We start from the raw sequence: 115,343 nt of genomic DNA on the forward strand, positions 1-115,343 counted from the left end.
GGGCAACGGATCGAGGGGATGGACCGGAGGGGAAAGGTGTTGCTGTTGCGAACGGCGGCGGGGACTGTCCTGATCCATTTGGGGATGAGTGGTGTTTTACGGGTGGTGTCGGATGGGGTGGTTCCGGGTCGGCATGATCATGTCGATTTTGTGTTGGAAGGGAGATTGGTTCTGCGTTTGACCGATTCACGGCGTTTTGGAGCGGTCCTTTGGGGAGGAAGCGATCCTTTGCGGCATGAGCTTGTTTCCCGTTTGGGACCCGAACCGTTGGCGGAAGAATTTGACGGATCGGCGCTTCATGCCCGGATCCGAATGATGCGGCGGGCGATCAAGATGGCCTTGATGGATGGCCGGGTGGTGGCGGGAATCGGCAACATTTATGCGGTCGAATCCCTGTTCCGGGCGGGTATCCATCCAGCGACTCAGGCGGCCTCGTTGCGTTTGGAGACGTGTAGCATTTTGGTGTCGGCGATCAAGGATCGCTTGACCGCGGCCATTCGGCAGGGGGGGACGACCTTGCGTGATTTTCGTCGGAGTGATGGCCGACCGGGATATTTTCAACAATCATTGTTGGTGTATGGCCGTGAGGGAGCATGTTGCCGGGAATGTGGCGGTGTCATTTCTTCCTTGCGTCTGGGGGGTCGTGCCAGCCCTTTTTGTCCGTGCTGTCAGCCCCCCGCGCGATGATATTGCGGGTGGCTCGACTCAGGTAATCTTGAAAAGGCGATCGAAGTTGGCCACCTTCAACAACCGTTCGACCATCGACTTGCAGTTGATGATCCGGACATCGGCCTTGTCGGCCCCGGCGTATTCACGCAGCAACAGAAGCATCCCCAGGGCCGAACTGTCGAGGTATTCAACCCTTTTCATATCGATGACGAAGGCGCTGTTGGGCTTGCATTTGGAGTAGGCGTCGCGAAAATCGCGGTGAATTTCAAAATTGAACCGTTCATCAAGAGACAGGGTGGCGATGCGGCCTTCGATCTGGACACTGATGGACATGGATCCTCTTTCGGGTTCATCGTCATGGCATGGTTACAGTCTCGCGCAGAGGCTAATGCAAAGCGCCATGAAAAGCACTGACAAATGTATCCAGGAAAGGTTCCAGAGGGTTGTTCAAGGAATTCCCATGGCCCCTGGTCCGGGATTGCGCCACATCGAGAAATGGAAATCAGGTCCAGGTTCGTTCGGAAGCCGAGGAAGGCTGCTGACCGGCGGCGGAGAAAAATGGTAGCATGCACGGAAGAAAATCGATGTGCTGATCCATGGACATTTCACAGATTGAGGAGTGATCGACGTGACTCATATTGAACCAATGCGGCGGCAGATGATCAAAGGCTTGGCTCTGGGAATGGGGGTGCTTGCCCTTCCCAGGATTCCCTGGGCAAGCGGTTCGGGACATGCCCAGGCCCCCTCCATGACCCCGGATCAGGCATTGCAGTTGCTCAAGGAAGGACACCAGCGATTCCTCGAAGGAAAACCGGAACGCCCGAATCTGTCACCCGAACGCATCGCCGACACCTTCAAGAATGGTCAGCATCCATTCGTCACCATCATTTCCTGTTCCGATTCGCGGGTCCCGGTCGAACATATTTTCGATCGCGGCATCGGTGATTTGTTTGTCATCCGGGTCGCCGGCAACGTCGCCGATACCGATGAGATCGGGACCACCGAATATGGCGCGGGACACCTGATGACCCCGCTCATTCTGGTCCTCGGGCATACCCGTTGCGGAGCGGTGACCGCCGTCGTCAAAGGGGACAAGGTCGGCGGCAGCATCCCCAAACTGGTGGACAACATCATTCCCGCCGTCCATCGTTCCAGGGACAAGGGGTTGGCGGGGGATGAACTCATTGTCGATGCCATCCGTGAAAACGTCCATCAAAGCATTTTCGATCTTTCGACCGGCAGCGAGGAACTCAAGCATCTGACCAAGGAGAACAAGGTCAACATTGTCGGCGCCGTTTATCATGTCGAAGATGGCACGATCGAATGGCTTTGATTCCCCGACAGCAATGACATCCGGGGCGGAGGATCCGCAACCGTTCATACCCCCATTGACAAGCGTCATCCCCTGCTACAACGGGGATCCAGGGAGGCTGAAGCACATCCTAGATTCCTGCTGTAGCAGGGAATGACGGGGTCTGAACGGTTACCGTGGATGACAGTGCATGGAATTGGATTTCCTGCCGCAGTGGTTGAAAGTTATCGGTGCGACGCCACCCATTCCCGAAGCGCCTCATCCATGCGGGTTTGCCATCCAGTCCCAGTGGATCGGAAGAATTCAACAACCTCCGGGGAATATCGTACAGATAATAAAACTTTCTTATCTGGGTTGACGGGTCTGCCGCGCAACGGGCGCATGGTCATGATTTCTTCAGTGGTTGGTTCATAGGTGTCCGGGTCTGCGGCAATGCCACATGCAATGGCCTTCTCTTCTTCAGGACTGGGAAGGATAAAGCCCGAGAGTTTCTCTGGTATTGACATAGTCTTTGATCTCTCGTCTATTCGCTCTTCGCAAACTGATCATTCTTCGGGTGTCATCCCGATCCACAAAAACGACACAGAATACCCGATTTCCTATAGGCGCAAAGGCGATTGCGTGTTTCCCCATAGTCGCGTCGGCGATCTTCGGAAACGATGGCATGTTCCCAATCGATTCTCTGCGCTGCATTCAGAGATTCACCATGTTTGTCCTGGTTGGCAGAGTCCTTGGCACTGTCAAATTTAATTTTCACAATTACCTCTATTAAATTCTTTTATCAGGCTAAATTCAATATATGTTCAATATATAGCATTATTGTAGCTACATAAAATCTGTCTGTCAATACTTTTCCGCGAGCAACGGGGACTGTGGATTTGGTTTCGTCAGTCTTTTCGGGCATGAATTTTTCGTTGATAGAGGGCGTGAATCAACCCGTCCGACAAACCGATCTGGGGGACAAAAATTTGCTGAATGTTGGCCCAGGTCATGATGGTGGTGAAAATCTGTCCCGCGGGGACGATGACATCGGCCCGGTCCGGTTTGAGTCCCAGTTTGAGCATCCGTTCCTCGATACTCAATTGCGACAGCTCGTTATGGATCACCTGAATCCGTTTCAGGGTGGCGGGCTTGTCGAATTTGTGACTGATGAGGGAAAACAGTTTGTTGATATTGCCCCCGGAACCGATGGCGGAAATGGCGGTCAGTGGATGACAGTGCATGTCGATCCATTCTTTCATGTGAAGCCATCGCTTTTCCGGCACCAACCCTTCCTTGATGCGAATCGTCCCAATCTTGAATGATCGCGAGGCTTTGAGCTGGCCATCCTGATACAGCGACAATTCGGTACTTCCACCACCGACATCGATGTAGAGAAAATTGCCGATGAGAAAACGGCCATCGAGACGATTGAGGGCGATGAATTCCGCCTCTCTGGAACCATCGATGATCTGGATGTCGAGACCGGTCTCGCGGTGGACCTGTTTGACCAGCTCCGGCCCGTTTTCCGCCGTGCGCATGGCCGAGGTGGCACAGGCCAGATAATCATCCACATGGCAGGCGGACATCAACGATTTGAAGGCCGCCATGGCATGCAGAAAATCCCGGGCTTTCTCCCTGGAAATCACTCCGCGGATAAAGGCATCCTCTCCCAGCCGTACCGGAACCCGGTAAAGATCCGCCTTGCGAATGAGCGGCTTCCACGAGCCGACCTCGAACACGTTCGACACCAAAAGGCGAACCGCATTCGATCCGCAGTCGATGGCAGCGAGTTTCATGGATCGTCCACCTGTACGATCAGGTGACAGGCCCGAGGGGGCCTGTCATCAATGAAGAATTATTCCATCCATACCGGATTGACCACGGCTTTCAAACGAAAATGATGCTGTTCTTTGACCATGGTCCTCGGGGTGGGAATCCTCTGTTCCTGGACCTGATAATCATCCTTGCCATCAAAATAGATCAGCCAGCTCTTCAGTGTCCGGGAGGCCATCTCTCTGGCAGTGACAACCGCCTCGTTGTAGGTCATGAACGCGCTCCTATGACATCGACTCGGGACACGAAATCCCGAGGGCAAAACAAACGCTGAAGTTTGCCTCAAAAACGGATTGATGACAAGCCATGAAAAATTTTGTCTATGGAGAAGATCGCACGCTCCAGTCTACCCCATCAAATTCGATGATGGAATGGGTATGGGAAGGGTCGATGCTGTTCAAGACCCATCCCATGACACTTATTTTCTGGGGCGCCCGTCCGTCCGGTCGATCATTGATGGTCGCGACGGATGGTATCGGTCAATTGGACGAGGTTCCCGCAAGAATGGAATAGATGCGGCGTTCGGTCAGGGCATAGGAACGGGCAAGGTCTGCAACGCGCACCCCGTTATTGTATTTGGCGACAATTTCCCTGTTGCGCAAATTGCGCAGGGCAGGTGCGCCACGGACAACCGTCAGACTTTCACCACCAAAGCGGCGACTCAGTTGTCGGGCCGCCTTCAATCCAAGCAGATTGGCCAGACGATGCTGGGCGCTGATTCTTTTGGGAACGAAAATGCGTGTACCTCCGCAATTTGTTACCAATTTCAAGGTATTCTCCAAGCCGATGGCCTCGCGGATTTCCTTGAGCGATTCGGGAAAACGGGCATAAAACAGGGGATGTGGCATGTTCATGGGAGTCATCCTTCTTCGGTTACGGCCTTGTTGTTGTGTTCTACGCTGGATTGCCTTGTTTTTCTCGCCAGGGCCTCGACAAGAAGGCGAAGGCGTTGGCGGCGGGGTTCGGAAAAGGCGAAGGCTGCCTGGCGAATGTTCCGAATGCTGTGTTCCATATCGTTCTCGATGGCGTGAAGGCTGTTGCAAAGGGCGAAGATTTCTCCCAGAAGCGTCTGGACTTCCGGTCCGAAATGACCAAAAGGTTCGCATCGGTCGGGATGAAGAGTGCGGTATACCATGGCGGTCTCCTGGGGATGGGATTGTTTGAAAAAACGAACGATGAGTTCGTAAAAAAATGCCAGAAGACGATTTTCTCGCAAAGAAGGGCATCAGTCAACAAAAAACGAACTAAAAGTTCGTAAAAATAAATTTGAGTTTCGGTAATAGGGAATGTTAGACTGAAATAGTTCATCATTTATCGACAACGGTTCGGAAATAATTCATGTCGGTCCGTTTCACCGTTGTTTCACTCGCGAGGCGTTGCCAATGACGAACCCATTCCAGATCGAAAGGCCCGGTCGTGCCGCCAACGACTCATCGACCGGAGCGGATCAACCGGGATGGGACGCCACCGCTTCGATGTCTTGGAATGCCACAATTTCTGGAGCGTGAAATGTCTGAAACCTCTTCCCTCGAAAGGCTCAAGGAACGTCTGGAGTTCGTGATCGGCAGGGAGGCGCCGTATGCCTGGGCCACCCGAATCGGATTGGGAAAATCGACCCTTGCGGGAATTCTCAACAATGGCGCCTGTCCCCGCACCAGTACCCTGATCAAGATTGCCATGAACACCAATATTTCGCTCAACTGGCTGCTGACGGGACGGGGGTCGCCGTGGATGGAACATTCATCGACGCTCCCTCCCGAAGATCCGATGACCATGGCACGCGAACCGGAAACCCATTATCGGGTCTCGCCGCAATCCTATGTAGTGGTTCCGCGGTTCAGCATTGTAGCGGACGGATTGGAAAACGAACCGTTCCATAGTGGACAGATTGTCGATCACATCGCCTTCAAATCGGATTGGATCCTTGGAGTCATGGGGTTGGATCCGAAGAAGGTTGTTTTGGTGAGCATCATTGGCGATTCCATGGAACCGACCTTGAAGGATGGTGACTTGGTCCTTCTGGATCAAAGGGATCAGAGCATGCGCAATGATGCCATTTATGTATTGCGCCGCGGCGAGGATCTGGTTGCCAAACGATTGCAGCGGGGGTTCGATGGTTCGATCGCCATCAAAAGTGACAATGAGGCGTATGAAGATATACGAGTGACTGCCGAACAGGTGCGGCAGATTTCGATCATTGGCAGAGTGGTTTGGACGGGACGGAGAATCTGAAAAACCAGTCGATGATACGGCAGATTTGTCGGGAAGCCATATGTCACTGCCAATCATCTTGCTTCAGGCAATGGGACGTCTTCCACGGTCAGGCTTCGCCATGTCCGAAATCCGTCGCATTGGCCGCATGGATAGCCAGCAACAGCTCTGTATGATCAAGCAGACGATATTCAGGCAACCGTCCAGAAATCCTGAAACTTTCATCCATGATGATCGGTACGCCCTCGCCACGTTTTTCCATGAAATACTGGCGCATCAGTTTCTCCGCGCCTTCTTCGACCGGACATCGTCCCAACAACGTGGTCAGCAGCTCGTTCCTGGTAAACTGACGCAGTGGCAAACTCTCGATGGTCATCGTGTTGGGAAGTGCGCCAGGCGAATAGAGTTCGAGGCGATCATCAAACATGAAAAGCCGGATTTTTGATCCGGAAATGGAATAATCCCGGTGCGCAACGGCATTGACTATCGCCTCGAAGATGGCGCGCGTGCTGAACTGGGGAATCTCGACCCGTCCTGGCCGTTTCTTGGCCGCCACACTCATATTGCGACGCACGAAGAGCATGGACTGCCTGATTTGTTCGTCCAGAGGACCATGGATATCCATGGCATCGAGTTGTTGATTGGAATCCTGCCGCACTCCCCGATAGCGAACGGCCATGATGAACGCGCTCGACATCCACTGGGCTGGTTTCCTGGAACACATCAACACCCCGGCGACAGTGGCCCGTTCCGTTCCTTCATCATCCGTTTTGAGCAGCCCCAGTTTGTGAACGGTCGTCAAATCACCATCGATACCAAAGGCCGATAAACATGCCGGCCCCCATGGATTCTTCAAAAAACGGCGCAACAAGACCTCATCCAGGTCGGATCGAGCGGTTCCGGGAACCGGTTGTTCGTCGAACCGGATCAGTTGGGCTTGACTGCGTTGCTGAAGCAGGCGGGATAACACCGGAGTGTCCATCTCGCGCTTTGAACTGCCCTGACGATGGAAATATCCCCCAGGACTTTTATGAACAAACAAACTGCGGGGGATCTCGACCTTCAAGACGGCCTTCGGCGAGCCCATGGTGTCTGGCAGTTCCATGCGAAGGGAACGGAACAGGACCGGCGGCTTGATGCTTTCATGACACACCTCGAAGACATAACGTTCGACATCATCGAGCTGCTGCCTGGGAATGCCGGTGATCTCCCGCGTCTTGTCATCCACGCCAAAAACGATGACTCCTCTGGCTGTGTTGGCAATGGCCGCGATTTCATCCGCCAGGTCGGCGCGGGAGGGAGCCTTGACCTTGTTCCCCGCCATGACCACGGTCTTGAGTTCGAGAGAGGTATCCTCTCCCAATTGAATTTTCCGAAGCAGTTCTTCCGCGCCGTCAAACACGTCGGCCTCCGTGAGCAATACGGCGATAGCGTCGTTCAAAGGCTTCCTTGCCCCCTTCCATGATGCGGCAGATTTCCTCGCGCACCGTCTGTTCCTGCAGGCTTCCGTCGCAGGTCCGGCACGTTTGACCGTTACTGACGGCAAGGGCCATGACCTGCTCGGCATCGCCATTGACCACGATGTTGGCGTTGTGCGTCACCACGATGATCTGACGGCGCTTCTTGATGGCCCTGAATTGAGTCACGATCAACTCATAGATCAAATGATTGTCGAGATCATCCTCGGGCTGATCCAGGATCAGAGGTTCCGCTCCGTGCGACAGGAGAAAGGCAAGCATGGCTGCCGTCTTCTGTCCTGGCGAACCCTTGTCGATGCTTTGGAAGTTGTTCCTGTCACTTGAAATGCTGTAGCGCACATCCAAGACATCATCCGGGAACCAGACCTCCAGCCGATCCAACCGCTCGGGGGGCAATCCCTGTACTTTGGTGACAAACCGTTGGTCCTTGGCAGTGTATTCACGGCTTTTCCCTGTTGCCGCAAGATCTCGAAGAACCCGCTTCAATTGGAGGACGCCCTCCTCGGGTTTGTTTGGTTTGATCATTCCAAGCAAACCGTCCTGTCCAGCCGTGCCAACATCCTTATCGAATTTTCCTGCGTCACAGTCGATCCGTTCCCGTAATTGGCTCTCGCAAAGATCAGTGTCGCCAAACTGCACGACGGATATCCTTACATACGGATTGTTTTCCAAAATCTTTTCAAGAAACTGATGGCGCTTCCGGGTCAATTCTTGACGCAATTCGGTAAGCTGACTCAGTTTCTCGGCGGCCTGGAAGCGCACGTCATTCTGGAGCTTGCGACGCGATTCCATATTGGCAAGTTGCTGCTCCAGGGTCTGACGTTGCTGGAGCAGTTTTCCGAACTCGCTGGGTTCCCCGACGTTTTCCTCCCGAAGCCTGTGCCGCAAAGACACGTATTTTTCTTCCGCATCATGAAGAACCTGTTTCCAAGATGGGGCAGACTGTGCCGACTTCCAATGGCTCAAACAAAGATCGGCCTGGACAGCCAACTTCTCCACAATTCTGGCCATTTTCTCCAGGCGATGAATGATGCGGCTGGTCTCTGTCACCACTTCGCGGTCGGAGGTATCCTCTGGGGCAAACAAAGTCGGCTCAATGGAGGCCGGGGCGATCTCTTCTGCCACGGACCGTAATTGGTCTCCCAGGCCTGACCAGGAATTCTCCCAGGTTTCCAGGGCACGTTGTTGCTGTTTGCGATGCTGATAAGTTCTCAGAATGCGCGCATGTTCCGCCTGCTCGAACGCGGCCAAGCGGTGTTTTACATCCAGCAGTTCGCCCTTGATACGTTCCTCATCCTTCAGACCGACGGCAATCTCCCGTTCCTTGGCGCGCAAGGAGAGATAGGCCGATTCCGCTTCCTTCCAACTTCCCACCCAATTCTGGTGTTCATTGCCCAGGGCGCTGTCGATAATTTTCAGGAGGTCGCCAGGAGTTCTGGCAAGTTCGAAAATCTGCTTCTGGCTGAAGATGCGGGCGGGAAAGCGATCGGCAACAACCCCTTGCGTCGGCTGCCAAGCGCCGTGCTCATCCATTTCGGAAAGGATTTGTTCTCCACCGCCAGGAGACCATTGAATGCGGTATCTGCCGCCGTGCTTGCGATAGATGATCGTCAAGGCGGACTCCCTGGTCAGCAGGCCCTCATCCTGACGAGACAGGGAGACCTTGCCATACTTCTCGAAGTCCTTTTTCAGACTTTCCGGCCACTCCCCTTCCCGGCGCAATGCCAGTCGGAGAAATTCCACCAGCGTGGACTTGCCAGAGCCTCGCCCGCCGATAAGCGCATTCATCCAAGGGTTGAAGCCCCATTCGAAAGACTTTACGCACCCCATGTACCGGGCCCTGCTCACGGTCAAGGATTCAAGACACAGAGGCCCGTGGTCATTCGGCTTGATCCCTGGAAACTGGTCCGAACGTTTGATGGACATTTCCCCATCCAGCAACGCCAGACGCAACCCCTCCAGGGTGGGCTGTCCCATTTTAACCCAGGTGAAATGGCTTCCAGGACAACGTTCTCCGCTGGGATGATGGGCATCCGAACCCAGAATCTCGGTCCAGTCTGGTTTTTTGTCTCTATAGAGTTGGGGTTTGTCGAGAACGGGATCATGGATTTCCATGGCAAACAGGTGTTCGCATTCAATCAATTGCGCCAGGGTCTGTCCGGTCAGTTTCTCGAAAAGCCCACTGTCACCGTTCGCATGAGCGGGGATGGCGATTCCACCTGCCTTGACAATCTCCTCGACAACCTCCACGGCGCCCTTGCGCGTAAGTCTGCCATCACCGCTCCGAGTGTCAAGATCGACAGCTCCCAACAGACGGTCGATATCCGAGGTATTTGTTCTCTCGGGCTTGAACAACGCCAACAAATGAAAGCCTCCATGGACCGCCAGTTCGATACCGGGAAACAGCACCAAAGGACGGAACCCATCAGGCTGCTCGTCGGTCATCCGTGACAATTCCGCTCGCAACGGATCGATCCACCTCCCCGTGTTGTGATCCGTAACGGCCACGCAATCCACTTCGGCACGCATATGGTCCAGCAACCACTCCCTGGGAGTGCGTTGCCGCAAGGTTGCTTGATCCGGTCCCTTGCCATAATCGTGCGATGCGGGCGTATGGGTATGAAAATCGAATTTCCACCAGCGGGCTCCCGGCCATGACCACATCGTATTCATTGCCCTTCTCCACCCGGTTCACCCGCCTGGTCGTACCATGCCATGGCATCGCCGCAACCAAACAAGGGAACAGACGTTCCACCTTTTGCATGCCCGCCTTCGCCTGGAATGACGTTTGGAAATAACGCATCGCAAAATGATTGCGGGCTACGTTTTTTTCCAGGGATATTTTCGTTTCCAGTTGGAAAAGGTGGTCGCATTGGGCAAGCCCAGGAGGCGCGTCGCCAACGATTTATTGCCGCCACTTTCCTTCAGGGCCTTGTCGAAATAATGATCGGCCACCTGAGTCAACAGATCGGTCAAACGAAATTCCCGACCAAACTCCCGACCAAGAATGGTGGCTGGCGGGGTGATGTGAATGCCGAACAGGGCATCCTGGATGTCCCTGGATTTGACCACATGGTTTTCACTCCAGAGAATGGCCCGCAACAGGGTATTGTAGAGTTCGCGTATGTTTCCCGGCCAGGAATGATGCCGCAGGAGGGTACGGGCATTGTCGGTCAATTTTCTTTTCTTGTATCCTGGATGTTGCAGCATGTCCCGATTGATCCGGGCGATGAACTCGTGGATCAGCTCTTCCAGATCCTCGGGACGCTCGCGTAGCGGAGGAATGGTGAAGACCGCTACCGCCAGCCGGTGGAAAAGATCGTTGCGAAAACGACCCCGGGCAACCTCCTGCAACAGATCGCGATTGGTTGCCGCAAGAATCCTGAAATCGACCTTGCGCGGATGAACCGATCCGACCGCGGTCACTTCCCGCTCCTGGATGACCCGGAGAAGTTTGACCTGGGTCGATAAAGGCAACTCGCCAATTTCATCAAGAAACAAGGTCCCCTTGTCCGCTTCGGCAATGTAGCCGTTGCGCGCCATGACCGCCCCGGTAAAGGCCCCCTTCTCATGACCAAACAATTCCGCCTCGACCAGATTGTCGGGAATGGCACCACAATTGACACAAATGAACGGGTGATTCCTGCGACCGGAGGATTGATGAACCATGCGTGCCAGAACATCCTTGCCCGTCCCCGACTCCCCCTGAATGAGTACCGGAAGATCAAAACCCGCCACATGACGGGCGCGCTTGATCAGGGTTTTCATCGAGGGACTGTCGAACACCAGGCTTGGCGGCAACGATTCCCGGTCAAACGCGGAATCCGGTTCCAGAGGTGAGACCTCGTGGGTTGCATCGTCATCATCGCCGTCCACGGAGTTCTTTTCCTCCTGCAAATGGTCAACGCGGAAAAAAATGGGACATGAACACACAGAAGGGCAACAGACCGGCTGACACATTCGCGAGGAATCCGGGGGAGAAATCTCCCCCCGGAAAGGTCTGGGGCATTACCCCAAGGTTCTACCGAAGTCGTTCAGGGCGGGCCACCCATGCGATGATCGTCCGGCATGCCTCAATGAACCTGCCCCGAATGGTCCTGGATCGCGGCAATCGCTTCCAGAACCATTTTATTGGTTTCCGCTTTGCTCATGTTTTTGGCGATGAGTTTTTCGGTCGCCATCATGGCAATATCGACGGCGGCTTCGTGCAGTTCCGTCACCGCTTTTTGCTTGGCGGTTTCGATTTCCGCCAGGGCGACGCTTTTTTTCTTGGCCAGTTCCTGACTCAGGGCTTCCCTGGCCATGTCCCGGTATTTGGCCGCTTCGAGTCGGGCTTCCTCGATGGTCTGCTCGGCCATTCTCCGGGCGGCGTTGAGCTGCTTCTGCATGTCGTTGGCCGCTTTTTCCGCATCCCTCCGGCTGTGTTCGGCGTTTTCAAGATCGTTGCGAATCTTGCTGTTGCGGGCATCGAGAACTTTTTCGATGGCGGGAAGGACGTGTTTCTTGAGCAACGCCACAAGAATGATGAAAGAGGCAATCGACCAGAAAATCTGATGTTCGAACACCGATGGCTCAAACTGCGGCATTCCCGAACTGGCGGCGTGTTCCGCGGTGGCGGCATAGGCGGCGGCGATCATGGGGGTCAGGCCTTGCCCATGATGATGAACGCAACGACCAGGCCATACAGCGCCACCGCTTCCACGAAGGCCATGCCGATCCAGATGTATTTGGCCAGTTGCGCCTCGGCGGCGGGCTGGCGGGCGATCGCTTCGATGGCCTTGCCGAAAAGGACTCCGAGTCCGACACCGGATCCGGCAAACCCCAGTGCGGCAAGTCCCATTCCGATCAAAGCAGCGGCTGTTGCATCCATTGAAATCTCTCCTTCCGAAGGCAGGCTTGAAAATGAACGAGGGTCCATGTGTGCCACGATCCCATGTCGCTGTCAATGCATGTGTATGGCATCATTGATGTAGACACAGGTCAGAATGGTGAAGATGTAGGCCTGGATGAACCCGATGAAAATTTCCACTCCGGTAAAAACGATGGTAAACCCGAAGGGAACCCAGGCGCCCCACCATGGCAGGGTGACGACATAGAAAAACATGACCGCGAGCATGGTATGGCCAGCAGTCATGTTGGCGAACAGACGAACCGCCAACGAAACCGGTCGAGCCAGAAAGGAGATGATCTCGATCGGAATCATCAGGGGCATCAGCAGAACCGGAACCCCGCTCGGGACGAAAAATTTGAGAAAATGGCTTCCATGCCTCATGAAACCATAAACGAACGAAAAACCGACGATCGTCAACGAGAAGGTCGCCGTGACGATCAGCTGCGAGGTCACCGTGAACGACCCGGGGATCAGTCCCGCCAGATTGCAGAAAAGGATGAAAAAAAACAGGCTGAAAATGTAGGGAAAGAACGGACGCCCCTTGTCGCCGATGATCTCGGTGACAATTCCATGAACAAACAGGTAGCCGATCTCCCCAAGGCTTTGCAGACGTCCAGGGACGATGGTCGGTTGTTTGAAGGCGTGATGGAAGAAAAACATGACCAGAGCGATGGCAATCCACATCCACAGCACCGAATTGGAAATGGAAATGTCGAACAGGCCCAGAAACGACACATCCAACTGTTTGGCGACCTGGAAATGGTGCAGTGGATCCATCCTGGGAGCCACGGCGGCGACCGCCTGGCTGGAGACATCCATGGGGGTGACGGTTGCGCTCATGATTCCTCTGCTGCCAAGGCGTTCAAGTCAGGTTGACGCGGAATGGGACTGGACCAGACGATAGGCATTGCGCAGCCCCGCGGCGGCGCCGAAAAACAGAAAGACCACGGTACACCAGGGACCGGTTCGCAGCCAGTGATCAAGGACATGCCCCATGCCCGCTCCGATCATGGTGGCCACCACGAACTCCGTGCCGAGCCGCATGGCGAGTCCGGCGCCGGTCGTTTCCTTTCCCGACCGTTGCCGACGGACGAACCCCTTGTCGCCGCCATTGGCCATGGGTTCGGTCATCATTGCTCTCCACGGAAAGACAGGTTCCGGAATTTCGGATCCTCATGGGTCCACATCCTAGGAAACCTTTTTTATTCTGTCAACGTTCCGTCCCGCGAAACGGTCATGAAAGTCGTCAATCCAATCCCAGATCGGAACATTTTTTTCGCAATGTATTGCGATTGAGTCCCAGAATTCGCGCCGCCTTGACCCGATTGCCCCGGGTTTCGCGCAGGACCCGGGTGAACAGGGCCGATTCCATTTGCCGCAGAATGATTTCGTGAAGATTGGTCAGGTCGGATGAATTGGCGCTGGCCAGGTGGCGATCGACGAGGGCGATGACGCAATCTTCCAGAGTGGGACCGGGCGGAGGACGGGGGGCCGGCGGGGGTTCCGGGGCAAGAGGCAGGGAGGCCGGTGGGGGGACGGACTGGGAATCGGTGCCGATAAAATCGAGACGGTCGCAACCAATGGTGTCGTGCGGTGCCAGAATCATCAGCCGTTGAATAAGATTTTCAAGTTCGCGAACATTGCCGGGCCAGTTGTAGGATTGCAGGACCAGGATCGCCTCGGGGGTGAACCATTTGGGGGGAATGTTGACCTTCTTGGAAACCTGGGCGAAAAAATAATCACACAAAAGCGGTATGTCCTCGGGCCGAGACCGCAGCGAAGGGACGTTCAGCGGAATGACATTCAATCGATAGAACAGATCTTCGCGAAAACGACCGCTGGCGATGGCCTGGGGCAGATCCTGATGGGTGGCGGCGATGATACGAACGTTGGCGCTGATGGTCTCGGTGCCGCCGATCCGGGTGAAGGTGCCATTCTGCAATACCCGCAGAAGACGTGTCTGGGCCTCCATCGGCATGTCGCCGATCTCGTCGAGAAACAGCGTCCCTTCACGGGTCCGTTCAAAATGGCCCGTCCTCCGGGAAATGGCACCGGTGAAGGCCCCTTTCTCGTGACCGAACAATTCGCTTTCCACCAGATTCCGGGGAATGGCGGCCATGTTGATGGCGGTGAACGGGCCGTGGCGCCGCGGACTGTGGGCGTGGATGGCCCGGGCCACCAGTTCCTTGCCCGTTCCCGACTCACCGTGGATCAATACCGTCATTTCCGAATTCGCAAGCCGACCGATGGTGCGAAACAACTCCTGCATCGCCCGCGACGAACCGATGATGCCGCCGAAACGGTCCATGTCCACCCCCCTTTTCGGGGTGTGCGGGGTGGAGCCATCGAGGGCGCGTCCCACCAATTCGACCACCTTGATGATGTCGAAAGGCTTGGACAGGTATTCGAAGGCCCCCCGTTCGAAAGCGCCGACCGCGTTTCTCAAGGTGCTTTGCGCCGTGATCACGATCACCGGCAGTTCCGGACGCAGCGTCTTGAGGGTCTTGAGCAGGTCGAGTCCCGAGCCGCCGGGCATGACGATGTCGGTGATGACCAGGTCTCCCGTTCCATGCGTCGCCCGCGCCAGAAGATCCTTGCAGGTGTTGAACGTCTCGACCGAAAAACCCGCCTGGCTCAAGGCGGCATCGAGCACGAAACGGATGGAAGCGTCATCGTCGGCGACCAGAATGGTTTTTTGTTGGCGGCTCATGTCAGGGTATCGGCAGAAAGATGCGGAAAACCGTCCGGCCCGGATGACTGTCCACCTCGATCTGACCGCCGTGATCATGAACGATCTTCTGACAGATGGTCAGGCCCAGGCCGGTTCCCTTGGATTTGGTGGTGACGAATGGAAGAAAGATTCGTTTTCTTATTTCATCGGGAATTCCCGGTCCGTTGTCCTGGATCTCGATGATGATCTGTTTGCGCCGTCGTCCCTGTTCGAAGCGGATCCGTTCGGAAATGCGGGTCACAAGATGCAGGGATGGATTCTGCACCCCGCGCAGCGCTTCGAGGGCGTTTTGCAAAAGATTCAAAAACAATTGAACCAATTGATCGCGGTCGCCGCGGATGAAGGGGAGGGAAGGGTCGAAATCGACGATCGGTTCCGGGGTCATCGGACCGATGATCTTCTGGACATGGTTGAGAATCTCATGAATATTGGTCTCCCGTTCCATGACCGGTTGGTTGTCGGCGAGTCCCAAGAGCGAGTCGAGCAGACGGCTGATCCGATCGACCTCGGAGCGGATCAGTTGGGTGCAGGTGATCGCCGAGGGGCTGGGCGACTGCATTTCGATGAGCTGGGCAGCGCCGCGGATGCCGGCAAGGGGATTTTTCACCTCGTGCGCCACCGACATCGCCAGAAAACCCAATGAATCGAGGGTTTCATTCAAACGTTCTCCCGCCTCCAGCCGTTCCGAGTCACCCATCTCCTCCAACTGCAACAGAGTCCCCATGGGATACCCTTCGGCGCTGCGCAGCGGCACCACCGTCAGGGAAACCGAGAGCAACCGGTCGGGAGCGGGAGAAATGTGCGACGAACGGCTGCGAAAGGGCATGTTCAGGTTCTGCGCCCGATGGATCAGATCGAGCGCCACCGGATAGCCGGGCAGGAGCGTTTCGATCGATTGCCCCAACAACCAGCGCCGCGTCTTGCCGAACAACCGTTCACTGGCGGCATTGACGTTTTGAACCTTGAGGTTGTTGTCCAGCGCCAGCAGGGCCAGGTCAAGGTGGTCCCAGAGCATCGCCAGGGGAAAAGGGATGACCTCGCCTGATTTCTCCTCGGGTTTGGCGGGGGGCGTCATGGTGCCCGGCCTTCGGGTTGAACGTCGAAAAAACGTTGGATCATGGCAACCGTGGTGTTGGGATCGGGTGAATGATTGATTGCATCGCGGAAACGGGCGCCATCGGCGAGGCCTCGTGTATGCCAGGCCAGATGTTTGCGGGCGGTCCGGTTTCCGATCACCGGCCCCCAGTGTCGTATCAGCGCCGCGAAATGATCCAGCACCAGTTGACGCCGGGTTTCGTGTCCCGGAGGGGGCAGGCAGGTGCCATCGGCAAGAAAGGAGGCAACCTGCGAAAAAATCCACGGACGTCCCAGGGCGCCCCGACCGATCATGATGCCGTCGGCGCCGGTGACGCGGAGCATTTCCAGGGCGCTTGACGGATCGACGACATCGCCGTTGCCGACGACCGGAATGGAAACCGCTTCCTTGATGACGGCGATGGCCGCCCAGTCCGCCTTCCCCTGGTACATGTCGGCGCGGGTGCGCCCGTGGACCGTCACCATTCGAGCGCCGTTGTCCGCGGCGATCCGGGCGATGTCGCGGCCATTTTTGTGGTGGTGGTCCCAGCCCAGACGAATCTTGACCGTCACCGGCACCGGCACCGCCGTCACAACCGCGGCGATGATGGCCGCGGCGTGTGCTTCATCCTTGAGCAGGGCCGCTCCCCCACCAGTATTGCAGATCTTGCGCACCGGACATCCCATGTTGATGTCGATGATTCGCGCACCCAGATCGACGTTCATGCGCGCCGCGTCCGCCATGATGTTTGGATCGGAACCGACAATCTGCACGGCGGGGATCGATTCGGGATGATGGATACTGGCAATTTTAAGGCTTTTTGGAGTATGACGGACCATGGCTTGGGATGCCACCATTTCCGAGAACGCCAGATCCGCCCCATGACTCAAGGCCAGGCCGCGAAATGGCGCATCGGTGACTCCAGCCATCGGGGCAAGCATCAGGGGAACGGATCCTCCCGGACGGTCGGTGGCGGAAAAAAGCGTTGCGATAGGGTCCATGGGTCCAGATCTCGAATTGATTGCCAAAAGGCACCACGTTCAACCGGTCAGGTCAAGGGTTCTATGACACACTCTCGCTCAATAATTAGGCGATTTTATCACATTTTGTTAGTCTTTTTCAAGATCCCATGAACCGCCATCCTGATTCCGATCTGAATGCCCGATTCGTCACCGGCGCGGTCGATGTCACGGGTTTTCCCACGACGGGTTTTCCCGAGATCGCCTTTGCAGGCCGGTCCAACGTGGGCAAGTCGTCCCTTTTGAATCGTCTTCTCAACCGCAAAACCCTGGCCCGGGTCAGCCGGACTCCCGGGAGAACCCGGGAGATCAATTTTTTTTCGGTGGGGCAACGTTGGATGTTCGTCGATCTGCCGGGGTACGGTTATGCCAAGGTGGCCCGTGACCAGAGGCGCTCCTGGGATCGGGTGATGGATCATTATCTGGGACAGCGCCCGGTCTTGCGAGCGGTGGTTTTGTTGCTCGATGTGCGGCGGGGCATCACCGACATGGATCGGGAATTGATGTCCCTGATGGCGGACAAGGGGATTGCCTGGCTTCCGGTCGCCACCAAGATCGACAAACTCAAAGCCAATCCGCGTCGGCAGGCCCTCGGGAAGCTTGAGGAAATGGTGACCCGGATTCCCGGTTATGGCATGCCGCCGGTGGTTGCGGTCTCTTCCCTCACCGATGATGGCATGGATGTCTTGTGGCGGCGTTTGAAGGAACTTCTCGATCCACCGTCGAAGGAAGAGGGATGATGGGGATGGGACCTGACCATCCGGGCGCCGAGCCTCGGGAATCGGTAAAACGGCGACCGCATGTTCGAAGGCGGGTTCGCGGCATGCTCGAATCGGTGGAATCGCTTCCCGCGGATCCCCGTGTGCGCGCGGTGGCGGCATTGCTGCGGGTATTCGAGGAACGGCGTCCGCTTCGGGAATTCCAATGGTTGGAGGGATTGTCGGGACGCGATCGGGGGCTTGCGTTCCAGATCGTCATGGGATCGTTGCGGCACCATGCCCTGTTGACCGCGGTACTCGATCATTGCATGCCCCGTCCGCTGCCCTCCAGGCGCCACTTTATCCGGTCTGTCCTGGTGACGGCCCTGTTCCAGGCCAGGTATCTCAGGATTCCCGAACGGGCGGCGGTTTTCGAGGCGGTCCGATTGGTCAAGGAGTCGCATGAACAGGGGATGGCCCCTTTTTGCAATGCGGTATTGCGCAGGGCGCTGGCTCTGGACGACGCGGCAGTCCTCCAGGGAGTGGAGGATCGGGTCACGCGATTGGCCCTGGAAACCTCTCATCCACAATGGCTGGTGCGGCGCTGGTGTCATCGGGTAGGCGCGGACGTCTGCCGTCAGTGGCTTCTGGCCAACAATCGTCCCGCGCCCCTGACCTTGCGTCTGCACGGCGATGCCGCGACCATGGTCATGGCGCGGCAACGGTTGTTCGAGGTGGGGGCCCGTCCGTGTCCGGCGACCCCCGAAGCCCTTTTCCTTGACGGGACCCGGGGGGTGGAGGATCTTCCGGGATATGCGTCGGGAGCGTTTGCCGTCGCCGATCAGGGGGCGCAGTGGATCGCCAGACTTCTCGCTCCCAGACCGGGGCAACGGGTGTTGGATGCCTGTGCCGCTCCCGGGGGAAAGACGGCGCATCTGGCACATCTGGCGCAAATGGCCGGCGGTGACATACACTTGACGGCGCTTGAGAAAAATCCTTCCCGATTGCATCGACTGCGTGAAAACCTGGCGCGGTTGCGTGTCGCGGGGGTGGAAATCATCGCCGGCGATGCCACGGAGGCCGGTCTGTTCGCCGGGTACACTTTTCATCGTGTCCTGGTGGATGCCCCATGCACGGGAACCGGAATCATCCGCCGCCATCCGGAAATCAAATGGTTGCGCGGAGAGGAGGAACCGGTCCTCATGCAGCGGCAACAGTGTGCCATCCTGGCGGCTTCGGCGCGACAAATCGTGCCGGACGGCGTGTTGGTCTATGCCACATGTTCCATGGAACCGGAGGAAAACGAAGAGGTCGTCCGGGAATTCCTCGCCACCCATCCCGATTGGTCGCTCGATCCCATCGATCCCCGGGTGGAGGGAATGCCGACCGAATGGATCGATGCGGCGGGCCTGTTTCGAACATGGCCGGGGCTTTGCGACATGGATGGTTTTTTTGCCGCGCGACTGGTACGAAGGTTTGGAAAAAATGCCGACTGAAAAGGAATTGCTTTTTTTTGCCCTCGGGGCATCATGTTCGACATGGATGGGACTCAAGTGGAAGAATTTCTCCTGGAATATGGCTATCTGGTTCTCTTCATCGGCACGTTCCTGGAGGGAGAAACGATTCTTCTCGTGGCGGCCTATCTGGCTTCCCGGGGTTACCTGGATCTTTGGACCTCGGTGGCGGTGGCGGGAACGGGCACCTTTCTCGGTGATCAACTGACTTTCTGGATCGGTCGGCGTCTGGGCAAGGAATGGTTCTGGAAACGGGAACGACAATGGACCAAAGGGGTGCGGCGGGTCGTGGCATTGATCGAACGATGGGACATCTGGTTCATTCTGAGCTATCGATTTTTTTATGGCGTGCGCAATGTCAGCTCCTTTGCCCTGGGGATCAGCGATCTTTCCTTCATCCGGTTCATGGGTCTGAATTTCCTGGCCAGCGTCATCTGGGCCATCTCCTTCGGCATGGCCGGTTTTTTCTTCGGCAAGGCGGTCGAAAAGGTCCTGGGACAGGTCAAGGAATACGAGATGTACATTCTGGCGGGTTTTGGCCTTTTCGCCGTCCTGGTCTGGCTGATCAATCGTTTGCTGGCAAGAAGAAAACAGACCGGCTGATCAGGGAAAGGCGTTCTTCAGACACGCATCCAGTTGCATCACCGCCCAAAGAGGTTGGCTGAACTCACTCCGGCCATGAAGGTGTTCGTCGATCATCCAGCCGAGAAACCGGGAATCGATGCCTCCCAGGGTCGTCAGACGGGGTTCGGCGACAAGTTTTTTCAGCCGGTCGGCCAACGGCTGGCGCAACCATTGGCCGATGGGAGCGATAAAGCCCATCTTCGGGCGATCGAGAATCTCCCTGCCCAAGAGTGTGGTCAATCCTTCCTTGAGCAGGGCCTTGCCCGAACCGTGATGCAGTTTGAATTCCGCCGGAAGTTGCAGCATCCACGCAACCAGTTCGTGATCGAGCAGCGGCACCCGGACCTCCAGCCCATGGGCCATGCTGGCGCGATCCACCTTGACAAGGACCCGTCCTGCCAGAAAAGTCTTGAAATCAAGATATTGGAGGCGGGCCAAAGGATGGAGCGGGGCATGCGGGGCCAGTTGCCGGAAAACCTCCACGGCGCGGTAACCCTGGAGCGAACGGTTCATGGATCCGGAAAAAAGACGCCGCCGCAAGGCCTCGGGCATGATGGCGACCGCCTGGAAATAACCGTCGATGCTGTCCCTGGCGAGCGATGAAAAGGTGGACCTGGCCCGGAGAAACCGTGGCAGCCGGTCCCCTTTGGGATAGAGCCGTCCCAACGGGCCGAAGATCATCCGGCGCAAACTCAAGGGAAGGATGGCCTTGATTTTTTCCTCCACCATCACCCGGCGGTAACGGTCATACCCCGCCATCGCCTCGTCGCCGCCGTCCCCCGAAAGGACAACCTTGACCCGCTTTCGGGCCATCTCGCAGACGATCCAGGTGGGGATGGAGGAATGGTCGGCGAACGGTTCGTCATGATGATACGCCAGCCGTTCCAATAGATGAAAATGATGCGGTTCGGCCCGTTCGATTTCGTGACGCATTCCCTGGGCGCGGGCAACCTGGGCGGCCCATCGGGTTTCATCGAAGGCGGGATCGGCGAAGGAGACGGTACAGGCGGTAACCGGGGTGGACTGCGATCGGGCCATGAGGGTGGCGACGGCGCTGGAATCGACCCCCCCCGACAGGAAAGCGGCGCGTTCGACATCGGCCACCATGTGGCTTCGCACCGATTCCTGCAAGCGTGACATCAATTCGTCACGAGCGGCATTGCGGTCGGGATGGTGTTGCGGTTCAAACGCCGGTTCCCAGTAGCTTTGGGAACGGGCCAGTGGTTGTCCCGCCTTGAGTTCAAGCCGGTGACCGGGGGGAAGTTTGTGGGCCGCGGCATAGAGCGTCATCGGGTCGGGAACATACCCCAGGGCAAGGAAGCATTCGAGCGCCCGCGGTTCCAGGAGACGCTGAAATCGCGGATGGGTGGTGATGCCCTTCAGTTCCGAGGAAAAAGCGAGCCAGCCATCACTCAGAATCCCCCAGTAAAGCGGCTTGATCCCCAGGGGGTCGCGTGCCAGAAACAGGGTCGATCGCCTCCGGTCGTGAATGGCAAAGGCGAACATGCCGCGCAGTCGTGTGACAAGTTCCGGCCCCCAGGCCTCCCAGCCATGCACCAGGACCTCGGTATCGGAGCGGGTGGCGAACTGGTGTCCCAGGTCGGCCAGTTCCCGGGTCAATGCCTGGAAATTGTATATCTCGCCGTTGAATACCACGGCCACCGTCCCATCCTCGTTGAACAGGGGTTGCTTTCCCCCTTCCAGGTCGATGATCGACAGACGCCGATGTCCCAGACCGATTCCGGGACCGATATGAAGCCCCGCCCCATCGGGACCACGGTGGCTTTGGCTTTGGTTCATGGCTTCGAGGATCGCCCGGTCGGGGATTCTCGGTCCCGTCGGATCAAACAATCCTACGATTCCGCACATCGAAACGCCATCGTCGCAATCCCTTCCGGGTCAGGTGGGTCAACAGCATTCCCGGCGGCATCCGCAGCCAGTGGGAACGGACATAAAGCAGGCTCCAGGCGAGCCAGGATACGAACTCCAGTCGATCAGGGTCACCCGGAACCATGATTCGGGCGATGAGCCGGTCCATGACCACCCGGGCGACCACTCCCGGGCCTCCGGGATCACGGGCCATCTCCTGGAGGATGGCATCGGGAATCGGACTTGCCAACAGTTTTTTGCAATAATGGAGCGAATAATACAGCGGTCGCACCAGATCCAGCGCCCGGGCACGAGGCAGCAGCCGGTCCCAGAAATCGCCATCCGTCCGTCTCCAGGTGAAAAGACCATCCAGGTCCAGCAATCCGCGCAGGCCCTTGTCAAAATCGCCGTCGTAAAACAGATGGACCGCGGCATGAATGGCCATATCGACGGGACAGAGGGTCTTGAGCGGCCCGTGACCGGGAAGATCGACGGCCGAGGCGAACAGCAATCCAGGATCGGGGTGCAGCCGGCTTGTCTTCGGCAGGATGGTATGATGGATGTCCAGTTCGGTCATCCGTTGGCGATGTCTGAGGGGGGGAAGTTCGTGCATCCATTCGCGGTAGTAGCGTTGATCGTAGGGATGGAGTTTGGCCGGTTCCCAACCGTGTCGCGCCATGAGGGTTTCGACGAGGGGAAAATCCTCGGGTTTCATCAGGATGTCCAGGTCAGAGACATGACGTCCCCGGGACAGAGGCAAATCCAGGAAAACATAAGCGCCCCCCTTGAGCAAAATGATCGGAAGGCCCGTGCCCCACAGCGCCCGTCGGACACGATCGACCTCCCAGAGCAGCATTCGCCGGTCTTCCAATGCCAGCATCCGGGCGCTTTCAAGATGATTGCGGACCCTGGGATGGAGTTGTTCCAGAAGATTTCCATCACGGAAGAGCGTTTCCATCCGTCCCAGAAGTCCGGCACGGCGTCCCTGTCGCAACACCAGGTCCTGATCCGGAGCGGTCAATTGGGGAAAAAGATCCGGCTGGCGATACACCCGAAGCAGCAGGGGGATGGGATGGGCTGGAAAATGGGTCATGGTGGCACAGGATTGCCCGAATCAACCAAACGTTCAGAATCGTTCCCGACACATGCTCCAGGGAAAACACGCCGTCCCATGACACATGTTTCAACGTGGGAGAGAGACGGCAGGAGACCCTGGGAGTGGAACCGGCAAACGCATCTCCTGAACGGCTTGGGTGTTGAAGGGGGGAAAGGAAGGTGGAAAATACCGGTTGATCGTTGCGATCCCTCCCAGGATGATGATTCCCGTGGCAACGACCCATTTGATGGTTTCCACCTTGGCGGTCTCGATGTCCTTGCGCAATTCCAACCGGGTCAACTCGATCCGGGCGTCCACTTCCTTGATATCCCGTTTTAATTCTGCCTTCACGACCTCGATATCCCGTTTCAGTTCTGTCTTCACGACCTCGATATCCCGTTTCAGCTCCGCCTTCGTCGCTTCGATCTTGGAATCGAGCTCCTTGATATCCCGTTTCAGCTCCGCCTTCGTCGCTTCGATCTTGGAATCGAGCTCCTTGATATCCCGTTTCAGCTCCGCCTTCGTCGCTTCGATCTTGGAATCAAGCTCCTTGATATCCCGTTTCAGTTCTGTCTTCACGACCTCGATGTCCCGTTGCAGCTCCGCCTTCGTCGCTTCGATCTTGGAATCGATTTCCTTCATATCCCTTCGGATCCACTCGATATCCCGCTTCAATTCCAGGACCCGTGCGTCCACCTTGGCCAGATCGGCCATGATGAAACGTTGCCCCTCCAGGACTTCGGTCAACAGACGGACCTGGGTTTCCGCCTGCTCCTCGGTAAATCCCGTGGAAACGAGTTTCTTGACGAATGAATGCGTGTCGAACACAAGCGATCCGCTCATACCATTTCCTTCGCGATTCCAGGATGATCAGGGTGACCCGATCACCCAGTCAGGGAACAAGACCGTGTCCCAGAGGAAGCAAGGCAGGGAGCACCCCTTCCGGAACCCGTCGTCATGCACGGGTCTTTCCACTATTTTTTCAAGGCTTTTCCTGTCGTTTGCAACAGACGTTGGGTCAACTTGATGAGAAACTGGTCCTTGAGTTTTTCACGGATCTCCGAGCCCATCCGTTTCATCAGATCCTGATCGATCCGCATGACCAGCACCTCTCCCTGACTGATGACACTGGTCGTTCTCTGGGAATTGGTGAGAAAGGCCATGTCGCCGAAAAACTCCCCGGGTCCCAACTGGGCGATGACTACGTCTCCCTTGACGACATCCACTTTGCCATTGATGAGGATGAAGAAGGAGGTATCCAGGGTCCCTTCGCGGATGATCTCTCCCTTGGCCTTGAACGTGCGGAAACTGGTATTGAAGGCGGTGATCCGTTTTTTTTCATAGCTGGAAAACTGGGAAAAAAACGGCAACCGGTCGATCAATCCCATTGCGGTATCCCGGTCCAGATTGCGCAGTTCCCCTTCGAGGGGATGGGCGATCACGGTGGTCACATTGACGGCATCGGGGCCGACGAGTTTGTCGGTGGTCTCGGCAAGTCGCGCCACCTGGCGATTGATGATGTGATCCTTGAATTTCTCCCGGCTCTCCTGTTCCAGCTGGCTCATCATGTCCTGATCGACCCTCAGGACCACCACCTGTTCATTGGCCTTGATGTTCATGGTGCGTGGGGTGTTGGTGAGGAAGGAAATTTCGCCGAACATTTCGCCCGGGGTCAGTTTGGCGACAATTTTGTTGTTCTTGGTGACGCTGACGGTTCCCCGGATCAGCACGAAAAAGGCGGTATCGCGCGTTCCATCCTCGATGATCAGGGCATCCTTCTGAAAAATCTTGAAACTGACATCGCGTTCGGTGATCCGTTTTTTTTCGTACTCGGAAAAGCGGGAAAAGAAGGGCAGGCTGTTGATCAACTTGAAGATGACGGCGCGATTGTCCTTGGCGGGTTCGGAGGTCGGGCGCGCCTGCTGGGGCTTGCCCTGTGGCTGGGCTGGCGTGGCGGTTCCGGCGACGGCGGGTTTTACGCCGGTACGGGTCAGGGTGGTGGTATCGGAAGTTTCGGCGGCGGCGCCATCGGGGTTTTGCACCAGTCGGATCGCCTTGGAAAAGCCCTCGTCATTGAACCTGGCATCCAGGTTGATCAGCCCCGCCTGGGCGCGAATGACGATCGGCAATACCACCTTGTCCTGATTCTTCCCCCCCCCCATCAGGGCAAAAGACCGGACACGCTGCTTGAAACGAAATGAATCCTTTTCCAGTTGCCCCTCCTTTTCCATGGCCAAAAGCATCTGCCGCAGATCATGACGAATGTTGAACGCCGGTTCGGCGAGGGTCTTGGGACGATTGCGCACATCGAGCAGTTCGTCATCGGCGGATTCCCCGGCACGAACCGTCAAAATTCCGACAGCCTTCTCCAGGACCTCCTGGAGATTGTCGAAATCCGTGCGTGATGGAATGTTCTGAAGTCCACGATAGAGATTGAGAACCTTGAGAAGGAACAATTTTGTAAAGGTGGTCGTGGCCAGATTGATCTGATCGCGATCCCGTTTCTTTTGCGATTCCCCCGTCAGATAAAAATCCATGATCCGTTCCGCCAGATCCCGAAAGGCGAACCAGACGTTGTTGGCCACTCCCTCGGGCGCAGACCCGGAACGGGGCGCCATGGCGAATTCCGTCTCCAGAAGCACCCCCTCGCGATGGACCACGCGCACCATCCCCTTGGGTGTACCCGGATCGGGCTGGGAAATCTGAATATCGGGAATGGCGTCGGGAAGGGCTTGCAGGCTCGATACCGCCGGGACATTATCCGCCTTTTCGCTGACCGTTCCCCCGGAAGTCCTCAGGGCGACGAGATAGGCCAGAAAACTCTTGGTGGAAAGGGAGTGCATCTGTTCATCGTTGGTGCCAATCTGAAAATCGCGGATGATCCCCGACAGCATTTTGTTGATCCGCGCTTCGTAGGCGCGGTCAAGATACTCGGAATAGGCATCGTAGCGGGTCAGGATGGTTTCCAGTTCGCGATCCGAAATTCCCTGATCGCTGACCTGGGCCGGGTCGAATTTCAACTGTTCACGCTTGGCCTTCTCGATGTCCAGCAGATGGTCTTTCACTGCCAGGCGGACGAGGGCCTTCTGCAATAAATTCCGGGCATGTCGGACGATGTTGGCCTCCAGGGCGGTCGCCAGGGATTCCTTCACGTTCCTGTCCTGGGCCGCGGCGACATCCTTGGCCAACAGTCGGGTCTCCTTGGCGAACAGCTTCGACGAAAGGGTCCGGCCCACCATGACCACGACCTCTTCGAACAGGGGTGTCCCGGTCTCGGCGGATCCGGAGTCGCCCCGAGGCAAGACCGCCATCATTTTTTCATCGATTCCTTCTCCCTTCAGGTGCTCCGCGCCTCCGATGCCCCGTGCCAGGGCCGCCACGGCGGTATCCCGAGTCGGATCGGCATCGACCCAACCCGTCAGGTCGCTGGTGATGGCATTGAGCAGGCGAAGGGTTTCGTGACTGACATTCATCGATGTTTCACTGCCACTGGCCCCGGCATAGGAAGGGGCCAGAACCTCCTTCACCGCCAGTTCCAGCGCCAGAATGCAGACACCATCCCTGTTTTCCTTGTGGAGCGCCGCCCCGGCCCGACGGACGATGGACTTGCGATCGCGCGCCAGGGCCATTTCCAGCGCGTGGGCAACGAGGCCCTCGCGCAGGGAATCACGAATCTCCAGAGCGATCTTTTCGCATTCCTTCAGATGGGCTTCCTGCTGCTCCGGCGTCTGACCATTGACAAGGCCGAAATAGCGCACCTTCTCCATGTCTTCAAGGGTCGTCAACCCATTGACGGTAAACATTTCCTCGATGGTCATCACAAGATTGCCATCGACATGGACTTCCATGAGAATCGGATCCGGGACATCACGATTCCAGGTCCGGGCATCGATGCCACCACCGCTGGTCCCCGCCAACTGAGTAAAAAACGCCCGGTCGATCCGTTGTCTGACACCCTTTCCAAGAATCAGTATCGGTTTGCTGTCGTCCCGAACGACCCCCTTGGGACTCGAAATGAACATTCCCCATTGATCATCCCCATCCGACTCCAGAAGCCGGATCTGGAAGTGCATGTGCTCCTTGTTGATCGCCACCACCAACGGCTTGTCGGGAGTGCATCGATGAAGGTCATAGGAAAAAAAACGTCGGGCACGCAAGGTTTCGATCTCTTCCGGCGGATTGGCCCCGACGATTTCCAGCGGCGGCTGATTGGCACGAGGCTGCCCCTGCATGTTTTTTTCCTGCTCCAGGGTAAGGACCATCCCCGCCGGATGCAGATGGATGCCGATCATCCCTTTGAACATGAATTCGGTGACCGCCTTTTTCTTGCGATCGGTCGGCGGAATGAGCTCCGAGGAGATCTCTCGTTGTCCCGAAAAGGTCCGAACCTGATAATCAGCGCCGACCATGTCGATGTGGCAGCTCAATCCCTCCCCCTTGAGGGTCATGGGACAGTAGACGTTTTCCAGCGCGATGAATTGAAGCGGTTCCAGAGGCGGAAGGGATGCCTGTCCTGCGCCCCCTTTGCCTTTCGGGGGGGCGTTCCCGGAGAGGACGGCCTCTTTTCCGACCGGGCCGGAGGTTTCACTCTTTCCCTTGGCGGGGGCTTCGCTTTTGGCTTTCGGCGGGACAGGGGCGCTCTTCTTGAACAGGCTCATACACGTTTCTCCCCCAGTCAAAATCGGGTCGTTATCATGGTGGAAACTTGGACAAAGTCAATGGAACCGTATGGCGCGGCATGTGTCAAGAATAACATGGCCGAAAAAAAATCACAGCAAATGTTTCCGTGAAATGATCACGGGACCATTGCGCATCCGGGCCGGAGGATGATGGCCGTGAGGGGCGGGAACGGCCATCATCCGGACTTTCCAGCCCACCCGTGGTCCGGGGTTGGGGAAACCCCATGAAAACCACAAGCTTTTCCAGAACCATCGAGGGATGGCCCGGGGAAACAACCTTCTCCGCGACTCCATGCGCGGATCGTGCCGTTTCCATGGACCATCATGCACAAAACCATGGAACAAGATAAGGTGAACGGTTGCAGCATCTTTGACTTGAGGGGGCGATTCCCGAAGAAAACCTCTTTCGGGAAGGCCATGATCATTTCATCATCGGGATCATGGTCGGGGCAACGGCGCCACATCGGGCAGGGAAGGGAGGAACGAAGACATCGGTGCCGCAATCGATGCGGATTGTTTCAGCCGCAGCCCGGTCAGCCGCGCGGCGACCCGGCGGCTGAAGGTTTCGAGCAGGGCACTCAATGCGGCGACCTGGGCCTCCTGATCGTTGCGTCCGACCGGATCACCCCGGATCTCGGTCATCTCTCCCACGACCGCCCCCTCCTGGTCTCCCGGCCCCTGAAGACGCCAGCGGGCCGCAAACCAGGGACGCCCCAGGGCATCGATCTCGAAACCGACCATCCGGATCCACAGGCGAAAATCGGGCCTCCCGCCCCGTTTGACCGGCAGGTGCCATATCTGATCGGAATCCAGAAGCAGCGACAGATTTTCCACCATGACCCTGGCCAATCCCGCCGCCAATTCCTCGGCCCAAAGATCGGACTCCGCCACCATCAGACGATGATCGCCCTGACGCGAAACAATTTGCGGACGGGAAAGATAATCGGGCAACTCCACCGGTTCCAGCGCCAGGCGGACGGCGCCACGGGGCTGATGATCCGCCACCGTTCGCCCCGTCATGGCCGACAACAGATAATACCGCGTCGGGGGCGAACCGTCCCCGGCGACCATCGAGGCACACCCCGCCACAAGAAGGGACCATCCCATCCAGGAAATTCCCCAAAGCAACCATCCCAGACGATTGACGTTCATTCCTGTTTCTTCTCCTTGCCAAACACCAATGCCTCGGGCCGACGGTTCATGATATCGACGAACGTGCGGATGGCCCGCGAGGTCAGGGTCAATTCCCGGGTCAGTTCCAGCATGCGATAATTCAACGGCGCATCGGGATCGGCCAGATCGTTGAGATTCCCCATCAACCGGTCGGTCGAAGCCAAGGCCCGGGTAGCTGCCTGGGTGGCCTGGGCCAGGTCCCGTCCGAGGGGTTCGACCTTGCCGTCAAGACGGGCCATGGTCGTTTTCAGAGTGGCCAGGGCATCGCGCATGGCGCCCGCCGCTTCGAGGATTACCGGGGCGTTGACGGTCCGGTTCATGCCGGCCAGCGTTTCGTTCAGATTCCGGCCAATCTCCTCGGCGGGAAAGGTCGAAAGCTTTTTCAGCAATGCCGTCGCCGACGCGCTGATTTCATCCAGATTGGAAGGGACCGTGGGCAACTCCCGGTAACGTGTATCCCGTCCCACCCGATGGATCGGGGTATCGGGACGCATCACCAGATTGACGAACAACTGTCCGGTCAGATAATTGGCCGTTTCCAACTGCCCGCGCAATCCCCGATCGATCAATGTCTGGAGCAGATCGTTGGCCGATTCCAGCGAATTGCGATCATCGGCGTCGGCAACCCGTTCCGGTTCGAGTTCCACAAGAACCTCGATGCGAAAGGTCGTGTTGGCCTGGTCGAACTCCATGTGAATATCCCGAACCGATCCAATCTTGATGCCACGGAATTCCACCGGCGCCCCGGTTTTCAGACCACGGACCGAACCATCGAAATACATCACGCATGGAATTTTCTTGCGGTAGGCCGCTTCGGTAACGGCATTCTGATCCTCGAACAGGGTGAACAGGTGGCCGGTATGGACCGGTTCCAGAGGTTCCTGGGTTTCGGGCGTCTCGAAGGCGATCCCCCCCAACAGAAGCGCCGACAGGGATGAGGCGGTCACGCGCACGCCGTCGGCATCCACGGACAGATCGATACCGCTCACCTTCCAGAACCGACTGTTGGGCTTGACCCGCTCCTGGTAGGGTTCCTTGATGAAGGCATGAACGACCACGCCGTCCGAAGTGTTGTTCAGGTCGAACCCCAGCACTTCGCCGGCGGGGATCCCCAGATAATAGACCGGCGATCCCGCCGTCAGTCCCCCCAACCGTTCCGTCGCCAGACGTATCTTGGTACCCGCCGCGCCCGACCGGATCAGGGGCGGACTTTCCAACCCCGTGAACCATTCCTTGACCGGCCCCTCGGTCCCCGGTTCCATTTCGATGTAGGCCCCCGAAACCAGGGTTCCCAAACCCGAGACCCCCTGAAGGGACAGACGCGGCTGGACAACCCAGAACCTGGCATTGGCGGCGAGAAAATTTTCGGTCCCCGCCACCAGGCGGACCGACAGCTCCACCCGGGAAAAATCGGGGCTCAATCGCACCGATTCGACCCGTCCCACATCCACCGCCTTGTGACGCACCCGGGTCTTTCCCGCCTCGATCCCTTCGGCGGTACCGAAGGTGATGGTGATGAGCGGTCCCCGGGAGGAAAGGGTATCGTGGATCAACCATATCCCGACCGCGGCGACGATCAATGGTATCAACCAGAACAAAGACAGGGACCGCCCGGCGCTCCGGATCACCGGATCGACCGCGAACCCATCGCCCTGGATGGACCGTCCCCCATGTGTGGCATCATCGTTACCCTCGGTCGTGATCATCGGCGCGGTCCCAGATCAATCGTGGATCGAAGGCACGAGCGGCAAACAGGGTCAGGATGACCACCGCCCCAAAAAAGGAGACACCGATTTCCGGTTCGATGGTGGCCAGGGTCCCCATCTTGACCAGGGAAGCCAGGATCGTCACGAGAAAAATATCGACCATCGACCAATGGCCGAAGGTTTCCATCAAACGATAGAGAATCATCCGCTCCTTGAAACGTCCGTCGTGACCGCGCTGCACCGAAACCAGAAGATAGATCAGGATCATGATCTTGCCCAGGGGAACGACGACGCTCGCCATGAAGACGATCATGGCCAACGGCCACATGTCCTCCTCGATCAGGGCGATCACGCCGGAGAGAATGGTATTGGGTTCACCCTGCCCCAACCGGGTCACCGTCATGATGGGATACAGATTGGCGGGAACATAAAGAATGGCCGCGGCGAGTGTCAGGGTCCAGGTTCTTTGCAGGCTACGTGGTTTACGCCGATGCAGTGGCGCGCGACAACGGGGACAGGGATGTTTTTCCGGCGCCCGGGTCACCAGACCACAGGCATGACAGCGGATCAGCCCCGCTTTGCAACGCGACTCATGCAAGGTCATGACGCCGATGCGCCGCCATACATCGGCGCCATCCAGCGCGTGACCGGCGGCGGTGCTGCAAAACACAAGCCCACCAAGGGCATAGGTCGCGATCCCCGGCGTCACTGTCGCCAGATCGGCCAATTTGACCACCGCCACCATGACCCCAAGCATGTACACCCCGATCATCCCCCAGGGAGAAAACAATTCCGCTGCCCGAAACCACAACGCCGCCCCCGGCACACAATGCCCGAACGACAAGGGAAGCAAAACATAAAGCAGGGCGGAAAAATGCAACAATGGAAACAGAACACTCGTCAAAACGACCAGAACCACCACATCCCAAAGTCCATGTTGCCCCAGTTCCAAGGCCCCCTCCAGGAGGGTCATGGAGGTTTCACGCCCGCCCAGCCGCAGCATCAACAGGGGAGACACGTTGGCCATGGCAAAAAGAAGCGCCGCCGCCAACGTCAAGGAAAGGCAACGTTTCAAATGATCCGGTCGATGCCGCGCCAATACCCCGCCACAGCGCCGGCAGCAAGCCTCCTCTCCGGCGGCCAGAAGCGGTGGCCGGTGCAACAGGTCGCATTCGGGACAGGCAAGCCAGTGTTCTTCTTCCCGGACCGCCTCCGAAAGACGACAGGATGACCGTAATGCCATGTTCCAGGATTCCATCTCATGCATGAAACACCATCAGTCGCGCCATTTCAATGTGTACGAGAATCGAAAAGACCGCAAGGTCCGTCCGGTCGTCCCCGCCTACCCCGGATTCAAGGTATTCGGATTGCTTTTCTTGCGCTCTTTCTGAACCCCCTCGAAAACGGCGTTAAACTCGCGGAACAACGCCTTGTACTGTTCAGGATCACGGTAGGTTTTCTTGACGAAATGATCCGGCAGTTGCGGCAGGATGGATACGTCGGCCCAACCATTGGGCAAGGCAAAGGCATAATAGGGATATTCGGGGGGAACTTCGTGGACCAGGACCACGTTGATCCTCTGCCCCAGCGTCATCGCGGCATGGACACGATGCATGCCATCGTTGATCAAGGGCAGGGTACGTCCATCCGGTTCGCGTGACATTTCCACGATGGGGGGAATGAAGGGAATGGGACCCTCTTCTTGCGAAGAAATTCCGGAACGGGCCAGCCAGAACCACAATCCCCCTTCCAGGGCAAAAAGATCGATGCCCCGCTCCAGAAAGAGACGATGCAGATCGACAATCGTTCGGTGGTCGGCGTCGAGTACGTAACGTTGCGCCGGAAACAGGGTCCGCGGATCAACCCCACGCACCAGTTCCAGGCGGGAACGGGCGTAGATCAGGGGTTGACCATGACCGCGCAATCGGGTCGTCGCAAGACGGGCGAGCAATTCTTGTTCGTCGAACGTTTCGATACGGGTTATCTTCATGGTTGAACTCCCGCTCTATCGATGAATCGACCAAAGCGCTTCGATCATCTCGGTGCGCAACTGGTCGATTCCCGCCACGGTCCGATCCGGAGGCGGCATCGTTTTATTCAAGACGGCAATCAGATCGCTTCGTTCCTTCTCGGGGCGACTGAGAACCCAGATGGTCTTCATCCCCAGTTTCCGGGCCGGGGCAATATCATTTTCGTAGGTATCGCCGATCATGACGGCATCCCGAGGATCGATTCCGGTATGGCTCAGGGCCTTCCGATAAAGTTGGAGGTCCGGTTTCGAACACCCCAGGCGGCACGAGGCGAAAAGAGGGCAGTCCTGGTATTCCTCGGGAAACAATCGGGCAAATCCGGCCAGGAACGGTTCCCAGATGTTGGTGACGAAACCAAAGGGAATCCCCGCGTCCCGCAGCCGCCGAAGCCCCTCCCGTGATCCCGGCAGAGGATCGGCTTCATCCACCTGCCGTCGCCACAGATCGGCCACGATCGGAAAAGGATCGATGCCATGGACATCGAACCGCCGTGAAAGCCCCTGGGCCAGTTCGGCGGGATCGGCAAAAAAACTTTCGAACAACAGTCGGTTCAGCTCCGTTTTGGCCGAATCCGGCAACCCCAGGTGGCGCAGCAACCGTCGCCCCGGTCCCTCGGACGGACCGCCCATGAGGGTAAATCCTATATCCAGAAAAACAAACATGAAATCCTTACGGAGAAAAACAAAAACCCTGGGGGAAATCCTCCAGACCCCTTTTTTCTTTCAATCATTTTCCCGCCATCTCCCCCTCACGGCAGCCGCCGAAACATATCCGTCACCGAGGATACCGCAATCAAAGTCATTTTCTGGGTCTCCGCAACATGTTTCATGCACTTTTCCGGCAACAACGCCCGCTCGAAGCCCAATTTTTCCGCTTCGCGCAAACGGGTCGAAACATGACGCACCGCACGCACCTCTCCCCCCAAACCAATCTCGCCGATGACCACCAGGGCCGGATCAAGGCTCAGATTTTTCAACGATCCGAACAACGACGCCGCCACCGCCAGGTCCGCCGCCGGTTCCGTCACCCGAAATCCACCCGCAATGTTCAAAAAGATGTCATGGTTGTGAAATCCCAGACCCGACCGTTTTTCCAAAACCGCCGTCAACATCGCCAGACGATTGGGATCCCATCCCAGGGTGTTGCGCCGCGGTTGCGGCAGAACGCTCGGCGCCACCAAGGATTGAATCTCCACCAGGACCGGACGGGTCCCCTCGATCCCCGGAAACACCACCGACCCCGCCGCACCCCGAATCCGCTCCGACAGGAACAACTCCGAAGGATTGGCCACCTCCTTCAACCCGCTTTGCGTCATCTCGAAGACGCCGATTTCATTGGAGGGACCGAAACGGTTCTTGACCGCCCTCAGGATACGGTAATCATGTCCCCGCTCCCCCTCGAAATAAAGGACCGTATCCACCATGTGTTCCAGAACCCGCGGTCCGGCGATCTGGCCATCCTTGGTCACATGGCCCACCAGAAACACCGCCATGTTGCGGTTCTTGGCCAGATGAATCAACTGCCCGGCACATTCCCGGACCTGATTGACCGTCCCCGCCGCCGACGGCGACGATTCACTGGCAAGGGTCTGAATCGAATCGACAACCAGAATTTCAGGCCCGACCTCCTCCACCGCCTGCCGCACAACCTCCAGACGGTTTTCCATCAGGACCGGAAACCGTTCGCCCTTCACCCCGAGACGATCGCCCCGTTGTTTCAATTGTTCCACCGATTCCTCTCCGGAAACATACAAAACCGGCCAGGAATGGGAAAACCCCGCCAGGGTTTCCATGAGCAGGGTCGATTTGCCAATACCCGGGTCGCCCGCCACCAACACCACCGAACCAGGGGTCAGACCGCCCCCCAATACCCGATTCAGCTCCGCACCGGAACCGATCAACCGTTTGAACGATTCCTCCGACCGGACCTCGGACAATGGTTGTGGCCGTGCCGCCACGACCGGTCCCCCCTTGCGCCGGGCGCCACCCGTCGAACCCGGACGAAATTCCTTGATGGTGTTCCAGGCATCGCACACACCGCAACGGCCCTCCCAGCGCACCGAGGAAGCGCCACAGGATTCACAGAAAAATTGTGGTTTGTCTTTTTCCCGGCTCATGGACCCTGGGCAATCGGAATGGTGAGAAGATTCGGGAAAAGGCGGTATTCCCCGAGTTCGCAGCTGAACATCACGCCCCAACCGTCCGTTATCCGGTCCAGTCCATGGATGTACCGGCAACCGACCCGACGCTTCGGGTTATTCGGGTTATTTGACCACCCGGAGCTTTGGTCGCGACCTGCCCGGTCCCGGTTCCGGCGGGTTGGTACCACCACTGCCTTCGATTACCGTAAGGGTCGGCCCCCCTTTGGACACTTCGGAGGACCCGGAGGCGTGCTGTTGCGGCTGGCCCTTGACCGGCCACTGGTCGTCATCCGGCAAAGGCTTGAGTGGCCCCGTCGGATAGGCGCCATGCTGCTGACGGATGATGGGCGGAATGGATTCCTGCCACAGGACACCATGCCCCGAATCGGGATTGAAGGCGCTCCAAAGGGCGGTATAGGGGATGATGCAATAATGAGGTATGCCGCCAAAACGAAGCTCCGACTCGATGGCCACCGGCCCGATTTCGATGGGCTGGGGCATATTGACGTTGATGACCAGCATCAGGCCAGGATCCGAAGCAAAGCGGCGCGGAACCTCCACCCCCTGACAGGTGGCATCCAGACACAGCATCACCCGACCTTCATGTTCCAGAAGGCGCTGCACCACCCGGGCTTTTTCTCTTGCAAGATTTTCTTTCATGGCCAGACACAGATAACCATTTTATCGCCCGCCGTCAATACGAATGCAGCGAAATCGCCTCACCGAACCGCGCCGAAATGGCCCCGGTTCAACCGGCCCCTCCAGTGCGCCGACCCAGGGCCGACAAACGTTCCCACTCCGACAGATAGTCCAGCAGATGCGGTCTTCCCACCCCCTCTGTCCGGATCAATTCCCGTACCATATCCTGTTCCCTGGCATATTGCGCCGCATCGAACAATCCAATGAGATGGCCCATCCGCAACCAGATCAGATAGGTCGTCAAGGCGTCGAATTCGTTGTAGGCGATGATCGCCTCCAGTCGGCCTTCGAGCCATAACCGCGGTACATCGTCACCATGAGTATCCATCTTGCCGGGTATTCCCGACAACACCGCCAGTTCATGCAACGAAGGCGTCCCCGGTCCCCAACCCGGAGCGGCATGGTCCTTGAGATCGACATGCCATTCCCCCCCCTTGACAAAATAATCGACCCCTTCCCAGGGCTTGTTGGGGCGACGGGCAAAGCCGGGCAGATGAAGGCCGTGAATGATCCCCCGCTGCACGAGAATCCGCAAATCCGCCGCCAAGGAATTGAATCCCACCAATTGCGGTTGCCGATCCCCCAAAGCCCCGAGGAATGTTTCGACGATCGACCGCTCCGAGGTTTCGACACGGTGTCCGCCCTCGGCCTTCGGCAACGCCAGAAGCCGCAGTTGCACCCGGCCATCGCGATGGGCCTGTCGCTGCACCATGGCAATCGATACCAGACGGCACATCACCGTCTTGAGGTAGGGGGTGGGATCCTCATCGGTCGCGCCATTGCGGCGCCACATCTCCCGCATGATCGACGCATCATCCAGATCATCCGCCAACCCATAGAGCACCCGTCCCGCATCTGGATCGGGAACCCACTCGGCATCGAAAGCCCATACCAGATTCTTGACCGATTTGAACACGTCCTTGCACCTGTTCCGAGTGATTGTCCCGGCACCGCCACCGGGTCATGATTCATTTGGCCGCGAAGGCTTTCCTGAACCAACCGTGAACCCGGTCCATGGCCGGCATATCCTCCTTGGGCGGCAGCGGGGCGCCGGGAAAATTCAATGTTTCGATGGGAAACTGGGCCAGGAAGAGAAGCTGCCGCGTCGCCAGTTCGGTCATCAATTCCAGAGGCTTTCCGGTTTCCGGAGGTTTGGCATTGGCCGTTCCCACGACCGCCGCGGTCGCGGCTGCCGCGCCGATGAATCCCCCCGAGGAAGCCGCCCCCGAGGCCACCATGATCGTGCCCATGGTGATTCCCTTCTCCGCCGCGTCATCACGCGCCACCGGCGCCGAGGAGACCCGGATCCGCAGATTGCGGACCAGTTGTCCCCGCGAAACGATATAGACATCCCAATCCACCACTCCGGGACCCGCGGCACTGCTGTTCTTCAGGATCCGCGGTGAAATCCACAGAACCGCCGGCCACCCCCCTTCCCTGCTCCGAACCAGGGCCTGTTCCAGATTATAGACAGGGACCCATTCGGGTACCAGGTATTCCGCCAGATTTCCCGGCATCAACTGTTTGAATACGTCCCGGGTATAGTCCTCCAGGATCTCTTCCTGCCCGGCGATGGTGCGCGAAATGGGCAGCATGTGCAATTCATCGAAGGGGGCATGACTGGTCCCCAACCCCGCCGTCGCCTCCCAGCAGACCTCGACCCCGGGATAGGGAAACTCGCACCCCTTGCGATGCAGCGGACTGGCAACCGCCGCCGTCATGATCATCCCCAACATGATCGCCGATGCCGTCACCTGGAAAATCAGTTGGTTTCGTCTCGTCATGTGTGCATCCCCTGGTTATCGCCACGATCCGGTCCGATCCGGGATCAAGGCATGTCCTCCACGTGCTCTTGCCCGCGAATCATGCAACAATCAAACCAGTTCCCCGACCTCCCACGTTCCGGCACGATCGCTCCAACACCCGTCAATTTCCTTGACATTTCCTTGCGTCCAAGTGATCACCCGTTCAATAACAGAAATTGACCCATCCTGGAAAAAACCATTCTGGGGAAAGAAAATATCATGTAATCTGATGACATCCGCCGAAAAACAGCCCAGAGCCAGAAACCATGGAAACAACCCCGATCGAAGAGACCGTTCAACAGCAGCTCGAAGCGCAGCTCAAGGAATTGTTGGACGACGCGGAATCCCGACCCTTTGTCGCCCCCAGCGTCCACCTGAGCGAGGAGTCGAACAAGGCGGCCGAGATCAAGAAACTGGCAAAGAAACTTGTCGCCAGCGCCCTGGAAGATGCCCGGATGGGACGCAAGGTCGTCATGAAACCCATCCACGACCTCACCGGGAAAATGATGGAATCCCTGCTCAACAACGATGATGCCCTGCTCAATTTCAGCCTGATCAAACGGCGCGACGACTACCTGTTTCAACATTCGGTCAACGTCGGCGTGTTCCTGATGGCGGTCGCCCGGTCGCTCGGTTTCGAGGAAAACGCCATCATCGCCTCCGGCATTGGCGGGATGATGCATGACATCGGCATGGTGCGCATTCCCGAGGACATCTACAACAAACCGACCAAACTCACCGAGTATGAATTTCGTCAGGTGCAAAAACATGTCGAACTCGGCCATCGCCTGCTGGCGCGCACTCCGGGCGTTCCCGACCTTGCACTGTTGATCGCCGGGGGCCATCATACCCGCCTCGACGGTTCCGGATATTCCCTGAACCATGCCCAGGGAAAATACACCCGGATCCAACAACTTTCCGCCATCGTCGATATTTACGACGCCCTGACCTCCCACCGTCCCTACCGCAGGGCCTGGGCCGCCACCAATGCCCTCAAGAAAATCCACGAAATGTCCATCCGCGGACAACTCAGCCCCGAACTGGTCCAGATTTTCATCCGTCACATCGGAATTTTTCCGGTCGGATCGGTGGTACGCCTGGAAAACCAGTTGATCGGATTGGTCGTCCAGACCAATCGCAATCACCTGCTCTATCCCAGGGTCCGTCTCCTCGTGGACGCACGTGACAAAAAAACGATCGAGCCCCGCGAGGTCGATCTCATGGAATGGCGCGACAAACAACAAGGATATGTCATCATCTCCGGCGAGCAACCCGAAGATTGGGGCATCGATCCAGAGTCGGCCCTGCCGCACCCGGAACACTGATGCCGACACGGCAAACACCCGACGGTATCGCCTCTGCCACGAAATGCCCAGATTACAGGCCGGTCGATCCAGGACGGGGCAGTTCGATGGTCAAGGTCGTCCCCTCCTCCTCGGAACTGGTCATGGCGATGCTTCCCTTCAACGTTTCGGCGATCAGCCTGGCCGAGTAGGTTCCAAGCCCGGTGCCAAATTTTTTGCCGAAGGTGACGAATTTCTCGAAAAACCGATCCCGAATGCCGGGATCGACCGCCTGGGCATTGTGAATCGTCACCCGCGCCTTGTCCGACGTCGTGGTCATGGCAATCGTGATTTTCTCTCCGGGACGGGCGGCTTCGACGGCATTCTTGACCAGGTTGGCCATCATGGAATAGACCAACAGCTCCTCCCCGAAAAAGATGAACCGATCCCCTTTCGCCACGGGCTGTCCATCAAGGGTGATCTCCATGGTCGCCTTGGCCCGCTGGATCTGCTGGGCCAGTTCCCTGAGAATCCGGTGGATCACCGCAATCATGTCGATGAGTTCCGGATTCAATTTATAGGTCCCCTGTTCCATCTGGAACAGGTACAACGACAGATTGACCATGTGCAGGGCGCGATAGCCGCTATCCAGGATGATTTCCAAGCCCCTGCGGGTGTTCTCGTCCAGATTGGTATGCTCCAGAAGCATGTCGGCAAAACTGACGATCCCCGCCAAGGGTGTTTTCAGATCATGGCGGGTGATGTGCTCCACCGAGGCCCGCAACCGATCGGCCTCTAGGAGTTTTTCGTGTTGCCGCGCCAACTGACGGGAAGCCTCCTCGGCCTTGATCTTGGCCTGGGTCAGTTGTTCTTCCTGATTGAAACGGATGATGGCACTGGAAATGGTGCTGGCAATGGCACGAAAAAAGGTCATTTCCTGTTCATCGAACTGCCATCCCGGAACCGGATTGAGGTGCAACACCCCGAGAAGGGACTCCTCGGTAACCAGTGGTATGCAGCAATCCCGGTGCTCCTCCCGTCCTTGCGGATGGAGGGTATGCTGCGCGTCCACCCGCTCGGAAACGATCATCTGGCGGGTCATCGCCGCCTGCCCGCACAGGCATTGACCCAAAGCAAGGTTCTGACACAGATTCACTTGGTCGCGACTCATGTTGACGTGCGCTGCCAGGCGCAGCTGCCTTTCCCGGTCGTCCCAAAGAAAGATCGCCCCCCGGTCTTCGATCGGCAACCACGGCGCCGCCGTCAACACATAGATGACCTCGTCCAGATATTCGACCAGGGTCAAGGGCTCCAGGGACAATTGCAGCAAGCGGTTGATGATCACATTGATCTGCTGAACCGTCATGATCATCTCCTGGGTCTCCCCTGCGATCGATTCCTCGTGCATGGCCTGATCATCCACGTCGATGGTGATTGTCCCTTCGTATTCGCCCCGACCCCATTGTGACGTTTCCACGGATCATGAATCAAATAGAAAATGATGGTCATTCATGGATTTCTGATTTGTCATGTGTTTCAAGTTCCCGGGATTCCTGGTGAATACGGCTGGAAAGGGGGGTATCCTGACGAAAATATTTGGCCCCTTTTTTGTCTCCGTAGGGACGATCGGTCGGGGAAGAGAGGGTTTCAAAGGAGATGGCGCCGATGCGCAATCCCGGTTTGAGCGCCAGAGGAAGGCGTCCGGCATTGAAAAATTCGAAGGTGATATGGCCATCCCAACCGGGATCGATGGAATGGGCGGTGATGTGAACCATCAGTCCGACCCGGGCCAGGCTGCTCCTGCCATCGAGCCAACCGACCAGGTCGTCGGCGATGCGGACCCGCTCGCGGGTCATCCCCAGAGCGAATTCACCCGGATGCAGAAAAAATTGTTCCTGTCCCTCGATGACCAGCCGTTCCATCCCCTCCCGAGCCACATGGCACAGGCTTTCCTGATCGGAAAGGTCGAGGAAGGGAATCTTGATATGGCGAAATGTCTGAAAAACGTTGCCCAGACGAACATCAATCGAAAACGATCCAAAACATTCCTCCGTGGGGAGGGGATCGATGACGATCCGTCCCTGTTTCATGGCCGCCAGAATGTCCCGATCGGATAATCGCACGGAATGTTCCCGAATTTATCGTTACCACGAAACCGCAATCATCGACGGGAGTCCTGGGCTGGCCTGCTGGGAAATCTGCTTGATCTTTTCCGCGCCGAGAATTTTCTTGCTCCATCTTTATCTGGATGGGAAGAATGGGCGAAACTTCGATGACGATGGTGGCAATCCGATGATGGCGGGAGCGACGGGACTTGAACCCGCGACCTCCGGCGTGACAGGCCGGCATTCTAACCAGCTGAACTACGCCCCCGTTGAATCGAGACTATAGCGATCGTTCCATCAATCCGCAAGGCAAAAAGGCTCATTTCAAGAAAGATTGGCCGCGGTAGCACCTTTTGGATCGACGTGTACTTCAAAGGTAATTGTCCGGCCAGGGAACCAGGCGATGGTTGGCCAGATGGCTTCGGATCGTCAATGGCGAAACACTGAAATGCTCCCCGGCCTCCTCAATACGCTCCTCATCCGCAAGCGCCCCGCCCAGAAACTCCTTCAGTGCCTCGATGGGAACCAGGAATTCGGCGGCGAAGGCCCGCTGCATTTTTTGTCGCGCCGTTTTGGCATCGGTGGCAGGCAACCATCGATCGCCGGACGGTGCCATCAACGCATCACCCATCCATCGAGCGACCTCGAAACGCCTTTCCGTGCAACTTTTGCTCCGAAAGAAAAGACGACTCCGCTGCTCGCCTTCCCCCTTGATCGCCAAACCCAAAGGGGCACCGGCCATGGGGGCCTCCTTGCCATTCAATTCCCGTTCCGTGAACTCCATGATTTGCGTCAAACAACCACTCGTGACGGGCCTCGAATCGAGGCCCAACCGCCGATGTGATGCCTGCGCCCAATCCCAACCCCTTTTCCAGGGAGGATCCGCGGCCCCAGGCATTCCCGACAGTTCATCCCGCAGCTTGAATAATTCAGAAAGGCGGACCGGAACGCCGGATGTATCAGCAGTCCCCCTCCGGATTCCCTTCAGAAGTTCACCAGGTCGCATACCGGCACATGCGGCGGCAACCTCGATGACAGCCTCCGGACCCGCTTCCAGGGAGAGCCCCTGAAAATCATCCATGACATCATCCGGCGCTTCGTCAGACTCCCACCCCAGCAAGGCTTCCATTCTGCGATACGCAGCCGTTTCCGGATCGACTCGTTCTCCGGTCACCTCCCGCCACAGCATCCGCAACGGTGTTTCGCGGATTCCCGAATCTTCCAGGCGGTCGATGACGGTCTGGATAAACGTCGCAATGCCCTCGGTAAAACCGGCAACCGGCATGGATGTTACGAATCGGTTCAAATATCGAATGGGTTCGGGGACATCCAGATCGGGAGGGGTGCATCGGACGGTGACCATGGCACCGTCCGGTTCAAACCGAAGAGGAGGCCAAAGGAAACCATGACCCGCGCCACGCATTTCGTGCGCCAGACGCCAACCGACATCGGACCGCTGTTCCGACAGCGACTCCCAATGCAGCCGCCACCAGGAAGATACCAGCCACAAGGCCAGTGGGTAGGCAGAAAGCGGGACCGACTCTTCGACCGTCCGGGTCCAATCATTGAAAACCTTTGTTGCCAGATGACCATTGACGCGAACGTACAAATGCGCGGACGTATGACAAATCGGATCGGAACCGTGATCCGGAGTCAACCACCGAGGTTCAATGACAAGGGAAGCGTTCACGACTTACCCCAACGTTCCAGAGCCTCGCGGCGAAAAGGATCTCCCTCAGGCATGGGATATCCATGGTAGACCCCCTGGGTCTCGTTCTCCAACTGGGCCTCGAACGGCACCCCTTGATCGCTCACGGCCCAGACATTCTTGGGCCACTTCTCTATTGAGTGTAAGAGTGGTAGGCGGAACAGGGTTTGAACCTGTGACCTCCGGCTTGTAAGGCCGATGCTCTCCCGGCTGAGCTATCCGCCCCTGCGCCCTGGACCTCGACCTCAGGCGACAGCGTCCTTCAATCCCTTGCCGGGGCGAAATTTTGGTTGTTTGGCGGCGGGGATCTGGATTTCGGCCCCAGTACGCGGATTGCGTCCGGTACGGGCAGCCCGCTCCGACACGCTGAATGTCCCAAAGCCCACCAGGCTGACCTGATCGCCCCCCTTCAAGGCCCCCTCGATGGCACCCACAACGGCGTCGATGGCATCCGAGGATTGGGCCTTGGTCAGCCCCGTCCTGGCAGCCACGGCATCTACGAGTTCGGTTTTGTTCAAAGGTCAGCCCTCCCCATTTTTGTCCTCAATGATTGGCCCCAACAAAGAAGCCCCCGTTATGGTCCGACGTGTGAATGGCGGCATAAAGACCATTCCAGTCTTGTACTTACGGTTGGTATAAAACGCAAGGGCGTCTGGTGTCAAGTGTTGCTCTCAAGTGACTCAGTGGGTAATGGAAGGGGGGTCCACATGGGCGATTTCCTCGGGAAGAACGGCTGGAGCCACCTTTTCCACCGGTTCCCCACTCTTGACCGTCGCTATTTCACGGATCAGGGCCATTTTCAACACCTCATCCATGTGATTGACGGGATGGACCTCGATGTCCCTGAGAATCGACAGGGGAATTTCCTTCAAATCCTTGACATTTTCATGGGGAATCAGCACATGGCGAATACCGGCGCGGTGCGCCGCCAGCAGTTTTTCCTTGAGCCCGCCAATGACCAACACCCGCCCCCTCAGAGTGATTTCCCCCGTCATGGCGACATCCTTGCGCACCGGGATGCCGGTCAGGATGCTGGCAATGGTCGTCGTGATGGCGATTCCCGCCGAAGGCCCATCCTTGGGAGTCGCCCCTTCGGGGACGTGAATGTGAAAATCATGCTTCTGAAAAAAATCATCCCCGATCATCCCCCAGTCCTTCGACCGGGAACGGGCGTAGGTCATGGCCGCCTGCGCCGATTCCTGCATGACATCCCCCAGCTTGCCGGTAATGGTCAGCTTGCCCTTGCCATCGAGAATCGAGGCCTCGATGGAAAGCAGTTCCCCACCCACTTCCGTCCACGCCAGTCCCGTCGTGACCCCGATCAGATCGGTCTCTTCCGCCAAGCCAAAACGATATTTCTTGACCCCCAGGAACTTGCCCAAGCCCTTGGCGCCAATGGTCATCCCGACACGCCCCTCCTCGGTCAGAAGGATTCGCGCCGTCTTGCGGCACAGGCTGGCGATCTCACGCTCCAGATTCCGCACCCCCGCTTCGCGGGTATAATAACGGATGATGTCGATGATCCCCCCCTCGGACAGATGAAACTCCCCATCCTCAAGGCCATGCGCCTCCATTTGCTTGGGAATCAGATACTTCAACGCAATGCGCAACTTCTCCTGCTCGGTGTAGCCCGCCAGACGGATCACCTCCATCCGATCGAGCAAAGGCCGGGGAATGTTGAGACTGTTGGCGGTCGTCAAAAACATCACCTGGGAAAGATCGTAATCGACCTCCAGGTAATGATCGTTGAAGGTATTGTTCTGTTCCGGATCCAAAACCTCCAACAAGGCCGAAGAAGGGTCGCCACGGTAGTCGGAACCGACCTTGTCGATCTCGTCGAGCAGAAAAAGAGGATTGTTGGAACCCGCCTTCTTCATCGACTGGATGATCTTTCCCGGCAACGAACCAATGTAGGTCCGGCGATGGCCGCGAATTTCCGCCTCGTCGCGGATTCCCCCCAGGGACATCCGGACATATTCCCGCCCCGAGGCCCGGGCGATCGACTTGGCCAGCGACGTCTTGCCCACCCCCGGAGGACCCACCAGGCACAAAATCGGTCCCTTGATCTTCTTGACCTTCTGTTGCACCGCCAACTGTTCCAGAATCCGTTCCTTGACCTTTTCCAGCCCCCAGTGATCCTCTTCGAGAATCTCCTCCGCCTCCTTGAGATCATGCTTGAGTTCGGTGGACTTGCTCCAGGGAAGCGAAACCAGCCAATCGACATAGTTGCGCACCACCGTCGCCTCGGCGGACATAGGCGCCATCTGCTTGAGTTTCTTGAGCTCCCCTTCCGCCTTCGCCTTGGCCTCCTCCGTCATCCCCACCTCGTTGATGCGGGTGGCCAGATCGTTCAATTCATCCTTGTCGTCATCGCGATCGCCAAGCTCCTTCTGGATCGCCTTCATCTGTTCGTTCAGATAATAATCGCGGTGACTTTTTTCCATCTGCCGTTTGACACGCCCGCGAACCCGTTTTTCCACCTGCAATACATCGATTTCCTGCTCCAATGCCAGCAGCAACCGTTCCAGGCGGTCATACACCGTGTCCAGTTCCAACAACTCCTGCTTGTCGGGAACCTTGAGATTGATATGGGTCGCGGCAATGTCGGCAAGACGTTCCGGGTCCTCCAGCGATTGGAAGGTCATCAACACTTCCGGAGCGAGCTTCTTGTTCAGTTTGGCGTAGGCCTCGAACTGCGCCACCACCGTGCGCATGATGGCGCGGGTCTCGGTCTGATTGCCCGCCTTGGTCGGAATCCCTTCCGCCTCCACCAGAAGATAGGGCTCGAATTGCAGATAACGCTTGATGCGCATCCGCCGGTTCCCCTCCACCAACACCTTGACCGTATTGTCAGGCAATTTCAAAACCTGAAGAATCGATCCCTCGACACCGATGTCATAGACGTCGGCATCCTCGGGGGTATCGGTGGCAGGATTTTTCTGCGTGACCAGCAGAATCTTGCGGTCCTCCTCCTTGGCAGTCACCGCATCCAGCGCCCGTATCGACCGATCCCGTCCCACGAACAAAGGTACGATCATCTGCGGAAAGACGACAATATCACGCAATGGCAGAACCGCAATGCGAACGGTGTTGGCCAGTGCGCCGGGTGACGTGATCATGGTGTGGCCTTTCTCAAGCCTGGGCCTCCATCTGTCGCTCTTCATAGATCAGCAGAGGTTTGGCTTCGTTGTCGATGGCTTCCTGATTGACCACCACTTCCCGAACATCGGGCAGTGACGGTACATTGTACATGACATCAAGCAGAACCGTTTCCAGGATTGCCCGCAATCCGCGGGCGCCGGTCTTGAGTTTTACCGCCTTGCCGGCCACCGCCTTGACCGCGTCCGCCGTGATCGTCAGCCGGACCCCTTCGAGTTCCAGGAGTTTCCGATACTGTTTGATCAGGGCATTCCTGGGTTCCTCCAGAATGCGGATCAATGCCGCCTCATCCAGGTCGGTCAGGGTCGCAATCACCGGCAACCGACCGACGAACTCGGGAATCAGACCGAACTGGATCAGGTCTTCCGGTTCCAGAAGCGGCAGAAGATCGTTGATTTCCCGGTCCCCGGCGGTAAACTTGACCTCCGCGCCAAAACCAATGCCGTGATGCTTGTTGGAGCGACGCTCGATCACCTTGCCCAGGCCGTTGAACGCCCCACCGCAAATGAACAAAATGTTCGAGGTGTCTACCTGAAGATATTCCTGCTGCGGATGCTTGCGTCCCCCCTGGGGTGGCACGTTGGCGACCGTCCCTTCGATAATCTTCAACAGCGCCTGTTGCACCCCCTCCCCCGAAACATCGCGGGTGATCGAGGGATTGTCGGACTTGCGCGAGATCTTGTCGATCTCGTCGATGAACACGATCCCCTTCTGCGCCTTCTCGACATCATTGTCCGCCGCCTGCAACAGCCGCAGAATGATGTTTTCCACATCCTCGCCCACATATCCCGCCTCGGTCAGGGTCGTGGCATCGGTGATGGTGAAGGGAACGTCGAGAATACGCGCCAGGGTCTGCGCCAGCAACGTCTTGCCCGATCCGGTGGGACCGACAAGCAATATGTTGGACTTGGCGATTTCCACCTCGTCCTTGCCGCCGACGTCCACCCCCAACCGCTTGTAATGATTGTAGACCGCAACCGCCAGGACCTTCTTGGCATGCTCCTGGCCGATGACATGGTCGTCGAGGATCTCATTGATTTCCAGCGGCGTCGGAATCCCGATCTTGCGCTTGTCCTCTTTGCCCGGCCCCTTCTCCTCGGTGATGATGTCCTGGCAAAGATCGACGCATTCATTGCATATAAACACGGACGGTCCGGCTATGAGCTTGCGTACCTCATGCTGTGTCTTGCCGCAAAAGGAACAATGAAGAACGCTTCCTGATTCCGATCTTTTCTTCGCCATGATGTCTCTCGATCTGAAAGTGCCGTCTTCCATCCGCGACGGGGCGTTGAACGTGACACCGCCCCGTCATCGATCCGGTGGTGCCTCCCTTTTTTCGATCACCTTGTCGGCCAGCCCGTAGTCACAAGCCTCCTGACCGCTCAGGAAATAGTCCCGCTCGGTATCCTTGGCGATCCGACGCAGCGGTTGCCCGGTATGCTTGACCAGAATCCCGTTCAAACGTTCCCGAACCTTGAGCATTTCCCGGGCATGAATCTCGACCTCGGTCGCCTGCCCCTGGTAGCCTCCCAGAGGCTGGTGGATCATGACCCGTGAATTGGGAAGAACCAGGCGTTTGCCCGCAGCTCCGGCCGCCAGCAATACCGCCCCCATGCTCGACGCCTGACCCAGGCACAAGGTGCCGACATCGGGACGGATGAACTGCATGGTATCATAAATGGCCAAGCCTGCCGTGACATGCCCTCCGGGAGAGTTGATGTACAGGTGGATGTCCTTCTCCGGATTCTCCGACTCCAGAAACAAAAGCTGCGCAACCACCAGATTGGCGACGTTGTCGTCGATGGCGCCAATCAGAAAAATCAAACGCTCCTTCAAGAGCCTCGAATAAATGTCGTAGGCCCGCTCACCGCGGTTGGTGGTTTCCACCACCATTGGAACCAGGTTCATCCATCACCTCACAACGTTCCCATTGCAGGATTCGAACCAATGAATCCCTGTCAACACAACCTGTCCCCATCGAACAGAATCCACCCCTGACAACCGACTCCCGCCAGTCTCTCCGCGATGACCGATCCCTGGGCGTTCCTGTTGCCCGGGAAAAAGGATCCCCATCGGCAGACTTTTCCCACCTCAGCGTCGCTTGCCACCCATCAGTTCATCCAGGGTACAGGGTTCCTGGGTCACCGTGCTGTTTTTGACGATCCACTCGATCACCATCTCCTGAAGCACCGCGTGGCGCAAGGAATCCATCCGTTCCCGATTGTCCCGCACCATGCGCCGCACCTCGGCGGACCGATCCCCAAAGGCCAGGGTCATTTCATTCAACCGATCCTCGACCCGGGTTTCGTCCACTTCGACCTTTTCCTTGTCGGCGATACGCGCCAGCAGCAGCTCCAAACGCACCTGGTCTCCCGCCGAATCGCCAAAAAGACCCAGCAACCGGGCGTCATCAAGCCCCATTCGCGAGACATCAATCCCCTGGGCCTGATAATCCCGTTTCATCTGGGCCAGCATGTTCCTGCGCTGACGTTCCTCCAGACGGCTTGGAATCTCGAACACATTGGCCTTGAGCAAAGCCTCGTGGACACCCGTTTGAACCTTCTTCTCCACCGCGACCCGGACATCCTGTTCCAACCGTTCCCGAATCATTTCCCTGAGCCGGACCAATCCCCCCTCGGCAACACCTGCCTTTCGCGCCAGTTCATCGTCGATTTCCGGCTTGACCGGAACACGGACCTCATGAACGGTGCATTGAAACACCGCATCCTTCCCCGCCAGTTCCTTTTTTCCATATTCGGAAGGAAAGGTGACCTTCACCTCGCGACGGTCCCCCCCCCGGGCTGACAGCAGTTGATCCTCGAAACCGGGAATGAATTGTCCACTCCCCAATTCCAAGACATACTTATCCGCCTTGCCACCGGCAAAAGGAGCACCGTCGATGAACCCCTCGAAGTCCATGACCACCTGATCCCCGGTAACCGCCTCCCGTCCGGGAACCGCATCGAAACGTCCGTGACTCGACTGGATCTCGCCCAATACCCTGTCGATGTCCTCCCCTGTAATATCCACCTTGGGCTGGCTCAGGGACAGGCCGGTATAGCCGGTCGGTTCGATTGTCGGAAAAATCTGAATGTTGGCGGTAAAGGAAAACTCCCTGCCCCGTTCCAGCGTCCCGAAGGACAATTCCGGCTGATCGACCGGATTCAGATTGTGCCGCGTCAAGGCTTCGGGAAAACTTTCGCGAAAAAATTCCTCGGCGATGGCACTGGTCAGGTGATCCTTGAAACGCGATTCGAGAATCTTTCTCGGGATCTTGCCGGGACGAAACCCGGGCAGGCGAACCGTGGTGGCGAGTCGGGCAAGTTCCTGGTCGATCCGCCGGTCCACTTCCGCCGACGGCAGGACAAACTTCAGTTCCCGATCAAACGTGGCTTTTTCTTCGATGGTGACTTCCATGTATTCTTGCTTTGGCTGGTCGTTGCTGGAAAATTCAGAATAACCTTCCGGAATTGTATTTTCAACGGAATCGTGACAACAAGGGCATTTATCTTCCCTTCGGGCACCGTGGTCCAAGCCCGACACGCCATTATCTTGAAAAAAAGAATTCTTCCCACCTCCGGATCGTGCGACCCATCCCGTCCCTTCGGGGGGCACAAGACGGAATGGGTCGTTGCGGCGCGGCCTGTCTTCTCCTGGAACTCAGGCGCTTCAATCCGCGGGGTGTCAACCCGTTCAGGCGAGAATATCCACACTCCCCAGGTGCGCACCGCCGGGAACAGAGGGAGGATTGCGCGCGGCGCGGGCATTGGCACGGATTTCCGCCGAATCCTGCGCCGGAGTGAAATGGGCATTGCGGCTCGACCGCCGGGTCTCTCCGGCAAGTTCGGGCGGGGTGGTGCGGGGATTTCGGCTCGCCTGCTGGACATCATCCGCTTTTTCACGCGGCGTCACCCGGGCTTCATTGTTGGCCGTCTTGGTCCCCTGGGCCAGTTTTCCGACATCTCCGGCAAAAAAATTAAGCATTGGGCCATTGGCATTCTGCAGGACGGGGCTGGACAGTTCACCGATCGATGGCATGGCGGCGTGACTCCTTTGTTCGGTCTCCCGACGTCAGAAAGACAATCCTCGCTGAAATCGGGGTGGCTTGAAAAATTCGACGATTTCGTGACCACATTTTAATGAAAGTGTAATGGCATAATTATGGAAAGTCAAGGCAGCCCCTCCCCGTCCTATGCCGACGGCAGGAGAATCCACCCTTGAAATCCACTTTGACTTGAGTTGCCGCATCATAACAGAGGCAGGGACCGGACAGTAGGAAAAACGTCCCATGATTGTCGATCCGATGCCACTTCCCGGTGACCACGCCTTCCGTCACGACTCAGGTCTGTTCACACGGAACGGGCCGCTTGGACGGTATTGGCCAGCAGCATGGCGATGGTCATCGGACCGACCCCTCCCGGAGAGGGGGACACGGCGCCCGCCCGGGGATAAACGGAGGCAAAATCGCAGTCACCGCAAAGGGATCCATCGGCAAGCCTGTTGGTACCGACATCGATGACGGTGGCTCCCTCCCGGATCCATTCTCCCGGGACGAATCGAGGCCGACCGATGGCGGCAACGACAATTTCTCCCTGGGCCACGACCCGATCCAGATTCCTTGTTCGGGAATGGCACAGGGTCACGGTGGCGTTGGCCTGCAACAGCAACATCGCGACCGGTTTGCCGACAATGTTGGAACGACCGAGAACGACGGCGTGTTTTCCGGCGCAATCGACCCCGGCAGACTCGATAAGGGCCATCACCCCCAACGGAGTGCAAGGGCGAAGACCGGGACGACCAATCGCCAGAAGACCTGCGTTGGCAGGATGAAACCCATCCACGTCCTTGGCGGGGGCGATGGCTTCGATAATCCGGGCCTCGCGAATCTGGGATGGCAGCGGCAATTGAACCAGGATTCCATGGACCCGTGGATCTTCATTGAGAGTCGCCACGCATTCGAGAAGTTGTTTTTCGGAAGTATCGGCGGAGAGTTCGTGTGCGAACGAGTCGATTCCGACCTCGGCGCAGGCTTTCTTTTTCATCCGCACGTAGACCTCGGATGCGGGATTGTTGCCCACCAACACCACGGCAAGACCAGGAACGATGTTTCGTTCTTCCTTCAGCGCCGCGACCTCCCTGGCCAGACCTCCGCGAATATCGCCCGCCAATTTTTTTCCATCCAGAATCATCGCCATCAACTTCATCCTGTAAAAATTAATTCCATGTCGTGGAAAGACTGGGGGATTGCCCCCAGACCCCTTTTTTCTCTCAATAATTCATTCACCCCGATCCGGGTTGCGCCAGAAACACCCCATTGCGCCCCCCCTGCTTGACCCGGTACAACGCCCGGTCCGCCTCCTTGACCAACGCCTCAAGATTCGAACAATGAACATGATTGGAAATACCAATGCTCACCGTCACCTGCAACCCGTCCACTTCACTCTGGGCAATTTTCTGTCGAAACCGCTCCGCCGCCTCGAAAACCTGTTGCGGCTGGGTATTGGGAAGGATGACGGCAAACTCCTCGCCACCATAACGGCAACAACTATCCACGGAACGAAAATGACTCTTCATCGCCTGGGCCAGGTGGATCAAAACCCGATCTCCCTGGTCATGTCCATATTCATCATTGAAACGCTTGAAATGATCGACGTCAATGATCAAAAACCCGAAATTGTGACCATATCGATCGGCACGACCGAATTCACTGTACAACAATTCGTCCAAACGACGCCGATTGAGCAAACCCGTCAAGGCATCGGTATAGGAAAGACTGCGCAGCTTCTCCTCCAACTGTTTCTCGGAAGTCACATCGCGCAGCAACGCCATCGATCCAACCAACCCGCCCCCGCCATCGTGAATGGTGGCGGCATGGACGTTGAGAACCTTTTGATTGTAAACGACCGTGGTCGGGACATCGATACTCGAACGCCGTACCGAGGTCGAAACGAACTCGGGGTCATCGAGGATATAGAAAAAACCATCGTCGATGATCTGCTGCCTGGTTTTTCCCAAAAGCGTCTCCGCCGCCGGATTGACCAACACCACCGCCCCGGAAGAATCGGTCGAGACAATCCCCTCGCGCGCGCCAATCAGAATGGTGTTGAGTTTGTCCCGCTCCTGCTTGAGGCCCGAATGGGCATGATGCAACTGCTGACACATCTGATTGAAAATCCTGGCCATGTCCCCGATTTCATCCTGTCCCACAACGGGTACCCGGTGCTCCAGATCCCCCTGCGCCATCCGGGTCATGGCATTGGTGACCCGGGCAATCGGTTGCACCACCGAACGACGAACCAGCAGCACAAGCGCAGTCAACGCCAAACTCAACCCAACCATGATCACCGAACCCTGCAACACCATCCAATCCATCCTTTTCCGATCTTCCGTCGTCTCGAAATAAATCTCGAAAGCCCCAACAAAACGACCCTGGAACATGACCGGAACGTAGGTCTCGACAACATCGATGGGAATCCTTTCCCCCTCCAGAGAGTTCTTCTCCTTGGTGACGGTACGGGTCAGATGCTGCCCCTTGGCGACAATATCCTGGAAATAATCGTGACGGTTGACCTCTCCTATTTCACGTTGATCCGAGGAATGGATGATTTCACCACGAAAGTCGAACAGACGGTATTTATACAACCCAAAATCATCGGCGATTTTTTTCATCTCCTCCACGAACCCAACCGAAAGCGGATGAATACCGTCGGCATCGACGGTGATCAACCGTTGCAGATGGGTGGCGATGCGCACCGCGGACCGCTCCGTCTGTTCCGTCAACAGAATGGAAAAACTGGGAAAGGCGATGAAAATGGCATAGAGTGGCACAAGGATCGTCACCAGAAAGGACAGCAGAAAACTGTTGCGCAAAAATCGATATTTCAACATTTTTATTGACCATCGCAAAAGAAAACATGAATGCGTCGATAAGAAATTTTACGACATATCGTTCTTGGAAAACAATGATTTAAAAACAAACAAGAATTAAAGTGAAATTTATATTTCCCCGACCCTGCCAAAAGAGCCCCCCCATGACAACCCGTTACGATTTTTTGATCATCGGCGCCGGAATCATCGGCATGGCCATCGCTCTTTCCTTGCGGGAGCGCTTTCCCAAGGCTTCAATCGCGGTGGCGGACAAGGAGGATCAGGGGGGAAGGCATGCCAGCGGTCGCAACAGCGGCGTCCTGCACGCCGGTTTCTACTATCCCGCCGACACCCTGAAGGCCCGTTTCACCCTGGAGGGAAACCGCGTCCTGACCGAGTATTGTCTGGAGCGCGGTCTGCCGATCCGTCGTTGTGGAAAAATGGTAGTCGCCGTTACGGAACAGGACTTGCCGGGGATCGAACTTTTGAAAAAGCGGGCCCATCACAACGGAGTAACCCTGGAATCGCTCGACCTCGCCCAGGCCCGCGCCATGGAACCGGCATTGAACGATCTCCTGGCAGTCCTCCATTCCCCGGCCACGGCGGTCGTGGATCCCCGAATCGTCCTGGGTTCCCTGACCGGCGATGCCAGAGCCAAAGGAATCGACCTTCACTACGGCGCCCCTTTTCTTGGACGCACCCGATCGGGCATCCGCATCGGCCAAACAGAAATGACGTGTGGTTATTGCATCAATGCCGCCGGCCTGTACGCCGACCGGATCGCCCGGGCCTTCGGCTTTTCCCAGGACATGGCCATCCTTCCCTTCAAGGGGCTGTACCTGAAACTGGCTGCGAAAATCGCTCCATCGTTACGCACCCATCTTTATCCGGTTCCCAATCTCAACAACCCTTTCCTCGGCGTCCATTATACCGTGACCGTCGATGGCGGCCTCAAGATCGGTCCTACCGCCATTCCCGCCCTGTGGCGCGAACACTATCAGGGTTTTTCTCGCTTTGATCTTCTTGAAATGATGGATATTTTTCTCCGCGAAAGTCGCCTGTTCCTCAACAACTCCTTCGGATTTCGCCATCTGGCCTGGAACGAGTTGGGCAAGCTCCACAAACGGGGAATGCTCCGCCAGGCAACACCCCTGGCCACCCCCCCCGGACCAGTCAATGCTTGGCATTGGGGACCTCCAGGCATACGCGCCCAACTGATCCGTCTGAGCGATCACTCCCTGGTCATGGATTTTCACCATGAGGGAGACCAACACTCCTTTCACGTCCTCAACGCCGTTTCACCGGGATTCACCTGTGCCATCCCGTTCGCCCGCTACCTCTGCGACCAGATGGAAAAACTCATGGCATGATCGCATCAGCCCCTCTTCGACCCCTCTTCGACGGTCCTTGCCCGGCGCCCCGGTCTTTCCCGGAACCGGAAACGACCGTCCATCACGGTGCGTGGCTGATCATCCCCCAAACCACCAACCACCCGCCCAACGCCGCCACCAACGTCATGACAACATTGGCGATCACTTTACGCCGATGGAGACACTGCAAAGGTGTTTTGCACTTGAACATGATCCAGAAACGCCTTTCCGTTGGCAGGTTTGATCCGATCGATGGTCTTTTCCGCCACCGCCTTCTCCGGTTGAAAATAAATCCTCGGGAGAAATGTTAGCAAGTGTTCATAAACATGGTCGAACAAGGGCATCTCCCACCTTGATCCTGGTCAAGAATCATTGGAAAGAAGGCACCTGAACCAATCATTCTCCAACCATGTGTTCAATCCGACCTGGCTGCACCAACGATCCCATGCCGGAAAGAGCGCATGAATTGTTTAAGGCAAACTTCCATTAATGTCAATACCCTGCCCCTCCACGATACTCTTTTTTTGCATGAAGCGGCGATGATGCGTCACATTGATTGCTGGCAGGTGTCATCACCCTGACGATTTGTCACATATTTTATCAATTTTCGACGGGGCGTTGGCATTGATCCAGAGGGGGTGCGATTTTTCAATATGTCATTGTCTATTAAGTGTTTTTTTATTATCCGCATCCCAAACATCGAAAAAAAAGAAAAAAAAATGGCCCGGCAGCTACAGCCATCGGGCCAGAGAGAGAGAGGGGTAATACCTGTCAACAAGCAATGCTTGTGCCAGAAATTTAGAAACCTTCCCCCCCTTCTTCCACCTTTTGTCGATTTTTCTCATCGATGCGCCGTTTCCCCAGGCGTTGCAGCCGCTCTTCGGCATGCGCGAGCGTCCTGCCCAGATAGAGCGCATGGGCGATGTCGGAAAGGGCCATGTCCGCCACCAGTTGCCGCTCCAGTTCGAGGGCGCTGGAACCGGTATAACGGGTCAGGCGTTGTCCCTCGAAACGATGTTCGACGACGATCCTCCCCTGCGCCTCATCGACCGTTACCAGGAAGTCACCATGGGGGTCGGGAATGAAATAGTCAGGATGCAGTCGTTCCCCACGGCGAAATTCATGGATGGTCCGGGCCCGTTCATGGGCGTTTCCCTTGGGATCGATGCTCAGGGAATGGCTGATGATGGTGATCGCCCCGGGAGTCATGGGAATGGCCAGGGCGACCTTGCGTTGAATGGCGATCAACCCATAGACGTTTTCAGGCCAGGCCCGGAGGGCATTATGGGTGCGAAAGGTTGCGGTCAGCGTCAGATGCTGGTCAAATTTGCGGAAAAAAAGCGAGACAAGACAGGGATGTCCTTCGTTGACGGAAAGAAAATCCCGGGTGGTATCCCATAGCGAAATATAGACATGCCGCGATTCCGGGTTTGCCCGAAGCAAAGCGATCGCCTGTTCCAGGGCATCACCGTTTACCGGGGAATCTTCCCCCCGCGCACCAAAATAACGCCGCAGTCGGTGGCCGTAGCCATAATGCTGATCCGGGGGAAGGTCGGGAGTGAGGATTTGCCCTTGATACTTTTTGAATTTTTCCAGGGAAAAACCGTGCTCCGCAAGAACCGCTTCCGATTCTTCCAGGGGTTGCCCGACGGTCACCTTGACCGACTGCAATTCGATCCGTTCCTCTCCGCCCCCCAGATCGACACGATGACCAAAACGATAGATCCGGAAAATCAATTCCCTCCAGGCTTCCATGGGTGTTTGCGCCAGAATGGCATGGCAACGCGGTTCGGAAGGATAGCGACTGATGGCCAGGGTGGGAAGAGGCACGCGGCGACGTTCCTCCACCGTGGACGGGCGCGGCCCAAGGGTAGAGAAAAAATGGCGCAGATTGTCGGCGCTGGCCCCATCCTTCGGCAGGCCAAGATCGGTCACGGTCAACCGATGGCGAAAATCATCGGGTCCCAGGGCATCATCGATCTTGTGCCGGGTGCCGGAAATTTGAAAAACCGTGGCCCCGAGACAGGTCGTTCGTTCCAGACCATGCTCGAAAAATCGCAACACCAGCTCCCGAGATCCCCCCAGATCGACGCCAAACAACACCAAATGGCGAATCTGGGGATTATGGGCCAGATTGCGCAGCAATTCGGGCAACCCTTCGCCGTAGAGGGTCCCGATGGCGGCGATGCGCGAAGTCCGCCGTTCAAGGTCAATCCCGGCCTGGGTCAGGTATTTTCGGATCAGGGGACGGGGCGACCACAGGGTGACCATCCCGACATCGCCTTCCGGATTGATGATGTCCAACCGATCGGAATAGAAAAGGGGAATGAATTCCATTGGGAAAAGGGGTCCATGGCAGTCGATGCCCGGCAGAGCCGAAAATGATGCAGATGCCCGGCAGAGCCGAAAATGATGCAGGGGCAAATTTCAGGATACCTTGTTCGATTCATTTTATCATGGCACTGCTGAAATGAAGGAAGGAGCATACAGACATGAAACCGCAACCATCACGGTGTACGCAGCCTCGGTAAGGATCATGACGCCCCTCCTTTGACCATGCGGGTTACCTTCATCAACAGATCGGTCACTTGTTCGACGAGTCTTTCCCGGTTCAGGGGGGTATCGGCGGCGTCCCATGCCTCATAACGGAACTGCACGGCAAAAGCGGTCAGGTCGATAAAATCCCTCTCCCCGGTCACATCCTCACCAGACTGATTGAGCAAAACCAGCAACAACCGCAGGTTGTGGGTTCTGGGGACATCCTGATCCCGATGGGCCAGCCATGCCTTGAGGGACTTTTCCACTGCCTGTTGGGCGTGCAACCCGAAAATCTCATCCGGAAAGCGTTCGGCGTCCTGCATATTGGCAATGGCTTGCAGGTCACGACCGGCGGCTTCCAGCATGCGCCAGGCGGTTTCATGATCGGACATGAAGCACCTTCCCCTCCCGCAGGGCGCGGGCCACGACGTGGTTGGTGGAGGATTTCAACCGATCCACTTCATCACTGGAATAGACCAGGATATCCGTCGCCACCGGAATGGTCCCCATGGCCCGCTCCAGACGGTTGATCTCCCGGAAACGGCTGCGGTGGGGACCGAAAGGTTCGGTTTCGATCACCAGCAGGTCCACGTCGGAATCGGTTTGGGCGTCGCCCCGCGCCTGGGAACCGAACAGAATGATGCGTTCCGGGTGGGCAGCGGCGACGATGGCACGCACCATGGCGGCCAGATGAGTTTCGGTAGCGATCATTACAATTTCCCCCGGAAGGTGTGCTGCCAAACGGTCTCCACGATTCGGACACTCATGGCGGACTGTCGGCGTCTCATAAGGATCATGACGCCCCTCCCTCGACCCTGCCGGTCACCCTCACCAGCAGGGCGGTCACCTGTTCGATGACATCCTCCCGGTCCAGGGGCGCCTCTTCCGGCGTCCAGTCGTAGCGCAACTGTACGGCGTAGGAGTTGAACTCCAGGAGATCCCACAGTTCTTTCACCTCCTGATTCCGTTCTTCCAGGAGCGTCAACAACAGGTTCAGGTCGTGGGTTTTCGGATAGGCGGCACCAAGAATGGACAGCCACGCCTTCAATCCCTTTTCAATTGCCTGCTGGGCATGAAAACCGAAAATGGCGTCGGTGAACGTTTCCGGATCGCGCATGCCGGAAAGGGCCTTGAGATCGGCCTGGGCCAGCTTGAGCAGGCCGCAGGCGTGGTCAATGTCGTTCATGGAGCACCTTGCCCTCCCGCAGAGCGCGAGCGATGAGGTGGTTGGTGGTGTCCCGCCACCGGGCCACCTCGTCCACGCTGTAAAGGATGATGTCCACCGGAATTCGGACCCGAGTCAGAGAACGCCACAGACGGGCCAGGACCTTGCGGCGACTGTTATGGGGACCGTAGGTTTCCGTGGTGACCACCAGCAGATCCACGTCCGAGTCGGGTGCAGCGTCGCCCCGGGCACGAGAGCCGAACAGGATGATCCGCTCCGGGTGGACGGTTTCCACAATACGGGCGCTCAAGGCGGACAGATCGGCATCGGTGATGGTCATGGGGCGCTCTGTTTTAGTGCCATGATCTCCCATTACCGGGTCCATCATGCCTCCTCGAATGGATTGAGAAGCGTCCGATTTCCCTCAGTACCTGGCCATTGATCACCGGCGTTTTCCCCAGTATCGCCAACCATTGCCGGGCCAACCCATGCCGCCGGTCTCCGGAAGCAACCAGGGCATAGACCCACAGGTTGGTATCAACGAAGACAGGCGCGGTCATGGATCTCCTCCCGCTTCATGGGCAGGCCATCTCCTTTGGGGGGATAGGGATTGGCCAGAAGGGCAGACATCGCGGCAGAACCAGCATTGACTCGCTCCCGATCGAAACGCCATACCCAAGTGTCGCGAACGGGAATATCACCCTGTCCCCTCTCCGCTTCCTGGACCGCTTGCCCCACCGCATACCGCTGTTCCAGGAACAGGACAAAATCCAGCACCCGGTCCGCCAGAGCCTCGGGCAACCTTTTGACCTCCACATAAATGCGTTCGGCGGTAGTCATGGGGCATGCTCCTTGTCCAACAGGGTTTTTTAACTTGTTCAGATCCTGCATGACATTGCGCTCCCGGTCGATCATGCGCTCCAGGATCGTCGCAACCGTCCGCAGACACGTCCCGGAAGTGTCCCATCGATCCCAGACCCATCTCAAGACGTTCAGCCGTCTTTTTCGACGCGGTTTCTTCCCCGGGTCTTGGCCTGATACAACGCCCGGTCGGCGCGCTCCGTCAGGGTTCGGATCGAATCCTCCCTCCTTGCCTGGGAGACGCCGAAACTGCACGTCACTTTTCCCGCCCGGCCAAACGTCTCCCCCTCGATGAGACGCCTGAGTTTCTCGGCCAGCTTGCAGGTGGCATTCAGATCGTTGAGGGGTGAAACGATCATGAACTCCTCTCCCCCCCACCGGGCCACGATGTCCTCGATCCGGACGTTCTCCCGCAATGTCCTGGCAAACTTCTTCAACACGTCGTCCCCGACCTGGTGGCCATGGGTGTCATTGATTTTCTTGAAATGATCGATGTCCCCAAGAATGATGGAAATGGCAAGATCATGGCGCCGGGCCCGATGCAGTTCCGCCTCCAGAACGCCCTGCAACCGCGCCCGGTTGCAGACTCCGGTCAGGGCATCGGTGAAGGCCTGGGTTTCCAGTTGCCGTTTTTCGTTTTCAAGATGGGTGATGTCGATGAACGAAAACAGATGCCGATCCTGCTCGGGAAGCGAGTTGGTCTTGAGGGCAAAGGGGACCAGGTTTTCGGAGCGTTGGTTCTTGAGATAGACGACGGAAAACTTTTCGGGAGTTTGCAGAAGTTGATCAAGCCAATGCCCCTCCTCGTTGATGCCTTGACCCTGGGCAGTGAACATCAGATCGCCGGCATTCTCCACCACCTCGTTGAAATGCTCGATCGAGGAAAACCCGAGAAAATCGAGAAATGCCTGATTGACATATTCGACGCAGCCGTCGGTGATCACCATGAGCAGATTGGGCTGGGCATCCAGGAGAAAACGAACATAGCGGTTGGCCTCCTCCTTCTGACGGTTGCTGAACAACAGTTGCGCACATTTTTCCACCGCCTCGATCAGAAAACGGGGGTTGGTCGGCTTGAGGACATAGCGATCGATCCCCAGATCGATGGAGCGGATGAAATATTCGTCGTCGTTATGCGCCGTCATGACAACGATGGGAATGTCGCGACTTTTTTCGCGAATGGCCTTGGCCATCACCAGGCCGTCCATCTCCGGCATCATGATGTCGGTCACCACGATGTCGGGATCGAGGACGAGAAATTTGTCCAACCCCTCCCGACCATTCGCGGCAATCGCAAGCCTGGGCACCCGTCGCGAAAGAAATCGAACCATCTGAGTCCGAATGTCCGGATCATCCTCCACGTAAAGAAGGGTAAGCGATGACAGAAAATCCTGACGGGCTGCCATGGGATCGGCTCATTTCCTTGAAATCGAACTCTTGGTTACCCTGCCAGAAACAAACTCCTGGCAACCGCGGCAAAATCCTGGATCCTTGCCTCAAACACCTCCAGAAGTGATCAACCGCTTCCGGACCCGTCCATGATCATGAACAAATGGCATTGTTCCCTGGCGTTTTCCTAGGGCATGGGCCAGAAATCGGCCATAAGTCGGATCTGGACCGCAAGAATTTCCCGTCTCATCCCTTCGATATTGATCACATGGTCCGCGGCCCGTTCGTAAAAAGGGCGACGGCGGCGCATGATGGTCTCCTCGCTTTCGGTAGCGCTCAGAGGTGGACGACGCGGGTCGGCGGCAACCTTGGCAGCCAGACGCGGAATATCCCCTTCGAGCCAAAAGACCCTGCCATTTTTCCGGAGAAGGTCCATTTTGCGCCGACTGTAGACTTCACGTCCCTGGTCATCCAGATCGATCACCACCCCGCCACCGGTATCGACGATGACATCATTCATTCCCGCCACCTTCCGCACCACCTCCGCTTCCAGGTCGCGAAACGCCCGCCAGTCTCCTCCCAGGGAGGCGAGAATATTCGGGATCGTGGCCCCGCCCCGTTCATAGGAGATCAGGGCATCGGTAGACATCACCGGTCGTTTGGTCAACAACGACAGCCGGCGCGACAGGTTGGATTTTCCCGCCCCCCGCATGCCGATCAGGATCAGATTCACGTCGTGTCACCCTTTCCCGAACGTACCTGCCGCACCCCTTTGACGATGACCAGAACGATCGGCGTCAGGTGCATGAAAAAATCGAAAATGTCGATGGGACGGGTCAAGGTGCCATGGACAAGCATTTTTATTTTTTCCCACAAATGTGGTTCCGGAGCGACCGGAGCGATTCCCATGAAAATGGCGATGACAACAAGCGGCAGCCAGGGGATCCGATCGATCACCGACTCCTTTCTTGGCGGTGGACTGTTTTGGTTCATGGTATCCGGCGCTGCTGAAAAATGTAAATGGGAAAGTCCTCCCTTTCTATCCCAAGGCAGGGGTTCGGGGAAACCTTTTTCGGCAATTTTGTCGCAAGCGGTCGCGACGATGGTTGACCCACACCCCCATTGCGCCACATAATGGCGTGTCTCGACCGAAAGAAAAACACAATCCCGCGGGTGTCGTCCAATGGTAGGGCCTAAGCTTCCCAAGCTTAAGACGAGGGTTCGATTCCCTTCACCCGCTCCAAGTTGTCACATGCGATTACCCAACCAGACAGTTTCCCATCTCTTCGGATGTCCTTCTTCCCTGCTCCGATGGTGTGAGGAGCATTTTTTCAAGAATGCGTTGATAAACCAATGCCAGGGTCTCAAGATCTCCGGCGGGGGTCGATTCATCGACCTTGTGCATGGTGGCCCCCACGAGGCCAAATTCAACCGTCTGGGGACAGAACCGGGAGATGAACCGGGCATCCGAAGTGCCACCGCCCGTGGAACGTTCCGGAATCCGGTCGAGGGTCTCGTGAATGGCCTCCTCGATCGCATCGAGCAGCGGTCCGCCCCGTGTCAGAAAAGGGAGTCCAGAAACCTGAAGGGTCAGTTCGAAACGACCGGGATCCCGGTCGAGGGGTTCGAGGAGGGAACGGATCCGGGCTTCGAGAGATTCGGGGGTGTGTTCGGTGGAAAAACGAATGTTGAAGCACGCAGTCAGCCGGGCCGGGATGACATTGGTGGCGCCGTCTCCCGCCTGGATGCGGGTGAACTGGAAAGAGGTCGGAGGAAAATGTGGGTTGACCGCCGCATCGAAGGAATGCCGGGCCAGAACATCGAATACCGCCAGACACTGGTGAATGGGATTGCGGGCCAGATGGGGGTAGGCAACATGACCTTGCAGACCATGAACGACGATGGTTCCGTTGACCGAACCCCGGCGACCATTCTTCAGGCAGTCGCCCAGTTGGTGGACGCTTGTGGGTTCGCCGACCAGACAATAATCCAACCGTTCGTTCCGCGCCGCCATCCATTCGAGGACCCGGGCGGTACCGTCGATGGCCTGTCCCTCCTCGTCGCCGGTGACGAGAAATGAAAGGCTGTGGCGCTCGACGACGCCAGGATGCTCCTGTAGAAATCGCTCGACAGCGGTGACCATGGCGGCGAGCGCCCCCTTCATGTCACAGATCCCCCGTCCGAGGATCATCCCCTCACGATGTTCGGCGCCGAAGGGATCACCTTGCCAAAGGCCGGGTTCTCCGCTGGGGGTGACATCGGTGTGTCCCGCAAAGCAGAAGTTTTTCCCCTTTTCCCCAAGACGGGCATAAAAATTGTGGACCTGTCCGAAAATCAGGGGATGAACGGTAAATCCAAGCCGCTGCAACCGGTCGATGAGGATTTGCTGGCAGCCGTCATCGACGGGCGTGACCGAGGGGACGCGAACGAGTCGCCGGGCCAGCTCGACCGTTGCCGATGAAGAGGAATCGACCATTTTCACGTCCATGAACATGATGCCCTTCGGGCAAAAAACCAAAACCTTGGGGCGTTGCCCCAAACCCCACCGGGGGGGATGATCCCCCCCGGCCCCCCGCAAAAATTATTGCCAAACTTTTTTCCGATACATGGACAGGTCGTCCGGGGAGGAGAAAACAAACCTGGACGGCTCAGAATTCGCGCAGAAGATCATTGATGCCCGTCTTGGAGCGGGTCTGTTCATCGACCGTCTTGACGATGACGGCACAATAAAGATTGGGACCCGGCTTTCCGTCCGGCAGGGGTTTTCCCGGCATGGTGCCTGAAACGACGACCGAATAGGGGGGGACATATCCCATAAAGACCTCCCCCGTTTCACGATTGACGATCCGCGTCGAGGCGCCAAGGAAAACCCCCATCGACAAAACCGCCCCCCGTCCGACAATGACCCCTTCGGCCACCTCGGCACGGGCGCCGATGAAACAGTCGTCCTCGATGATGACCGGGTTGGCCTGGATCGGCTCCAGAACACCGCCGATCCCGGTCCCTCCCGAAATATGGACATTCCTGCCGATCTGGGCACACGAGCCTACCGTGGCCCAGGTATCGATCATGGTTCCCGAATCGACATAGGCGCCGATGTTGACGAAGGAGGGCATGAGCACCACCCCCGGAGCGATATGGGCGCCCGCCCGGACGGTGGCGGTGGGGACCATGCGAAACCCCTTTTCGCGAAAATGAATCTCATCCCAATCATAGGTCTTGAGCGGAACCTTGTCGAAATGATTCTGCGGACCACCAGGGACGCAAACATTGTCGTTGATCTTGAACGAAAGCAGCACCGCCTTCTTGAGCCATTGATGGACGATCCATCCATGTTTGGCAAGGGGATGGTCGGGTTTGTGTTCGGCGATCCGCCGTTCGCCCGAATCCAGTTCTTCAAGCGTGGCCGCCACCGCATCCCTGACCTGGTCGGTAAAATCGTCGGCCAGGGCGTTTCTCTCTTCCCAGGCTTTTTCGATGATGGCTTGATGGTTGTTCATGGATAATCTCCCAAGAAAGATTGGATGGATGACCGCACGGGATCGACGATCATGTCTCCACGCGAAGATTTCCGGATGGAACGGCATGGGGGATCGGGTGGCGATCAGGCCAGATCGGCGACGGCAGCGGCGATGCGCAGAATTCCCTCCCTGTTCTCGTCACGAGGTTGGACCATGGCGACGCGGATGAAGGAGAAACCCGGATTTTCCGTCCCGTCTCCCCGGCCCAGATAAGTTCCAGGCAATACAGTGACATTGTACCACTGAAAAAGGTGGCGGGCAAATGATTCACCACCCCCGGGGACCTTGAGCCAAAGATAAAAGCCCGCCTCGGGGGCCTGAACGGAAAGCGACGGCTGGAGGATCTCCAGGGCGTCTTCCAGCTTGAGGCGGTATTGGGTGCGGTTTTCCGCGACATGGGATTCATCATTCCACGCGGCGATGGCCGCCTGCTGGATGAAGGGCGGCGTGGCGCAACCGGTGTAGGTCCTGAGCTTGAAATAGCCGTCGAGGATCCGGGCATCGCCCGCCACGAAGCCCGAACGGGCCCCCGGCATGTTGGAACGCTTGGACAGGGAATGAAACGCCAGACAACGCTCAAAGGCATCGCGGCCTGTCTTTCGCGCCACCTGCAACAATCCCGGAGGCGGTCGGTGGTACCATATTTCGGAATAACACTCGTCGGCGGCCAGGATGAAATCGTGGGTTTCGGCCAGTTCGAGCAGGCGGACCAGTTCGTCCTCCGGGGTGACGGCGCCGGTCGGATTGGCGGGAGAACACAGGAAAAGAAGTCGCGTGCGTGCAAGCAGTTCGGCGGGAAGGGCGCCATAGTCTGGAAGAAAATGGTTCTTCTCCAGCGCGGGAACGTGAATCGGCGTCGCCCCCGCCATGATGGCCGCCCCCTCGTAGATCTGATAGAAAGGATTGGGCATCAGGACAACCGCGTCGGTCGCGTCGGGGCCGATGACCGCCTGGACAATGGAAAACAGCGCCTCCCGCGTCCCGTTGACCGGAAGAACCTGGGTCTGGGGATCGACCGTCCCGGATCCAAGATCGAAGCGCCGCTCCAGCCAACCCGCCGCCGCCCGTCGCAACCCCTCCTCGCCACGGACCGTGGGATAGCGGCTGATGCCGTCCAGGGAGCGCTCCATGGTTTCCCGGATCCAGGGCGCGACGGGATGTCGCGGTTCGCCAATGGACAGATTGATCGGACGATGCCGCGGTGACGGAGTAACCTCCTGCAAAAGGGTATGCAACTTTTCAAAAGGATAGGGTTGCAATCGACGGAGCAGGGTATTCATCGTTGGGGCGTCCTTGCCAATCGGTTCGAAAAGGAGGCATCAGGGGGTAGGCGCCGTCGGACATGGGTCGTCAACCACTTGACAAGATCCATCCAGATGGCGGTAATCTCTTTTTTTTCAGGCATGATTCCGGCATACTCAAGCTCGATGGTGATGATGGGAATCTTGATGTTGTCCCCGCAATACCGCCCCAGAGAGCCGGGATAGGTTCCCAACAGCGACAAATAAAGCCGTCCCAACCTTTCGGGAGGGGTGTTGGGCGGGCCATCGAAGTCCAACAAACCGTAAGGGGCATGAATGGAAACAACCGCGTCGGGCTTGAAGCGTACAATTTCCTCCGCGACCCAACGCGATTCGGGCTCGCTCAAAGGACCGGGTCCAGGGTAGCGCCGCGGGTCCCGATGGGTCTGGTTGATCCAATAATCCCGACTCGCCTCGATCCATTCCAGGACCGTCGGCGCGGTGGGAAAGTTGCGGTTGAGATCGACATCGTGGGCATTCATCCGTTGCGAAACCGGTCGCAACAGACCGTCGGGGTTCACCAGGGGAGCGACACGCCAATGAAACATCCCCGAATGGTACCGGTTGAGAATCTCCATCCATTTGAAGACAACGCTGATGGACGAATATTCATCCCCGTGAATCCCCCCGAGCAACAGAATGCGCGCCCGCGATTCGCGACCCGGCAGCGGCGGGTATTCCTTGAGCAGAATCGGGATGCCATTGACCGAAACCCCGCCCGAAACGCCCAAACGATGAGAAAGGCATTCCTCAACACTGACGCTGCCCAGTTTCTCGCCAATCCTGGCGCAGGTCTGTTCCATCGTGAGGATGCCCCCGGTTGACCCATCCATCCTGTTTGCCGGAAGGGCCGCCCCTGGAGAATCCATCACCGCCAACGGAATGACCGGAGGAGCCTGTTTGCCGACACCCGTTGCCTGGAGCGCATCCTCCGCCGTCTTCTTGACGATTTCGTGAACCGCGTCCACCATGTCCTGGGATTCCCGATCGCCGGGACCCGCCGAATGCAGGCTGAATACCGGCGCCAACAGCAAGGCAAGCACGCATGAAACCAACCACCAACCTCTCCCAGTGGCAAAAAACAGGAGGGAACGGTTTGCGTCGGATATTGGGAACGGTTTATGCATGTATCGGGAAGCCAGAATTGAAACCTATGAAAGACCGGTAACAAACATGAACCTCCAAGCGGTGGCCATTAAGCGGGATGACCGGTATCGATCGGCTCGGGATACCATGCTCAAACTTCCGTTTCTACTTCAGATCGGGGATGGGCGTCAATCATCCCCGCATGAAATGAAGGATCCGGTGTGTGTTCACTTCAGAAGTCCCAAGGTCCGGCAATGAACAGACGTGATTTTCTCAAGGTGGCGACCGTGACCGGTTCGGCACTGGGCCTCATGACCGTGTCCAGACCCGGTCTCGCGGCGGTGGGTGGCGCCATCGGGGATGCAACCTCGGACGGCGCTCTGCCACTGCCCCTGGCACGCCCGAAATCGAAGGATGACGATCTGGCCGATTACCTGAAAAAGGTCCGGCAGTTCGATGAAGACCATGAAGGGGATGTGTATTTCGACGAATACAACTGGGGATTGCTCAAATCATCACTGGAACGGTTCGTCCGTCTGCAACGGGTCGTCGGACATGGCAACTTCTATCTCCTGGATTTCGACGAGGCGTTGCGTCAGGCCAACCTTTATCCCAGCGTCGGCGCCTTCACCACCCCCGAGTTGAACTTCCTGGAAACCCTGTTCTACGAACAAGCGGCCATCTATGGATTCTATGGCGAGAAACCCTTGAAAAACCTGACCGACCGCATCCCATTGCGCGAAGTGGTCAAGGTCCCCGACAGCGGCAATTATCTCTATCGGGGCAAGCCGATGGAAACCTTCGAAGCCATCCGCAAAATACTCGGCCCCGAGGTCATTCTGACGTCGGGTGTCCGAAGCGTCATCAAGCAATTCTATCTGTTCCTGAACAAAGCCTATGAAAGCGGCGGCAATCTGTCCCGGGCGTCCCGTTCCCTGGCCCCTCCAGGATACTCGTTCCATGGCATCAGTGATTTCGACGTGGGTCAGGCAGGCTACGGCCACTACAACTTCACCGAGCGATTCATCGCGACCAAGGTGTACCGAACCCTGCGCGAACTGGGCTACCTGACCCTTCGCTATCCACGCGACAACCTGCTTGGCGTCCGGTTCGAACCCTGGCATATCAAAGTGGGCACTCGGGTCTAAACGCATCGCATGATCCCCTGCTCCCGCCACGCGCGTCCCAGAATCGCGCCCGCTTCCAGCCATGACAAGACACCCCTCCCCCCTTCCGGAAACGGCGTTTTTCCGGCGTGGATCGGCATTGGCAGCAATCAGGGCAACCCCCTCCGACAGTGTCACCGGGTCCTGACCGCCCTGTCACGACATCGGCGACTTCGGCTGCTGGCGGTCTCCTCCTTCTATCGGACCGAACCGGTCGGATTCCTTCACCAACCCTGGTTCGTCAACGCCGTGGCACTGTTTTCCACCACCCTCCACCCCTTGACACTGCTGAACCTTTTGCAATGTCTCGAAAGACGCTTCGGGCGCACTCGTCGCAACGAACCGAAAAATGGCCCCCGTGCCATGGACCTGGATCTTCTGTTCCACGGTCGGCGCATCCAACGCCATCCACGCCTGATCCTGCCCCATCCCGGCATTCCCCACCGCCGCTTCGTCCTCGTGCCTCTGGCGGAAATTTCTCCCTGGCTCAAGCACCCTCTGTCTGATAAAATCATTGACTTGCTGCTTGAGGAAACCGATGATGTCTCACAGGTGATGGATTTCTCCCACTGCCGGAAAACGCAGGCGTTTCCCGTGACACCGACGCCAGGATACAGATCGGGCGCGGTGATCCAAAACCGGAAATCCAGAACCTTGAAGGTCGGACAGGCTTCCAGAATCCCCAGAATCCATGGATGAAAACAATCCTCAAAAGGACTGTCCGTCGCCGATCACTTTCCCAGGGGTAGTTTTCAGACTTCAACAGGCAGGACGGCCTGGATCCCAACATCACATGGGTGGGACCGGGACTGTTAAGGACATGAATCCCGAGTTTACTTCATTCTCTTCATCGATTGGCGACAGGCATTGCCCTGGTTTGATCCCGGACCCCGCGCCCGCCCGTCGCATTTTCCCTGTTTCGGTCCCCGATCCGACGTTCCCCCGGCAGGCGCTGTCCCGACGCCGCGGCGCCCCATCCTCCGGTATCTCGGGGAGTCTTCCATGTCCTCGCGACTGACAGTCCTCGATTTTCCGAGACTCAAGGCGGAACGCCGTCCCATCGTCTGCGTGACTGCCTACGACTACACCTTCGCCCGACTCCTGGACGATGCCGGCGTCGATTTACTGCTGGTCGGCGACTCCCTGGGAATGGTGATCCAGGGACACGACACCACCCTGCCGGTAACCCTCGACCAGATGATCTACCACACCCAGGCGGTGGTACGGGGATCGAAAAAGGCATTTGTCGCCTGCGATCTGCCGTTCGGCCTGTGTCATCGCTCGGCGGAAGTGGTCCTGGAGGGATCGATTCGCGTCCTGAAGGAATCGGGGGCGCAGGCGGTCAAGGTCGAAGGGGGAACAGTGGTGGCGGAAACCATCCATGCCCTGACCTCGCGTCACATTCCTGTTCTCGGCCATGTCGGATTGACCCCCCAATCGGTACATGCCTTCGGCGGTTTCAAGGTGCAGGGGCGCGGAGAGGCGGCCAATCGGGTATTGGCCGATGCGCTGGCGGTGGAACAGGCGGGGGCGTTCGCCGTGGTCCTGGAAGGGATTCCCGCCAGCCTTGCCGCAAACATCAGCCAACGGCTGACCATTCCCACCATCGGCATCGGCGCGGGTCGTGGTTGCGACGGGCAGGTTCTGGTGATCTATGACCTCCTGGGACTGTATGATGGTTTCAAACCAAAATTTGTCAAACGATACATGGAAGGCAATGTACTGATACGCCAGGCGGTCCGGGAATTCGCCGAAGAGGCGCGAAGCCGTTCCTTTCCGGATGACACCCACTGTTTTTCGGAATAGGCCCCGATCCGTTCCATGGAATTCGACGCCGGGAAGGACACGATGTATTCGGACAAAAACGACATGGTCATTCTGACCAACCGCGAATCCCTGAAGGGATGGACCCGGGAACAACGAACCGCAGGGCGTCGCATCGGCTTCGTCGCGACCATGGGGGCATTGCATGCGGGACATCTTCATCTGGTTCGCCAAAGCCTGGAGCGCACCGACCGCACGATCGTCTCCATCTTCGTCAATCCGACCCAGTTCGGACCGGGAGAGGATTTCGACCGTTATCCGCGCCTCCCCGAACAGGATCAGACCTTGTTGCGTCAGGCGGGATGTCATGCCCTGTTCTATCCCGATGTCGCCACCATCTATCCGGAAGGGTTCCAGACCCGGATCGATGTGGAACCCCTGGGGTCGGAATTGTGCGGTCGGGAACGGCCCGGCCATTTCCAGGGAGTGGCGACGGTGGTGGCGGTTCTGTTGAACCTTGTCAAGGCGGACACCGCGTTTTTTGGCCTCAAGGATTACCAACAGTTCACCCTCATCCGGCGGATGGTGCGTGACTTGAGCATGGATGTCGCAATCGTCGGCATACCCACGGTTCGCGAGGCGGACGGCTTGGCGATGTCCAGTCGCAACCGTTACCTGGGTCCGGAGGACCGCAAACGCGCCAGCGCGATTCATGCCGGGCTGATGGCCGCCAGAAACGCCTTCCTCGCGGGAGAAAAGGAAGCGTGTCGCCTGGAAGACATTTCCCGCCGCATCTTCATCGAGGCGGGAATTCATCGCATTCAGTACATTTCCGTCCGCGCCGCCGCCGATCTGGCGCCGGTGAAAACGGTTGCGGCGGATGGAATCATCCTTGCGGCGGTCAAGGTGGGTTCGACCCGCCTGATCGATAACATCTTGTTGTCCCAATCTCCATGACGATCGAAGAAAGGACCGGGTTGTAATGGAAGTCTCCTTGTTGAAATGCAAGCTGCACCGGGTGACCGTGACCGAGGCCCATCTGGACTATGAAGGATCCTGCGCCATCGATGAACACCTGATGGAGGCTTCCGGCATCCGTGAATATGAACAGATTCATCTTTGGAATGTCACAAATGGCGAACGGTTTCTAACCTATGCCATTCGTGGAGAACGCGACAGTGGCATGATCTCCGTCAACGGCGCCGCTGCCCACAAGGCGCGGCCAGGCGATCTTCTCATCATCGCCGCCTTCGCCTGGATGAGCGACGCCCATGCGGACCGGTTCGAACCCAGGTTGGTTTATGTCGATTCCAGCAATCGCATCGTGCGCACCGGACATCTCATTCCGGCCCAGGTGGCCTGAAAGGATTCGACTGGTCGTGAGAAAAACCTTCGGGAGTTGGATCGTCGGCATGACGGCGTTCGTTCTTGCCTGGGCCCCATGGGGGATAACCCTCGCGGTGGAACCGGGAAGAGGAACGGTTCTGCTGCCACGCTCCGAGACGGTGGATCAGGTTGGGGAGATCCAGGAAGAACGGTCTGGAAGAGATGCAACCTCGGAGTCTGTCCAAGACCCGGATCAGGAACTTCAACCGCGGTCGGTATCGGAGGAGGTCTTGCCGGACTATGGCGCCGAGGGGGTTGGATTCTATCCTCCGATCGACCTGGTACGTCAGGTGGCCGGACGGGGTTCGACCCATTTCAATCCCTATTTGACGCCGCATCTGACCTTGTTTCTTGCCGAATGGGCCTTGAGTGCCGGCGCTGCCTTGCGCAATCCGGAGTGGCTCCAGATCAAGGCGGGGGCCTTGGTGGTTCTGGAACGTTTCGGCGATGCCCTGGAGATTCTGGAAAATCTTCCCCCTTTTCTTTTCCGGGAGGATCCACTGCTGTCACTGCAACTGGCACGGGTCCATCTGGCCAATGGCGGTTACAAACAGTCACGTACACTTTATTCCCGTTTTCTTGTGGAGCATCCTCGCCACCTTCAGGTGCGGGAGGCGGAAAAAGGGATGGCCCTTTCGGTCCTCGGGGCGGGGGAACTGGATCAGGCGGAACTTTTGCTGGGTTTGATGACCGAATCGGGCGACAAGAGGATCCGTTCCGATTCCGATCTTGCGGCGGCCATGGGTCGGCTCATGTTTTACAAGAACCGCAAGGAGGATGCCCAGCGTTGGTTGAAAACATTGGCGGCGATGCCCGAGCCTTCGGGCTGGGACCGACGGCGTCAATGGCGACGTGACGTGGCTCAATTGACCGTATTATTGGGTGATTGGTCCAAGGGAATGACCATCCTCGACGAGCTTCTGGAGCAGTATCCGGGGCCTGCCACCCTGGCGTTGCATGCCCGTCTGATGGAGGGGGCGGCAGCCCGGCCTCCGTGCGGCTGGCGCAACGATGATGCCCAGGGGGAACGACTGCGTTGGTTGCGGTTGCTCAAGGATCCCAGGGCGGATGTTTTGGAGCGGGAGGTGGCGCTTGAAGTATTGCTTGAAGCGGAACGAATCAAACCTTTGGGACTGGCCGGACCCGACGGTGTCCTGGCTCCCGAGAAAATTCTCCCCGATCTGACCTCGCCCGAAGCGGCGGTCCTTTATGCGGCGCATGCCTGGCGCAATCATCAGTATGAAGACGCCTGGGCCTTGTTGCAGGATGTTCCTGGAGAATTGGCGGACGCCTGGAGGTTGGCGGTGCTTGCCGCCGATTTCAGCCCGGTCGAGGAGGTAAACGCGAAGGCGTGGATTGCGGAGCTTCCCGACCCGGCCAAGGATCCGGTGGCGGTGACGATTGCCGAACCGTTGGCGGCGGCGATGTTGGGTTTTACCGAAAAAATGGATCTTTCGGAGGCGGGCCGTATTCGTCGTTTTCTGTCGCGGTTGCCGATGGGGTCCAAGGTACGCGAATCGATGGAGGACATCCTGGGGTTGCAGGCCGCCATGGCGCGCGAAATGAATGAAGAACCCCAGGTGGCGTTGACCCTTTATCTGGAATTGGTCTTGTCCGGAAGCGCTCGGGGAAAGGTACGCGAATGGCCGTGGTATGTCTCCGAGACTCCGGAACAGGCGGTCGTGCGACTGCTCGTTGAAACCGGACGCGAGCGCGAAGCCCTGGAGTTCAAACGCATCTGGATGCCGGAGAAAAAATAATCCCAGACTGAACGACCACCCGTTCTGGTCCTGATATATATTAAACTATTGAAAGAAAAAAGGGGTCTGGGGGATTGCCCCCAGGGTTTTGATTTTGACTTTGTTTTTCCACGCGCCATTTCACCCGAAGCGGTTTCTCGCGTGGTTTTCGCGAGAAACCGCGTAGGCGCGCGCCTTGGTCCTGGTCTTTTCGCGGTTTTTGCGAAAAGACCAGGACACATTGCAAGTTTCCAGGCAACACAACGCGCAATGGGTCTGTCTTCCTTCGCAAAAAACGCGAAGAAAAACAGGCCAAGGGGCGTGTCTATGCAAGATTCCCGCAAAAACCACGCGGGAATCTTGCTTCGGGTGAAATGGCGCGTGGAAAAACAAAGTCAAAACCAAAATCAAAACCCTGGGGGCAATCCCCCAGACCCCTTTTTTCTTTCAATAGTTTTCAAGAATCTCATCCCGGTTCTGTCTGTTCATTTCGTCTCGGCTTTTCCTGCCCAAGGCAGCGCCCAACCTCGTCGATGGTCTGTATCCATGCCCCCGGCCAGGGCTGTCGAAACAAACGAACCGTGGGATACCAGGGGGTGTCGGTCCGATCCAACAACCAACGCCAATCAGGAACGCACGGAATCAAACCCCACGTCGGACACCCCAGGGCCCCCGCCAAATGCAATACCGCAGTATCCACCGTAATGACCACATCCAGCGCGGCAACAATCGCCGCCGTATCGGCAAAGTCACCCAACATCCCGCCAACATCAATAAAATTGCCCGCCCGGGAAAGAACGTCGATCTCCGCTTCAGTCCGATCCTTCTGCAAACCGACAAAAAAAGACCCCTCGACCGCCAGAAGCGGCTCCAAAAAAGCGACATCCATGGAACGATTGCGATCATTCTTGAAGCGGGGATTGCCACGCCAGGTCAAACCAACCTTCAAACGCGATGGCCACTCGGCCAGTCGTCGGCGCCAAAAACACATCCGCTCCCGATCAACCTCAAGATAAGGAACAGTGACAGGTATGGTTTCGCCGATAATCGCCAACCGATGGGTAAGACTCATCAACGGAACCTGAAAATCACACGGAGGAATCAATTCGGCGCGGGTCACAAACAAATCGATCCCCGTGTGCCGCGAAAAAAGCCGCTCCAGAGCAGAAGGCCCATACAAAATCACCCGGTCCGCTCCAAGATTTTTCAACGCCGGAACGAAACGAATCCACTGAATGCTGTCCCCAAACCCCTGTTCACAATGAACCAGAACCGTGCGCCCCAAAAGCGGTTCACCCTGCCACAAAGGTTGCCGGTGACCATGAGGCTTGAATCCCCTGGTTTTCCAACGCCATTCATAATTGCTCCATCCGGCGGAATAATCTCCCCGGAGCAGTTGAACAAGCCCTTCACCAAAACGGGCCTCGGCAAATCCAGGATCGATTTCCCTGGCCTTGGCAAAACAGGTCCGTGCCTGATCCCATGCGCCCAATTTGTGATGGACGCTCCCCAGATTACACAAAGCCGGCGCAAAACGGGGACGCAATGCCAATGATCGTTCAAGACAAACCATCGCCTCCGACAGACAATCCAGATCCACAAGCGCTCCCCCCAGATGGGAAAGGGCTTCGGGATAATCGGGACGCAAGGAGAGCGCCTCACGGTATTTCTCGATTGCCTCCTCCAGACTGCCCATATCCTGCAAGGCAATGCCCCAGCGGGACAACGCCTCTGGATCATTGGGACGAAGGACAAGGGCCTGACGATAGTGTTCGATGGCCAGCGCCCCATGACCCTGGCTCTGAAGAACCAATCCCAGATTGATCCACGCCTCGGGATACTCCGGACGAAGCGTCAGCGCTTTCTGATACCAGTTGCGGGCTTCGTCAAACGCACCACAAAAATGACAGACGCTGCCCGAATTAAGACAAGCCTCGGCAAAATCGGGCTGGATTCTCAATGCCTGGGCATAACTCGCCAGGGCGGCATCCCATTGACCCGATTCCTTCCGCACATTCCCCAGATTGTAATGGGCCGCGACAAAATCAGGTTTGAAGACAATCGCTTTTTGAAACCAGGATGCCGCTTCGCTCCACCGACCCTGGAGTGTCAAAAGATGACCCAGATTGTTGCAGGCTTCGGGGAAATCAGGTTTGAGGGTGAGTGCCAAACCAATGCGCTCCAGAGCCAACTCATGTTGGCCTCGTTCACTGGCAAGCATGCCCGAAAGATGAAGCGCCTGGGGATTTCGCGGATCGATGTCGAGAAGAGACCGGTAGAGGATTTCCGCCTGATCAAGATTGCCTTGCCGGTGGGTCTTGAACGCCGACTCAAGCAATGCTTCGGTATGGCAATTTTTTTTTCGCTGTCGTTTCAATGAGCGGCGCATCAAAAAAACCAGACCCCTCTTTTTTTTCAATAACCTTGAACACGGAGAGGACCCGAATCGCTACCAACAAAACAAAAGCCTGGGGCGTTGCCCCAGACCCCACTGGGAAGGGGCCAGCCCCTTCCCAGACCCATCCACAATAGATTTTCTTCACCCACTCAGGCGTCGGCAACTTCTTTCATCGTCAACTTGATCCGCCCCTGACGATCGATGTCCAATACCTTGACCTTGACCACATCCCCTTCCTTGACCACATCGGTCACCTTGGCCACCCGCTTGTTGGACAACTGGGAAATATGAACCAAACCATCCTTGTTGGGAAGAATGTTGACGAAAGCACCGAAATCAGTCACCCGAACCACCTTGCCCTCATAGATCTGCCCCGTCTCGACATCGGACACAATCCGCTTGATGATCGATTCGGCCATGGCAGCACTCTCGCCATTGACCGCGGAAATGGCAATGCTGCCATCATCCTCGATGTCGATCTGACATCCCGTCTCCTCGGTGATGCCGCGAATCACCTTTCCGCCGCTGCCGATGACATCACGAATCTTGTCGGGATTGATCTTGATGGTGAAAATCCGCGGGGCATATTTGGACAATTCGCTCCGACTCTCGGAAATTCCCTTCTTCATCTCCTCCAGGATGTGCAACCGACCATCACGCGCCTGACGCAAGGCGACCTCCATGATCTCCCGATTGATCCCGGTGATCTTGATGTCCATCTGCAAGGCGGTGATCCCCTCGGCATTGCCCGCGACCTTGAAATCCATGTCGCCGAAATGATCCTCGTCGCCAATGATGTCGGACAATACCGCAAACCGATCCCCTTCCTTCACCAACCCCATGGCAATCCCCGCCACCGGCGCCTTCAGGGGAACCCCGGCATCCATCATCGCCAACACCGAACCGCAAACCGTCGCCATCGACGAAGAACCATTGGATTCGGTGATTTCGGAGGTGACCCGGATCGTATAGGGAAAAGTCTCCTTGTCGGGAAGAATGGCACTGATGGCCCGCGTCGCCAACTTGCCATGACCGATCTCCCGCCGTCCCGGAGCACCCATGCGTCCGGTCTCGCCGACACTGTAAGGGGGAAACGTGTAGTTCAGATAGAAACCATCGCGAAATTCCCCATCCAGGGTTTCCACGATCTGCTCATCCCGCCCCGAACCCAAGGTGACCGCCGCCAGGGCCTGAGTCTCTCCGCGCGTGAACAAGGCCGTCCCATGGACCCGCGGCAAAATCCCCACCTCGCAGGCAATCCGCCGCACCTGGGTCAACGACCGGCCATCGATGCGCCGCCCTTCCGAAAGAATCCGCGACCGGATCACCTCCGATTCCATTTTCTTCACTATGTTGCGCACATCATTGGCCTGAGACTTCTCGGGACCGCCACAAACATCGACCGCCACCTTCTTAAGCGCCGCCAGGACATTCTGCCGCTCCATCTTGTCGGTCTGTTCGTAGGCCCCCCGGATCTCTCCGAGAAAACGCGACCGAACCTCCTCCTGCAACACCGGATCAACCTTCGGTTCCTCGACCTGCATCCGCGGCTTGCCACATTCCGCAGCCAACTCGCGAATCGCCGCCACCACCGGCTGATAGGCCTCGAACCCCAGCATGACCGCGTCGAGCATCTGCTGTTCGGTGAGAAAATCGACCTCCGACTCGACCATGGTCACCGCGTCCGCCGTCCCCGCCACCACCAGATCCAGACGGCTCGTCTTCATCTCCTCGGGCGAGGGATTGACCACGAACTGCCCGTCGATCATCCCGACCCGCGCCCCGCCCACCGGCCCGTCGAATGGCAACCCCGAAATCGCCAACGCCGCCGAGGCGCCAATCATCGCCACAATGTCCGACGAATTTTCACCATCATAGGAAATCACCGTGGCCACAACCTGGGTATCCAGGGTATACCCCTTCGGAAACAACGGCCTGAGCGGACGATCGATCAGACGCGAGGTCAATATTTCCTTTTCCGAAGGGCGGGTCTCTCTCTTGATGAACCCCCCGGGTATCCGCCCCGCCGCCCACGATTTCTCCTGGTAATGCACCCCCAGGGGAAAAAAGTCCATCCCCGGCCTCGGTTCCTTGTCGGCGACCGCCGTCACCAGGACGATGGTCTCCCCCATCGTCACCAGTACCGCGCCATCCGCCTGCCGGGCAATACGCCCCGTTTCCATCGTCAAGGTTTTGCGTCCAAATTGGACTGATTTCTTATGTATTTTGAACATTGAGCTCTCTTTTCTCGCTTCATCGGCATCCCGTGCCGACGCCGGCTCCCAATCATTTACGCAGATTGAGCCTCTGGATCAGTTCCTGATACCGTCCCTTGTCCTTGCGTTGCACATAGGCCAGCAACCTTCTTCTCAAACCCACCATCTTCAGCAGACCGCGCCGTGAATGGTGGTCTTTCACATTGATCCGCAGATGTTCCGTCAGATTGTTGATTCGTTCCGTCAACAGCGCCACCTGCACCTCCGGAGAACCGGTATCCTTCTCCTTGATGGCAAAATCCTTGATTAACTGTTGTTTTCTTTCCGGGGTCATCGACATCGGTCATCTCCTTGCAGGAAAAAGTTCACGATTGAAATTGTTCAACGTTCGCCCGGTGTCAGGGAGAATGGAACAGCCGTCTGAGCTTGCACAACCGCCGATGATCGGCCCCGGTTCCCCCCGCCAATTCGCCGATGGCCGCAAAACGGCCCTCGGGATCCAACAGACGGACAGTCCCCGTGTCACAACCTTCAGCATCAAGCCAAACCGCCTGACCATTCTTGACCTTGTGCCAGGCATCGACCCGCAGACGCAGTGCCGGGATGTCGTCCAGCACGCGATCCATGGGATACAACACTTCCTTGAAACGACCCTCGGCAACCAGTGCCTCCAGCCGTTCCAACGGGACCCCCTCCTCCAAAGAGAACCCAAGGGTCCGTGTCCGCAACAATCGATCCAGATGGGCCGGGCAACCCAGGACGTTTCCCAGATCACGCGCCAGCGCCCTCATGTAGGCCCCCTTGCCGCTGCGAACGGCGATGCAGGCGATCGCCCCCTCCATCCCCTCCAGCCGGATATCGTGAATCACGATCTTTCGGGGTTCGAGTTCGAAGACCTCACCGCGGCGTGCTTTCTCATAGGCCCGTTCACCATCGACATGAATGGCGGAAAAAAGAGGCGGCACCTGATCGATTTCGCCAAGAAACCGTCCCAGGGCCTGGACAACCGCGGCAGGTTCGGGAACGCCCCCCCCCTCGCGAACCACCCGTCCGGTCGGATCGCAGGTATCGGTTTCCCGACCAAAGGCGACCCAGCATCGATAACTTTTTTCCCCTTCCAGGACATGAACCAGCGTTTTGGTCGCCTCGCCGAGGGCCACCGGCAGCAACCCCTCCGAAAATGGGTCGAGGGTTCCCCCGTGTCCCGCCTTGGCAGCCTGGGTAATCCGCCGCACCCGTTCCACCACCCGGGTCGAGGTCATTCCCCGTTCCTTGAGAATGGCCAGCCATCCATGGATCGCCTTGCCGCGGCGATTGCCTCCACGCCCCATCAACAATTCTCCTTACTCGCCAGCGGTCGGAATTGCAAGTGATCCCAACAATTTACCGATCCGGTTGCCATATTCCAGGGAGGTATCCTCCTTGAAACGAAGTTCCGGAACCCGCCGCATCCGCATTCGTTTTCCCAACTGCCCCCGGATGTACCCGGAAGCCCGTTGCAACGCCTGGATCCCCTGGGACACCCCGTGTCCATAGGCGGTGATGTATACCGTCGCCACCATCAGATCGCCACTGACCGTCACTCCGGTCACCGAGATGATCCCCTCCCGCCGGGCTGGAACACCATCCTCGCCAGGAATCCCTTCGGCGCAGGCGCCATGAATCTCCCCCCGGAGAAGCATCTCGGCGATTTCCCGTTGAATCTGCCCCGCCACCTTTTGGGTCCGAACCCCCATCAGAGAATCTCCACACGGTAATCGACGATCACGGCCTTCCCTTCGGTATCGATAAACTGGACGATCTTGTCAAGCAACCCCTGCAACCAGACGGCATCGGCGCTCACCGCCGCCACCCCCAGATCGGCCGTCCCCCAGACATCCTGGGATCCCACCTCCGCCACCGCCACATGAAAACGGTTGCGCGTCCGTTCGATAAGCCCCTTGAGGACACCCCGTTTTTCCTTGAGCGAACCAATCCCATGAAGCCCCAGGCGAATCTCCAACAGACCGATCCGGGTCATGACGGATAAAAATCAGACCGCGATGGTCTGGCGAATTTCTTCGACCATGAACGCTTCAATGATGTCTCCCGATTTGAAATCATTGAACTTTTCGATACTCATTCCACAATCCTGCCCTTCCCGCACCTCCTTGGTATCATCCTTGAAACGCTTCAGGGCCAACAGCTTGCCATCGTGAATGATGACACTGTCCCGCAACACCCGGACACGCGCCTTCGAGGGGATCACCCCCTGGGTCACGACACACCCCGCCACATTGCCCACCTTCGAAATACGGAAGACTTCGCGAATGGCGGCGCTGCCCAAGAAGACTTCGCGCTGGGTCGGCGCCAGACGCCCTTCCATGGCCCGGGTCATGTCTTCGAGAAGATTGTAGATGACGGTGTAGAAGCGAAGATCGATCTTCTCCCGCTTGGCCATTTCCCTGGCCTTGGCATCGGCGCGCACATTGAATCCAAGGATGACCGCGTCGGAGGCCATCGCCAGCATCACATCCGATTCGTTGATACCTCCAACCCCGGTATGAATCACGTTCAACCGGATCTCGGGATGTTCGATCTTCATCAGCGACTCGGCGACCGCCTCCACCGAACCGCGCACATCTCCCTTGACCACCACCTTGATCTCGTCGAGTTCCCCCTTCTGGATCTGATTGAAGAGGTCGTCGAGCTGCGTCGGCTGGGCCGTGCGCAAATGTTCCTGTTCCTTGAGCTTGATCTGACGGAATGAGGCGATGTCCTTGGCCCGTTTTTCATCCTGGACCGTCACCAGTTCGTCTCCCGCCTCCGGAACCCCCGACAGACCGATGATCTCCACCGGTACCGACGGCCCCGCCTTTTGAATCGATTTGCCGCGGTCGTTGATCAGCGTGCGCACCTTGCCCCATTGCTGCCCGACGACAAAAATGTCCCCTTCCGACAATGTTCCGCTCTGGACCAGACAGGTCGCCACCGCGCCGCGTCCCTTGTCGAGCTTGGCCTCGACAATGGTCCCGCGGGCGTTCTTGTCGGGATTCGTCTTGAGACTCAATACCTCCGCCTGAAGCAGGATCATCTCCTCCAGACTCTCGATCCCCGTCCCGTCCACCGCCGACACATTGACGAAAATCGTCTGTCCGCCCCAATCTTCCGCGACCAGCTCGTACTCGGTCAATTGTTGCTTGACCCGATCGGGATTGGCCCCGACCTTGTCGATCTTGTTGACCGCCACGATGATCGGAACCCGGGCATCCTTGGCATGATTGATCGCCTCCACCGTCTGCGGCATGACCCCGTCATCCGCCGCCACCACCAACACCACGATGTCGGTCACCTTCGCCCCACGCGAACGCATCGCGGTAAAAGCGGCATGGCCCGGGGTGTCGATGAAGGTGATCGAACTGCCGTTTTTCAACGTCACTTGATAGGCACCGATGTGTTGGGTGATGCCGCCATATTCCCGCGACGCGACATCGGTCTTGCGAATGGCATCCAGAAGAGAGGTCTTGCCGTGATCGACATGCCCCATGATCGTCACCACCGGCGGACGTTCGGTCTTCTGTTCCTCGGTATCGACCGCCTCGGTCAATTCGGCAACGATGTCCGCCTCCTCCGACACCGTCTTGGGTCGGTGCCCCAACTCCTCCACCACCAACACCGCCGTGTCCTGATCGAGGACCTGATTGATGGTCACCATCATTCCCTGATCGAAGAGAAGTTTGACCACCTCGGAGGCTTTCACCGCCATGCGGCTGGCCAGTTCCGCCACGGTGATGGTTTCGGGAATGACCACATCCCGCACCACCGGTCCCACCGGCGCCGCCTGGGCACCCTGAACGACCTCTTCGCGTCCCCCTCTTCCACCCCTGCCGCGCCCCTGGCGCCCCTTGCGCGGACTCAGGGCCTTTTCCGCCTCGGGATCGACCGACTTGCGTCCCTTGCGCTTGACCTTGGTCTTCAGGGTCTTGCGCCCCTGCCCTTCCTCGGACTCGATCTTGCGCCGTTCCTCCAACAACCGTTTCTGCTCACGCAATTCGTCCAGCTGCGACAACCTTTTGGTCACCAGGGCTTCGGTCTTCTTGCGAGCGACATCCTCCTTCTGCGCCCGGGTCAACTTTTTCTTGGCGCCAAACTTGTCCACATCGTCGTCCGGACTCCTCGCCTCCCCGTCCATCGCCGCCGCCATCCCCACCGGTACCTCCGACTCCGACCCGGCGCGCGATGCGACACCGCCTTCTCCCTGTTCCGACCCGTCGCTCCCGCGACCTTTCGCCGGACGGGATGACACGACCTCACGCATTTCCTCCAGGTTTCCCCCCCTGGCAGGCGGCATCGTAAACCCAAGGGTCAACGACACCACCGGTCGCGACACCGGCGTCCCGACCGGTCGCGACACCGGCGCCCCGGCAGCAGGCCTCTCCCGGGACGGCGCCGCCCCTTCCCGTTGCCGGGAAGATTTTTCCCGTGAACCAGACGGCCCTTCGCGCGTGGCTTTCACCCGGGCCGACGGAGGATGATCCCGCCTGGCCGACGGTTCCACCGATGGCTTTCTGGATCCCGTCTCCCTTTCCCCCGAGGCAACCACCGCCTCCGGGACCCCCGAAGCAACCGCCTGCTCCGGCGGAGCGTCCACCGGTACCGATTCCTGCCGCGCCCCACCTTCATCCCCGGTTCGAACATGGACAGCCACTTCAGGACCTTCGGAAATCGCGCCAGGAATCACCTGGACCGGCGCAGGAACCGGCGCAGGAACCGGCGCAGAAACCGGCACAGGAACCGACGGCGCGGCATCGACCAAAGCGACGACAGATGGAGCATCCTCCGTGACATTCGCCTCCGGCGCCAATGGGGCTTGCGCCATGACGGCAACCACCCCTTCTCCTGCCGAATCAGGCGTCCCTTCCGCGGAAGTCGCGGCGGCGACACCGTCAACCCGATGATCCTCGCCAACCCCGCCGGCAACCGAAGGCTGCGTCAATTGATGATCCCGAACCTCCTCGATCGACGCGCCGGTCTCCTCTTCGACGCCAGAGGGGGGCGAAAACAGGGCCTCGGCGGTTTCCACCACGCTCCCCTGCCGTTCCTCCTTGAGGCGTTTGCGTTCCTCCGGCGTCAGTGGCGTCAAGACCTGATGCCTGGCGCGGTTCTGGGTCTCGGAAGAAGGCGATTCCCTGGATGCCTCTCCTCCCTTGTCCGCGGACACCTGGGCTTGCACCGGATCCATGGCCTCCGATCCATCCTGAAGGTCACCGGCCTTTACAAATGTCTTCTTGCGTCGAACTTCGACCACGACACTCTTGCTTCTCCCGTGGGAAAAGTTCTGCTTGATCGAACCGCCTTCGACGGTTTTCCTGAGCACGATGCGACGTGGCGCCTTGAGACGCAGTTTGCCTTCATCCTCGATCTTCTTGGACTCACTCAAAAGATCAATCTCCACCGGTTTGAATGACTTTTAACAACCCTGCCCCACAATGGATCCGGCCAAACTTGAATCCCCACGGGCTTTGAACCTTGGGGACACCGTCCCCGCCCCATCCGCGACACCGGCGGACAGCCCCTCTCCGACATGAAACGCCCGCCATCGCGACGCATCCAGCCGCAACCGTTGCGCCAGACCCTGATCGTTGACCGCGAGGATCGTCGTCCGCGACCAGCCGCAAGCGGCGCCAAGGCGCTCCCCGTCCAGAAGTTCCAGCCATTCCTTCACCCCATGCCGGTCAACGAGACCGGCGAACTTCTGTCGGGAATTGTCGGCGATATCGGCGGCCAGAATCAACAACGGTCGCTCTCCCGCCAAAAACCACCCCTCCACCTCGCGCAGCCCGCGCCGGACCGCCCCGGCCCGCCGTGCCAGCCCCATCCCTTCCAGAAACCGGCGCGTCAAACCGGCGCCGCAACGCGCAACCACCCGTTCCACATCCACGCCGCCACCATTCTTCCGCAACAGGCGGGTGATGGCATCGACCGTCGGCACCACATGGATTCCGCGTCCCGGAAGCCGATCCGCCAGATCCTCCACCAACGCCCCCTCGGGCGAGCGGACAAAACGCAACAAATACCCCCGGGGAAGCCGCTTCCGGACGATGGCGCAGCTGCGCATCGGCCCCCCCCGGTCGTTTTCGACCGCAACCTCCGGTTGCGCCGCAACCGGCGCTTCACCCGTCCGCCCTTCAAGGTTGTTCAGGCTGTTTTCCTTCCGACTCCGTTGCCTCCGATCCTTCATTTTCAAACCAACCCGCCTGTTTCCTGGCTTCGAGAATGAGCGCTTCGGCTGACGTCGTATCCAACAGATCGCCCGTCGCTTCGAGCAGTTCGTCGGTTGAAAGATCGGCCAGGTCCTCCAGATTGCCGATCCCCTTTTCCGCCAGGGCGATGGACATGGCATCGCTCAGCCCCGGCAAACACACCAGACGGGGATCGACCTTCAACTCCGCCTTGCGCTCCTCCGTTTCCAGGGCGCTTTGCAGCAGATGGTCCCGGGCGCGATTGCGCAATTCCTGGGCGATCTCCTCGTCGAAGCCATCGATGGATCCCAACTCCTCCAGTGGAATGTAGGCGACCTCCTCCAGCGAAGTGAAACCTTCCTGAACCAGGGAGCCTGCGACCTCTTCGTCAAGATCGAGTTTTTCCATGAACTCACGGGTCAGTGCCTGGAACTCCTCGACGCGACTGGCCGATTCCTCCGCTTCGGTGATGATGTCGATCCGCCAACCGGTCAGATCGGAGGCAAGGCGCACATTCTGGCCGCGGCGCCCGATGGCCAGGGAAAGCTGGTCGTTGGCCACCACCACCCGTATGTTGCGATCTTCCTCGTCCACGACCACCTTGGCGACCTCGGCGGGGGCCAGGGCGTTGCATACGAAGACCGCCGGATCGGACGACCATTCGATGATGTCGATGCGTTCCCCCTGAAGTTCGGTCACGACCCCCTGCACCCGCGAGCCGCGAATACCGACGCAAGCCCCCACCGGATCGACATGGGGATCGTTGGAACGGACGGCGATCTTGCTGCGATAGCCCGGATCCCGCGCCACGGCCCGGATTTCGACGACGCCGTCATAGATTTCCGGGACCTCCATTTCGAACAACCGCATCACCATCATCGGGTCGGTCCGGGACAGGATGATCTGAGGTCCGCGGGTCACATCCCTTATTTCATGGATGTAGGCGCGGATCCGGTCGCCCTGGCGGTAGTGTTCCCGCGGCAGCTGGTGCTCGTGGGGCAGAAAGGCCGAAGCCCGGCCAAGATCGACGTAAATGTTGTTGCGTTCGACCCGTTTGACCACCCCGTTGACCAGTTGCCCCTTGCGATCGATGTATTCCTTGAAAATACTGGCCCGTTCCGCCTCGCGGACCTTCTGGACGATGACCTGTTTGGCGGTCTGGGCGGCGATGCGTCCGAATTCGATGGGCGGCAGTTCCTCGGCGATGAAATCGCCCGGTTTGGCCTCGGGATTGAGGACGATGGCGTCGATCAGGGTGATGTGGGTATCTTCCCCCTCGAAGTTTTCCGCGTCCTCGGATTCGACCACCTCGCGCAGCTGGTTGATGCGAAAGACCCCCGCCTTGTTGTCGAAGCTGGCCTTGATGTTCTTGTGCGCCCCATATTTTTTGCGTGACGCCGTTTCGATGGCCACCTCCATGGCCTCGATCACAACCTCGCGCCGGATCCCCCGTTCTCGGGCAAGTTGTTCCGCGTATTGAAGAATCTCCACACTCATGAAAGGATTTCCATTATTTTTGACCGGATGTTTTGATTTCCAATTCCAGATTGGCCTTGCCAATCGCCGCCAACGGTATCGCCAGCCGTTCCCCCTCCCGAACCGTCAGAACGACCTCCTGTTCCACCACCTCCTGGATCACCCCCTTGAAATGACGCTGCCTGGCAGCGCCATCATCCCCACCCACGGCCAGGGGAAGCAGGGTCGTCAGACGGACCGCCCTTCCCTGGAAACGGATGAAATCCTCCCTCGTTTTCAGGGGACGTTCCAGACCCGGCGACGAAACCTCCAGGCGGTAGGCATGGGGAAGCGGATCACGCACATCCAACAACCCCTCGACATGGTCACTGACCCGGGCACAATCCTCGATGGTCGGCGAGGCACCACCCAGCCGTTCGATGAACAGTCGAAGAAACCAGGACCGGCCATCCTTGACATAGTGCAGATCGACCAGTTCGCAACCGGCGGCACGGGCCGCCTGGCGAGACAGCGAAGTCAATTCTTCCAAGAGATTGGACACGGACCGAACCTGTCCTTCTTTGTGTCAAGGTCACCGGAGGCATCATGCGGCGCGGGTAAAAAAAAAGCCGGCCGAGCCGACTTCCCAACGTGCCAGGGAATCCTGTCGTCGCGGGCTGGAACTGCCATCGGACCAAGCCCGCGGGTGAAGGTAACGCGACGACTGAAACCAAACCGGATATGAACCATGGACCGGACCGGATGACAGACGACCCATCCGTCGTTGCATCAACGCCGACGGCGCCTCCACGACGGCGATTTCCAACCGACACCGCTTACTGCCATTTTATGGAAAATCATCACCAATGCAAGGAAAATTCCCACCATCCCATGGCGGTCACGATGGTTCATCGTCGGGCGATTGAAACTCATCGCGCTTGTCAAGCGAATCCCGTTGCGGATATAAACACATAATCGTTCAGCAGGCCAGACCCCGGCACCGGCAAGAACATCCCGGTAAAGGTCCTGCAACACCCGAAAAACCCTGACGCACGGAGTGGCCGGATCGCATGTTGATTGAATTCAGCGTCGCCAATTATCTTTCCTTCTGCGAACGTCAGACCCTGAGCATGGTCGCCAGCTCCCAATATCGGGAATTGCCGGGGCATCATTTTTCTTCCGGAGTCACGGGGGTTCCCAACCTGCTCGTGGCCAATCTGATCTACGGCGCCAACGCCTCGGGCAAGAGCAACCTGATCAATGCGGCGATGTTCATGTGGGATTTCATCCTCAACTCCGTCAAGGGACAGGAGGGCGATCCCATCGATGTACAGCCCTTTCTCCTCAACAGCCGCAATTCCCAGGAACCCAGTCTGTTCGAGATGATCTTCATCATCGACGACACCCGCTATCAATACGGTTTCGGGGTGACGCCGCGCCGGGTCAACCATGAATGGCTTCTGGCCTATCCCAAGGGACGGGCGCAACGATGGTTTGAACGGTACTACGATCCCGACACCGGAAGGGAAACCTGGAATCTTCACAAAAAATTTCTCCCCGGCAACCGGGAAATCTGGAAGGATGCAACCCGGGCCAACGCACTGTTCCTCTCCACCGCCATCCAACTCAACAGCGCCCCCTTGAAACCGGTATTCGACTGGTTCGACAAGCGGCTGCGCATTTTTCGTCCGCATGCCGAGATCAGCCGCGAATTCACCGCCACCCTGTGCCAGGATCCCCAGGGACGGCTTGAAGTGATGAAATTTCTCAATCAGGCCGATCTGGACATCGAGGGGATCCGTCTGGAAACCCGCAATCTGGGTGATCTGGGAATGGACGACCTGCCCGATGGGGTGCGAACCGCCCTGAAAAGGGAAATGTCCAGCCAGATCGTCACCGAGGTCCGCCTTGAACGTTCCACTTCCGACACCGGCGAACCGGTGGTCCTGCCCTGGGAGGCGGAATCCCGGGGAACCCAGAAATTTTTCGCCCTGGCCTGGCCTTTGATCAATCTTCTGCGCCAGGGACACGTCCTGTTCCTGGATGAAATGGATTCCAACCTGCACCACAATCTGGTCCGTTTTCTTTTCGAACTGCTGCACGACCCCAAGGTCAACCGCACCCAGGCGCAACTGGTTTCCACCACCCACGACATCGCCCTTCTGGACAATGACCTCTTCCGCCGTGATCAATACTGGATGATCGAAAAGACGGGCGACCGTTGCAGTGAACTCTATCCGATTTCCGATTTCGATCCGGTCCGCGGAGAACCGTTGCAACGGCGTTATCTCGATGGCCATTTCGGCGCCCTTCCCATTCTCAAGCGGTTCGACGGGTGGTGACGCCCTTGGACAGGCGACCTTCAGGACCCCGGGAGCGAACGCCGTCCTCCCTGGAACGCATCAAGGGAGTACATGGCGTCCGCGACGGCATGCTGCTCCTGGCCCCCGCCGCCGCCATCCCCTACCTCGATGCCATGTCGAAACACCTTGGCCTGTCGCGTCGGATCGCCTTGGCCCAGATCCCCCCCTTTCCCTCACCCGAGGCGTTCATGGCCGAGGTCCGTCTTCATCATCGACGCCTTGGACCTTTGCGCCGCATCTTCGGGCTTGTCGAACTCCCCCTGGGCCCGACGACCCGAACCGCGGAGGTCCGGGCACTGCGTGATCTTGTCCGCCATCACGACCTTCCGGGCAACGTTTCACTCCGGGTCCTCTTTTCCCGTCCCGGTTTTTCCCTGTGGATCGCCCTGCATTATTCCTTTTCCGCGCCGCCCGAAGACCCTTCCCTCATTGGAAACTGGATCGAAAGACTCCATTCCGAAATCCCTCCCGATTCCCCGACCGTGATTTTTTCCGATCCGGTCGCCGTCCCCCGAACACTCGATACCGCCATGGACCGGGCGCGATTTCTCGCCCGGAATCGGGCGCACCATCCAACCGATGAATGTCTCCCCTTCACGGAAGTCCATGAACTGATGGCCTGTCTGATACGTCTGGGGCAACGAATTCCCGAAAAACATTGACGCTCCAGAAAACCCCCTTCGTTCCCTTTGCAACCGGTCCGGAAAATCATCCTTGCGAAAATCGCGTTTTTTTTCGCCCCGACCGCATTTTTTTGTTAAGATCCATTCAAACGATTCCGATAAATTGAATAGAGGTAGTGTTTACCAAATAAAAAAGTTACCGCATCAGGAACAAGACCATGTCCGACACCACGGAACAAATTCTGGATCAGGTTCTGGCCCGCGTACAGGGAATCTGGGCCTCTCCGATTCCGGTCGCGCGTTTCGAGTTCGAGTTGAAACGACTGGAACGGATCGTCAAGGAGTACCGTCGGAAGGAACCGACACGCGCCTTCTATCTATTGGGGTTGCTGGCGACCCTCATGGACGATCCGGAAAGGATGCGTGCCAGTTTCAGGAATGCCCTGGCGCATTCGGGTAACGATTTCGACGTGCGCCATGGATTCGGTTCGTGCCTGGCCCGCCTTGGATTTTTTTCCGAGGCGCGCAACCAGTACGAACTTCTCTACCAGGACAACCCCGAGGACCTCGACGTTCTGGCGGAACTGATCGTCTCGTCACTGGCGGCGGGACGGATCCAGGAAGGGGTCAAGTGGATCCAGTGCTGGAGCGAACTCAACCCCGACCGGCCCTTCGAAGAGGCCGAAACCATCGCCAGAAGCGGCGCCCTGTTGCAGAAATTCGGCATCTCCGATGATCAGGTCGAACGTCTCCAGGGATTGGCCCTGCGCATTCTTGAAAAGGAACGCAAGGAGGTCAAGACCATCAACTACCGCGGCATGCCCGAGGAAAATCCGCAGTGGATCGATGCAAGCCTGGTCCTCGACGAACCGGAGGATGTCGTCGATGCGTTGAACAGCAAACTCGCCTCGGCCCTTTCCAACACGACGACACCACGCAAGGTCGCCGATCTGGTCGTCTTCAACTATGCCCGCGAACATCAGTCGGTTTCATGAATCAGGAGGCGCGTACACGAACACAGTCAAAAATAAAAATCATGGGGGCAATCCTTATTTCTTACCGAAAAAGCCATCAGGCCTTTGTCGATAATCCGTGAAAAAGATTTTCCATGACGTGTCCTCCGCGCTGGAGCCGTTCCGCGTCATCCGTTGTCGATGCGACGATTCCCGAAAGAACTGTCGCAATCCCTGGTGACTCTTCATGCTGGAAACAACCTCCACCCAGATCCAGGTCGTGAACGATGCCTGCCAGTGCCTTCATCGCTGGCCAAGACACGTCAAAATGCCGGACCAATACCTCGAAGGTACATGCTTCTCCTTCATGGGTGAATTCTCCTCCAGGCATATCGAAACAAATTTCTCCCTCCCTGGGGTGATCCTCCCGATCGGCGACAAAACGAAAGACGGCCTCCGGATCGATGAACCTGCGGATCAACCAGGCCGAAGCGATGCGATCCACGTAAACCCCGGACCGGGTCACCCAGGTCTTGCGATGATAGTGCTTCTTGTCACGCAGTGCCGGTTCCTGATCTTCGTCGGCTGGATTTTCCAAACGGTTCAATTTTGATTCCACGGCGATCAGTTGTTCTTTCAGGGACGCCCCTTCAGGGGCATCAAAAAAATCGATCCGCCGAATCTTGAGCGCCCGTTTCCGAATCGCCTCGATTTCCCGCCGCCAGTTTGTCGTGCATTCATTGGTGGACAGACCACTGTTTCCAACGTCGGTCACCATCTCCAGGAGTCGTTTCGCTTCCCGGATCAGGGGAGTGTACTCCAGATTGCGTGCCGTCTGGAAACTTCCCTTGATTTCTTCTTCGATCCCGATCCCGGGAAAAACCACCTCCCCGACAAACGCCCGTCCTCCTCCCGATTCGATTTCCTGGGCCAACCACACGAACCCTTCATGTCCCTCTGGAGAGGCCGGAAGCAGGTAGACTGAATTCTTCAACGCCACCGCCCCCAGGGACGAAAGACGATTGGCCACCTTGTTGCGCAGGTAGGCGGGCTTTGGCGGAATGTTGTGAATCAGCAGGCTCCAACGAAGGGGATTCATGCAGGGTCCTTTTTTATATCAATTGCAATCGTAATCATGGTAGTATATAAAGCAATTGCTACATAGTGTGCAACCGTTCGCTTTTGCTTGCGGATGAAGCATGTCCGCCATTTTCAATTTTGGAAAGGGAAACCATACCATGAAACAGGCATCGTTGATGGCCGCCCAGTTGATGGCCGCATCCATGCGGACCGCCCCCAAGGCTGGAGGAAAAGATTTTCTGGAGATTGTCGTGGTGGATGATGAGACCACCCTGAAAAGCCTGTCCGAAAGAATGTCGGCCCATGCCCCCGAGAGTACCAACGAGGCCTTCTGGTCCAGGGACGCAGCCAACATTGCCGTTTGTCACGCGGTGGTGCTGGTGGGTCTCAGGCGGTTCGTCACGGCGGGATACGATTGTGGCGGCTGTGGTTTTCCGACCTGTGCCGAATTTACCAGGCAGCGCACGGAACAAGTGAAAAAAATGGGTTACTCTGGCCCCCATTGCGTCATGCGAATGATGGATATCGGTGTTGCCCTGGCTTCCGCCGCCAAGACGGCGGGATTGCTCAACATCGACAACCGGGTCCAGCAACGTGTCGGAGCGGCGGCCCGGGCGATGGGATTGATCGATGCCGCGGTGGTCATGGGAATTCCCATCGGAGTTTTCGGGAAGAACCCATTTTTCGACCGGGCGAAACATTGATCGGAAGGACAAGCGCCATGAGTGTTCAACTGATATTTGGATCGTTGTGTTCGGTCAGTTTCCTGGCCCGGTTTTCCTATGCCCTGGCCCGAAATCCGGTCCTGCCGCTGTTTGCCGTGTTTCTGGGGGCGGGACCGGAGGCGGTGGGACTGGCAGTGGGCATATCCACCGTGACCGGGATTTTCTTCAAACTGCCGGCAGGGGCGCTGTCCGATGTCATCGGCAGGCGCCGGACCATGCTGGCAGGCCTGTGCATCTTTGCCATCATGCCGTTCGCCTATCTGTTCATCGAGGACTATGAACAATTGGTCGTCATCCGGTTTCTGCATGGATTGGCGACAGCAATCTATGGACCGGTGGCCATGGCGGTCGTGGCGGATATTGCTGGATCGAAAAAGGGGGAATGGCTTTCCTGGTTTTCCTCCGTGGGCATTGTCGGTACCCTCCTCGGTGCGCCGGTCGGCGGTTTGTTGCTTTCCCTGTATCCCCCCGAGACCGCCTCCCATTCCACCGGGACATTCGATTTGATCTATGGACTCTGTGGCGTGACCGGGGTGATGTCTCTGCTCATGGGATTGCGCTGGCTGTTGCAACATGAGGAGGTGCCGAAAGCAAGCCTGTCGGAACGATGGCTACGCTTTGCCCATGGCATTCGCGAGGTCGTGGCGGACCGCAGGGTGGCGATCACTTCGGGAATGGAAGGGTTGCAAAATCTGGCCATGGGCGCATTGGAGGCATTCTTGCCCATCTATGCGGTGACGGTCGCGGGTCTCTCCCCCTTCCAGGCCGGTTTGTTGTGGGGTTGCCAGGTGGGAACGGTGTTGCTGGCCAAACCGCTCATGGGACGAATTTCCGATCGACGTGGCAGAAAATCCTTGATTCTGTGGGGCATGGTCTGCTGCGCGGTCGCCATCGCCATGATTCCCACGCAGGAAGGGTTCATGGCGCTTCTGGGACCGGCGCTTCTTTTTGGCCTGGGTGAGGCCTTGGTCACCTCGTCCACCGCCGCGTTGGTCGCCGACCTGTGCCGGGAACAACACTATGGCGCCGCCATGGGGGTGTTCGGAACCTTGTTCGATGTGGGCCACGCCTCGGGTCCCATCCTCGGCGGACTGCTGGTCGGCGCCTTCGGTTACCAGACCGCCTTTGCCGCCATGGCGTTCCTCATGCTTCTGTCCCTGCCGGTTTTTCACCTCATGGTGAAAGAAAACCCAAATCCTTAGATCGCGAAAAAATCGGGGGAAGAGGCCGGAACCGGTCCCGGCCATTCCATGCCCGGGACCACTCAACTGGGAAACGTCAAAATCCCATAATAATAATCGACATACCGTTTCAAACGGTTGAGGGCGTTGCTGTTGAGGGCCTGCAAATCGGTCAAATCCCTGACACCGCTGTGACTGCGGACAATGGCGAAAACGTTGGGGTTTTTCTTGAGAAAGTCGATTTTTTCTTGAATTTCGTTAAGTTCCAGAGACATCGTTTTTCTCCTTTCCATACGGGTGGCGATTGGTTTCATTAAGGTGAATCAATCTTCATGCCAAAGTCACGGGGGCATGATCTCACGAAAATCGATGATCGAGGGAAAACGGTGCGAAAACCGGGGTGGCAATCGGGAACTGGGGGCAGCGACATGGATGGGAAAGGCGATCCCCTGGGTTTTGGCAGCATCGAGGACCGCTTCGATATCGTCGGCCAGGAGCGTGGTTTCGGGATGGAAGGGGAATGATTCTTTCAGGGCATGCCAGAATTCGGGGGTTTCCTTGGGATGACCGATGGCATGGCTGCAATGAATGGTGGTGATCCAGGCACCGAGTCCCGTTTTCTTGAACTTCAGGTCGATGGCGTGGGGATGGGCATTGGTGACCAGGCAAACGGTACGTCCATTCTGTTTGAGGCGGTCGAGAAAGGGGACAACATGGGGATGGATGCCAATCAGGTCGGAAACGCGCTCCTTGAGCCCTGGAATGTCCAGATCGAGCATACGTGACCAATGGTCGAGATCGTACCAGGCAAGGGTTCCCTCGAAGGAGCGGTATCGGGCCAAAACTTCGGCGCGGGCCTGTTCGATGGGAAGGGCATGTTTTTCGGAATAGGCCTGGGGCACGGTTTCGCGAAAGAAAACGTTGTCGAAGTTCAGGTCCAGGAGGGTCCCGTCCATATCCAGGAAGACGGAGGAAATGGTTTGCCAGGGAATGGGTTGCATGGGCCTTGGGGCTGCGATCATGACCGGTAATCGGCATTGATGGTAATGTAGTCGTGGGTCAGATCGCAGGTCCAGACGGCATCGGCGTGGTCTCCCAGACCAAGATCGATGCGAACGGTGATTTCCTTCCGGGCCATGACGGCGGCGCCGTCTTTTTCCAGGTAGCCCGGGGCACGAACGCCACCGGAGACGATCTGAACCGTGTCCAGGAACATGTCGATCCGCTCGACCCGAAGCGGCACGCCGGCATAACCGACCGCAGCCAGGATCCGCCCCCAGTTGGGATCGGAACCGGCAAAGGCGGTCTTGACCAGGGGGCTCTTGGCAACGGTGGCGGCGATGGTCCGGGCATCCTTGCGGGTCATGGCTCCCGTGACCTCGATGGTGACGAATTTGCTGGCCCCTTCACCATCGGCGACAATCTTCCTTGCCAGCTGGCCGCAAACTGTTTCCAGGGCACGGGTAAACCGTGACATGGCGTCGGGATTGGCCGGACCGCAAACCACCCCACCCTGACCCGAAGCGAAGGCCAAGACGGTATCGTTGGTGGAGGTGTCGCCATCGACGATGGATCGGTTGAAGGTTTCATCGACGGCAAGGGCAAGATGGGTCTGAAGAACGTCCGCCGGGATGATGGCATCGGTGAAGAGGAAACAGAGCATGGTGGCCATGTTGGGGTGGATCATCCCTGCCCCCTTGGCAATCCCCAGGACATGGACCGGTTTATCCTCAATGAAAAAACGTTCGGCGGCCAGTTTTGGATAGGCATCGGTGGTCATGATTGCCCGCGCCGCTTTTTCCCAGCCGGTTTCACCGGCGGCAAGGGCCTGGACCAGACCCGGCAGGGCCGCCATGGGGCGCTCCACGGGAAAATGTTCGCCGATGACTCCGGTGGCGGCGATGAAAACGGTCTCCTCCGGGATGTGGAGGTGTCCGGCGACGGCCTGGGTCAGATTTTGCGCCGCCACCATCCCCTGGGGACCATTGGCGACGTTGGCATTGCCGGAGTTGACGATCAGCGCCCTTCCCGTTCCCTGGGACAGCCGCTCGCGACACAGGGTCACGGGAGCGGCAACCACCTGGTTTTGGGTGAAGACACCGGCAACCCGGGTGTCGGGATCCATGGCCACGAGAAGCAGATCGGTCCGGTTGTCGGTCTTGATGCCGCAGGCGGCGGTGGCAAAACGAAATCCCGAAATGTTCCATGCCACGTTGTCGGAGAGATTCGCTGGGATCGTCATGGGCTGCCCTTTGTCTGAACGCAAATCACTTTAGGTGAAACCGGCCTGAAAAATTCATGTCACGGATCGATAGACTGTCATGGCGTCTGAATTATCGGACGCCAGATTCTATGAAAGAAAAAACCGGGCTGCAATGGGTGTCGCATGGGGTAGGCATGGTGGCCAGGATGGCCTGGAAAATGGCATGCTACTTGAATCCAACCAGGCATGTGCATGACAGGCAGGACGGAGACGAAATCAAAAAACAACGATCGATCAACGTGTTCACGATCATCGAACAACCCGGCGCTCCCTGCGTGCGACCGACAAAAAATAATCGACAGTGGCAAAAGGGCACTCCAATGGGACAAAGCATCAAAAAAAAGATGAGCCGTCGCGCCTGGCTGGGCGACATGGAACCAGAATACGAAGGCATGCTGGAATGGATGCTCCTGGCCAGGGAGGTGGAAAAACAACCTCCCGAACCCAGGCAGCCGTTGTATTGGGCATTGCTTCCCGGCACGCTTGCGACGACCCCGGCCTCGCGGACAGGCATTGCATGTCACTGAGGAATTGGTGACAATGAACGTGATACCGGTGTTTTGATCGTTTCAGACCGGCGATGGATCCTGCCGGATACCCAAGGATTGTCCACGATGCCACCAGAGACCGCCACGGGAAGACCATGGACATTCAGGGAACGGATGAGCGGTCCATTCGATGGCCTGGTACGAATCGACGATGCCCGATCGCTGGCGATGGAAATTGCCGCGATGGGACCGTGGCATCTCCATGAACCGGCGGCGGGCGACCATTGGCAATTGGTGGATGGACACCATGCACGGGACCATCTGGAAGGATTGCTCGACGAAATATTGCGCGAGGAAAAAGGAGTCTGGACGACGATGGTGTATGTCCAGTCGCGGGAAAACCCCGAGGTGATCAAGGTGTTTCATCCCCGCAGGGCCGGATGTGGCTGTGGTGGCGGTGGCGGGATCGTCCCCTGGTGGGTCCTTTCCCGTGGCATCGAACCCGAGACGGTCCCGGGATGGACAAAGAATGTTTGCGAGGCCCCGGCGGTGGCAAAAAAAAGTTGGTTGGGAAAACTGTTTTCGTGAGTTTCGGCCCTTGAGTCTCCCGTGCGTCGCCCTTTGATCCTCGTCGTTGCCGCCTGGATTCAGGACGACGCTGGACGAACCTTGTTCAGCCAGCGTCGTCCCGGAGACAGCTTTCCATTGCATTGGGAGTTTCCCGGAGGCAAAGTACGCGAGGATGAAACCCCCGAGGAGGCCCTGGTACGGGAACTTCGGGAGGAACTGGACATCACGGTCCTGGATCCCCAGCCGTGGACCTTCGTTTCCCACCCCTATGAACAGTTTCATTTATTGATGACGGTTTATCGTTGCACCCGATTTATCGGTACGCCGAAGCCCATCGAGGTCCATCGGTTTTCCTGGTTGACACAGGAAGAGCTGATCGGGCTTCCCTTTCCCCCCGCCGACCTGCCGCTGTTGGAACGCATGCGCTGGTCTGTCCAAACCGGTCCTGGAACCGGGTGATCCGGGACAAATCGAGGGAACCGGTCCAATGCGACCTGTTCCCGCAACTGAAATCGGGAACGGGCCGCGCGGCTACTTTTGTCCGGAGACCCCGAATTTCTTGACAGCGTCGAGCCATTGCGGATAAAGGGAGAAATAGCTTTCCACCGCCTTGCCAGGATCGAAAAGGCTTTCGAACTCATCCATTTTGGTCAACATGCGTTGTTTCATCTTTTCCAACACTTCATTTTGCAGCGGTTGTACATCGGGCAGCCCAAGGAAGGCCCGTGCCTCCTGGGGTGACACTTCCACCTGCACGTTGATCTGCATGTTTTCCTCTCCCTCTCGATTGAAAATCGTCCGTGAGCATTGATTGCGATCGACCTGGGCGACCATGACGGGTTGATGTCGTGGCACCTCTGGAATAAGGTTTCCCCTGTTACCGCAATCCAATGTTGCCCAGCATAGCATGAATGGGTACGGGAAACACCATGAGAATGACTGAAGAACGTCGTTGAATCGCCTGCGAGGGAACCGCTTTGGGGGTGTCATGAAATTGGACAGGCCGAAGATTGTATTGACGGGTGGTGGGACTGGCGGGCATTTGTATCCTGCCCTGTCGCTGGCGCGGCATGTTCGCGACCGTCTGGATGTCGCCTATGTTGGCCATCCCGACAAGATCGAGGGACGGGTGATTCCTGCCGAAGGGATTGCCTTTCATCCTCTGGTGGCGGTTCCGTTCACGGTGCGACCGGCGCGGCTGCCGGGATTTCTCTGGCATTTTCTTCGCTCGTTGATCGGCGCCTTCGTTTTGTTGCGTCGTTTGCGTCCAGTATTGGTGGTCGGTTTTGGCGGCTATGTCAGTTTGCCTGTCGGTCTGGTCGCCCGTCTTTTGGGAATTCCGGTGGCGGTGCATGAACAGAATACCCATGGCGGTCTGGCCAACCGGTTGTTGATTCGCGCCGGGGCGTTGCCGATGACGGCGTTTCCCGATACGAAACTTCCTGTTTCGCGGCATCCTCCTGTTGTCACCGGTTGCCCGGTGCGGCGGGAGATCGGTTCCCTGGACCGGATGGAATCGCGTCGGGAGTTGGGCTTGCCGCTCGATCGAAAAATCTGTCTGGTGATCGGAGGAAGTGGCGGAGCGCGGTTTCTCAATGAAGTCCTTCTTGAAATTCTGGTTCGGGTGGCGCATCGGCAGGATTGGTTTTTTCTTCATGTGACGGGCCAGGGGTATCTGGAGGAGATGCAACGGATGGTGGCGCAAAAATTTCCCGGCGACGTGTTGCGGGAGCGCTATCGCATGGAAGGCTACATCAACGAAATCGCGCGTTTTTATGCCGCCGCCGATCTGGCGGTTTGCCGGAGTGGTTCCGCCACGGTCAATGAACTTTCTTGTGCCGGTCTGCCGGCGATTTTGATTCCCTCGCCCAACGTGACCGACAATCATCAGGAGGGCAATGCGCGGTATCTGGAATCGTTGGGAGGGGCCGAGGTGATTCTGGAGCGTGATTTGACTCCGGAACATTTGGTGGATCGTTTGACGGCGTTGTTGGATGATCCGGGACGGTTGGTCGCCATGGGGATTCAGGGGCGCACCCATGCCTTGGGACACAAGGCGTTGGCCATCATGGAGGATGCCTTGAGGCGCCATTGTCGCGCACTGGCCGGGTAGACTATTGCGGGTCCAGGGGGATCATCCTCCTGGTGGGGTCCAGGGGCAAAGCCCCTGGTAGGGTCCGGGGCGAAGCCCCGTCAGGCAACAAGGCCAGAAGCGACAAAAAAACGACGGTGGCAATCATTTTCCGGGCAGGTTTCTTTTATCCCATGGGTCCCATAAATCTTTTTCTGGGAGAGAAGGTTTGTTTCCAGATCGCCCGATCCTGTTTTCATCGACCAGCAGATCCAGTGGATGACTGCCAGTGGCCAGGGTCTTGGAAGGTACACGCTGGCTGGACGGCTCCAGGGAGGAGATATTCATGGCACCCTCAAAAAGAAGAAAAAAGGTCGATGATTGAATTGCCGAAACGGTTATTGCAAGCGACATGCCTGTGACGCTTCGACTTCTCCACCTTGCCGTGAGGGTGAACGATTGTGTACAAGGAAACCAGGGAAAAGAGTTGATTTTTTCGCCCGGGAACAAAAAAGGTTTTGGAAATGAAGCAGCCCACCCGAAAAGAGGGGATGGAGCGCGCCCAAAGAAGCAAGGGGCGCAGCGTCCATGAACGCACGATCCGTCTTCTGGCACGGCGGGCGCACGGGATGGCGGAGTTGAAACAAAAACTCATCGCCAAAGGGGAATCACCCGCCCAGGTACAAAGTGAACTTGAGGATTGCCGCGAACGGGGACTCTTGGACGATACGGCATTTGCCTATCAGCGGACCATGTCACGGATTGCTGGCAAGGGGTATGGTCCGGTTCGGGTCCGGGGAGAACTTCTCGGTCTGGGGCTCGACCCGGAGGATGTCGCCCGGGGCATGGCGCGAGCGCTCGAAGAACTCGACCTGGATGCGGTATTGGCTGGGGTGCTGGAGAAACGGTGCGGCAAATGGCAACGGGAAGGTGGCGCGGCGGACGACCGACATGCCCGCAAACGCTGTTTTGATCTATTGTATCGGCGCGGTTTTGACATCGATACCATTCACAGGGTCTTGTCATGATCTTCGGGTGGAGTGACCTATGACGGGAAATGAGATTCGCCAGCGGTTCATCGATTTTTTCAGGAAGCATGGCCATACGGAGGTCCGCTCGTCCAGCCTGATTCCCCAGAACGATCCGACCCTGCTGTTCACCAATGCCGGGATGAATCAGTTCAAGGGCTTTTTCCTCGGAGAGGAGACCCCTTCCTTCCGTCGGGCCGTCTCCAGCCAGAAGTGTCTGCGGGCGGGGGGAAAACACAACGATCTGGAAAATGTGGGCCGCACCGCCCGGCATCATACTTTTTTCGAAATGCTCGGCAATTTTTCCTTTGGCGATTATTTCAAGGAAGAAGCGATCACCCTGGCCTGGGAACTGGTGACCGAAGGGTTTGGCCTGCCCGTGGAAAACCTGCTGGTGACGGTCTATTCCGAGGATCATGAGGCCCATGACATCTGGCGACGGAAGGTGGGCTTGCCGGAGGAAAAGGTGGTACGGATTGCCACCAGCGACAATTTCTGGTCGATGGGTCCGACCGGTCCGTGCGGTCCCTGTTCCGAAATTTTCTACGACCACGGTCCTGAAGTTGCCGGCGGGCCTCCAGGGTCTCCCGATGCCGATGGCGACCGGTTCATGGAAATATGGAACCTGGTGTTCATGCAGTATGATCGGCTGGAGGATGGGACGATGCGCCCGTTGCCGCACCCGTGCATCGACACCGGCGCGGGACTGGAACGGTTGGCGGCGATTCTTCAGGGGCGGCGCAACAATTACGACTCCGATCTGTTCCTGCCATTGATCCAGGCGGTGGCACGGCAGACGGGGGTATTCACCCACGATCCGGAACATGTCGTTTCGCTGCGTGTGATCGCCGATCATCTGCGATCGGTCACCTTTCTGATCGCCGACGGCGTCCTCCCTTCCAACGAAGGACGGGGTTATGTCCTGCGACGGATCATGCGTCGGGCGATGCGCCATGGCCGCCTCCTGGGAATGGAAGAACCCTTTCTCCATCTTCTGGTTCCCGACCTGATCCGCCTGATGGGAGGCTATTTCCCGGAACTCGAAGCCCAGAGGGCGGTCGGAATGAAGGTGATCGAAAATGAGGAAAAGCGGTTTGCCTTGACCCTGGACGGTGGCTTGAAACACCTCGAAGATGCGGTGCGCTCCCTGGGACCGGGGGGGGAACTCGATGGCAGGACGGTCTTTTCCCTGTATGATACCTATGGGTTTCCGGTCGATCTGACCGCGGACATCCTGCGTGATCGAGGGATCCGCCTCGACCTGGAAGGGTTCGAGCGGCAGATGGCCGAACAAAGGACCCGGGCAAGGGCGGCCTGGGTCGGATCAGGAGATGAACGGGTGGCGGTGGTCTATCATGAATTGCGGGAACGATTCGGCGCCACCGATTTTCTTGGCTATGCCCTGGAAACCGCCCAGGCGGGCATTTTGACCTTTCTGAAGGATGGAACGGAAGTTTCCAGTCTGGGAGAAGGAGACGAAGGGGTGGTTCTGGTCAATCAGACCCCTTTCTACGGCGAGTCGGGCGGGCAGGTGGGAGACATCGGCATCATTCAATCGGGAACCGGGCGTTTTGCGGTCCATGATACCCGAAAACCCCTCCCGGATCTGATCAGCCACCATGGCCGGATGATCCAGGGGACGCTTCAGGCAGGAGATGCCGCCACCATGACGGTGGATGGCTCGGCGCGCATGGCGATCCGCCGGCATCACACCGCAACCCACTATCTGCATCATGCCCTGCGTCAGGTGTTGGGTTCCCATGTCAAACAGGCCGGTTCCCACGTCGGCCCCGAGCGCTTGCGTTTCGACTTTTCCCATTATCAGGCGATCGAACCGAAAGAACTGGAACGGGTGGAAGAGATGGTCAACGAGGGACTCCTGAACAACGATCTTCAGGAGACCACCGTGATGACCCCCGAGGAGGCGGTGGCGGCAGGGGCCATGGCGCTGTTCGGCGAAAAATACGGCGCCGAGGTGCGGGTGGTACGGGTGGGGCCGACGATGGAACTCTGTGGCGGAACCCATGTCCGACGTTCGGGCGATATTGGCCTGTTCCGGATCCTTGCCGAAAGCGCAGTCTCGGCGGGGGTACGGCGGATCGAGGCGGTCGCGGGGGCAGTGGCGCGGCAGAGTTACCAGAAGGATTGGCTTGCCCTCAAGGGAGGAGCCGCCCTGTTGAAACTTCCTCCAGCCCAGGTGGAGGAGGGAATCCGCAAACTTCTGGCACGGCAGAAGGAGCTGGAACGGGATCTGGGCAAGATGCAAAGCGCCATGTCGGGCAGCATGGTCGATACCCTGGTCGCTTCCGCCATCAAGGTTGGAGGGACCTCGTGTGTCTGTCAGAAGGTCGAAGGATTGGAGGCGGGGGGACTCAGGGAACTGGTGGACCTCCTGAAGGATCGGTTGGGTTCCGGGGTCATTTTCCTGGCTCTGCCGCACAATGACAAGGTCGGTCTGGTGGCGGGGGTCACGAAGGATCTGACCAAAAGGGTGGCCGCAGGCGATTTGATGCGTCATGCCGCGGAAAAACTGGGAGGAAAAGGGGGAGGACGGCCCGATATGGCCCAGGGGGGAGGTACCCGAATCGACCTGCTGCCGGAAGTATTGGCAGGGGTCCCCGACTGGCTCAAGGAGAAGTTGGCATGACAGACGTGAACTGGGACAAGGAATGCCCCCATTGCGGGGTCAAAATGAAAAAATGGTGTGCCAATACCAATGAATTTGGTGATGGACTCGGTTTTTGCACCAACGTCATGCTGGTCTGCTTCAATGATGAATGTTCCATGTATGTCAAGGGTTGGAACAGCCTGTACGACCATTATCGCCGGATCGGTTCGGTACGTTATTTCTTTTCGCCCGAGGATGGCGATTCCGGGGTGTTGCCGGTGGCCCACCGGGATGCCTTGCGTGGCGACATCATCGAGGAGTGACTTCCCATGGCGGCAAGGTGTGTCTACCTGACGGGGGCGACCGCCTCCTATTTTCTGCTGACCTTGCCGCTTCTGGAATCCTTTGCCCGGCATGCCGGACCGGAAGACAACCTTTATGTTTGCGACTTTGGCCTTTCGGAGGCGCAAAAAATATTCCTGCGGCACAAGGGGCAGCTTCTGGAGCGTCCCGACACCCTGGCCGAAGGGCTCCATCCCTACCGTTACAAGGCTTCCATGAGCCTGTTTGCCCACGAACTGGACTATGATGCCCTGGTATGGATCGACAGTGATTGTCTGGTGGTGGGGGCTTTGGTCCAGGCTGTCCATAAAACGATGGCGTTCTGGCCCGAAGGGAAGGAATATCTTGCGATCTGTCAGGATCTGGGGGGGACGATCGCCGACATGGTACAGTCCCTGCCATTGGCCCCGTTCGAGCGGTTATTGGAAAAAACCGGCATTTCGCGGGAAAACCCGTATCTCAACTGCGCCGTCTTCATTTTAAAATCACATGCCACCTTGAAGGCATGGCGCGAGCGGGTCGTCGATCTGGAGGAACATCCCCTGTTCGAACAAAATCTGCTCAACATCTTGGCCTATGGGGAATTGAAGAACATCGAACTGCTCGATCGCGAGGTGTGGAACGTCCATGATCTGGACCTGGACCGTCTCGAAGTGCGCGAAGAGCGCAGGGAACGTCGTTCGGTGGTGGTGTTGGATGGCAAGAAGGTCCTGGTGGTTCATGCGACCTCGTATGGTGGCCGTACCGTTTCCTTCCGTCCGGTCCGTTTTCCGGTCGGGGATGGATATGTGATCGATGGTTTGTTCCGCCTGGTCAAGAACATTCCGGTGCGGGATCTTTTTCTGACGAGTCTGTCATGGTTCCTGGTCAACAACAAACAGGGGTTGATCGACAGCGGCGTGGCAAACAAGATCGAGAAATAGGAAAAACCGTATCGGGGTCCGGGGGCGGTCATCTTCCCCGGACCCACCTGCGGAAGGATTTACAATGATTTGAAAAAGTCGTTCCCCTTGTCATCGACGATGATGAACGCCGGGAAATCGACGACATCGATTTTGTAGATGGCCTCCATTCCCAGTTCGGGATAGTCGATCACTTCGACCTTGCGGATGCAATCCTGGGCCAGACGCGCCGCTGCCCCCCCGATGGAGCCCAGGTAAAACCCTCCATTTTCCTTGCACGCCTGGGTCACCACCGGAGAACGGTTGCCCTTGGCCAGCATGACGAACGACCCCCCCGCCTTCTGAAAGGCATCGACATAACTGTCCATCCGTCCGGCGGTCGTCGGCCCAAAAGCCCCCGATGCCATCCCCTTGGGCGTTTTCGCCGGGCCGGCATAATAGACGATATGGTTTTTGAAATAATCGGGCATTCCCTGTCCCGCATCGAGACGCTCTTGAATCCTGGCGTGGGCGATGTCGCGGGCGACGACGATCGAACCCCGCAACATGACCCGGGTCTTGACGGGATACCGGCGCAACTGTGCCCGAATGGCTGCCATCGGCTGGTTGAGATCCAGATGGACGACTTCGCCGCTCAACGATTTTTCATCGACCTCGGGCAGAAAACGGGCCGGGTCACGCTCCAGGGCTTCGAGCCAGATGCCATCCCGATTGATCTTTGCCAGAATATTGCGGTCGGCGGAACACGAAACCCCCAGACCCACCGGACAGGAAGCCCCGTGCCGCGGCAAACGGATGACGCGAACATCATGGGCAAAATATTTGCCGCCAAACTGGGCCCCCAGTCCGATGGAACGGGCCATTTCGAGGATTTCGGCTTCCATGTCGCGGTCCCGAATTGCCCCACCCAGGCCGTCGCCTTTTTGCGGCAGATCATCCAGATACCGCGCCGAAGCAAGCTTGACCGTCTTCAGGGTCAGTTCCGGGGAAGTGCCACCAACCACGAAGGCCAGGTGGTACGGGGGACAGGCAGAGGTTCCAAGGGAAGCAAGTTTGTCCCGGACGAAAGCCTTGAGTTTGTCAGGCGTCAGGAGCGCCTTGGTCTCCTGATACAGATAGGTCTTGTTGGCCGAACCACCACCCTTGGCCATGAACAGGAATTTGTAGGTATCGCCATCGACCGCTTCGATGTCGATCTGTGCCGGAAGGTTGGTGCCGGTGTTTTTCTCGTCGTACATGGTGAGCGGGGCAACCTGGGAATAACGCAGGTTGGTTTCGGTGTAGGTCTTGAAAATTCCGCGCGAAATGGCCTCCTGATCGCCACCGCCGGTCCAGATGTTTGCCCCTTTTTTGGCAACCACCGTGGCGGTGCCGGTGTCCTGACAACTGGGCAGGACCATCCCCGCGGCGATGCTGGCGTTTTTCAGGAGTTCCAGGGCAACGTAACGATCATTGTCGGAAGCCTGGGGGTCATCGAGAATGTTGCGCAGTTGTTGCAAATGACTGGTCCGCAGCAGATGGGAGACATCGTTCATGGCAGTGGCGGCCAGGAGGGAAAGCCCTTCGGCGGCCACCTTGACGATTTCCCGCCCTTCGAACGAGGAGGTGGCAACATGATTCCGGGTCAGCAGACGATATTCGGTATCACCATGTCCGGGATGCAAAACGGGGGCATACTGAAATTCAGGCATGAGCGGGCTCCATGCAGGCGGGTTACAGGATGGGACATCTTATAGGCAATTGTTTCAAGCGATGCAATCTTCGATGCGGGACAATCGCGATGGAAATTCGCGACTGCCCAGGTACCTCTGGGTTCAATTATTGAAAGAAAAAAGGGTCTGAACGATGACCGAAGGTTTTTCATCCGTTCAGGGAAGAACGGACCGGAGCGGGAAGTTTTCTGGGATCGACCTTCTTGATTTTGACTTCTCCCGTCCCGGTGACCACCCGCTCGTAGGCGTCGGTGATTGCGCCCTCCACGTCGAGAATGCAGGCATGCGTCGCCTGTTTTTCCCGGGTCAACATGGCCCGCGCTTCGACCCGGGCCTTGTGCTGGCTGGCATCCAGGGGCACCCGCCGCGGTTCCTTGCCCAGGATGTGTATGGTAAAGACGGGCAGTGAGGGAACAGAAGTCGCCTCTGCACCGGCGGACCGGTCATCATCATTGGGCAGAGGAGAAGCGGGCGGCACGCGAAAGCCTGGACACTCGGGATGATGCCCCTCCTGGGCGTTGCAAAAACAATCGCCATAGCCGATAAACCATTGGCCATCCCCCATGGTGATGGCGGAATCATCGGGAAATACGAATTTTTTCTTTCCGAATTCCGTGACCGTCCGCACCGCCTGTCCGGCACAGACATCCACAAGGTTTCCCGCTTCGGCAGAATGAAATGTCCGATAGTGATGACCAAAGGCCTGGGCCGTTTTTTCAGCGATGGTGGTCATGATCTCCTCCCGAAGAATGGAAGCCGTGTCACTCTTTGGGACGTAATGTACGCGATTTCAATGACAAATACAAGCCCGCGACCGGCCACCGATCCAAACTTTGACATGGCGCGACCATGAAGATCATTTTTCCGGACTTGACTGCTTGTGTGGCAAAACCTTGGCGAGACCTGGGAAAGACGGGTCATGAAAATCGCCAACCGCCATGAAAGGGTCAAGCTGGTCGAGAAGAAAATGAACACCAAAACCGGTACGGTGACTCCGTACCAGGTCGCAGGGAAGAGAAATCACGACCGGGTCGATGTGATCATCGATGAACAGCTTGAGCACCGGAGTGTTGACCGCGACGGAAGGCGTCTCGGGCCGGTACACGGGACGGTTGATCTTGGCCCCGGTCTCGCTGATGTTGCCGGTCACCCCACGAAAAACAAGGTTGTCGGGAAAGGGAAAGTGCAGTTCGACGGAAATTTGCACCGGAATTCTGGGTTTGCTCATGACGATGGCTCTGGGGTCGGTAAGCGCGTTCACGGTGATTTCTGAAGGGCTTGGAAGCGGTTTTCCATCTGATCGAAAATCCACGAAAATTCCATACCCCGAGAAAATACATTAGAATGCTGGGCTTTATTTTTTATTTTCCTTGCCACTACCGGTAACAGGAAGATAACTCCTGAAAACGTAAAGGTAAAATTAGAAATAATTATTAAAAATAAAAAATTTTTATCGAAGAATGGAACCTTTTCCGGAATCGATGCGACCAGGGGGAACCATTCATGCCGCGGTTGTTACGCAGGCATCGAGTGCGTGAAGGAACTCCCCGGCGTCGCGGAAACGGCGACCGGGGCGTTTTTCCAGGGCCTGCATGATGATCCGGGACAGGGAAACGGGAAGGTGGGGTTGCAGACGGCAGGGTTCGAGAGGATGGTGCAGCAGGGTATGGTCGAGAAGGGCGGCAAGGGAATCGCCTGGGAATGGATGATGGCCGGTGGTCATGCGATAGAGGAGGACACCGAGGGAAAAAAGGTCGCTGCGCTGGTCCAGTGCCAGTCCCATGACCTGTTCGGGAGACATGAAACCGGGAGCGCCCATGGGCGGGGGTGGCGGGGCGTGAAGGGGGTACATGAGGCCAAAATCGGCAAGTTTTACGTGATGATCGGGAAACAGAAGGAGATTGGTGGGTTTGAGATCACGATGGAGCCAGCCGTGACCGTGCAGGTGGTCAAGGGCAAGCAGGACCTGACGGGCGATGACGATGGCCAGGGGCAGAGACAGGAAACGGCGGGGAGGAAGCAGTTGTTTGAGGTTCCCGTCGCGCGAGAGTTCCATGACGACATAACGCTGCCCATGATCGCAGGCGTGGGCGAGAAGGCGGACAATGTTGGGATGGGGAGACCGGAGAAGAAAATCCCAAGGGTCGGGCGGATCGACGGTGGCGACGGGTGGCGACGGGTGGAACAGTTTGATGGCAACCCATGCCCCGGTATTGGGGTCCCGTGCGGCATGAACCGTTCCGGTGGTCCCTTGCTTGAGTGGAACATGGAGACGGAAACCACCGATCAAGCGTTGATCGGTGGGATTGCGGTCGATCCAGGCGTTGTCGGGGCTTGATGTCGGAGAATTCCACGGACACGGGGAAGCGGTGTCCGGGAGTTTCGCGTCAAAGCCTGGGTCAGACAAGGGGGATGCCCTGGGCGATCAGGCTGTCGCGGTGTTGGGCGGCAAGGATGGTGTAGTGTTCCATGATTCTCTGGGCGCCGATGATTTCGTCGTCGGTCCGCTCGCGTGCCTTTTTTGCCGGGCTGCCGAGCCAGAGTTCGCGGGGACCGATCTGCTTTCCGGGGGGGACGAGCGCACCCGCCCCGACCATGGCCTTGGCCTGGACCACCGCCCGGTCGAGAACGATGGCGCCAATGCCGATCATGGCGTCATCCATGAGGTGACAGGCGTGAAGCGTCACCTTGTGGCCGATGATGACACGGTTGCCGATGGTCAGTACCGAACCCTGGGGACGGTCCGGTGTTCCCTTGGTGACGTGGAGAATGCATCCATCCTGGATATTGGTTTTTTCGCCGATTTCGATGTCGTTGACATCACCGCGGATGATGACTCCCGGCCAGACCGAGGAAAGGGGACCGATTCGGACACGCCCGATGATCAAGGCATGGGGATGAACGAATGCCTGGGGATGAATCCGGGGAAAAACCCCTTCGAAAGGATATATGGCCATGAAGGTTTCCTTGGTGGGGGATTGGGCGTCCGGACGCCCCGACGGACGGGGCCTCGCGGTGGCGGTATCACGGAAAAAATAATGAAACACCCGATTTTTTGCCGTGTTTGTCCTTGAAGGGATCGTTCCCTTGTTTAGAATGACCCTTGGGAGACGGCGGGAGACGATGTGTATCGCGCCGCGGTCATTTTTCTCTGTCGAACTGTTTCCCGAGGAGTTCCTTATCGTTTCCGCGACTTGAAAGTCAAGGAATGTTTCTGGTCGAGCCCAGGCCGTTTTCATCCTTAGCCAGGAGGATGGCCCCCGGTTCGAAACATGGTTTCGGGCGTGGCGTGTCAGGATCCGAAGGTGAAAAAAAACATCGTTTTGATCGTGGATGACGATCCGGACATCCGTCTTTTCCTGCGGCACAAGCTGGTCCGCGAGGGATACACGGTGATGGAAGCGGATGATGGAGACCAGGCATTGCTCCGGTTTGGCAATCCGTTGCCCGATCTGGTGCTGCTGGATGCCCATCTGCCGGGAACCGATGGTTTCCAAATCTGTGCCGACATGAAAGCCCTGGAGGGGGGCAACGACATTCCCGTCGTCATGATCACCGCCCTGGACGATGATCGATCCGTGGACCGTGCGTTCGCCGCGGGGGCGGAAGAGTTCGTCACCAAGCCAATCCGATGGCCGGTCCTCAGGCAGCGCATCCGGTTGATCCTGGAGCGGCGTACCTCCATGTTGCATCTTCAGGACAGCGAAAAACGGTTTCGTCATGTCACCGATTCCACCACCGAGGCGATCATCTCCATGGACGGAATGGGGCTGATCCAGTTCTGGAACAAAGGGGCGCAACTGCTGTTCGGCTACACCTCGCACCAGATCATGGGGCTTTCGATCGTCTTGTTGATGCCCGAGGAGATGCGGGCGGAGTTCGAACAGGCTTTTTTCAACGCGGTGGCACTCGGTTTTCCGCGGGAGCGGGGGGAGACGGTCGAATGCATCGGGCTCAGACAGAACGGCGAAACCTTCCCGATGGAAATATCGCTCGCCGCCTGGCAGATTCCAGGAAAGCCATTCTTTTCGGCGGTGATGCGCGATCTTGGCGAGCGGGCGCGCATTCTGGGAGGTCTGGAAGAGACGGCGCTGTTCGACAGCCGCATCATCGAACGGATCACCTCGCTTTTGGCCGAGGTCAGTGGCAAGGATCCGATGCGGGTTTCCAAGATGCACATCCGTTCGTTGATGGAGACCGTTTTTCTCGCCGGGCTCAATCGCGAGGAAGACCGACCGGTATTGCCCAACGTCCTGTTCATGGACCGGGGCTATCCGATCAACACCTACAACAAGAAAAAAATAGCGTATCAAACGCTCGAATTGGAAAAAAGCCAGCCCTTCACCATCGATGCCCTGGTGAAATTGGCGCGGGGATTCGATCCGGAAAATACGGTTTTGGCGGTCTGTCCGCAGAAGAACGATCCGCGCAATCTGGAAATCTGGGGGGCGGTGTTTCAGGAGGACAGCGACGGGCCGCGATTGCATCCGATGGTGCATCATGCGCCGCCGGAAAATTTTCTTTCGGTCTATTCCAACCGGGCGGGATCGTTGGTGGTCTCCTGGGGCAGCCGGGTCTTGGCCCGGTTTCATGCGGGACACTTTTCGTTGCCGGGAAACTCTTCCTTCGAGACCAGCCTCATCGGACAGGCATTGTTTCGCACGGTGCGCACACACCCCGAGTTTGCCGAACACGGCGAGGTCTACTGGAGCCGGTACCGCAATTTCATTCAAAGGTTGCTGGTGGAGATCGGGCGTGGTGGATTTGGCGGGATCATCATCTGGGTCCCCGACATCGACGACCGGCGTCCAAAACTGTCGCTGGTGACCCGCTATCGTTTTACCAATGCCACCGAGGCGTCACAATTGTTGGGGGGGTATTGTGGATGCCGGCGGGATGAGCTTCAGGGAAAAGGAAAGAAAAAACGCAAGGAAATGCGCGAAATGGCGCGCAAGGTGTTGTTTCACGCCAAGAGAATGGCCCATCTGAGCCGGGTGGACGGAGCAATGATCCTGTCGCACCGTCTGCGTCCCCTTTCCTTCGGTACGATGCTTTCGGCCCAGCGTTGGCGGGGGCGGACGCAGTATTGCCTGGACGATCACGGTGCCGACACGGTGGATGTCGATCTGGAAAAATACGGAACCCGTCATGCTTCGGCGGTGAATCTGGTGGGGGCCTATCCCGGGGTGGTGGCCTTCGTCATCTCCCAGGATGGACCCATCGCCGGCATGATCGCCTCGACCACCGATGACCGGGTCCTGTGGATTCCCGACCTGATGAATCGCTTCTGAATCGTTACGAACGCGAAATGAATCGGAAATCGCATGGTCGCATTTCCGGGGTCCACCACAGGAAAAGCAGTTGAAATCGCCAAGGCATCAGTCGTACCCTGGAGTCGTTTTGCGATCTGTCGTTTGGCCAAGGTACGAATGGGTGGATGGCAGAGATTGGGCTGTAGTGGACCACCATCGACATCAAAAGGAACGAAAAATGGCATCTTTTTCAGAAAAGTTGGTTCATTTGGAAAAGTTGGTGGAAACCTCCGCCGATCTGGCGGAACCCTTCAAATACTTTATGGATCACATTGGCCTGGATCCTGGTTTCATGTCAGAATCATCGCGTACCAAAAACAACATGGTTCAAAAAATCATTCAAAAGGCACTGAAACATTATTTCAATCTTACGTTTAACGCAACTCAATGCATGATCATGGAATACAAGAATCTCAAGACCTTCCATCATGGTACATGCTTCATGAGTGGACATAGCCTTGTTTTTTTTCATTTTACCAAAATCAACACCGGCATGATCGCCATGAGTGACATGCAAAGTGGCATGAATCATTTTTTCCGGTTCCGTGCCATTATCGCAAACGGAGAAATGACATTTCATCCTGGAGATCCCACGGTAAGGCACTGAACACCCACGACGCTCTCTTTCCTTCCAACGAGGAAATCGGGACGATTCGATACCGCCTACAGCCAGTTGCCCATGAGAATGAAGGGGGCCCAGTAGTAGGGATGGGCGTGGGAAGGATCGGGAGAAGGATCCCGTCGAAGGGGGGCATCCATCGACACTGGCGTTGTCCGAGAATCGTCGCTCTTATTCCCTTCGCCGCGAATGAATGCCGTCATGGTACGTTGCAATGCCTCCGCCTTGGTCAGTCGCTCCACTTCCCGCCGGCGGTAGAAATCCGCCATGAATCGTCCCGTGGAGGCATCGTCCACGGGCCAGAGGGTGGCGAGCACCGCCGCCGCTCCCTTGTGTTGGGCAAGTGCCCCAAACCCCTCTACCTCCCGTCCCTGGGCATCGGTTCCGCCCACGGCCGTCTCGCAGGCCGACAGGGTCAGCAGATCCACGTCGTGAAACCGGTCCTTTCCACGTTTGAACTCGGCCAGGGTCAATCGCTTTCCTCCTCCGAGAAGCAGAAAAGAGTCCATCTCCGTCCCCGGACGAAAGTCGAAGTGGCTCGCGATATGGAATACCTGGCTCTTCGCCAATGCCATGGTTTTCTTCAGTGTGGTGTCGTCGAAGGCCTCATCGAGATGCACTTTACCTGGAAGCACCCCTCGGGTATCTCCGGCGCCCTCAAGGATGATGGCGTCGAGTTCGTCCCGCACCGCCGGCAGCGGAACCAGGTGTTCACCCCCGCCAGTACTGACCCCGAAGCCGGCGACCCGCCACATACCGGACGGACTTTGCCATCCGCTGGCACCACCGGCGACGGTGAAAAGGGTGACCGGGTGTTTTTCGATGAGCCACCGCTCCCCATCATGGAGCGCCGCCAGGGGAAGATAACGAAGGCTTCCCGTCAGGGAGACCATCAAGGTGGCATTGACGGGAAGATCCGCCGCGACCGGTCCGATCAGGAGATCATACCATTCCTTCGCCATGGGTTTCGGGTCGTTTTCAGGATCGGCGAACAATTTTCTCGATTGGATCACCCGTTCGGCAAGGTCGGCAAGGGTCACCGGCGCCGAACGGGTCACGATCGTTTCTGGGGTGATCACCAGAATGCGCAGCCGATCCGTGCCGGGAAGATAGTTCAGGACCACGACACTGTGTCCCATTTTTTCCAGTGCATTCTGCAATCGGCCAAGGTCTGTCCGATCCGTCTCGTTGAAGGCGACCGCATGGGCCTTGTCTCCGGCCTTTCGGAAAGCCTCGCGAATCTCCACAAGATGGTGTTGGAAATCCTCGACCGCATTGGCGATAACAGCGTCGAGGGCCAAAAGTTGCCGTTCCTGTTCGGGTGTGCGTACCTTGAGTCGGGCCAACGGTACGCGCTTCTTTCCCAATACCCCGAGCCGCCGTAAACGTTCTGTCAGTCCCTCCTCCAGGGGTTGTTCGAAGAGGGCGAAGGGAATCACGGAGTTCCGGGGGTCTTTTCCCAGGTCGCGGCGTATATAGTCGAAATATTCCTCTTCCTTCAACATTGCCAGCACCCGTTCCGCCTCCATCAGCCGCCCCTGGTCGATGAGACGGTGCGCCAGCCCTTCGTATACCCCCTTCTTGTCGGTCAGGAAGGTTCTTTGCAGGTCCTTTTCCATTCCGGAGATTCCTCCCCGAAGCTTCTGGACGATATTGACCGCCCGCTTGCCGAAGAAAATCGCGCTGCCAGGGTCCCCGAGCTTTTCGAACAGTTGACTCATGCTGTATTCCACGCGCCACTGCAATTCCGGGTTTTGGGCGTTTATGGCGAGGGCCAGGGCGCGACCGTGGAGCGGCTCCGCCTTGTCATGAGCGCCCATGGCCTGGTATAGCAAGGCCAGATTGTTGAGGCTCCAGACGGTATCGGGATGGTCCGGCCCCAGGGTTTGCTCCCGGATCGCCAGGGCACGTCTGTACAAGGGTTTCGCTCTGGCATGGGCCCCCATGTCCTGGTAGAGAACGGCCAGATTGTTGAGACTTGCGGCAGTATCGGGATGTTTTGCTCCCAGGATTTTCTCCTGGATCGCCAGGGCTTCCTTGAAGCGGGATTCCGCTTTGTCATGGTTTCCCATGTCCTGATAGAGCGTGCCCAGATTGACGAGGCTTATGGCGGTGTCGGGATGATCCGGTCCCAGCGACTTTTCACGGATCGCCAGGGCGTGCCTGTAGCGGGACTCCGCTTCGGCGTAGGCGCCCATGTCGTGGTACAGCACGGCCAGATTGTCAAGGGTCGTGGCAGTACGGGGATGATCTGTCCCGAGCGACTTTTCCTTGACGGCCAGGGCCTGCCTGAGAAGGGACTCCGCAGCGGAATAACTGCCGATGTTCTTGTACAGCATTGCCAGGTTGTTGAAACTCGTGGCGGTATCGGGATGATCCGGTCCCAGGGACTTCTCGCGAATCGCCAGGGCACGCTTGTAGCAGGACTGGGCCTCGTCCTGGTCACCCATGTCCTGATAGAGCAAGGCCAGATTGTTGAGACCCGTGGCGGTCTGGGGATGATCGGGTCCCAAGGATTTTTCCCAGATCGTCATGGCGCGTTGGGCCAGGGGGAGCGCCGCAATCGGGTTGCCCATTTCCCGGTAGAGCATTGCCAGGTTGTTGAGGCTTGTGGCGGTATCGGGATGATCCGGTCCCAGGGTGTTTTCCCGGATGGTCAGGGCGCGTTTGTAACTGGATTCCGCCTCGGAAAAGGCACCGATGTTCTTGTTCAGCGAGGCCAGGTTGTTGAGGCTCCTGGCGGTGTCGGGATGATCCGGTCCCAGGGTGTTTTCCCGGATGGTCAGGATACGCCGGGCCAGGGGGATTGCCGCAGCGTGGTTTCCCATTTCCTTGTGCAGCATGGCCAGATTGTTGAGGCTGACGATGGTATCGGGATGATCCGGTCCCAAGGTGTTTTCCCGGATTTCCAGGGCGCGCCGGGCCAGGGGAAGCGCCGCGGAGAACTGTCCGGCGTGGGAAAGGTCGATTATTTTCTGATTGAGCGTTTCCGCCTCGATCCGATCCCTTCGCCTGGACTTTTCCTGTTCCCAGGCCGCATCGAACCATTCGGCCTCCGTGCGTACCGCCGCCACTGCCCAGCCCTTTTTCAAAAACAACGCAAAATCAGCCTGGGGTCCGATGCGATAGGCCTCGTCGTCGGGAATGGTGGGGAGCGACGATTCGTAAAGTACACGGGCCTTTCCGGGGTCATTGGCGAAAAGATGGAGGTGGCCAAGATTGACGGTCCAGGAGAAATTTTCCGGGGCCGATTCGTGGGCCTTCCGGGTTGGTTCCATCGCCTCGGCAAACCTTCCGGCCAGAAGCAGGCCCCAGCCGAGCGCGGCATGACCTTCGGCAAATTCCGGCGCCAGCCGGGTCGATTCCTTCAGGTCGGTAATGGCGGCATCGAGCCGTTCCTGTTGCAGCAAGATTGCCCCGCGAAGCCAGTGGGCGAGGGCATGATCGGGTTGCAGGGCGATCACCTGATCCAACAGGCCCGTGGCTTCCTCCAGATTTCCCCCTTCCTGGGCCGTGAGCGCCCGATCGTACAGCTCCTGGACCGGAGAGACGGTGGCCAATACCGTGTCGCTTTTCCAAAGCGTTTCCTCGGCCCGGATGGGGAAGACGGGAATCGAGCCCAGAAGGGCAACGATTGCGACGGCGATGAGATGGCGCATGGGATGACCCTTTTCCAGGTTGATCCGCGAATCGGCATTATTTTCAGAATTTTCCATGCGTCGAACCGCCGACCTTCCGTAGTGGACTCCTTGCGTGGTATCCCCGAAGGATAGCCTGGGTTACGAAGCGAAAAAAGGGAAACGAAAATTTTTACTTTTATTAATTTCATGGCGGGGAGTACGATACAGGCAAACAGAGCCATTTTGTATCGCCTGACATCGGGCCAACCCATGCATGAAAGGATTCCGAGCCATGAGTCCGTCCAATGGAAAAATTCTTGGAATTACCGCTTTTTTTATCGTCATGGCCCTGGGAGTCGATAACCTGCCCATGGCTGGAGACAACAAGGAACCAGCCACGCCCCCCTTGATGGTGGACCTGAAGGGGAAGGAGGAAAAGATCGATGCCAAGGGAGATGGGCTGGCCTCACCCGGAAAAACAGACGGAAAATCCAATGATGAAAAGAAAACCCAGCCATTGGTTCCGGAAGAGAGAAAGGAAAGTCCGACCCCAGCCCCCGGCAGCATGATGGGAAGTCCGATCCCCGGAGGAATGATGAAAAGTCCGCCACATGGATCCATGGGGATGATGGAAGGCCCGCGTTTCGGTCCTGGTCGGGTAGAGGAACGTTCGTTTCCGGTCGATGGGCGTGGGTATCGCGGTGGCTTGCAGCCGGAAGGACCGGGAGTCGTGAATGGACCCCCGGGATGGGGTGGCGGTCCAACAGGCCCGCGCAACGAAGGAAATCGGTTTTCGGGGAAAACGGGAGGTGCTTCGGGAGGAACCCCGAACGGGACCATGGAATTCGCCCAGTTGGCGCCCAATATCGAAGCAGTCGAGCGGTACCTGTATGAACAAAGGCAAAGAATTCGCATCACCACCGATCAGGAAAAAGCCTGGAATGCCTTTGCCCAGGCGGTCATGAACCAGATCACGACCCGGATCGAGCTCATGAACACCTGGCGCAAGTCGGTCACGGTCGATCCCATGGACCGGACCGAACTGCAACTGACCGCCATGGAAGCCATGCTGAAACAGCGGCGAGCCTTGTTCCAGGAGTTCAGGGCATTGCATGAATCATCGACTCCGGAACAAAAAAGAATGATCGAGCAGTTGTACCTGGGGTTTGGCGACTGAACGGGCATTGGAACGATCGATGGACGGGAGCGATGGCAATTCTGGAACAAGGGTGATCTTGCCGGTCAGCGGCATGAAATGCGCCTCCTGCTCGGGCAGGGTGGAGCGATGTTTGCAGGCTTTGCCCGGAGTTTCCCAGGCCTCCGTCAATCTGGCCATGGCCCAGATCGCGGTCACGGGACAGGTTGAGGTGAATGCCCTCGTGGCGGCGGTGGAAGACATCGGCTTTCGGGTGCCGGTGACGACCGAAACGTTCCGGGTGGAAGAAGCGGTCACAGCGGAGGACGATCAGCGGATCGCGGAAATGCTTGGGCGGGTGGTGGGTGTCCGAACGGTGACCATGGAACATGAGGGGGTTGCGGTCACCTATGTTCCTGGAACGGTGACTCTGGAAAAACTGCAACAGGCTCTTGGTGGCACCGGGTTCCGGCTGCGTCGGATGGGAGGGGAACGGGAGCCACTGGATCTGGCGGAGGTGGAACGGCGGCGGGAACACCTGGCCATTCGTCTCAGGCTATGGCCGGGGGCGGTTCTGCTGGCGTTCACGATCATCCTGGTCCATTGGGACATGTGGGGACTGGGGGCAGTGTTCGAGATTCCCACGCGGGTCAATCAGGGGTTGCAGTTTCTGTTGACGCTTCCTGTCCAATTCTGGTCGGGATGGTTGTTTCATGCCGATGCCTGGGCAACGGCCCGTCACGGGGCCACCAACATGCACAGCCTGGTCTCTCTGGGAACCTTCAGCGCCTTTTTCTATTCGGTTCTGGTTTTGGCCGTTCCCGATCTCTTTGCCGTTCCCGGTGTCGCGGCAGAGGTTTACTTTGAAACATCGGGATCGATCATCGTCTTGATCCTTTTCGGGCGGTACCTGGAAATCGGCGCCCGTGGACGAACCTCCAAGGCCATCCGCTCCCTCATGGAACTGGCCCCAAAAACGGCACGGGTGGCCCGGGATGGGGTCGAGATGGACATCACTCTGGGGGATGTCGTCGTCGGCGACAGGGTCATCGTCCGTCCCGGAGAAAAGGTTCCCGTCGATGGCATCATCCTTCAGGGATCGTCGGCGGTGGACGAATCGATGCTCACGGGAGAGTCGCTTCCGGTAGTGCGTTCGGTGGGATCGTTGGTAACGGGGGGAACCCTCAATACGACGGGGTCATTCACCTTCGAAGCGACCCGTGTCGGTCGGGAAACAGCCCTGGCCCGCATTGTGGACATGGTGGGTCGGGCCCAGGGGGCCAAGCCACCGATCGCCCGCCTTGCCGACCGCATCGCGGCAATCTTCGTCCCCGTCGTCCTGGGGATCGCGGTTGTGACCTTCTGTGTCTGGTGGTGGTTCGGGCCCGTCCCGTCCTTGACCTATGCCCTACTCAATTTTGTTTCGGTCCTGATCATCGCCTGTCCGTGCGCCCTGGGACTGGCGACGCCGACCTCCATCATGGTGGGAACCGGAAGAGGCGCGGAACATGGTATTCTGGTCAAGGGTGGCGATGCCCTGGAAACGGCCCATAAGGTGGACGTGGTCGTCTTCGATAAAACAGGGACCCTGACCCGTGGCCGACCGGAAGTGACCGATTGGACCGGCGATGATCGTCATTTGGCCTCGGTAGCGGCGGCGGAATCGCGTTCGGAACACCCCATCGCCCGAGCCATCGTCGCCTTTGCCCGGGAACGAAAGATCCATCTTCCTCCGGTCGCCTCGTTCGAGGCGCTGACCGGAATGGGCGTTCGGGCCAGCATCGATGATCGGCAGGTCGTGGTCGGGACACGGGAA

General features: G+C 57.7%; 105 protein-coding genes, 3 tRNA genes and 1 pseudogene (2 of these 109 cut by a window edge). 32 read left to right on the plus strand and 77 right to left on the minus strand.

From position 1 onward, the window contains the following. Positions 1–687, plus strand: partial view of a bifunctional DNA-formamidopyrimidine glycosylase/DNA-(apurinic or apyrimidinic site) lyase gene (gene mutM, locus HQL76_00235; protein ID MBF0107591.1) — the 3' portion only. 141 nt of this gene lie to the left of the window's left edge; the window shows 687 of its 828 coding nt (coding positions 142–828); the start codon falls outside the window, past its left edge; the stop codon is at positions 685–687. Between the two features lie 18 nt (positions 688–705). Here mutM and HQL76_00240 read toward each other — a convergent pair whose 3' ends face one another. Beyond that, positions 706–1,002, minus strand: a complete 297-nt coding sequence (locus HQL76_00240; protein MBF0107592.1) for an STAS domain-containing protein — start codon at positions 1,000–1,002, stop codon at positions 706–708. A 295-nt stretch (positions 1,003–1,297) separates the two neighbouring features. Here HQL76_00240 and HQL76_00245 point away from each other — a divergent pair, with 295 nt between their 5' ends. Beyond that, positions 1,298–2,002, plus strand: coding sequence for a carbonic anhydrase (locus tag HQL76_00245; protein ID MBF0107593.1), 705 nt, complete (start codon positions 1,298–1,300; stop codon positions 2,000–2,002). A gap of 203 nt (positions 2,003–2,205) precedes the next feature. Here HQL76_00245 and HQL76_00250 read toward each other — a convergent pair whose 3' ends face one another. The 6 genes and pseudogenes from HQL76_00250 to HQL76_00275 form a co-directional block, all read right to left on the minus strand. Next, the gene (locus tag HQL76_00250; GenBank protein ID MBF0107594.1) at positions 2,206–2,487 is read right to left on the minus strand and encodes a BrnA antitoxin family protein; all 282 of its coding nucleotides are present in this window, start codon (positions 2,485–2,487) and stop codon (positions 2,206–2,208) included. Beyond that, positions 2,441–2,738 (minus strand): annotated as a pseudogene (locus tag HQL76_00255) (BrnT family toxin). The gene HQL76_00250 and the pseudogene HQL76_00255 overlap by 47 nt, the downstream one beginning before the upstream one ends. A gap of 130 nt (positions 2,739–2,868) precedes the next feature. After that, positions 2,869–3,759 carry an exopolyphosphatase gene (locus HQL76_00260; GenBank protein MBF0107595.1) on the minus strand — a complete coding sequence of 297 codons (891 nt, stop codon included), beginning with the start codon at positions 3,757–3,759 and terminating at the stop codon, positions 2,869–2,871. 59 nt (positions 3,760–3,818) lie between these two features. Further along, positions 3,819–4,010 carry a hypothetical protein gene (locus tag HQL76_00265; GenBank protein MBF0107596.1) on the minus strand — a complete coding sequence of 64 codons (192 nt, stop codon included), beginning with the start codon at positions 4,008–4,010 and terminating at the stop codon, positions 3,819–3,821. 265 nt (positions 4,011–4,275) lie between these two features. Beyond that, positions 4,276–4,650, minus strand: a complete 375-nt coding sequence (locus tag HQL76_00270; protein ID MBF0107597.1) for a DNA transposition protein — start codon at positions 4,648–4,650, stop codon at positions 4,276–4,278. 5 nt (positions 4,651–4,655) lie between these two features. Then, positions 4,656–4,931: a hypothetical protein gene (locus HQL76_00275; protein ID MBF0107598.1), complete on the minus strand. Its 276-nt coding sequence runs from the start codon at positions 4,929–4,931 to the stop codon at positions 4,656–4,658. Between the two features lie 374 nt (positions 4,932–5,305). On the opposite strand from HQL76_00275, the gene HQL76_00280 reads away from it, so the two are divergent. Continuing rightward, complete coding sequence (locus tag HQL76_00280) at positions 5,306–6,028, plus strand: helix-turn-helix transcriptional regulator (GenBank protein MBF0107599.1); 723 nt, start codon at positions 5,306–5,308, stop codon at positions 6,026–6,028. Between the two features lie 88 nt (positions 6,029–6,116). Here HQL76_00280 and HQL76_00285 read toward each other — a convergent pair whose 3' ends face one another. The 10 genes from HQL76_00285 to dusB all read right to left on the minus strand — a co-directional run bounded on the left by HQL76_00285 (position 6,117) and on the right by dusB (position 17,183). Continuing rightward, positions 6,117–7,409 carry a putative DNA binding domain-containing protein gene (locus HQL76_00285; GenBank protein ID MBF0107600.1) on the minus strand — a complete coding sequence of 431 codons (1,293 nt, stop codon included), beginning with the start codon at positions 7,407–7,409 and terminating at the stop codon, positions 6,117–6,119. Continuing rightward, positions 7,402–10,158: an ABC transporter gene (locus HQL76_00290; GenBank protein ID MBF0107601.1), complete on the minus strand. Its 2,757-nt coding sequence runs from the start codon at positions 10,156–10,158 to the stop codon at positions 7,402–7,404. Before HQL76_00290 ends, HQL76_00285 begins: the two co-directional genes overlap by 8 nt. A gap of 147 nt (positions 10,159–10,305) precedes the next feature. Continuing rightward, the gene (locus HQL76_00295; GenBank protein MBF0107602.1) at positions 10,306–11,361 is read right to left on the minus strand and encodes a sigma-54-dependent Fis family transcriptional regulator; all 1,056 of its coding nucleotides are present in this window, start codon (positions 11,359–11,361) and stop codon (positions 10,306–10,308) included. Positions 11,362–11,558: 197 nt separating this feature from the next. Next, positions 11,559–12,122, minus strand: a complete 564-nt coding sequence (atpF, locus tag HQL76_00300) for a F0F1 ATP synthase subunit B (protein ID MBF0107603.1) — start codon at positions 12,120–12,122, stop codon at positions 11,559–11,561. A 5-nt stretch (positions 12,123–12,127) separates the two neighbouring features. Beyond that, entirely contained in the window at positions 12,128–12,355 is a 228-nt protein-coding gene (gene atpE, locus HQL76_00305; protein MBF0107604.1) for an ATP synthase F0 subunit C, read from the minus strand. Positions 12,356–12,427: 72 nt separating this feature from the next. After that, entirely contained in the window at positions 12,428–13,153 is a 726-nt protein-coding gene (locus tag HQL76_00310; GenBank protein ID MBF0107605.1) for a F0F1 ATP synthase subunit A, read from the minus strand. Between the two features lie 90 nt (positions 13,154–13,243). Next, positions 13,244–13,495, minus strand: coding sequence for an AtpZ/AtpI family protein (locus HQL76_00315; protein ID MBF0107606.1), 252 nt, complete (start codon positions 13,493–13,495; stop codon positions 13,244–13,246). A gap of 127 nt (positions 13,496–13,622) precedes the next feature. Beyond that, a complete protein-coding gene (gene ntrC / locus HQL76_00320; protein ID MBF0107607.1) occupies positions 13,623–15,086 on the minus strand; it encodes a nitrogen regulation protein NR(I) in 1,464 nt (487 codons plus the stop codon). A 1-nt stretch (position 15,087) separates the two neighbouring features. Further along, positions 15,088–16,182 (minus strand): GHKL domain-containing protein, encoded by a 1,095-nt coding sequence (locus HQL76_00325; protein ID MBF0107608.1) that lies wholly within the window; start codon positions 16,180–16,182, stop codon positions 15,088–15,090. Further along, complete coding sequence (dusB, locus tag HQL76_00330; GenBank protein ID MBF0107609.1) at positions 16,179–17,183, minus strand: tRNA dihydrouridine synthase DusB; 1,005 nt, start codon at positions 17,181–17,183, stop codon at positions 16,179–16,181. The genes HQL76_00325 and dusB overlap by 4 nt, the downstream gene beginning before the upstream one ends. A 128-nt stretch (positions 17,184–17,311) precedes the next feature. On the opposite strand from dusB, the gene HQL76_00335 reads away from it, so the two are divergent. The 3 genes from HQL76_00335 to HQL76_00345 are packed head-to-tail and all read left to right on the plus strand — an operon-like array spanning position 17,312 to position 20,016. Then, positions 17,312–17,941: a YihA family ribosome biogenesis GTP-binding protein gene (locus tag HQL76_00335; GenBank protein ID MBF0107610.1), complete on the plus strand. Its 630-nt coding sequence runs from the start codon at positions 17,312–17,314 to the stop codon at positions 17,939–17,941. A gap of 5 nt (positions 17,942–17,946) precedes the next feature. After that, positions 17,947–19,395, plus strand: a complete 1,449-nt coding sequence (rsmB, locus tag HQL76_00340; protein MBF0107611.1) for a 16S rRNA (cytosine(967)-C(5))-methyltransferase RsmB — start codon at positions 17,947–17,949, stop codon at positions 19,393–19,395. A gap of 33 nt (positions 19,396–19,428) precedes the next feature. Continuing rightward, positions 19,429–20,016, plus strand: a complete 588-nt coding sequence (locus HQL76_00345) for a DedA family protein (GenBank protein MBF0107612.1) — start codon at positions 19,429–19,431, stop codon at positions 20,014–20,016. On the opposite strand, the gene HQL76_00350 is transcribed toward HQL76_00345, so the two are convergent. The 13 genes from HQL76_00350 to HQL76_00410 form a co-directional block, all read right to left on the minus strand. Further along, positions 20,017–21,906 (minus strand): amidotransferase 1, exosortase A system-associated, encoded by a 1,890-nt coding sequence (locus HQL76_00350; GenBank protein ID MBF0107613.1) that lies wholly within the window; start codon positions 21,904–21,906, stop codon positions 20,017–20,019. It abuts the gene before it with no gap. After that, positions 21,881–22,999, minus strand: a complete 1,119-nt coding sequence (locus tag HQL76_00355; protein MBF0107614.1) for a nucleotidyltransferase family protein — start codon at positions 22,997–22,999, stop codon at positions 21,881–21,883. The genes HQL76_00350 and HQL76_00355 overlap by 26 nt, the downstream gene beginning before the upstream one ends. Before the next feature lie 90 nt (positions 23,000–23,089). Further along, positions 23,090–23,845 carry a DUF1640 domain-containing protein gene (locus tag HQL76_00360; GenBank protein ID MBF0107615.1) on the minus strand — a complete coding sequence of 252 codons (756 nt, stop codon included), beginning with the start codon at positions 23,843–23,845 and terminating at the stop codon, positions 23,090–23,092. 131 nt (positions 23,846–23,976) lie between these two features. Further along, complete coding sequence (locus HQL76_00365) at positions 23,977–27,660, minus strand: cyclic nucleotide-binding domain-containing protein (protein MBF0107616.1); 3,684 nt, start codon at positions 27,658–27,660, stop codon at positions 23,977–23,979. Positions 27,661–28,119: 459 nt separating this feature from the next. After that, entirely contained in the window at positions 28,120–28,833 is a 714-nt protein-coding gene (locus tag HQL76_00370; GenBank protein ID MBF0107617.1) for a membrane integrity-associated transporter subunit PqiC, read from the minus strand. Further along, positions 28,830–30,560 carry an MCE family protein gene (locus HQL76_00375; protein MBF0107618.1) on the minus strand — a complete coding sequence of 577 codons (1,731 nt, stop codon included), beginning with the start codon at positions 30,558–30,560 and terminating at the stop codon, positions 28,830–28,832. Before HQL76_00375 ends, HQL76_00370 begins: the two co-directional genes overlap by 4 nt. Further along, positions 30,541–31,803, minus strand: a complete 1,263-nt coding sequence (locus tag HQL76_00380) for a paraquat-inducible protein A (GenBank protein MBF0107619.1) — start codon at positions 31,801–31,803, stop codon at positions 30,541–30,543. Before HQL76_00380 ends, HQL76_00375 begins: the two co-directional genes overlap by 20 nt. 99 nt (positions 31,804–31,902) lie before the next feature. Then, on the minus strand, positions 31,903–32,550 hold the full coding sequence (locus tag HQL76_00385) for a hypothetical protein (GenBank protein MBF0107620.1): 648 nt from the start codon (positions 32,548–32,550) through the stop codon (positions 31,903–31,905). A gap of 15 nt (positions 32,551–32,565) precedes the next feature. Beyond that, on the minus strand, positions 32,566–33,252 hold the full coding sequence (locus HQL76_00390) for an HAD-IA family hydrolase (protein ID MBF0107621.1): 687 nt from the start codon (positions 33,250–33,252) through the stop codon (positions 32,566–32,568). A gap of 86 nt (positions 33,253–33,338) precedes the next feature. Beyond that, positions 33,339–34,706 carry a DNA repair protein RadA gene (radA, locus tag HQL76_00395; protein ID MBF0107622.1) on the minus strand — a complete coding sequence of 456 codons (1,368 nt, stop codon included), beginning with the start codon at positions 34,704–34,706 and terminating at the stop codon, positions 33,339–33,341. A gap of 147 nt (positions 34,707–34,853) precedes the next feature. Further along, positions 34,854–35,390: a hypothetical protein gene (locus HQL76_00400; GenBank protein ID MBF0107623.1), complete on the minus strand. Its 537-nt coding sequence runs from the start codon at positions 35,388–35,390 to the stop codon at positions 34,854–34,856. Positions 35,391–35,478: 88 nt separating this feature from the next. Further along, positions 35,479–36,345: a hypothetical protein gene (locus tag HQL76_00405; GenBank protein MBF0107624.1), complete on the minus strand. Its 867-nt coding sequence runs from the start codon at positions 36,343–36,345 to the stop codon at positions 35,479–35,481. A gap of 52 nt (positions 36,346–36,397) precedes the next feature. Beyond that, on the minus strand, positions 36,398–37,213 hold the full coding sequence (locus HQL76_00410; protein ID MBF0107625.1) for a hypothetical protein: 816 nt from the start codon (positions 37,211–37,213) through the stop codon (positions 36,398–36,400). A 287-nt stretch (positions 37,214–37,500) separates the two neighbouring features. On the opposite strand from HQL76_00410, the gene HQL76_00415 reads away from it, so the two are divergent. Next, positions 37,501–38,559, plus strand: a complete 1,059-nt coding sequence (locus HQL76_00415) for an HD-GYP domain-containing protein (protein ID MBF0107626.1) — start codon at positions 37,501–37,503, stop codon at positions 38,557–38,559. Positions 38,560–38,611: 52 nt separating this feature from the next. Here HQL76_00415 and HQL76_00420 read toward each other — a convergent pair whose 3' ends face one another. The 13 genes from HQL76_00420 to HQL76_00480 all read right to left on the minus strand — a co-directional run bounded on the left by HQL76_00420 (position 38,612) and on the right by HQL76_00480 (position 52,377). Continuing rightward, positions 38,612–39,994, minus strand: coding sequence for a GAF domain-containing protein (locus HQL76_00420; GenBank protein ID MBF0107627.1), 1,383 nt, complete (start codon positions 39,992–39,994; stop codon positions 38,612–38,614). A 28-nt stretch (positions 39,995–40,022) separates the two neighbouring features. Continuing rightward, complete coding sequence (gene dcd / locus HQL76_00425) at positions 40,023–40,640, minus strand: dCTP deaminase (protein ID MBF0107628.1); 618 nt, start codon at positions 40,638–40,640, stop codon at positions 40,023–40,025. 173 nt (positions 40,641–40,813) lie between these two features. Then, positions 40,814–40,890: transfer RNA gene (locus HQL76_00430), tRNA-Asp, on the minus strand. 102 nt (positions 40,891–40,992) lie between these two features. Then, on the minus strand, positions 40,993–42,312 hold the full coding sequence (locus HQL76_00435) for a hypothetical protein (GenBank protein MBF0107629.1): 1,320 nt from the start codon (positions 42,310–42,312) through the stop codon (positions 40,993–40,995). A gap of 167 nt (positions 42,313–42,479) precedes the next feature. After that, positions 42,480–42,555: transfer RNA gene (locus tag HQL76_00440), tRNA-Val, on the minus strand. A gap of 20 nt (positions 42,556–42,575) precedes the next feature. Further along, the gene (locus HQL76_00445) at positions 42,576–42,848 is read right to left on the minus strand and encodes an HU family DNA-binding protein (GenBank protein MBF0107630.1); all 273 of its coding nucleotides are present in this window, start codon (positions 42,846–42,848) and stop codon (positions 42,576–42,578) included. 162 nt (positions 42,849–43,010) lie between these two features. Continuing rightward, complete coding sequence (gene lon, locus HQL76_00450; GenBank protein ID MBF0107631.1) at positions 43,011–45,449, minus strand: endopeptidase La; 2,439 nt, start codon at positions 45,447–45,449, stop codon at positions 43,011–43,013. A 13-nt stretch (positions 45,450–45,462) separates the two neighbouring features. Continuing rightward, on the minus strand, positions 45,463–46,731 hold the full coding sequence (clpX, locus tag HQL76_00455) for an ATP-dependent Clp protease ATP-binding subunit ClpX (GenBank protein MBF0107632.1): 1,269 nt from the start codon (positions 46,729–46,731) through the stop codon (positions 45,463–45,465). Between the two features lie 66 nt (positions 46,732–46,797). Further along, complete coding sequence (clpP, locus tag HQL76_00460; protein ID MBF0107633.1) at positions 46,798–47,397, minus strand: ATP-dependent Clp endopeptidase proteolytic subunit ClpP; 600 nt, start codon at positions 47,395–47,397, stop codon at positions 46,798–46,800. Positions 47,398–47,580: 183 nt separating this feature from the next. Then, positions 47,581–48,906, minus strand: coding sequence for a trigger factor (gene tig, locus HQL76_00465; GenBank protein ID MBF0107634.1), 1,326 nt, complete (start codon positions 48,904–48,906; stop codon positions 47,581–47,583). Between the two features lie 276 nt (positions 48,907–49,182). Beyond that, entirely contained in the window at positions 49,183–49,527 is a 345-nt protein-coding gene (locus HQL76_00470; GenBank protein ID MBF0107635.1) for a hypothetical protein, read from the minus strand. A 311-nt stretch (positions 49,528–49,838) separates the two neighbouring features. Beyond that, positions 49,839–50,684: a bifunctional methylenetetrahydrofolate dehydrogenase/methenyltetrahydrofolate cyclohydrolase FolD gene (gene folD / locus HQL76_00475; protein MBF0107636.1), complete on the minus strand. Its 846-nt coding sequence runs from the start codon at positions 50,682–50,684 to the stop codon at positions 49,839–49,841. Between the two features lie 85 nt (positions 50,685–50,769). Next, complete coding sequence (locus tag HQL76_00480; protein MBF0107637.1) at positions 50,770–52,377, minus strand: diguanylate cyclase; 1,608 nt, start codon at positions 52,375–52,377, stop codon at positions 50,770–50,772. A 143-nt stretch (positions 52,378–52,520) separates the two neighbouring features. Here HQL76_00480 and HQL76_00485 point away from each other — a divergent pair, with 143 nt between their 5' ends. Continuing rightward, the gene (locus HQL76_00485) at positions 52,521–53,726 is read left to right on the plus strand and encodes an FAD-dependent oxidoreductase (GenBank protein MBF0107638.1); all 1,206 of its coding nucleotides are present in this window, start codon (positions 52,521–52,523) and stop codon (positions 53,724–53,726) included. Between the two features lie 798 nt (positions 53,727–54,524). On the opposite strand, the gene HQL76_00490 is transcribed toward HQL76_00485, so the two are convergent. The 9 genes from HQL76_00490 to HQL76_00530 form a co-directional block, all read right to left on the minus strand. After that, positions 54,525–56,063, minus strand: a complete 1,539-nt coding sequence (locus HQL76_00490; GenBank protein ID MBF0107639.1) for a hypothetical protein — start codon at positions 56,061–56,063, stop codon at positions 54,525–54,527. Between the two features lie 197 nt (positions 56,064–56,260). Beyond that, positions 56,261–56,629, minus strand: a complete 369-nt coding sequence (locus HQL76_00495; protein MBF0107640.1) for a HEPN domain-containing protein — start codon at positions 56,627–56,629, stop codon at positions 56,261–56,263. A gap of 13 nt (positions 56,630–56,642) precedes the next feature. Beyond that, positions 56,643–56,975 carry a nucleotidyltransferase domain-containing protein gene (locus HQL76_00500; protein MBF0107641.1) on the minus strand — a complete coding sequence of 111 codons (333 nt, stop codon included), beginning with the start codon at positions 56,973–56,975 and terminating at the stop codon, positions 56,643–56,645. An 82-nt stretch (positions 56,976–57,057) separates the two neighbouring features. Continuing rightward, positions 57,058–57,450, minus strand: a complete 393-nt coding sequence (locus tag HQL76_00505; GenBank protein ID MBF0107642.1) for a HEPN domain-containing protein — start codon at positions 57,448–57,450, stop codon at positions 57,058–57,060. Beyond that, entirely contained in the window at positions 57,437–57,769 is a 333-nt protein-coding gene (locus HQL76_00510; protein MBF0107643.1) for a nucleotidyltransferase domain-containing protein, read from the minus strand. The genes HQL76_00505 and HQL76_00510 overlap by 14 nt, the downstream gene beginning before the upstream one ends. A 197-nt stretch (positions 57,770–57,966) precedes the next feature. Continuing rightward, positions 57,967–58,269 carry a hypothetical protein gene (locus HQL76_00515; protein ID MBF0107644.1) on the minus strand — a complete coding sequence of 101 codons (303 nt, stop codon included), beginning with the start codon at positions 58,267–58,269 and terminating at the stop codon, positions 57,967–57,969. Positions 58,270–58,421: 152 nt separating this feature from the next. Beyond that, a complete protein-coding gene (locus HQL76_00520) occupies positions 58,422–59,696 on the minus strand; it encodes a diguanylate cyclase (GenBank protein MBF0107645.1) in 1,275 nt (424 codons plus the stop codon). Positions 59,697–59,866: 170 nt separating this feature from the next. Next, a complete protein-coding gene (locus HQL76_00525) occupies positions 59,867–60,412 on the minus strand; it encodes a shikimate kinase (GenBank protein MBF0107646.1) in 546 nt (181 codons plus the stop codon). Continuing rightward, positions 60,409–60,672, minus strand: coding sequence for an RND transporter (locus HQL76_00530; GenBank protein ID MBF0107647.1), 264 nt, complete (start codon positions 60,670–60,672; stop codon positions 60,409–60,411). The genes HQL76_00525 and HQL76_00530 overlap by 4 nt, the downstream gene beginning before the upstream one ends. A gap of 176 nt (positions 60,673–60,848) precedes the next feature. Between HQL76_00530 and HQL76_00535 the strand changes: the two genes are divergently transcribed. Further along, positions 60,849–60,922 (plus strand) — tRNA-Gly (locus tag HQL76_00535). A 15-nt stretch (positions 60,923–60,937) separates the two neighbouring features. On the opposite strand, the gene dapE is transcribed toward HQL76_00535, so the two are convergent. The 4 genes from dapE to HQL76_00555 all read right to left on the minus strand — a co-directional run bounded on the left by dapE (position 60,938) and on the right by HQL76_00555 (position 65,472). Beyond that, on the minus strand, positions 60,938–62,155 hold the full coding sequence (gene dapE, locus HQL76_00540) for a succinyl-diaminopimelate desuccinylase (GenBank protein MBF0107648.1): 1,218 nt from the start codon (positions 62,153–62,155) through the stop codon (positions 60,938–60,940). Positions 62,156–62,327: 172 nt separating this feature from the next. Further along, on the minus strand, positions 62,328–63,179 hold the full coding sequence (dapD, locus tag HQL76_00545) for a 2,3,4,5-tetrahydropyridine-2,6-dicarboxylate N-succinyltransferase (protein MBF0107649.1): 852 nt from the start codon (positions 63,177–63,179) through the stop codon (positions 62,328–62,330). A 104-nt stretch (positions 63,180–63,283) separates the two neighbouring features. Further along, positions 63,284–64,480, minus strand: coding sequence for a succinyldiaminopimelate transaminase (locus HQL76_00550; GenBank protein MBF0107650.1), 1,197 nt, complete (start codon positions 64,478–64,480; stop codon positions 63,284–63,286). Then, positions 64,477–65,472: a succinylglutamate desuccinylase/aspartoacylase family protein gene (locus HQL76_00555; GenBank protein MBF0107651.1), complete on the minus strand. Its 996-nt coding sequence runs from the start codon at positions 65,470–65,472 to the stop codon at positions 64,477–64,479. The genes HQL76_00550 and HQL76_00555 overlap by 4 nt, the downstream gene beginning before the upstream one ends. 369 nt (positions 65,473–65,841) lie before the next feature. Between HQL76_00555 and HQL76_00560 the strand changes: the two genes are divergently transcribed. From HQL76_00560 to HQL76_00585, 6 genes are all read left to right on the plus strand, one after another. Further along, entirely contained in the window at positions 65,842–66,735 is an 894-nt protein-coding gene (locus tag HQL76_00560; protein ID MBF0107652.1) for a D-alanyl-D-alanine carboxypeptidase family protein, read from the plus strand. Positions 66,736–66,744: 9 nt separating this feature from the next. Next, entirely contained in the window at positions 66,745–67,452 is a 708-nt protein-coding gene (folK, locus tag HQL76_00565; protein MBF0107653.1) for a 2-amino-4-hydroxy-6-hydroxymethyldihydropteridine diphosphokinase, read from the plus strand. A 303-nt stretch (positions 67,453–67,755) separates the two neighbouring features. Next, a complete protein-coding gene (gene panB / locus HQL76_00570; GenBank protein ID MBF0107654.1) occupies positions 67,756–68,559 on the plus strand; it encodes a 3-methyl-2-oxobutanoate hydroxymethyltransferase in 804 nt (267 codons plus the stop codon). A 63-nt stretch (positions 68,560–68,622) separates the two neighbouring features. After that, positions 68,623–69,474 carry a pantoate--beta-alanine ligase gene (locus HQL76_00575; GenBank protein ID MBF0107655.1) on the plus strand — a complete coding sequence of 284 codons (852 nt, stop codon included), beginning with the start codon at positions 68,623–68,625 and terminating at the stop codon, positions 69,472–69,474. 25 nt (positions 69,475–69,499) lie between these two features. Beyond that, on the plus strand, positions 69,500–69,880 hold the full coding sequence (locus tag HQL76_00580; GenBank protein MBF0107656.1) for an aspartate 1-decarboxylase: 381 nt from the start codon (positions 69,500–69,502) through the stop codon (positions 69,878–69,880). A gap of 16 nt (positions 69,881–69,896) precedes the next feature. Next, entirely contained in the window at positions 69,897–71,663 is a 1,767-nt protein-coding gene (locus tag HQL76_00585) for a hypothetical protein (GenBank protein MBF0107657.1), read from the plus strand. Positions 71,664–72,108: 445 nt separating this feature from the next. Here the strand turns inward: HQL76_00585 and HQL76_00590 are convergent, their stop codons facing one another. The 10 genes from HQL76_00590 to HQL76_00635 all read right to left on the minus strand — a co-directional run bounded on the left by HQL76_00590 (position 72,109) and on the right by HQL76_00635 (position 84,494). Then, positions 72,109–74,031 (minus strand): tetratricopeptide repeat protein, encoded by a 1,923-nt coding sequence (locus tag HQL76_00590; protein MBF0107658.1) that lies wholly within the window; start codon positions 74,029–74,031, stop codon positions 72,109–72,111. Positions 74,032–74,189: 158 nt separating this feature from the next. After that, positions 74,190–76,274 carry a polyribonucleotide nucleotidyltransferase gene (gene pnp, locus HQL76_00595; protein ID MBF0107659.1) on the minus strand — a complete coding sequence of 695 codons (2,085 nt, stop codon included), beginning with the start codon at positions 76,272–76,274 and terminating at the stop codon, positions 74,190–74,192. Positions 76,275–76,326: 52 nt separating this feature from the next. Next, positions 76,327–76,596 (minus strand): 30S ribosomal protein S15, encoded by a 270-nt coding sequence (gene rpsO, locus HQL76_00600; protein MBF0107660.1) that lies wholly within the window; start codon positions 76,594–76,596, stop codon positions 76,327–76,329. Between the two features lie 58 nt (positions 76,597–76,654). Next, entirely contained in the window at positions 76,655–77,587 is a 933-nt protein-coding gene (gene truB, locus HQL76_00605) for a tRNA pseudouridine(55) synthase TruB (protein ID MBF0107661.1), read from the minus strand. Positions 77,588–77,599: 12 nt separating this feature from the next. Further along, positions 77,600–77,992, minus strand: a complete 393-nt coding sequence (gene rbfA / locus HQL76_00610; GenBank protein MBF0107662.1) for a 30S ribosome-binding factor RbfA — start codon at positions 77,990–77,992, stop codon at positions 77,600–77,602. Continuing rightward, positions 77,992–78,276, minus strand: a complete 285-nt coding sequence (locus HQL76_00615) for a DUF503 domain-containing protein (GenBank protein MBF0107663.1) — start codon at positions 78,274–78,276, stop codon at positions 77,992–77,994. The genes rbfA and HQL76_00615 overlap by 1 nt, the downstream gene beginning before the upstream one ends. Before the next feature lie 12 nt (positions 78,277–78,288). After that, positions 78,289–81,675, minus strand: a complete 3,387-nt coding sequence (infB, locus tag HQL76_00620) for a translation initiation factor IF-2 (GenBank protein ID MBF0107664.1) — start codon at positions 81,673–81,675, stop codon at positions 78,289–78,291. A 30-nt stretch (positions 81,676–81,705) separates the two neighbouring features. Further along, positions 81,706–82,476 (minus strand): DUF448 domain-containing protein, encoded by a 771-nt coding sequence (locus HQL76_00625; GenBank protein MBF0107665.1) that lies wholly within the window; start codon positions 82,474–82,476, stop codon positions 81,706–81,708. Next, positions 82,424–83,974 (minus strand): transcription termination/antitermination protein NusA, encoded by a 1,551-nt coding sequence (gene nusA, locus HQL76_00630; protein MBF0107666.1) that lies wholly within the window; start codon positions 83,972–83,974, stop codon positions 82,424–82,426. The genes HQL76_00625 and nusA overlap by 53 nt, the downstream gene beginning before the upstream one ends. A gap of 13 nt (positions 83,975–83,987) precedes the next feature. Then, positions 83,988–84,494, minus strand: a complete 507-nt coding sequence (locus tag HQL76_00635; GenBank protein MBF0107667.1) for a ribosome maturation factor RimP — start codon at positions 84,492–84,494, stop codon at positions 83,988–83,990. 508 nt (positions 84,495–85,002) lie between these two features. On the opposite strand from HQL76_00635, the gene HQL76_00640 reads away from it, so the two are divergent. The 3 genes from HQL76_00640 (at position 85,003) to HQL76_00650 (ending at position 87,913) form a co-directional block, all read left to right on the plus strand. Further along, complete coding sequence (locus tag HQL76_00640) at positions 85,003–86,274, plus strand: ATP-binding protein (GenBank protein MBF0107668.1); 1,272 nt, start codon at positions 85,003–85,005, stop codon at positions 86,272–86,274. 5 nt (positions 86,275–86,279) lie between these two features. Beyond that, positions 86,280–86,957: a hypothetical protein gene (locus HQL76_00645; GenBank protein ID MBF0107669.1), complete on the plus strand. Its 678-nt coding sequence runs from the start codon at positions 86,280–86,282 to the stop codon at positions 86,955–86,957. Positions 86,958–87,136: 179 nt separating this feature from the next. Next, a complete protein-coding gene (locus HQL76_00650; GenBank protein MBF0107670.1) occupies positions 87,137–87,913 on the plus strand; it encodes a hypothetical protein in 777 nt (258 codons plus the stop codon). Positions 87,914–87,989: 76 nt separating this feature from the next. Here the strand turns inward: HQL76_00650 and HQL76_00655 are convergent, their stop codons facing one another. Beyond that, the gene (locus tag HQL76_00655; protein ID MBF0107671.1) at positions 87,990–88,970 is read right to left on the minus strand and encodes a chromate resistance protein; all 981 of its coding nucleotides are present in this window, start codon (positions 88,968–88,970) and stop codon (positions 87,990–87,992) included. A gap of 139 nt (positions 88,971–89,109) precedes the next feature. Between HQL76_00655 and HQL76_00660 the strand changes: the two genes are divergently transcribed. Together HQL76_00660 and HQL76_00665 are read left to right on the plus strand one after the other, a co-directional pair. Continuing rightward, entirely contained in the window at positions 89,110–89,655 is a 546-nt protein-coding gene (locus HQL76_00660) for a hypothetical protein (protein MBF0107672.1), read from the plus strand. Between the two features lie 17 nt (positions 89,656–89,672). Continuing rightward, a complete protein-coding gene (locus tag HQL76_00665) occupies positions 89,673–90,878 on the plus strand; it encodes an MFS transporter (protein MBF0107673.1) in 1,206 nt (401 codons plus the stop codon). Between the two features lie 62 nt (positions 90,879–90,940). Here HQL76_00665 and HQL76_00670 read toward each other — a convergent pair whose 3' ends face one another. The 3 genes from HQL76_00670 to argJ form a co-directional block, all read right to left on the minus strand. After that, positions 90,941–91,132 carry a hypothetical protein gene (locus tag HQL76_00670; GenBank protein MBF0107674.1) on the minus strand — a complete coding sequence of 64 codons (192 nt, stop codon included), beginning with the start codon at positions 91,130–91,132 and terminating at the stop codon, positions 90,941–90,943. Positions 91,133–91,198: 66 nt separating this feature from the next. Then, positions 91,199–91,858: a GMP/IMP nucleotidase gene (gene yrfG / locus HQL76_00675; GenBank protein ID MBF0107675.1), complete on the minus strand. Its 660-nt coding sequence runs from the start codon at positions 91,856–91,858 to the stop codon at positions 91,199–91,201. Positions 91,859–91,875: 17 nt separating this feature from the next. Continuing rightward, positions 91,876–93,099, minus strand: coding sequence for a bifunctional glutamate N-acetyltransferase/amino-acid acetyltransferase ArgJ (gene argJ, locus HQL76_00680; GenBank protein ID MBF0107676.1), 1,224 nt, complete (start codon positions 93,097–93,099; stop codon positions 91,876–91,878). Positions 93,100–93,209: 110 nt separating this feature from the next. Between argJ and HQL76_00685 the strand changes: the two genes are divergently transcribed. From HQL76_00685 to HQL76_00695, 3 genes are all read left to right on the plus strand, one after another. Then, positions 93,210–93,647, plus strand: a complete 438-nt coding sequence (locus HQL76_00685; protein MBF0107677.1) for a hypothetical protein — start codon at positions 93,210–93,212, stop codon at positions 93,645–93,647. An 87-nt stretch (positions 93,648–93,734) separates the two neighbouring features. Then, entirely contained in the window at positions 93,735–94,196 is a 462-nt protein-coding gene (locus HQL76_00690) for a hypothetical protein (GenBank protein ID MBF0107678.1), read from the plus strand. A gap of 21 nt (positions 94,197–94,217) precedes the next feature. Beyond that, on the plus strand, positions 94,218–94,637 hold the full coding sequence (locus HQL76_00695; GenBank protein ID MBF0107679.1) for a (deoxy)nucleoside triphosphate pyrophosphohydrolase: 420 nt from the start codon (positions 94,218–94,220) through the stop codon (positions 94,635–94,637). Positions 94,638–94,709: 72 nt separating this feature from the next. Here HQL76_00695 and HQL76_00700 read toward each other — a convergent pair whose 3' ends face one another. Continuing rightward, on the minus strand, positions 94,710–95,033 hold the full coding sequence (locus HQL76_00700) for a hypothetical protein (GenBank protein ID MBF0107680.1): 324 nt from the start codon (positions 95,031–95,033) through the stop codon (positions 94,710–94,712). A 133-nt stretch (positions 95,034–95,166) separates the two neighbouring features. Between HQL76_00700 and HQL76_00705 the strand changes: the two genes are divergently transcribed. From HQL76_00705 to HQL76_00725, 5 genes are all read left to right on the plus strand, one after another. Next, positions 95,167–96,291, plus strand: a complete 1,125-nt coding sequence (locus HQL76_00705; GenBank protein ID MBF0107681.1) for a UDP-N-acetylglucosamine--N-acetylmuramyl-(pentapeptide) pyrophosphoryl-undecaprenol N-acetylglucosamine transferase — start codon at positions 95,167–95,169, stop codon at positions 96,289–96,291. Between the two features lie 482 nt (positions 96,292–96,773). Beyond that, a complete protein-coding gene (locus HQL76_00710) occupies positions 96,774–97,277 on the plus strand; it encodes a RecX family transcriptional regulator (GenBank protein ID MBF0107682.1) in 504 nt (167 codons plus the stop codon). A gap of 19 nt (positions 97,278–97,296) precedes the next feature. Next, positions 97,297–99,924: an alanine--tRNA ligase gene (gene alaS / locus HQL76_00715; protein MBF0107683.1), complete on the plus strand. Its 2,628-nt coding sequence runs from the start codon at positions 97,297–97,299 to the stop codon at positions 99,922–99,924. Then, positions 99,921–100,208, plus strand: coding sequence for a hypothetical protein (locus HQL76_00720; protein MBF0107684.1), 288 nt, complete (start codon positions 99,921–99,923; stop codon positions 100,206–100,208). Before alaS ends, HQL76_00720 begins: the two co-directional genes overlap by 4 nt. 6 nt (positions 100,209–100,214) lie before the next feature. After that, entirely contained in the window at positions 100,215–101,150 is a 936-nt protein-coding gene (locus HQL76_00725; GenBank protein MBF0107685.1) for a hypothetical protein, read from the plus strand. A 59-nt stretch (positions 101,151–101,209) separates the two neighbouring features. Here HQL76_00725 and HQL76_00730 read toward each other — a convergent pair whose 3' ends face one another. From HQL76_00730 to HQL76_00750, 5 genes are all read right to left on the minus strand, one after another. Further along, positions 101,210–102,820, minus strand: a complete 1,611-nt coding sequence (locus HQL76_00730) for a fumarate hydratase (protein MBF0107686.1) — start codon at positions 102,818–102,820, stop codon at positions 101,210–101,212. A 169-nt stretch (positions 102,821–102,989) separates the two neighbouring features. Further along, positions 102,990–103,574 carry a hypothetical protein gene (locus HQL76_00735; protein MBF0107687.1) on the minus strand — a complete coding sequence of 195 codons (585 nt, stop codon included), beginning with the start codon at positions 103,572–103,574 and terminating at the stop codon, positions 102,990–102,992. A gap of 123 nt (positions 103,575–103,697) precedes the next feature. Next, entirely contained in the window at positions 103,698–104,102 is a 405-nt protein-coding gene (locus HQL76_00740) for a PilZ domain-containing protein (GenBank protein MBF0107688.1), read from the minus strand. Between the two features lie 240 nt (positions 104,103–104,342). Continuing rightward, positions 104,343–105,248 carry a serine/threonine protein kinase gene (locus tag HQL76_00745; protein MBF0107689.1) on the minus strand — a complete coding sequence of 302 codons (906 nt, stop codon included), beginning with the start codon at positions 105,246–105,248 and terminating at the stop codon, positions 104,343–104,345. After that, positions 105,241–105,798: a gamma carbonic anhydrase family protein gene (locus HQL76_00750; protein ID MBF0107690.1), complete on the minus strand. Its 558-nt coding sequence runs from the start codon at positions 105,796–105,798 to the stop codon at positions 105,241–105,243. Before HQL76_00750 ends, HQL76_00745 begins: the two co-directional genes overlap by 8 nt. Positions 105,799–106,146: 348 nt before the next feature. Between HQL76_00750 and HQL76_00755 the strand changes: the two genes are divergently transcribed. Further along, a complete protein-coding gene (locus tag HQL76_00755) occupies positions 106,147–108,132 on the plus strand; it encodes a response regulator (protein MBF0107691.1) in 1,986 nt (661 codons plus the stop codon). 142 nt (positions 108,133–108,274) lie between these two features. Then, on the plus strand, positions 108,275–108,760 hold the full coding sequence (locus tag HQL76_00760) for a hypothetical protein (protein ID MBF0107692.1): 486 nt from the start codon (positions 108,275–108,277) through the stop codon (positions 108,758–108,760). Between the two features lie 56 nt (positions 108,761–108,816). Here the strand turns inward: HQL76_00760 and HQL76_00765 are convergent, their stop codons facing one another. Continuing rightward, the gene (locus HQL76_00765) at positions 108,817–112,488 is read right to left on the minus strand and encodes a tetratricopeptide repeat protein (protein ID MBF0107693.1); all 3,672 of its coding nucleotides are present in this window, start codon (positions 112,486–112,488) and stop codon (positions 108,817–108,819) included. A 196-nt stretch (positions 112,489–112,684) separates the two neighbouring features. Here HQL76_00765 and HQL76_00770 point away from each other — a divergent pair, with 196 nt between their 5' ends. Next, positions 112,685–113,569 (plus strand): Spy/CpxP family protein refolding chaperone, encoded by an 885-nt coding sequence (locus HQL76_00770; GenBank protein ID MBF0107694.1) that lies wholly within the window; start codon positions 112,685–112,687, stop codon positions 113,567–113,569. 19 nt (positions 113,570–113,588) lie between these two features. Continuing rightward, positions 113,589–115,343, plus strand: partial view of a cadmium-translocating P-type ATPase gene (gene cadA / locus HQL76_00775; GenBank protein MBF0107695.1) — the 5' portion only. It continues 687 nt past the right edge of the window; 1,755 of the gene's 2,442 nt are visible here — the first part of the coding sequence; it begins with the start codon at positions 113,589–113,591; the stop codon falls past the right edge of the window.

The sequence above is a fragment of the Magnetococcales bacterium genome (assembly GCA_015228815.1).
In the GTDB taxonomy this organism is placed as follows: Bacteria; Pseudomonadota; Magnetococcia; order Magnetococcales; family UBA8363; genus UBA8363.

Excerpts from the sequence above, each read along its gene's own strand:
- HQL76_00240 (MBF0107592.1), bottom strand. The coding sequence starts at position 1,002 with ATGTCCATCAGTGTCCAGATCGAAGGCCGCATCGCCACCCTGTCTCTT.
- HQL76_00250 (MBF0107594.1), bottom strand. The coding sequence starts at position 2,487 with ATGTCAATACCAGAGAAACTCTCGGGCTTTATCCTTCCCAGTCCTGAA.
- HQL76_00260 (MBF0107595.1), bottom strand. The coding sequence starts at position 3,759 with ATGAAACTCGCTGCCATCGACTGCGGATCGAATGCGGTTCGCCTTTTG.
- HQL76_00265 (MBF0107596.1), bottom strand. The coding sequence starts at position 4,010 with ATGACCTACAACGAGGCGGTTGTCACTGCCAGAGAGATGGCCTCCCGG.
- HQL76_00270 (MBF0107597.1), bottom strand. The coding sequence starts at position 4,650 with ATGAACATGCCACATCCCCTGTTTTATGCCCGTTTTCCCGAATCGCTC.
- HQL76_00275 (MBF0107598.1), bottom strand. The coding sequence starts at position 4,931 with ATGGTATACCGCACTCTTCATCCCGACCGATGCGAACCTTTTGGTCAT.
- HQL76_00280 (MBF0107599.1), top strand. The coding sequence starts at position 5,306 with ATGTCTGAAACCTCTTCCCTCGAAAGGCTCAAGGAACGTCTGGAGTTC.
- HQL76_00290 (MBF0107601.1), bottom strand. The coding sequence starts at position 10,158 with ATGAATACGATGTGGTCATGGCCGGGAGCCCGCTGGTGGAAATTCGAT.
- atpF (MBF0107603.1), bottom strand. The coding sequence starts at position 12,122 with ATGATCGCCGCCGCCTATGCCGCCACCGCGGAACACGCCGCCAGTTCG.
- atpE (MBF0107604.1), bottom strand. The coding sequence starts at position 12,355 with ATGGATGCAACAGCCGCTGCTTTGATCGGAATGGGACTTGCCGCACTG.
- HQL76_00310 (MBF0107605.1), bottom strand. The coding sequence starts at position 13,153 with ATGGATCCACTGCACCATTTCCAGGTCGCCAAACAGTTGGATGTGTCG.
- HQL76_00315 (MBF0107606.1), bottom strand. The coding sequence starts at position 13,495 with ATGGCCAATGGCGGCGACAAGGGGTTCGTCCGTCGGCAACGGTCGGGA.
- ntrC (MBF0107607.1), bottom strand. The coding sequence starts at position 15,086 with ATGAGCCGCCAACAAAAAACCATTCTGGTCGCCGACGATGACGCTTCC.
- HQL76_00325 (MBF0107608.1), bottom strand. The coding sequence starts at position 16,182 with ATGACGCCCCCCGCCAAACCCGAGGAGAAATCAGGCGAGGTCATCCCT.
- dusB (MBF0107609.1), bottom strand. The coding sequence starts at position 17,183 with ATGGACCCTATCGCAACGCTTTTTTCCGCCACCGACCGTCCGGGAGGA.
- HQL76_00335 (MBF0107610.1), top strand. The coding sequence starts at position 17,312 with ATGAACCGCCATCCTGATTCCGATCTGAATGCCCGATTCGTCACCGGC.
- rsmB (MBF0107611.1), top strand. The coding sequence starts at position 17,947 with ATGGGACCTGACCATCCGGGCGCCGAGCCTCGGGAATCGGTAAAACGG.
- HQL76_00345 (MBF0107612.1), top strand. The coding sequence starts at position 19,429 with ATGTTCGACATGGATGGGACTCAAGTGGAAGAATTTCTCCTGGAATAT.
- HQL76_00350 (MBF0107613.1), bottom strand. The coding sequence starts at position 21,906 with ATGTGCGGAATCGTAGGATTGTTTGATCCGACGGGACCGAGAATCCCC.
- HQL76_00355 (MBF0107614.1), bottom strand. The coding sequence starts at position 22,999 with ATGACCCATTTTCCAGCCCATCCCATCCCCCTGCTGCTTCGGGTGTAT.
- HQL76_00360 (MBF0107615.1), bottom strand. The coding sequence starts at position 23,845 with ATGAGCGGATCGCTTGTGTTCGACACGCATTCATTCGTCAAGAAACTC.
- HQL76_00365 (MBF0107616.1), bottom strand. The coding sequence starts at position 27,660 with ATGAGCCTGTTCAAGAAGAGCGCCCCTGTCCCGCCGAAAGCCAAAAGC.
- HQL76_00370 (MBF0107617.1), bottom strand. The coding sequence starts at position 28,833 with ATGAACGTCAATCGTCTGGGATGGTTGCTTTGGGGAATTTCCTGGATG.
- HQL76_00375 (MBF0107618.1), bottom strand. The coding sequence starts at position 30,560 with ATGATCACGACCGAGGGTAACGATGATGCCACACATGGGGGACGGTCC.
- HQL76_00380 (MBF0107619.1), bottom strand. The coding sequence starts at position 31,803 with ATGGCATTACGGTCATCCTGTCGTCTTTCGGAGGCGGTCCGGGAAGAA.
- HQL76_00385 (MBF0107620.1), bottom strand. The coding sequence starts at position 32,550 with ATGAAGATAACCCGTATCGAAACGTTCGACGAACAAGAATTGCTCGCC.
- HQL76_00390 (MBF0107621.1), bottom strand. The coding sequence starts at position 33,252 with ATGTTTGTTTTTCTGGATATAGGATTTACCCTCATGGGCGGTCCGTCC.
- radA (MBF0107622.1), bottom strand. The coding sequence starts at position 34,706 with ATGAGCCGGGAAAAAGACAAACCACAATTTTTCTGTGAATCCTGTGGC.
- HQL76_00400 (MBF0107623.1), bottom strand. The coding sequence starts at position 35,390 with ATGAAAGAAAATCTTGCAAGAGAAAAAGCCCGGGTGGTGCAGCGCCTT.
- HQL76_00410 (MBF0107625.1), bottom strand. The coding sequence starts at position 37,213 with ATGACGAGACGAAACCAACTGATTTTCCAGGTGACGGCATCGGCGATC.
- HQL76_00415 (MBF0107626.1), top strand. The coding sequence starts at position 37,501 with ATGGAAACAACCCCGATCGAAGAGACCGTTCAACAGCAGCTCGAAGCG.
- lon (MBF0107631.1), bottom strand. The coding sequence starts at position 45,449 with ATGATCACGTCACCCGGCGCACTGGCCAACACCGTTCGCATTGCGGTT.
- clpX (MBF0107632.1), bottom strand. The coding sequence starts at position 46,731 with ATGGCGAAGAAAAGATCGGAATCAGGAAGCGTTCTTCATTGTTCCTTT.
- clpP (MBF0107633.1), bottom strand. The coding sequence starts at position 47,397 with ATGAACCTGGTTCCAATGGTGGTGGAAACCACCAACCGCGGTGAGCGG.
- tig (MBF0107634.1), bottom strand. The coding sequence starts at position 48,906 with ATGGAAGTCACCATCGAAGAAAAAGCCACGTTTGATCGGGAACTGAAG.
- HQL76_00470 (MBF0107635.1), bottom strand. The coding sequence starts at position 49,527 with ATGCCATCGATCGGTGAACTGTCCAGCCCCGTCCTGCAGAATGCCAAT.
- folD (MBF0107636.1), bottom strand. The coding sequence starts at position 50,684 with ATGGCGATGATTCTGGATGGAAAAAAATTGGCGGGCGATATTCGCGGA.
- HQL76_00480 (MBF0107637.1), bottom strand. The coding sequence starts at position 52,377 with ATGTTGAAATATCGATTTTTGCGCAACAGTTTTCTGCTGTCCTTTCTG.
- HQL76_00485 (MBF0107638.1), top strand. The coding sequence starts at position 52,521 with ATGACAACCCGTTACGATTTTTTGATCATCGGCGCCGGAATCATCGGC.
- HQL76_00490 (MBF0107639.1), bottom strand. The coding sequence starts at position 56,063 with ATGGAATTCATTCCCCTTTTCTATTCCGATCGGTTGGACATCATCAAT.
- HQL76_00495 (MBF0107640.1), bottom strand. The coding sequence starts at position 56,629 with ATGCTGGAAGCCGCCGGTCGTGACCTGCAAGCCATTGCCAATATGCAG.
- HQL76_00500 (MBF0107641.1), bottom strand. The coding sequence starts at position 56,975 with ATGATCGCTACCGAAACTCATCTGGCCGCCATGGTGCGTGCCATCGTC.
- HQL76_00505 (MBF0107642.1), bottom strand. The coding sequence starts at position 57,450 with ATGAACGACATTGACCACGCCTGCGGCCTGCTCAAGCTGGCCCAGGCC.
- HQL76_00510 (MBF0107643.1), bottom strand. The coding sequence starts at position 57,769 with ATGACCATCACCGATGCCGATCTGTCCGCCTTGAGCGCCCGTATTGTG.
- HQL76_00515 (MBF0107644.1), bottom strand. The coding sequence starts at position 58,269 with ATGACTACCGCCGAACGCATTTATGTGGAGGTCAAAAGGTTGCCCGAG.
- HQL76_00520 (MBF0107645.1), bottom strand. The coding sequence starts at position 59,696 with ATGGCAGCCCGTCAGGATTTTCTGTCATCGCTTACCCTTCTTTACGTG.
- HQL76_00530 (MBF0107647.1), bottom strand. The coding sequence starts at position 60,672 with ATGAACCAAAACAGTCCACCGCCAAGAAAGGAGTCGGTGATCGATCGG.
- dapE (MBF0107648.1), bottom strand. The coding sequence starts at position 62,155 with ATGGTCGATTCCTCTTCATCGGCAACGGTCGAGCTGGCCCGGCGACTC.
- dapD (MBF0107649.1), bottom strand. The coding sequence starts at position 63,179 with ATGAACAACCATCAAGCCATCATCGAAAAAGCCTGGGAAGAGAGAAAC.
- HQL76_00550 (MBF0107650.1), bottom strand. The coding sequence starts at position 64,480 with ATGAATACCCTGCTCCGTCGATTGCAACCCTATCCTTTTGAAAAGTTG.
- HQL76_00555 (MBF0107651.1), bottom strand. The coding sequence starts at position 65,472 with ATGGTGGACGCGGTTCACGAAATCGTCAAGAAGACGGCGGAGGATGCG.
- HQL76_00560 (MBF0107652.1), top strand. The coding sequence starts at position 65,842 with ATGAACAGACGTGATTTTCTCAAGGTGGCGACCGTGACCGGTTCGGCA.
- folK (MBF0107653.1), top strand. The coding sequence starts at position 66,745 with ATGATCCCCTGCTCCCGCCACGCGCGTCCCAGAATCGCGCCCGCTTCC.
- panB (MBF0107654.1), top strand. The coding sequence starts at position 67,756 with ATGTCCTCGCGACTGACAGTCCTCGATTTTCCGAGACTCAAGGCGGAA.
- HQL76_00575 (MBF0107655.1), top strand. The coding sequence starts at position 68,623 with ATGGTCATTCTGACCAACCGCGAATCCCTGAAGGGATGGACCCGGGAA.
- HQL76_00580 (MBF0107656.1), top strand. The coding sequence starts at position 69,500 with ATGGAAGTCTCCTTGTTGAAATGCAAGCTGCACCGGGTGACCGTGACC.
- HQL76_00590 (MBF0107658.1), bottom strand. The coding sequence starts at position 74,031 with ATGCGCCGCTCATTGAAACGACAGCGAAAAAAAAATTGCCATACCGAA.
- pnp (MBF0107659.1), bottom strand. The coding sequence starts at position 76,274 with ATGTTCAAAATACATAAGAAATCAGTCCAATTTGGACGCAAAACCTTG.
- rpsO (MBF0107660.1), bottom strand. The coding sequence starts at position 76,596 with ATGTCGATGACCCCGGAAAGAAAACAACAGTTAATCAAGGATTTTGCC.
- truB (MBF0107661.1), bottom strand. The coding sequence starts at position 77,587 with ATGGGGCGTGGAGGCAATCGCCGCGGCAAGGCGATCCATGGATGGCTG.
- rbfA (MBF0107662.1), bottom strand. The coding sequence starts at position 77,992 with ATGGGGGTTCGGACCCAAAAGGTGGCGGGGCAGATTCAACGGGAAATC.
- HQL76_00615 (MBF0107663.1), bottom strand. The coding sequence starts at position 78,276 with ATGACCCGGATCGGTCTGTTGGAGATTCGCCTGGGGCTTCATGGGATT.
- HQL76_00625 (MBF0107665.1), bottom strand. The coding sequence starts at position 82,476 with ATGAAGGATCGGAGGCAACGGAGTCGGAAGGAAAACAGCCTGAACAAC.
- nusA (MBF0107666.1), bottom strand. The coding sequence starts at position 83,974 with ATGAGTGTGGAGATTCTTCAATACGCGGAACAACTTGCCCGAGAACGG.
- HQL76_00640 (MBF0107668.1), top strand. The coding sequence starts at position 85,003 with ATGTTGATTGAATTCAGCGTCGCCAATTATCTTTCCTTCTGCGAACGT.
- HQL76_00650 (MBF0107670.1), top strand. The coding sequence starts at position 87,137 with ATGTCCGACACCACGGAACAAATTCTGGATCAGGTTCTGGCCCGCGTA.
- HQL76_00655 (MBF0107671.1), bottom strand. The coding sequence starts at position 88,970 with ATGAATCCCCTTCGTTGGAGCCTGCTGATTCACAACATTCCGCCAAAG.
- HQL76_00660 (MBF0107672.1), top strand. The coding sequence starts at position 89,110 with ATGAAACAGGCATCGTTGATGGCCGCCCAGTTGATGGCCGCATCCATG.
- HQL76_00665 (MBF0107673.1), top strand. The coding sequence starts at position 89,673 with ATGAGTGTTCAACTGATATTTGGATCGTTGTGTTCGGTCAGTTTCCTG.
- HQL76_00670 (MBF0107674.1), bottom strand. The coding sequence starts at position 91,132 with ATGTCTCTGGAACTTAACGAAATTCAAGAAAAAATCGACTTTCTCAAG.
- yrfG (MBF0107675.1), bottom strand. The coding sequence starts at position 91,858 with ATGCAACCCATTCCCTGGCAAACCATTTCCTCCGTCTTCCTGGATATG.
- argJ (MBF0107676.1), bottom strand. The coding sequence starts at position 93,099 with ATGACGATCCCAGCGAATCTCTCCGACAACGTGGCATGGAACATTTCG.
- HQL76_00685 (MBF0107677.1), top strand. The coding sequence starts at position 93,210 with ATGAAAGAAAAAACCGGGCTGCAATGGGTGTCGCATGGGGTAGGCATG.
- HQL76_00690 (MBF0107678.1), top strand. The coding sequence starts at position 93,735 with ATGCCACCAGAGACCGCCACGGGAAGACCATGGACATTCAGGGAACGG.
- HQL76_00705 (MBF0107681.1), top strand. The coding sequence starts at position 95,167 with ATGAAATTGGACAGGCCGAAGATTGTATTGACGGGTGGTGGGACTGGC.
- HQL76_00710 (MBF0107682.1), top strand. The coding sequence starts at position 96,774 with ATGAAGCAGCCCACCCGAAAAGAGGGGATGGAGCGCGCCCAAAGAAGC.
- alaS (MBF0107683.1), top strand. The coding sequence starts at position 97,297 with ATGACGGGAAATGAGATTCGCCAGCGGTTCATCGATTTTTTCAGGAAG.
- HQL76_00720 (MBF0107684.1), top strand. The coding sequence starts at position 99,921 with ATGACAGACGTGAACTGGGACAAGGAATGCCCCCATTGCGGGGTCAAA.
- HQL76_00725 (MBF0107685.1), top strand. The coding sequence starts at position 100,215 with ATGGCGGCAAGGTGTGTCTACCTGACGGGGGCGACCGCCTCCTATTTT.
- HQL76_00730 (MBF0107686.1), bottom strand. The coding sequence starts at position 102,820 with ATGCCTGAATTTCAGTATGCCCCCGTTTTGCATCCCGGACATGGTGAT.
- HQL76_00735 (MBF0107687.1), bottom strand. The coding sequence starts at position 103,574 with ATGACCACCATCGCTGAAAAAACGGCCCAGGCCTTTGGTCATCACTAT.
- HQL76_00750 (MBF0107690.1), bottom strand. The coding sequence starts at position 105,798 with ATGGCCATATATCCTTTCGAAGGGGTTTTTCCCCGGATTCATCCCCAG.
- HQL76_00765 (MBF0107693.1), bottom strand. The coding sequence starts at position 112,488 with ATGGAAAATTCTGAAAATAATGCCGATTCGCGGATCAACCTGGAAAAG.
- HQL76_00770 (MBF0107694.1), top strand. The coding sequence starts at position 112,685 with ATGAGTCCGTCCAATGGAAAAATTCTTGGAATTACCGCTTTTTTTATC.